The organism is Variovorax sp. Soil_C_39 (genome assembly GCF_057656815.1).
This window is the reverse complement of the sequence record NZ_JBDGJQ010000001.1, coordinates 719,322-831,258: the sequence shown is the minus strand read 5'-3', so window position 1 is coordinate 831,258 and position 111,937 is coordinate 719,322. Positions and strand designations below refer to the sequence as shown.

Sequence of the window (111,937 nt, the reverse complement as noted above, 5' to 3'; positions counted from 1 at the left end):
TGCGCGCTTTGATGGCGCGCATCGACGCCGACAAGGCGGAGGTTTGCAGCCTTGTCAAACCGCAGCTGGAGATGCTGATGGCCAAGATGGCGCAGCTGCACAAGCGCAGCGATCTTGACAAGGCCTACGGCCTGCCGCACTGATCGCCACGCCCCACCCACGACCATGAACAGGCCGGTTGGAACTCCCGATGCCGCGCACGCAACGAAGCTTGCCGCGTTGCGGCCGGACCTCGCTGCGCTGCAGGCCGAGGTCGGGACCAGCGTGCCCGCGAGTGCGGTGGCCGAAATCCAGAAGGTCAAGAACGATGTCCGGCTGCCGTCCCAGGCCATGCACGCGGCGCTGCTGGCGGCAGAAGCGCAGCCTCCCGCGCCCGCGCAGCCACCCGCGGGCGGGCCGCGCTCCATCGAGACGCAATGGTCCGTCGCGGCTCGCGCCATCGGCGCGGTGCTGGCCGACTTGCAGGCCGATCCCGAGCCGGTGCGGGGCAGTGCGCCCCTGTGGGCGTCGGCGCAGAAGGCTCCGCCCGCCCCCGTGCTGGCGGCCGCGCTGGACAAGGCACTGAGCGGCAGCGGCTTGTTCTACGAATCGCACCTGCTTGAGTTCGCGATGGGCCTGCGCAGCGTGGCGCAACTCGCCGACGAGCCGCAGATGCACCTGACGCGGCAGCAGCAGCCGGAAAGCGCCGGTGCGAAACCGCAGCCTCAAGCGCAGCAGGCGGCACAGGCACAGCTCGCTGCGGCGGTTGCGCAGGCGCCGGCGCTGCCGGGCGCTACCGCGGCGGCCGCGCCATCGGGCACTGCACCGCGCGGCGAGCTTGCGCAGGCACCTGCCCCGGCCGTGGTCGGCCCGAATCAGGCGCCCGGCACGCCGACGCACCTTGCGGCGCTGCCGGCCGGGGATGCGCCCGGGTTGCCCGGCGAGCGGGTCGCCGCCGAGGCCGGTGCGTCCTCTGCGCGTGCTGCCGCTGCAGCACCGGCGCTCGAGGTGATCCATCCGCAAACCACCGCGCTCGTGCACCAGCAGCTCGACCTGCTCGCCACGACGGTGTTCCGCTGGACCGGCCAGGCCTGGCCCGACGTGCCGATGACCTGGTCGGTAGAGCCCGAAGACGGGCCGCCCGCCGATGAAGCGGAGGCACACGGGGCCAGCGAAGCGCAGGCGCCGCGGCGCTGGGTCACCACGGTGTCGCTGGCGCTGCCGAGGCTCGGCGCGGTCGATCTGCGGCTGAGCCTCCTGGGCGAACAGGTGCAGGCGCAGCTCGCGGCCAGCGAGGCCGGAGCGCTCGCGCGGCTGCAGGGCGGCGGCGGCGAACTCGGCCCCCGCCTCGAGGCCGCGGGCCTGCGCCTGCAGGATCTGCAGATCACGGCCATGCAGGCCCGGGATGCGGCGCCTGCCGTCGGGGAGCTGCATCAATGACCACCGCAGGCCCCGAAAGCCCGCGCCAGACCGCGGTCGCGCTGTCCTATGCGGACCCTGCGAAGGCGCCCGTGGTGGTGGCCAAGGGCTACGGCCTCACCGCCGAATCGATCCTGCGGCAGGCGCGCGAGAACGGCGTGTACGTGCACGCCTCGCCCGATCTGATCCGACTGCTGATGCAGGTCGACCTCGACCGCCAGATCCCGCCGCAGCTCTACCTCGCGGTGGCCGAGGTCCTGGCCTGGATCCATGGCATCGAGCAGTCTGCAAAGGTGCCCCGATGATCAATGTATTTTCATTGAAACCTTCTGTTACTGAGAACCAGTCGCATTGCTCCGAAGGGGCGTCGTGCGTTTGCAACAAAAGATTACAGCCAGTTGTAGCCCCGTTTACAGTTTGCCTGGCTCGGGAAGTTACAAAGTTTAACTAGGTGGGAATAATTCACACCAGGACATGAACAACGGAGTGCATCTTGCAAACGGATAACGTAATGAATGCGGCGAACGGCGAGATCTCGCGCGAGATCGGTGACGTCAACCTCGCCTACATGCTGCTGGCCCAGAAGCTCGTCAAGCAGGACCGCGTGGCGGCGATGTTCCGCCTCGGCATCAGCAGTGAACTCGCGGACATGCTCGCGGGCATGTCGCTGGCCCAGATCCTGAAGCTCGCGGCGTCGAACTTCCTGCTCTGCAGCTTCCGCCTGAACGAGCACGCCTCGATGTCGGCTGTGGTCGGCGAGGGAAAGGACAGCACGCTGCAGCAGGCGCACATGTCGATCCTGATGTCGGCCCGTACGCTGCAGATGCAGAAGGAAGCGGTAGCGGCATGACGCGCAAGACCGTCCTTGGCGAAGTGCGGGAAGTCCAGCTCGCCATCGAACTGATCGGGCTCGGCGCCCGGCTGCAGTTCCTCGAGGCCGAGGTCGGCCTGAGCCGCGAACGGCTGATCCGGCTCTACAAGGAGATAAAGGGCGTTTCGCCGCCCAAGGGATTGCTGCCTTTTTCGACCGATTGGTATATGACTTGGCTGGCGAATATCCATTCGTCGATGTTCTATAACATTTACCAATTCATGAAGATTCATTCCGATGAAGAAAAGGTCTGGATCCTAATTAAAAGCTATAAATTGTATTTGCAGCAAATTGCCGCGCAAGACAGCGAGCCAATTCTGGATTTCACGCGCGCCTACACGATGGTGCGTTTTTTCGACAGCGACATGCTGCAACTGAGCACCTGCAGCCGGTGCGCGGGGCAGTTCATCGCGCATGCGCACGACCACAAGAACGGGTACGTGTGCGTGCTTTGCCGCCCGCCCTCGCGCGCAGGCAAGGCGCGCGGCGCAAAGCGCAGCGGCGACGCGGCAGTGGTGGTGCCGACACGGAGCGGGGAAGGCATGGGTTTGGGTGTGGGGCAGGCGCTCGAGGCGGGCGCGCTCCACTGACATGGACCCTGCCCGGTTTGGGCGGGGCTTTTGAATCGACGCCTCAAGGGCAGTAGGGGAAGCGTGTGCTCCTTTTGGTTGGTTATCTGGTGGTGATCGGCGCCGTGTTCGGCGGCTATGCATTGATGGGCGGGCACTTCGGCGTGCTGTTCCAGCCCGTGGAGCTGCTGATGATCGGCGGCGCCGCGCTGGGCGCCTTCATTGCCGGCAACAACGGCAAGACGATCAAGGCCACGCTGAAGGAACTGCCGCTGCTGCTGCGCTCGTCCAGGCACAACCGCCAGCTCTACCTCGACCTGCTCGCTCTGCTCTACGAGCTGCTCGCCAAGGCGCGCAAGGAAGGGATGATGAAGCTCGAGACCGACGTGGAAGACCCGTCGCAAAGCGAGATCTTCAGCCGCTATCCCAAGATCCTGGCCGATGCCGGCGTGATGGAATTCCTTTGCGATTACCTGCGCCTCGTCATCAGCGGCAATACCGATGCATTCGAGATCGAGGCGCTGATGGACCACGAGATCGAGACCATCAAGCACGAGGCCGAGATCCCGATGCACAGCCTGGCGCGCGTGAGCGACGCGCTGCCCGCGCTCGGCATCGTGGCCGCCGTGATGGGCGTGGTGCACGCGCTGGCCTCGGCCGACCTGCCGCCCTCGGAAATGGGCGCGCTGATCGCCCACGCGATGGTCGGCACCTTCCTGGGCGTGCTGCTGGCCTACGGCTTCGTCGCGCCGCTCGCGTCGCTCATCGAGCAGAAGGTGGCCGAGGGCATGAAGATGTACCAGTGCGCCAAGGTGACGCTGCTTGCGAGCCTCAACGGCTATGCACCGCAGCTCGCGGTGGAGTTCGGCCGCAAAGTGCTGTTCTCGACCGAGCGGCCCAGCTTCACCGAGCTGGACAGCCACGTGCGCGAAGTCAAGGCGCGCTGACGCGGGCGGAGCACACACAGTCATGAGCGCGGAAAAGCACAGGATCGTCGTTCGGCGGGTGGCCGGACATGGCGGCGGCCACCACGGCGGCGGCTGGAAGATCGCCTATGCCGACTTCATGACCGCCATGATGGCGTTCTTTCTCGTGATGTGGCTGCTCTCCAGTTCCTCGCCGAAACAGCGCGAGGGCATTGCCGAGCATTTCCGGATGCCGCTGATGGTGGCCTTGAGTGGTGGCGAGAAAAGCAGCACCAGCGTGAGCGTGATCCCCGGTGGCGGCATGGACCCGAGCACGCGCGCCGCGGGCGAGGTGCGCCAGGCCGATGCCGAGGAAGAAGCCGACGCGGACCGTCTCGCGAGCATGAAGGAACGGCTCGACAAGCTCATCGAGTCGAGCCCGATATTCAAGCAGTTCCGTTCGCAGATCCTGATCGACATCACGACCGAAGGGCTGCGGCTGCAGATCGTGGACAGCGAGAACCGCCCCATGTTCGACCTGGCGAGTGCGCGGCTGGTGCCGCACATGCGCGCGATCCTGCGCGAGCTCGCGCCCGCGCTCCACGAACTGCCGAACCGCATCACGCTGTCGGGCCACACCGATGCCATCGTCTACAGCAACGGCGACCGCTCGTACGGCAACTGGGAGCTGTCGGCCGACCGCGCGAACGCGTCGCGGCGCGAACTGGTCATCGGCGGCATGGAAGAAGGCAAGGTGCTGCGCGTGGTGGGCCTGGCCGACAGCATGCACATCGACCGCGCGAATCCGCGCAACCCGATCAACAGGCGCATCAGCATCATCTTGCTGAACCGCCGCACGCAGCAGCAGATCGAGCACGAGAACGGTGGTGGCGGCGCCAGCGTTGCCGCGGCGCTGCCGGCGGCCCCGCGGGCGCCGTCTTCGCCATCTTCGCCGCCGCTCTCGCCCACCGACAACGTCAAGCTGACTTCGCAAGAGTCGGCGGCGCCCAAGCACCCCTAGAAATGATGCCGGCGCACGCAGCAGCCGGTCCGGAGCAACGATGGATCTCAGTCAATTTACCCAGGCCTTTTTCGTCGAAGCCGTCGAGCTTCTGGCGCAGATGGAGCAATTGCTGCTCGAGCTCGACGCCGAGGCGCCCGACAGCGAGCAGCTCAACGCCATCTTCCGTGCCGCGCATTCGATCAAGGGTGGCGCGGCCACTTTCGGCTTCGTGGCGCTGACCGACACGACGCACCTGCTGGAGACCCTGCTCGACCGTGCGCGCCACGGCCAGCTGAACCTGAGCCGCTCGATGATCGATTCATTCCTGGAAACGAAGGACGCCTTGCAAGACCAACTGACCGCCTACCAGGCCGAGACCGAACCCGACCCCGAGCGGGTGGCCCACATCTGCGAGGTGCTGCGCCAGCTCGCGCTCGAAACCGAAGGCGGCCGCGCTGTAGCACCGGCACCGGCGCCAGCGCCCGTGGTGGCCGCCGTTGCTGCTGTTGCACCCGCTGCGGTGCTCGCGGGCGCGGGACAGGGCGCGCTGCGCATCCGTTTCTCGGGCCTGTCCGACAGCGAATGCGAGCTGCTCGCCGAAGAGCTTGCGAACCTCGGCAAGCTGCTGTCGCGCACGCGCAGCGCCGACCAGATGACCGTGGTGCTCGAAACCAGCTGCGCGCCCGACGACATCACCGCCGTGTGCTGCTTCGTGATCGACGAGTCGCAGATCGAGATCACGCGCGAAGCCGCCGTGGCTGCCGATGCGCCCGTCGCCGTGGCGCCGGCGGCCGCGCCGGCCGCAGCGTCACCGGCGCCCGCGTCGCCCAGGGCCGTGCCGGCCGCCGGCGCGCCGGCAGCGGCCGCCGCCAAGGATTCGGGCTCGATCCGCGTCGACGTGGAGAAGGTCGACCAGCTCATCAACCTCGTGGGCGAACTGGTGATCACGCAGTCGATGCTGACGCAGGCGGCCACCATGCTCGACCCGGTGGAGTGCGAGCGCTTCCTCAACGGCCTGGGCCATCTGGAGCGCAACGCGCGCGACCTGCAGGAATCGGTGATGTCGATCCGCATGATGCCGATGGACTACGTGTTCAGCCGCTTCCCGCGCGTGATCCGCGACGTGAGCGCAAAGCTCGGCAAGCAGGTTCGCCTGGACACCTTCGGCAAGGAGACCGAACTCGACAAGGGCCTCATCGAGCGCATCATCGATCCGCTCACGCACCTGGTGCGCAACAGCCTGGACCACGGCATCGAGACGCCGGACCAGCGCCTTGCCAAGGGCAAGGAGGCCGAAGGGCAACTGCTGCTGTCGGCGCAGCACCACGGCGGCAACATCGTGATCGAGGTGAGCGACGACGGCGCCGGCCTGAACCGCGGGAAGATTCTCGCCAAGGCCATGCAGCAGGGGCTCCCGGTGACCGAGACCATGCCCGACGACGAGGTGTGGCAGCTGATCTTCGCGCCGGGCTTCTCCACGGCCGAGCAGGTCACCGACATCTCGGGCCGCGGCGTGGGCATGGACGTGGTCAAGCGCAACATCCAGGAGATGGGCGGCCACGTCGAGATCAGCTCGCGCGAGGGCTGGGGCACCACCACCCGCATCGTGCTGCCGCTGACGCTAGCCATCCTCAACGGCATGTCGGTCAAGGTCGGCAGCGAGGCCTACATCCTGCCGCTGAGCTACGTGATCGAGTCGCTGCAGCCGCTCGCCGAGCACCTGCATTCGATCACCAGCGACGGCCACGTGATCAAGGTGCGCGGCGAATACCTGCCGCTGATCGAGCTGCACCGCGTGTTCGACGTGTCCGGCGCGCAGACCGACCCGACCGCCGGCATCCTGGTGATCGTGCAGGCCGACGAGTCGCGCTTCGCGCTGCTGGTGGACGAGCTGCTGGGCCAGCACCAGGTGGTGGTCAAGAACCTCGAGACCAACTACCGCAAGGTGCCGGGCATCTCGGCCGCCACCATCCTGGGCGACGGCAGCGTGGCCTTCATCGTCGACGTGGGCGCCATGCCACGCATCCAGCGCGCGCATGCGGTGCGAAGCTCGGCGCTGGCCCATGCGGCCCGGCAAGATACGGTGGCCGCTTGAACCCATCGGGAGTGACAAGCGCCATGCGTTTCGATTTTTTCCGGCGCTCCGGCGCCGAGAAGACAGTGGCGGGCGGCGCGCAGCGCCTTGCCCTCCCGCGCAGCGCCGACGGCTACGTCGCCTACACCCTGCTGCTCGACGCCCAGAAGCGCGTCGGCGGCTACAAGCTCACCTGGCGGCCGGCCGTGCCGGCCGCGCTGGCGCCCGACGCGGTCACGCAGTTCAAGTTGCTGCTGGCCTGCGTCACCGAGCACCTGGGGGAGCCGACCGCGCCCTGGAAGCTCGGCCACAGCGAACTGTTCTTCGAGGTCGATGCCCAGACGCTCGCGCTGGGTGCGCTGCAGTCGCTCGCGCCCGAGTACACGGTGTTCTGCCTCGGCCTGGCCGACCTGTCCAACGAGGAGCTCCGGCCGGTGCTGATGTTCCTGCGCGAGCAGGGCTTCAGCTTCATGCTCTGCGGCGCCGAGGCGCTGCCCGCGGACCCCGAGCTGCGCGGCCTGGTCACTCATTTCGACGTGGGCAACGGCGACCCGGCGCGGATCGCGGCCATCCGCGGCGCCGAGCAGCCGGGCCATGCGCCCATCCAGCCGATCGCCACCTGCATGGCGTCGTGGGCGGCGTTCGAGGCTTGCGCGCCCGACCGCGTCGATGTCTTCCTCGACGCGCGCTGCGGCTTTCCGCCGCCGGTGCCGCGGCGCGGCGGCCAAGGCCATGCGCTGCAGCCCGAATCGATGCTGATCGTGCGGCTGCTGCAGATGATCCAGCGCAACGAGGACCTGCGCGAGGTCGAGGCCGCGCTCAAGCGCGACGCCGCGCTGACCTACCGGCTGCTGCGCCACATGAACTCGCCCGCGGTGGGCGCCGGCGTCGAGATCCATTCGCTGCATCACGCGGTGACGATGCTCGGCTACTCGCCGCTGTTCCGCTGGCTGTCGATGCTGCTGGCCACGAGCAACGCGGCGGGCAGCCCGCCCTTCATGATGAAGAAGGCGATCCTGCGCGGGCGCTTCGTCGAACTGATGGGCGAGGTCATGCTGCCGCCCGGCGAAGCTGACAACCTGTTCGTGGTGGGCATGTTCTCGCTCATTGACCGGCTGCTGGGCGTTCCGATGCAGGAGGTGCTCTCGCAGGTGCAGCTTCCCGGCGCGGTGCAGCAGGCGATCCTGTCGCGCGAGGGCGTGTACGGCCCCTTCCTGGCACTGGCCGAGGCCTGCGAGCTGGGCACCGGCGAAGCGGCCCATCTGGCCGAAGCGCTGCTGCTCGGCGCCGATCAGGTCAACGCGGCCCATCTTCGAGCGCTGGCGTGGTCGCACGACCTGACCCTGACCGAAGCCCACTGACCGAACGAGCCCGCGCATGACATCGACCGCTTCCGAATTCGTCTTCACCGACAGCGACTTCTCCCGCATCCGCACGCTCATCCACCGCCGCGCCGGCATCGCGCTGGGCGAGCACAAGCGCCAGATGGTCTACAGCCGGCTGTCGCGCCGGCTGCGCGACCTCGGGCTGCCGGAGTTCTCGACCTACCTGGCCCAGCTCGAGGACAGCCGCGACGGCGACGAGTGGCAGCTCTTCATCAATTCGCTGACCACCAATCTCACGTCGTTCTTCCGCGAGGCGCATCACTTTCCGGTGCTCGCCGACCTGGCGCGCAAGTGCAGCCAGCCGGTCACCGTGTGGTGCGCGGCGGCCTCGACGGGCGAGGAGCCCTACTCGATCGCGATCACGCTGATGGAGGCGCTCGGCGAGCGTGCCACCACGGCGCGCATCATCGCCACCGACATCGACACTTCGGTGCTGGAGCGCGCTGCGGCCGGCGTCTTCACGATGGAGCAGGCCAGCCGCATGCCGCCCGAACGGCTGCGGCGCTTCTTCAACAAGGGCACGGGTGCCAACGCCGGCAAGGTGCGGGTGCGCCCCGAGGTCGCGGCCATGGTCAAGTTCTCGCGGCTCAACCTGCTCGATGCGTCGTGGCCCGTGAAGGAGCCGGTCGACGCGATCTTCTGCCGCAACGTGATGATCTATTTCGACAAGCCGACGCAGAAGAAGATCCTCGAGCGTTTCGCGCCGCTGCTCAAGCCGCAGGGCCTGCTGTTCGCGGGCCACTCGGAGAACGCATCGCTCGTCAACCAGGCCTTCAAGACCGTCGGGCAGACCGTCTACGCACTCGGAAAGGCGCGGGTGTGACCATGGCAGCCGTTCGGGAGAGGGCGTCGTCGGGCGCAGCCGCGGCCGTGCCAGCGTCGCTGGCCACGCATCACTACTTCGACCGCGACTTCGATTGCCAGGCGGTGAAGCTGCTGCCGGCCGAATATTTCGTGACCGATGCGGGCGTGCTGCTGACGACGGTGCTGGGCTCCTGCGTGGCGGCCTGCATCACCGACGTGGAGGCCGGCGTCGCGGGAATGAACCATTTCATGCTGCCCGACGATGCCGAGGCCGATCCGCGCAGCCAGGTCGAGTCGATGCGCTACGGCGGCTATGCGATGGAGGTGCTGGTTGCCGAGATGCTGCGCGCGGGCGCGCGGCGCGACCGGCTCAAGGCCAAGGTCTTCGGCGGTGCTGCGGTGCTGGCGAACATGACCATGCTCAACATCGGCGGGCGCAATGCCGACTTCGTGCTGCGCTACCTCGAGAAACAGCGCATCGTGGTGGCCGCGCAAGACCTGCGCGGGCTGCATGCGCGCCGCGTGTGCCTGCAGCCGGCCAGCGGCAAGGCCGTGGTGCGCAAGCTGCGCGCCAAGGACGACATTCAGGCGGTCCAGCGCGACGAGGGCGAACTCCTGCGCAGATGGTCCGCCACATACGGCAAGGGAAAGTGGATCGCATGAAGAAGATCAAGGTGGTTTGCGTCGACGACTCGGCGCTGATCCGCAGCGTGATGACCGAGATCATCAACGCCCAGAGCGACATGACGGTGGTGGGCACCGCGGCCGATCCGCTGCAGGCACGTGACCTCATCAAGGCCACGAACCCCGACGTGCTCACGCTCGACGTCGAGATGCCGCGCATGGACGGGCTCGAGTTCCTCGAGAAGCTCATGCGCCTGCGGCCCATGCCGGTGGTGATGGTGTCGTCGCTGACCGAGCGTGGCTCGGAGATCGCGCTGCGCGCGCTGGAGCTCGGCGCGATCGACTTCGTGACCAAGCCGAAGCTCGGCGTGCGCGACGGGCTGCTGAACTACACCGAGCTGATCAGCGGCAAGATCCGCACTGCGGCGGCGGCACGGCTGCTGCCCGGGCGCCACGGCGCCTCGGCCAAGACCGCGCAGGACGCGGTGCAGGAGCCGATGCTGCGCAGCCCGCTGCTGAGCACTGAGAAGCTGATCATCATCGGCGCCTCCACCGGCGGCACCGAGGCCATCCGCGAGGTGCTGCTGCCGCTGCCGCCCGACGCACCGGCGGTGCTGATCGCGCAGCACATGCCGCCGGGCTTCACGCGCTCGTTTGCGCAGCGGCTCAACGGCCTGTGCCGCATCACGGTCAAGGAAGCCGAGCACGGCGAACGCGTGCTGCCGGGCTATGCCTACATCGCGCCGGGCGGCTTCCACCTGTCGCTCGCCCGCAGCGGCGCCAACTACGTGGCCCAGCTCGACCAGTCGCCGCCCGTGAACCGCCATCGGCCCTCGATCGACGTGCTGTTCGATTCGGCGGCGCGGCATGCGGGGAAGAACGCGATCGGAATGATCCTGACCGGCATGGGCAAGGACGGCGCCGAAGGCCTGCTGCGCATGAAGCAGGCGGGGGCACACACCTTCGGGCAGGACGAGGCGAGCTGTGTCGTCTTCGGCATGCCGCGCGAGGCGATCGCGCTGGGCGCCGTGGACGAGGTGGTGTCGCTGGACGAAATGGGGCGGCGCGTGCTGGCCCACCTGCGCACCTTCGGCGAGCGCGCGAACCGGGTTTGAGTGAGAGAACAAGCAAGCGAACGATTTGATTTACTGGAGCTGAAGCATCGTGATAGACAAGAGCATCAAGATCCTGGTCGTGGACGACTTCCCGACCATGCGGCGCATCGTGCGCAACCTGCTGAAGGAACTCGAGTTCCTCAACGTCGACGAAGCCGAGGACGGCGCGGCCGGCATCGAGAAGCTTCGCGGCGGCAACTTCGGCTTCGTGGTGTCGGACTGGAACATGCCGAACATGGACGGCCTGACCATGCTGCAGACGATTCGTGCCGATCCCGAGCTCGGCAAGCTGCCGGTGCTGATGGTGACGGCCGAAGCCAAGAAGGAGAACATCATCGCGGCGGCGCAGGCCGGCGCCAACGGCTACGTGGTCAAGCCCTTCACGGCCGCCACGCTCGAGGAAAAGATCAACAAGATCTTCGAGAAGCTGCAGAAAGAGGCGGTGTGAGATGAGCCAGCATGCGCTCGAACATGTGGAGCACGCCAACACGGCCGAGGAGCTGCTCGGGCGCATCGGGCAGCTGACGCGCCAGCTGCGCGACGGCCTGCGCGAACTCGGCCTCGACAAGCAGGTCGCCAAGGCCGCGCAGGCCATCCCCGACGCGCGCGACCGCCTGGGCTACATCGCCAGCATGACCGAGCGGGCCGCGCACCGCGCGCTCAACGCCATCGACCTTGCGCAGCCGCTGCAGGAAGACCTCGCGAGCAACGCCAAGGGCCTGACCCAGCGCTGGGACGAATGGTTCGCCAACCCGGTCGAGCTCGACCAGGCGCGCCAGCTCGTGATGGACACGCGCGGCTACCTGAGCGATGTGCCGCAGAAGGCCGGCGCGATCAACGCGCAGCTGATCGAGATCCTCATGGCGCAGGATTTCCAGGACCTCACGGGCCAGGTCATCAAGAAGATGATGGAAGTGGTCAACGACGTCGAGACGCAGCTGCTGCAGGTGCTGATCGACAACTCCCCCGCCGACAAGCGCCACGAGCCCGAAAGTAACAGCCTGCAGAACGGACCGCAGATCCACGCCGACAACCCCGAGGCCGTGACGGGGCAGGCGCAGGTGGACGACCTGCTCGAGAGCCTCGGGTTCTGAGCCCGGCCGTGCTCAGACCGTGAGCACGACTTTGCCGGTGTGCGCTGCGCGCTCGAGGTACGCATGCGCCTGGGCCACGTCGGACAGCGCGAAGCTGCGGTCGATGTGCACGCCGAAGCGACCCTCCGCGAGGCCCGCGTCGATGAACTGCAGCGCGCGCCGCAGCGCTGCCTCGTCGCGCGGCAGCCCGAGGCTCGCAGAGCCGGTGAACTCGAGCACCTTGTAGACATGGAAGCGCCAGCTGCGGCGGAATTGCGCCGTCACCGGGTAGCTGAGTTCGGCGCCGCCCGACAGGCCGTAGAGCAGGTACCAGCCGCGCGGTGCCACCGCCTCGCCGAGTTGGGTGAACATTGGGCCGCCCACGCCGTCGTAGACCAGGTCCACGCCGCGGCCGCCGGTCGCGCCTAGCACGCGGCGCACCACGTCTTCCTCCTGCGTCGCCACCACCTGCGCCGCGCCGGCATCGAGCAGCGCCTGCCGCTTGGCTGCGGTGCGTGTGGTGGCGATGGCCACGAGGCCCGCGGCGCGCGCCATCTGCAGCGCGGCCAGGCCGGTGCCCGACGAGGCGCCGGTCACGAGCACGGTGTCGCCGCGGCCGAGGCGCGCGATCTCGAACAGTGCGAAGTAGCCTGTGAGGTAAGCCATGTAGGCGCTCGCGGCCTCTTCGGCCGACAGGTTCGGCGGATGGCGCACCACGTGCGTGGACGGAAAGATGATGCGCTCGCCATACGTCGGGTAGCGGCCCTGGTGCGCACCCGGCAGCAGCGCCACGCGGTCGCCGGCGACGAGGCCCTGCACGCCCGGCCCCACGGCCTCGACGATGCCCGCCGCCTCGTTGCCGAGGCCGCTCGGCAACTGCGCGTCTTCGATGTAGAGCCCGCGCCGCCACAGCACGTCGGCCCAGTTCAGGCCGACGGCATGCACCGCGATGCGGACCTCGCCGGCGCCGGGCGCCGGCACCGGCATGTCTTCGAGGGCGAGCACCCCGGGGCCGCCGAAGTCGTGGAAGCGAACCATTCTTGCCATGTCGATCTCCTTTGCGGTGAATGTAGGCATGGCGTCATCGGATGGGAAATCGACAGATCACATAATCGCCATGCGCCTTATCGATCGTGGATGTACCCCTGGTGAACCTCGCTGAACTGAACCGCATCGACCTCAACCTGCTGACCGTGCTCGCGGCGCTGATGCGCGAGCGCCATGTCAGCCGCGCGGCCGATCGGCTGCACATCGGCCAGCCCGCGGTGAGCCATGCGCTCGCCAGGCTGCGCGCGCTCACGGGCGATGCCCTGTTCGTGCGGCAGGGGCGCGAGATGGTGCCGACGCCGCGCGCCGAGGCGTTGATGCAGGGCCTCGGTCCGGCGCTCGAACAGATCGAGGCGGCGCTGCGATCCGGACCGGCATTCGACCCGGCGCTGGCACAACCGGTGTTTCGCGTCGGCCTGACCGACGACCTCCAGATCGCAGTGCTGCCGCAGCTGCTGCACCTGATGCGCGCCGAGCTGCCGCGCGCGCGGCTCGTCGCATCGACCGTGAGCCACCGCGATGCGATGCGCCAGCTGCAGGACGGGCGCGTGAGCACCGTGCTGGCCTACCTGCGCGACCTGCCGGCCGGCGCCCGCGTGCGGCGCGCCGCCACGGCGCGCTATGCGGTGCTGCGCGCCGATGCCGACCCGGCCCCGCTGACGCTCGACGCGTTCTGTGCGCGCCCGCATGCACTGGTGACCTTCGCCGAAGACCTGCGCGGCTTCGTCGACGATGCACTGGAAGCGCTCGGCCGACAGCGGCAGGTGGCGGTGTCGCTGCCGCAGTTCGGCAGCCTGCCGGCGCTGCTGGCCGGGACCGACCTGCTGGCCACGGTGCCGACCTACGTCGCCCACGCGCTGTGCGCAGCGGGCAGCCTGCGCTGCGAGCCCCTGCCGTTCGAGAGCCCGCGCTACGAGATCACGATGTGCTGGCGCGCGCCGGCGGACAAGGACCCGGCCGAAGCATGGCTGCGCGGCGCGCTGCTGCGCGCGCTCGCGGACTGAGACGCTGAGACAATGGCGGGCGCGCAAGGGGCCCCGAGGGCCCCTTTGTGCATTCCTGGATTTCAATACGGAGGAATTTTGCATGGCTGTCGAAGGAAGCGCGGGCGACCTGGTCAACGTCGTGATCTTGCTCGGCGCCGCCGTGGTGGCGGTGCCTCTGTTCAAGAAGATCGGTCTCGGGTCGGTGCTGGGTTACCTGGCAGCGGGCCTGGCCATCGGGCCCTTCGGGTTCAAGCTGTTCAACGATCCGCAGGCGATCCTGCACGTGGCCGAACTGGGCGTGGTGATGTTCCTGTTCGTGATCGGGCTGGAAATGCAGCCTTCCCACCTGTGGAGCCTGCGCAAGCAGATCTTCGGCCTGGGCAGCCTGCAGTGCCTGGTTTGCGGCTGCCTGTTGACGCTGGTGGGCATGGCATTCGGCTTTCCGCTGGCGGTGTCCTTCATCAGCGCGATGGGCTTCGTGCTCACGTCGACGGCCATCGTCATGCAGTTGCTGGGCGAGCGCGGCGACATCGCCGCGCCGCGTGGGCAGCGCATGGTGTCCATCCTGCTGTTCGAAGACCTGCTGATCGTGCCGCTGCTGGCCCTGGTGGCCTTCATTGCGCCACCGGCGCTCGATGCCGCCGCCGTTGTGCCCTCGCGCTGGGGCGTGATCGGACTGGCGCTGGGTGCGCTGGCAGCGCTGGTGGCCGCAGGCATCTGGCTGCTGAACCCGTTCTTCCGCGTCCTGGCCAACGCGAAAGCGCGCGAGGTCATGACCGCTGCCGCGCTGCTCGTGGTGCTCGGTGCGGCGCTGCTGATGCAGCTGGGGGGCCTGTCGATGGCCATGGGCGCGTTCCTGGCCGGCGTGCTGCTGTCGGAGTCGACCTTCAGGCACCAGCTGGAGGCCGACATCGAGCCCTTCCGCGGGCTGCTGCTGGGGCTCTTCTTCCTTGGCGTGGGCATGTCGCTGGACCTGGCGGTCGTGGGCCGCAACTGGCAACTGATCGTGGCCGGCGTGGTGGCGCTGATGGCGACCAAGGCCGCCTGCATCTACGTCGTGGCACGCCTTGCCAAGAGTTCGCATGCCGACGCGCTGGACCGCGCGGTGCTCATGGCGCAAGGCGGGGAATTCGCCTTCGTGCTGTTCGCGGCCGCCCTGGGTGCGCGCGTGATCGACGCCACGGTCAATGCCAACATGACGGCCATCGTCGTGCTCTCGATGGCGTTGACCCCGCTTGTCGTGCTGCTGCACCAGCGCTTCGGGCCGCGCGCCGCGGTGTCGATGGAGGGCGTGGAAGCGGTCAACGGCCAGCAGGGGAAGGTGCTGGTGATCGGCTTCGGCCGCGTCGGCCAGATCGCCAGCCAGGGCGTGCTGGCGCGCGGCGCCTCGCTCACGGTGATCGACAACGACACGCAGGTCATCCGCGACGCGCAGTCGTACCTGGGCTTCAAGGTCTACTACGGCGACGGCGGCCGGCCCGATGTGCTGCACGCCGCCGGTGCGCACACCGCCACCGCCATCCTGGTCTGCGTGAACGACAAGGCCGCGGCGACGCGCATCGCCGAGACCGTCAGGGCCCAGTGTCCGCACTCGCGCGTGCTGGTGCGGGCCTACGACCGCGAGCACGCGGTGGAGCTGGTCAAGACCGATCCGACGGCCACCGTGGTGCGTGAGACCTTCGAATCGGCGATGAAGATGAGCTACGAAGCGATGCTGGCCACGGGCGCGACGGTGGATGAAGCCACCGCGGTGATCTCGGACCTGCGCCGGCTGGATGGCGATCGCTTCGACCTCGAGGTTGCAGGCGACGCATTCGCCGGCCGTGCATTGCTGCAGGCCGGGCTGCGAAATGGCGGCAAGCGCGATGCCGGCGGCGCGGAAGCGCCTGCGGTCTGAGCGCGCCGATGCACCGCCCCTAGAGCACGTCCTTCAGGTGCGCCCGCAGCCGGCTGATGGCCTGGCTGTGCAGCTGGCACACGCGCGACTGGCTCACCTCGAGGATGGCGCCGATCTCGCGCAGGTTGAGCTCTTCCTCGTAGTAGAGGTTCAACAGCAGCTGGTCGCGTTCGGGCAATGCGGCGATCGCGTCGACGAGCTTGTGCCGGAAGCCCGAGGCCATGAGCTGCGCGAGCGGATCGTCGTTGCCGGCGCCGTCGTTGCGCGCCTGGCGGTCGAGCCAGGCGGTGTCTGACTCGCCGTCGTGCGCAAAGTCTTCCACGTAGAGCAGCTGGCAGCCCTGGATCTCCTGCAGCAGCGACTGGTACTCGTCGAGTTCCATGTCGAGCGCCTTGGCGATCTCGCCCTCGGCGGCCGGGCGCCCGAGCTGGTGCTCGAGCGCCTGGATCGCCTGCTCGACCTTGCGCGACGACTGCCGCAGGCCGCGCGAACCCCAGTCGCTGGCACGCAGTTCGTCGAGCATGGCGCCGCGGATGCGCTGGCTCGCGAAGGTCTCGAACTGCGCGCCGCGGTTGTCCTGGTAGCGGGTGGACGCATCGAGCAGGCCGATCATGCCGGCCTGGATCAGATCGTCGAGCTCCACGCTGGCGGGCAGCTTGGCCAGCATCTGGAGCGCCATGCGGCGCACCATCGGCTGGTGCTGCTTCAGCAGATGCGATTTCTCAAACGTTCCCTGTGCGGTATACACGGTCGTCCTCTTCCTCGTTGGCGGGTTCCTGCATCAGGCCGTCGGCGCGCCAGAGCGCCGTTCCGGCGTCCTGCGGCCGCACGGCCGGGCGCCACGGCCACTGCGTGACGGCGGCGGCGATGACGCGGAAATCCACGGCGGCCGGACTGGTCGGGAAAGCCTCCACGACGGTCTGTCCGAGCCGCCGGGCGGCGGGCATGTGGGGGTCGGCGCGCACCCAGCCGGCGGGCTGCATCGAGACCGCAAGGTAGCGGCTGCCGGTGTCGACCAGGTTGGCCATGCTCTGGCGTGCGGCCTCGGGCTCGGCGACCTGGTTGATCAGCAGCCGGAGCTGGCGCACGGCGTGCGCGTAGTGCAGCCGCTTGATGCCCGAATAGGTGGCGGTGATCGACGCCGGGTGCGGCTGCAGCACCACCACCAGTTCGTCGGCCATGCGCGCGAGCGGCGACAGGTTGCCGACGCTGTCGAGCGCCGCATCGACCAGGATCACGTCGCCGCGCCACAGCAGGCGCGGATCGGTGTGGTCGGGCTGCGCGCCGGGCAGCGCCGGCAGCACCCCGACGCCGCACGGCGTGCGCGCTGCGGCGCCTTCGCAGGTCAGCCGATGGGCGGCCACGTCGGCCAGCGTGCCGAGCGGGTCGACGACCCATTCGGCAGCGACCGAGTTCTCCCCGGCGCCGTGCTCGTCGAGCAGCAGAACGTCCTTGCCCATGTGGGCGAGCGCCGCACCGAGGTTCATGGCCGCGGTGGTGGTGCCTGGCCGGTGCCCCATGCTCGCCAGGGCGATGAGGCGCGCGGACGACTGCGCCAGCAGCCGTCGCAGCCCATCGGCTTGATCGAGGACCAGCTTGCTCACGTGTCCAGCGCCTCCAGCAGCAGGAACAGCTTGCTCACGCCGGCGTAGAGCACGTTGCCAGAGACCGGGCGCCCCACGCGTGCGGCGCGGCCGGTGAGCTGCACCAGCAGCGCACGCGTGCGTGCGGCCCAGTCGCCCTCGGCCTGCAGCAGGCGCCAGACGGTGGTCGTGACCTGGCCCGCGATGAGCAGGCGCTTCATCATGTGGGGGTCGCCGGCCTCGCCGAGTCCGCCGAGCGCCGAAAGGCCCTGGCGCAGCAGGCGGAAGCAGGGCTCGGCCTCGGCGGCCCAGGCCTGCCACTGCGCGAGCTGGGCGAGCGGCACCTCGGCACCGATGTTGCAGAGCGCATGGCCCTGCGCCAGCACCTTGCGGCTGCGCGCATCGATCACGCGGGTGGCGATGCAGCGCAGGCCGGGCAGGCCGCCGTCGGTGCGCAGCGTAACGTGGGCCTGCGCTTCCATCTGGAGCGCGGGCCGGCCCTTGAAGACCACAGCGCGGGCTTCGCCGTACGCGAAGTCGAGGCCGTTGAGCGTGGCGTATTCGCCGGTGCGCGGATCGGTCACCGCGGTGGAGGCGGGCACGCGCGCGAGCCACTGCTGGCGCTGGACCTGCCACTGCAGCATCAGTTCGGCCGAGGGCAGCCGCGGCAGCATGTGCACCACGGTCTTGTCGCCGAAGTCCTGCTGGCGCAGCCACTGCACCTGCCGCACGCCGGGCTTGCGCCCCGGGTCGGCGGCATGGCGGGTGGCGGCGGTGGAGAGCCACTGGTTGGGCGCTGCGAGCGGCATGCCGCTGCGGTCGGACAGCAGCAGGCTGCCCTGGCAGTGGTAGGCGTCGCTGCTCTCGTCGGACTTGAGGCCGACCTGGCCGCTGAGCGCGAGCAGATGGGTGTCGCAGCCGTTGGCGATCTCGCTCGCGGCATGCGCCATGAGGGACTGCAGCACCGCCTTGTGGCCGATGTCGTCGTCGGCGGCCTGGCGCCAGAGTGCACGCGCCTGCGCGAAGCCCAGCGGTGCGGCGCCGAGCGCCTTGGCGGCGGTCGCCACTTCCTGCGCGTCGTGCGCCATGGCGCTGATCAGCCGGCTGTAGCGCAGGCGCTGCTTTTCGGCGTCGGCCTGCGCCGACGAAGCGGCGGCGCCCGCGGCGGCGGCTGCGTCGTTCAGGTCGCCTTCGCCCGGCACGAACAGCGCGCTCGCGCTGTTGGCCTGGAAGGCGCTGTCCACGAGCTGGGCGCGGTCGGCGCGCATCAGGTTCTCGGGCACCTTCTGGCCGCACGAGACGTAGTGCACCGGCAGGCGGTGGCGGATCACGGTGTCGATCAGCGCGCCCGGATGGGTGGCCTCGTCAACCTTGGTGAAGATGCAGCCGGCGAGTTCGCTGTCGCTGCCGTGGCGGTAGGCGTGCACCACCTCGTTGAGCGTGTCGCCGTGGCTGGTGGCGTTGAGCAGCAGCAGCCGCTTTACGGGGCGGTGGCTGTTGCAGAGCATCGCGATCTGGTCCGAGACGGCGCGGTCGCGCTGGCTCATGCCGACGGTGTCGATCAGCACCATGTGCTTGTCGCGCAGGTCATGCAGCACAAGGTGCAGGTCGGCCGCGTCCTTCACCGCATAGACCGGCACATTGAGGATCTGGCCGTAGATGCGCAATTGCTCGTAGGCGCCGATCCGGTAGCTGTCGGTGGTGACCAGCGCGAGCTTGTCGGCGCCGAAGCGCATCACGCAGCGGGCCGCGAGCTTGGCGGTGGTGGTGGTCTTGCCGACGCCGGTGGGGCCCATCAGCGCATAGACGCCGCCCTGCGCGAGCAGCGCGTCCTCGTCGCCCAGCACGGGCAACGTGCGGATCAGTTCGGAGCGCACGAAGGCCATGCCCTCGGCGTGGCTCTGGCCGGTGGGCAGGTGTTCGAGCATCGCCTTCGACAGGCGCGCACTGAAGCCGGCGCCGAGCAGCGCGCGCAGCAGGCGCCCGCGCATCGGGTCGCGGCGCTGCTTCTCGCTCCAGGCCACACCGGCGAGCTGCTCCTCGATCATGCAGCGCATCGAGTGGAGTTCGCCGAGCACGCTGTCGGCCGCGATGACGGCGGGGGCCGGTGCCGGTGCCGGTGCCGCCTGGGCGGCGACGGGCGGTGGCGGGGTGAGCGCGAAGACGGGGCTGGCGGGGGCAACGGGCGCCACGGTCACGGCGGGCGCGGGTGCCGGCGAGACCGGCGCCTGCGCATGCACCGCGTCCACGTCCTGCTGCACCATGGCGACGATCTCGACGCCTTCGGCAACCACGCGATTGGTCAGCACGATGGCTTCATCGCCGAGCGCTTCGCGCGCCATGCGCAGGGCCTCCCGGCTCGTGGGCGCGACGAACTTGCGTGCGCTGGTCCGGACGTCTGTGTGCGTGTTCAAACTCTTCCTCCGATGGTGGCGGTGATCTTGATGTTTCGGGTGTCAGGAATCTCCGCATGGGAGAGAACCTTGAGCTGGCGGAAGCTGCGCCGCAGGAAGCGGGTGAGCAGCACGCGCAGCGAATGCTGGACGACGAGCACCGGCGCCAGGCCCAGCTGCTCCTGCCGCGCGATGGCGGCGCGGGTCTGCTGCATGAGGCTGTTGGCGAGGCCGGGCTCGATGCCGTTGTTGTTGGCAAGCGCCTGGTGCAGCACGCCGTCGAGCGCGCCGTCGAGGCCGATCACCTGCAGTTCCGAGTCGCCCGGGAACAGCTGCTGCACGATCGCGCGGCCGAGCGCCAGGCGCGCGATCGAGGTCAGCTCGGCGGCCTCCTTGACGCTCGGCGCATGCTCGGCCATCACGTCGAGGATGGTGCGCATGTCGCGGATCGGCACCTCTTCGTCGAGCAGGTTCTGCAGCACCTTGTGCAGCGTGCTCAGCGACATGACCTTGGGCACGAGGTCCTCGGTCAGCTTGGGCTCGGTCTTGCCGATCTGGTCGAGCAGCTGCTGTACTTCCTGGCGGCCGAGCAGCTCGGCCGCGTGCATCTGGATCAGGTGGTTCAGGTGCGTGGCCATCACCGTGCAGGCGTCGACCACCGTGTAGCCCATGACCTGCGCCTCCTGGCGCAGCGCCGCGTCGATCCACACCGCGGGCAGGTGGAAGGCCGGGTCCTGCGTCGGCGTGCCGGGCAGGGTGCCGGTCACCTGGCCGGGGTTGATTGCCATCCACTGGTTGGGGAAGGCCTCGCCGCGGCCGATCTCCACGCCCTTGAGGCTGATCACGTAGGTGTTGGGCGGGATCTCGAGGTTGTCGCGAATGTGGACCACCGGCGCGAGGAAGCCGAGCTCCTGCGCGATCTTCTTGCGGATGCTCTTGATGCGGCCCAGCAGCTCGCCGTTCTGCGTCTGGTCGACCAGCGGGATCAACCGGTAGCCCACTTCCATGCCGAGCGGGTCGACCAGCGCCACGTCGTCCCAGGTGGCCTCGGGCGATTCGGCTGCCGGCATGGCCTGCACCGCAGCCGCAGCCGCGGCCGCGGCCTTCTCGGCGGCTGCGCGCGGCGCGCGCTGCTGGACGCGCCGGCCCAGCCAGGCCAGGCCGCCCGCGATCAGCAGGAACGCGAGGTTCGGCATGCCCGGGATCAGGCCCATCAGGCCGACCAGGCCGGCCGTGAGAAAGAGCACCTGCGGGTTGGAGAACAGCTGGCCCGTGAGCTGGCCGCCGACGTCCTCGTCGGTGGTCACGCGCGAGACGATCACGCCGGCCGCGGTCGAGATCACGAGCGCCGGGATCTGCGCCACCAGGCCGTCGCCGATGGCCAGCAGCGTGTAGGTCGTGCCGGCGGTGGCGAAGTCGAGGTTGTGCTGGAACATGCCCACCACCAGGCCGCCGATGATGCTGATCACCAGGATCAGCAGGCCCGCGACCGCGTCGCCGCGCACGAACTTGCTCGCGCCGTCCATCGAGCCGTAGAAGTCGGCTTCCTGCGCCACCTCGGCGCGGCGCTTGCGAGCCACGTCCTCGCCGATCAGGCCGGCGTTGAGGTCGGCGTCGATCGCCATCTGCTTGCCGGGCATCGCGTCGAGCATGAAGCGCGCGCCGACCTCGGCGATGCGGCCCGCGCCCTTGGTGATCACCATGAAGTTGATGATCACCAGGATGATGAACACCATCACGCCGACCGCGAAGTTGCCGCCCACCAGGAAATGGCCAAAGGCCTCGATCACCTTGCCCGCTGCGTCGGGGCCGGTGTGGCCATGCATCAGCACCACGCGGGTCGAGGCCACGTTGAGCGACAGGCGCAGCAGCGTGGAGAACAGCAGCACCGCCGGAAAAGCGGCGAAGTCGAGCGCCTTCATGGTGTACATGCTCACCAGCAGCACCATCACCGACATCGCGATGTTGAAGGTGAACAGCAGGTCCAGCAGGAACGGCGGCAGCGGCAGCACCATCATGCTCATGATGAGCACGATCAGGATCGGGCCGGCAAGGCCTTTCCACTGGGCGCCTGAGAAGAGTTGCGCCGGCAGGCGCGTGAGGTTCGCCATCGCGTTCATGCAGTGTCCGGTGTGTATTCGAGCGATTTCGGAATCGGCAGGTCGGCCGGGGTGCGCGGCGCGTCGCCGCCTTCGGCCTGCCAGCGCTTGAGCTGGTAGACCCAGGCCAGCACCTCGGCCACCGCGGTGTAGAGGCCGGCGGGAATCTCGTCGCCGAGCTTGGTGTGCTTGAACAGTGCGCGCGTGAGCGGCGGCGCTTCCAGGATCGCGACCTTGTTCTCGCGCGCGATCTCGCGGATGCGCGCGGCCACGAGGTCGGAGCCCTTGGCCACCACGCGCGGCGCGCGCATGTCGTTGTCGACGTACTTCAGCGCCACCGCGAAGTGCGTCGGGTTGGTCACCACGATGTCGGCTGTGGGCACCTCGGCCATCATCCGGCGGCGCGCCATCTGCTGCTGCTGGCGGCGGATCTGCGCCTTGATGTGCGGGTCGCCTTCGCTTTCCTTGTGCTCCTTGCGCAGGTCCTCGCGCGACATGCGCAGCTTGCGGTGGTGGCTCCAGAGCTGGAACGGCACGTCGACCAGCGCCACCAGCAGCAGCGTGGCCGCGATCAGCAGGCAGTTATGCGCCACCAGGCTCATCATCTTCGGCAGCGCGGTGCGTTCCGACTGCGACATCAGCGACGAGACCTCGTCCATGTTGCCCATGATCACGAGCCAGGCCACGCCGCCGATCAGCAGCGACTTCGCCAGTGCCTTGACCAGCTCGGACAGCGACTGGAAAGAGAACATGCGCCCGATGCCCGCGATGGGGTCGAGCTTGCTGAACTTGGGTGCTGCCGCCTTGGCCGAGAGCAGCCAGCCGCCGAGCATCAGCGGGCCGGCCACCGCGGCGATCAGCATCAGGCCGAACAGCGGCGCCAGCGCGACCAGCGCCTCGACGACCATGAGCCCGGCGCGTGCAAGCATGTGGGCCGGGTCGAACGCCGTAGCGCGGTCGAAGTGCAGGCCCTGGACCAGGGCGCCTTGCATGGTGTCGCCGAGCGACCCCGAGGTCAGCCAGAGGCCGGCACCGGCGGCGCCCAGCAGCACGAAGGTGGAAAGCTCGCGCGAACGGGCAACGTTGCCTTCCTCGCGCGCCTTTTCCAGGCGCTGCGATGAGGCAGGTTCGGTTTTTTCGAGATCGCTTTCTTCAGCCATGGGTGCTCCGGGCGAGCGTCGGCGGCACGGCGCCTGCTCATGGCTGATTGTTCGTTCGGGCGCCTCCGGACAATCGGTCGATCAGCGCGGGCATTTGCCCGCTGCTCGGATGATCGGTGCGGCCTGCGCCTAGGCGGCGGGAGCTGCCGGTTCGGCCGGGGCGGCAGCCGGCGCCGGCATCGCCGCATAGGGCACCAGCGGGATCTGCGCCGCGTGCAGGCGCTCCAGGATGGTGAACAGCAGGTCGCTGCGCACGCCACCCGCCAGGCGCGGGCTGGAGACATAGGCGATGGCCTGGAACACGAGCAGGCCGCCTTCGATGCCTTCGAGCGTGAGCGAGGGCGCGGGCGTCTCCAGCACGCCTTCGTGTTCGCGGCAGGCCGTGAGGATCAGCTCGCGCACGCGCGCCGCGTCGGTGGTCAGCGGCAGCGGCAGGCGGATCAGCACCCGGCCCTCGGCATTGGCCAGCGTCATGTTGCGCACCGTCTTGGTGATGAACTCCGAGTTCGGCACGATCAGCGTCGAGCGGTCGCCGAGCTGGATCTCGGTGGCCCGCACGTTGATGCGCCGCACGTCGCCCTCGGTAGTGCCCAGCACGACCCAGTCGCCCACCTTCACCGGCTGTTCGGCGAGCAGGATCAGGCCCGAGATGAAGTTCTGCACGATCGCCTGCAGCCCGAAACCGATGCCGACCGAGAGCGCGCTCGCGACCCAGGCGATGCGTTCGATGCTGATGCCCAGCGCCGACAGCGAGAACGCGACCACGAGGATGCCGCCCACATAGCCCAGCAGCGTGGCGATCGAGCTCTGCATGCCGGGCTCGAAGCGGGTGCTCGGCAGGTAGCTCTGCGCGAGCCAGCGCTTGAAGACGCGCAGCACGACGAAGCCCAGGATCGCCACCGCGACCGCGCCCAGGATGGCGCCGGGCACGAGTTCGAACTCGCCCACCTTCACGCCCGAGCCGAACTTGCCGCTGCGCTGGAACACCTCGTCGGGGCCGGTGCCCAGCGGCGCCGCAAGCGCGATCAGCATGTAGAAGAACAGGCCGACGCGGCTCAGGCCCGACAGCACCGTGGCGGCCTGGTCCAGCGTCTGCGGTGCGAGCCCGAAGCTCTTCTGCAGCCGCTGGCCCATGGTGCTGCGTGACGACACGGTCGCCATGAACACGTCGTCGGCAAACTTGAACAGCACGTAGAAGGAGGCGGCGACGATGCCGGTCCAGGTCAGTTGCGAGGCCAGCAGGCTGGCGAGCGCCACATATCCGACGGCGAGCAGGACCCAGATCGCGACCATGACCGCGCCGATGCAGGCCACGAGCAGTCCGACCCAGATCGGCTGCTCCGGCAGGTCGGCACCTGGCGCGCGGTCGCGCAGCGTTCGCAGGCGAAGCAGCACGACGCCGACGAGCGCGGTCAGCGTCAGCGCCGTGACCACGTGGGTCGCCACCACGGCCGCGAAACTCGCGTCCACGACGGTATTGATCTCTGCGGGCGTCCATGCGACCGCGGCCACCAGCGCCACGAACCAGGGCAAAACGGCGAGGCGGCCGGCCACCGCGTCGGACATCGGCGGCAGCCGCCAGCTCGGCCGGCCGATGGCCAGCAGCGAACGTCCAAGCCCGACCACGAAGGCCATGAACACCAGCGCCTGTGCGAGCGAGTGCAGCGCCTTGCTCGCCTGCGGCGTCCAGGTCGCGTACTCCTCGAGCAGCCGCTCGACGCCGTACGCGGCCAGCGCCACGAGCAGCACGTGGCTGGCCACGATGGCGATCACCAGCAGCGAGCGCCGAAGCCGGCCCGCCGGCAGCAGCCGTGCGGCGAGCCGCGTGAGCAGGTGCTCGGCGGCCCAGGTCCCGAGCACGGCAAGCACCACGGCCAGCAGCAGCGCGCCGATCACCCCGGTGCGCGTGCCTTGCCCGGTCGCCTTCTCGAAGCCGTCGCGCAGGTCCGCGCCCAGGGCCTGCAGGCGCGCGATGTCGCCGGGCCATGCCCGCCGAAGATCACGCCAGAATTCGTCGCCCAGCGGCGAGGGGGCGCGCTCGGTGACCTGCGCCTCGAACAGCGCGCGGCGCTGGTCCACGAGTTCGGCGCCGCGCTGGCGTACGTCGATGGTCAGCAGGCGCGCCAGCCGGATGTCGGCATCGAGCGTGTTGCGCTCCTTCGTCAGGGTGGCGCGCTGGCGCGTGATGTCGGGGTCTTCGGTGGCGCCGGCCGCCGGCGGTTCGCCAAGCTCGCCGAGGCGGGCGTTGAGGTCGGCCAGCTCGGCGGTGCGGGCTGCCACGAACTTCTCGGCCTGGGCGCCGATCGCGTTGATCTGCGCCAGCTGATCGCGCAGGCTGCCATGGGCTTCGGGCGGGGCCTCGGTGATCCTCGTGAGCTGCGCGCGCATCTCGGGCACGCTCAGCTCGGGCTCGGGCGCCGCCATGGCGGCGGCGCCGCTGCCGGCAGGGTCGAGCTGCGCCAGCGCGGCGCCGCAAGACAGCAGGGCAGCCAGGCACAGCGCCAGCAGGCGGGAGGTCACGCTCATGGCCGCCATCATAGAAGGGCGGCGTGCCTGGCCGCGGCGGCGGTCAGCGGGCCGGGCTGAACAGGTCGACGCGGTCGGTGATGATCCCGTCGGTGCCCAGGTCGATGAGCCGCTGGGCGGCCCATTCGTCGTTGACGGTGTAGCTCAGCGTGCGCAGGCCGGCCGCCTGCACCCGGGCCACAGTGGCCGCGTCCCAGAGCGCATGGTTGCAGACCACCGCGGCGCAGCCGAGGCCGGTGGCGGTGTCGAACCAACCCTCTTGCAGCGTGTCGAGCAGCAGCCCGCGCGGCAGCTCGGGCGCCACGTCGCGCGCGGCGCGCAGCGATTCGGCCTGGAACGAGGTCAGGAGCGGCGCAACAGCCGCGCCCTGCCAGAGCCGTGCGGCTTCGCGCGCCACCGTTGCGCCGGTTTCCTGCTCGGTGCCCGGCGTGGGCTTGATCTCGATGTTGAGCAGGTAGCCATTGGCGAGGCAAAAGCGTGCGAGGTTCTCGAGCGTGGCGAGCGGCTCGCCCGCGAAAGCGCGCGAATGCCAGCCGCCGGCATCGAGCTGCGACAGCCCGCCCCAAGGCAGGTCGCCGCCAATGCCGTGGCCGCTGGTGGTGCGTTCGAGCGTGGCGTCGTGCATGAGGAAGGGCACGCCGTCGGCGCTGAGCTTGGCATCGCACTCGAACATGCGCCAGCCGTGCGCGGCACCGAGCCGGAAAGCGGCCAGCGTGTTCTCGGGTGCCAGCTTGCCCGCGCCGCGGTGGGCGATCCAGCGGGGATAAGGCCAGGGCGTAGCGTTCATTTTTGAGCGGGTCGTGGTGTTCATCCAGTGCACCCGTGGAACCGGCTCCGCCAGGCCACCGGGTGCGCACCCCCGTGGGGGGAGGCGCCGCAGGCGCTTCGGGGGGCGTCTTATTCAGCGCGCTTGCCGGAGCCAGCGTCGAACCAGTGCAGCTTGTCCTGCTGCGCCGCGATCCGGACCGTGTCGCCGGCCTTCGGCGGACGGTCGGCCTCGTCGGTGCGCATGATGATCTGCTCGTCGCCGATGCGGCCATACACCAGCCGCTCGGCGCCGAGCAGCTCGACCGACTCGACCTGCACGGACCAGCCGCTTTCGTCGAGCGTCAGGTGCTCGGGGCGGATGCCGAGGATCTGGCCGGGGCGCACGCCCGGCGCTTGCTTGAGCAGGTTCATCGGTGGCGAGCCGATGAAGCTCGCCACGAAGGTGGTGGCGGGCCGGTTGTAGACCTCTTCAGGCGTGGCGAACTGGTCCATCACGCCGCCGTTCATCACGATGATGCGCTGCGCGAGCGTCATGGCTTCGATCTGGTCGTGCGTGACGAACAGCGAGGTGATGCCGAGCTCGCGGTGCAGCTTCTGGATCTCGAGGCGGGTCTGCGCGCGCAGCTTGGCGTCGAGGTTCGACAGCGGCTCGTCGAACAGGAAGACCTTCGGCTCGCGCACGATCGCACGCCCCATGGCCACGCGCTGGCGCTGGCCGCCCGAAAGCTCGCGCGGCTTGCGCTCGAGCAGGTGGCCCAGCTCGAGGATCTTGGCGGCCTTGTCCACGCGCCGCTTGATCTCGTCGGTCGGCAGCCGCGCGATCTTCAGGCCGTAGGCCATGTTCTTGAACACGCTCATGTGCGGATAGAGCGCGTAGTTCTGGAACACCATGGCGATGTCGCGCTCGGAAGGTTCGAGCTGGTTCACCACGCGGTCGCCGATGGCGATGTCGCCGGCCGAGATCTCCTCGAGGCCGGCCACCATGCGCAGCAGCGTGGACTTGCCGCAACCCGAGGGCCCGACGATGACGACGAATTCGCCCTTGTTCACCTCGGCCGAGACGCCGTGGATGACCTGGTTGGCCTTGGCGCCCTTGCCGTAGCGCTTGATGACGTTGCGAAAGGAAATGGCTGACATGTTGTCTTGTTCTTGGGCTTAAGAGGTGATCTGCTTGTATGCGGTGGGCGTCGGGCGTGGGTTCACTTCTCGGTGTCCACGAGGCCCTTGACGAACCAGCGCTGCATCAGCACCACCACGAGCGCCGGAGGGATCAGCGCGAGGATTGCGGTGGCCATCACGAGGTTCCAGTCGACCGCGGCGTCGCCCGAGGCGATCATGCGTTTGATGCCGATCACCACCGGGTACATGTCTTCGCTCGTGGTGGCGAGCAGCGGCCACAGGTACTGGTTCCAGCCGTAGATGAACTGGATCACGAAGAGCGCGGCGATCGAGGTCTGCGACAGCGGCACCAGGATGTCCTTGAAGAAGCGCATCGGCCCCGCGCCGTCCATCCGCGCGGCCTCGACGAGTTCGTCGGGCACCGAAAGGAAGAACTGCCGGAACAGGAAGGTCGCGGTGGCCGAGGCGATCAGCGGAATGGTCAAACCCGCATAGGTGTTGAGCATGTTCAGGTCGGCCAGCACCTTGTAGGTGGGCAGGATGCGCACCTCCACCGGCAGCATCAGCGTGACGAAGATCATCCAGAACACGAGCTTCTTGAACGGGAACTTGAAGTACACGATGGCGAAGGCCGAAAGCAGCGAGATCGCGATCTTGCCGAAGGCGATGACCAGCGCCGTGACCAGGCTGATCCACATCATGCGGCCCACCACCACGCGCGCGCCCTGCGTCTCGGTGCCCATGAGCGCGGCGGTGTAGTTTTCGACCATGTGCGCGCCCGGCACCAGCGGCATCGGCACGCGCAGGATCTCGTCGCGCGTGTGGGTCGAGGCCACGAAGGCGAGGTAGATGGGAAAGGCCACGATGGCGATGCCGAGGATCAGCACCACGTGCGAGAGGACGGTCAGGCCGGGCCGGCGTTCAACCATGGCGGATGCTCCGGAAGAAGAAAGAAGAAGAAATGGGGAAAGGAGGATGCGCCATCAGTACTGGACCTTCTTCTCGATGTAGCGGAACTGCACCACGGTGAGTACGACCACGATCACCATCAGCACCACCGACTGCGCGGCCGAGCCGCCCAGGTCGAGCGCCCGGAAGCCGTCGTGCCAGACCTTGTAGACCAGGATCGCGGTGTCGCGGCCCGGACCGCCTTCGGTGGTGGCATGCACGATCGCGAAGGTGTCGAAGAAGGCATACACGATGTTGATCACCAGCAGGAAGAAGGTGGTCGGCGACAGCAGCGGAAACTGGATGGTGAGGAAGCGGCGAAGCGGACCGGCGCCGTCGATGGCGGCGGCCTCGATCAGGGACTTCGGAATCGATTGCAGCCCGGCCAGGAAGAACAGGAAGTTGTAGGAGATCTGCTTCCAGATCGCGGCCACCACGATCAGCGACAGCGCGTGGTTGGAATTGAGCAGGTGGTTCCATTCCATGCCCATGTGGCGCAGGCCGTAGCTCACCACGCCGATGCTCGGCGAGAACATGAACACCCACAGCACGCCCGCGATGGCCGGCGCTACCGCGTACGGGATGATCAGGAAGGTCTTGTAGAACAGCGAACCGCGCAGGATGCGGTCGGCAAAGATCGCGAGCATCAGCGACAGCGCGATGCCGATGCCGGCCACCAGCACCGAGAACAGCGCCGTGACCTTGAACGACTCGACGTACGCCGGGTCGTCGAACAGGGTCTCGAAGTTCTCCAGACCGACGAAGACGGTGGAGGTGCCGAACGCGTCCTCGGTCTGCAGCGACTGCCAGATGGCCTGGCTCGCGGGCCAGAAGAAGAACACCAGGATCACCGCCATCTGCGGCGCGATCAAAAGCCATGGCAACCATGCCGACCGGAATAGAACGCGTTTTTCCATAACCCCTCGAATCCCTCAAAAAACGAAACGCCCGCCCCACGGCTTTTGCAGTGGCGGGCGGGCGAGTCTACTTCGGCGCTGGAGCCGAACGGTGCTCAGCCTTTATTTGCCTTCTGGAAGCGCTCGAGCTGTTCGTTGCCGCGCTTCACGGCGGCGTCGAGCGCCTCCTTGGCGCTGCGCTTGCCGCTCCAGATCTGCTCGGTTTCCTCGTCGATGATGGTGCGGATCTGCACGAAGTTGCCCAAGCGCACGCCGCGCGACTTGTCGGTGGTCTTGCGGATCATCTGCGTCACCGCCACGTCGGTGCCCGGCTTTTCCTTGTAGAAGCCCGAGGCGTCGGTCAATTTGTAGGCGGCGGTGGTGATCGGCAGGTAGCCGGTGCGCTTGTGGCTTTCGGACTGCACCTTCGTGTCGGACAGGAAGGTGAAGAAGCTGGCAATGCCCTTGTAGTGGTCGGCCGGCTTGCCCGACATGACCCAGAGGCTGGCGCCGCCGATCACGGTGTTCTGCGGCGCGCCCTTCACGTCGGGATAGTAGGGCATGGTGGAGATGCCGTACTTGAACTTGGCGTCCTTGGCCACGCGTGCGTAGAGGCCTGACGAGGCGGTCATCATCGCGCACTCGCCCGAGGGGAAGGCGGCGTCGCCGGTGTTGTTGCGGCCCTTGTAGACGAAGGTGCCGTCCTTCGACATCTTGGCCAGGTTCTCGAAGTGCTTCACATGCAGTGGCGAGTTGAAGGCCAGGCGCGCCGAGGTGCCGCCGAAGCCGTTGTTCTGCGTCGCGTAGAGCGTGTTGTGCCAGGCCGAGAAGCTCTCGAGCTGCGTCCAGCTCATCCAGCTGGTGGTGAACGGGCACTTGTGGCCGCTCGCCTTGAGCTTGTCGGCCGCGGCCATCACTTCGGGCCAGGTGGTGGGGGCCTTCTCGGGGTCGAGCCCAGCCGCCTTGAAGGCGTCCTTGTTGTAATAGAAGATGGTCGTCGAGCTGTTGAGCGGGAAGCTCAGCATCTGGCCGTTCGCGGCGGTGTAGTAGCCCGACACGGCGGGCACGTAGACGCTGGGGTCGAACTTGACGCCGCCCGAACTCATCACTTCGCCCACTGGCTTGATCGCGCCCTTGGAGGCCATCATGGTGGCGGTGCCGACTTCGAACACCTGCAGGATGTCGGGCGCATTGCCGGCGCGGAACGCGGCGATCGCGGCGGTCATCGACTCGTCGTACTGGCCCTTGTAGGTCGGCACGATCTTGTAGTCCTTCTGGCTGTCGTTGTATTGCTTGGCGAGGTCGTTGACCCATTCGCCGAGCGGACCGCTCATGGAATGCCACCACTGGATCTCGGTCTGGGCATGGGCCGGGAAGGCCAGCGTGGCGGCCAGCGCCGACGTGGCGGCGAGCAATTGAAAACGCATCAAGGAAGACTCCTGTGGAATAAAAGCAAAGCGCGGATGCTAGGCGATCCGTGTGACATTCGGCACACATTGGCGCACGGACGGGCGCCATCGTCCAACCGGGAAAACCCCTTTGGCGCCAAGCGGCCCCGCGGCGCCGGCCGTCGTGCTGCGCTGCACCATGCTAGGATCGTTTTCCCCTTTTTCGGCCTAGCCTGTTGCCGTGGCCGGGGCATTCGCGAGCACGCCATGACGAGCAAGACCTCCCTCGAAAAAAGCCGGATCAAGTTCCTTTTGCTCGAAGGCATCCATCCTTCGGCCGTGGAGGTGCTGCGCGGCGCGGGCTATTCCCAGATCGAGGCGCTGCCCGGCGCGCTGCCCGACGCGGAACTCAAGGCCAAGATCGCCGACGTGCATTTCCTCGGCATCCGCTCGCGCACCCAGTTGACCGCCGAGGTCTTCGCCGCGGCACAGAAGCTGGTGGCTGTGGGCTGCTTTTGCATCGGCACCAACCAGGTCGACCTCGAAGCCGCGCGCGAGCATGGTGTGGCGGTGTTCAATGCGCCGTATTCCAACACCCGTTCGGTGGCCGAACTCGTGCTCGCCGAGGCGATCCTCCTCTTGCGCGGCGTGCCCGAGAAGAGCGCGGTGGCGCACCGCGGCGGCTGGCTCAAGTCGGCCGAGGACGCCTACGAGATCCGCGGCAAGACGCTTGGCATCGTGGGCTACGGCTCCATCGGCGCTCAGCTGTCGGTGCTGGCCGAGGGGCTGGGCATGCAGGTGGCGTTCTACGACGTGACCGCCAAGCTGCCGTTGGGCAATGCGCGCCAGGTGCGCGACCTGCACCAGCTGCTGGCCCAGAGCGACATCGTGACGCTGCACGTGCCCGAGACGCAGGCCACGCAGTGGATGATCGGCGCGGCGGAAATCGCCGCCATGAAGCCCGGCGCGATCCTGATCAACGCCTCGCGCGGCACGGTGGTCGAGATCGAGCCGCTGGCCGAGGCCCTGAAGCAGAAGAAGCTGCTGGGCGCCGCCATCGACGTGTTCCCGGTCGAGCCGCGCAGCAACAAGGACGAGTTCCAGTCGCCGCTGCGCGGGCTCGACAACGTCATCCTCACGCCGCACATCGGCGGCTCGACCATGGAGGCGCAGGCCAACATCGGCCTCGAGGTGGCGGAAAAGCTCGTGAAGTACAGCGACAACGGCACCTCGACTTCGTCCGTCAACTTTCCCGAGGTGGCGCTGCCGGCGCATGCCGGCAAGCACCGGTTGCTGCACATCCACCGCAACGTGCCGGGCGTGCTGTCGGAGATCAACAAGATCTTTTCGGACAACGGCATCAACATCTCCTCGCAGTTCCTGCAGACCAACGAGAAGATCGGCTATGTGGTCATGGACATCGACGCCACCCATTCCGACCTGGCGCTGGGCAAGCTGGCGAAGGTGCCCGGCACGATCCGCAGCCGCGTCCTGTTCTGAGCGGGGGCATGGCCCGCCGGCCGGCAGGGTGCCGGGGCCTGCCCTAAAATCCCACCCCCGGCTATATGGGCGCGCAGCGCCTGGCCGAGGTGCCACCCCCCGATGAATGCTCCGACCGCGTTGACCACGCTGTTGTCGCAGGCCGCAGAGCCTGCACGACTGCGCGAGATCCCCTACAACTACACCAGCTTCTCCGACCGGGAGATCGTGATCCGCCTCTTGGGCGAGCGCGGCTGGGAATTGCTGCAGACCCTGCGCGCCGAGCGCCGCACTGGGCGGTCGGCGCGCATGCTGTACGAAGTGCTCGGCGACATCTGGGTGGTCCAGCGCAATCCCTACCTGGTCGACGACCTGCTCGACAACCCGCGCCGGCGCGGCCAGCTGGTCGATGCGCTCAAGCACCGCCTGGGCGAAGTCCAGAAGCGCCGCACGCCCGACAGCGACATGCCGCGCGATCAGCTCGTGGGCGAACTCACCGCGCTGGTCGGCGAGGCGGTGGCCGCCTTCGACACCGCCTTCCGCGACGTGGCCGCGCTGCGCCGCAGGGCGACGCGGGTGCTGGGCCGGCTGACCGCGAAGGACAACATCAAGTTCGACGGCCTGTCGCGCGTGTCGCACGTCACCGACGCCACCGACTGGCGCGTCGAGTACCCGTTCGTGGTGCTGTGCCCCGACACCGAGGCCGAGATGGCGCTGCTGGTCAAGGGCTGCATCGAGCTCGGCCTGACCATCATCCCGCGCGGCGGCGGCACCGGCTACACCGGCGGCGCCATCCCGCTCACGTGGAAGAGCGTGGTCATCAACACCGAGAAGCTCGAGGCCATGACCGAGGTCGAGCACGTGGCGCTGCCGGGGCTCGACGCCCCCGTGCCTACCATCTGGACCGAGGCCGGCGTGGTCACGCAGCGCGTGGCCGATGCGGCCGAGCGCGCGGGCTACGTGTTCGCGGTCGATCCGACGTCGGCCGAGGCTTCGTGCGTCGGCGGCAACGTCGCCATGAACGCCGGCGGCAAGAAGGCCGTGCTCTGGGGCACCGCGCTCGACAACCTGGCCGCCTGGCGCATGGTCACGCCCGACGCCGAATGGCTCGAGGTCACGCGCATCGGCCACAACCTGGGCAAGATCCACGATGCCGAAAGCGCCGTGTTCGAGCTGCAGTACTTTGCCGCCGACGGCCGCACGCCGCTGCGCACCGAGCGCCTCGAGATCCCGGGCCGCACCTTCCGCAAGGAAGGCCTCGGCAAGGACGTGACCGACAAGTTCCTCTCGGGGCTGCCGGGCATCCAGAAGGAGGGCTGCGACGGCCTCATCACCAGCTGCCGCTGGGTGGTGCACAAGATGCCCGCGCACACGCGCACCGTGTGCCTCGAGTTCTTCGGCAATGCGAAGGACGCGGTGCCGAGCATCGTCGAGATCAAGGACTTCATGTTCGCCGAGCAAAAGCGCTCGGGCGTGCTGCTGGCGGGCCTGGAGCACCTCGACGACCGCTACCTGAAAGCCGTGGGCTACGCCACCAAGTCCAAAAAGCACGGCGGCCTCCCGAAGATGGTGCTGTTCGGCGACATCGCGGGCGACGACGCCGACGCGGTGGCGCGCGTCACCTCGGAAGTGGTGCGCATCGCCAATTCGCGCAGCGGCGAAGGCTTCGTCGCCATCAGCCCCGAGGCGCGCAAGAAGTTCTGGCTCGACCGCAAGCGCACCGCAGCCATCAGCCGCCACACCAACGCCTTCAAGATCAACGAAGACGTGGTGATCCCGCTGCCGCGCATGGCCGAGTACAGCGACGGCATCGAGCGCATCAACATCGAGCTGTCGCTGCAGAACAAGCTCGCGCTGACGGACGCGCTCGAGGCCTTCCTGCTGCGTGGCAACCTGCCGCTGGGCAAGAGCGACGACGCGCACGAGATTCCCGCCGCCGAGCTGCTCGAAGACCGCGTGGCGCAGGCCGTGACGCTGGTGCAGGAGGTGCGTACGCGCTGGGCCGGCTGGCTGCGCGAGGTGGACGTGCTCTTTCCGCAGCTGCAGGACCACAGCCTGCGCGCGAGCTGGAAGACCCAGCTGCGCCAGCCACTGCAGGAGATCTTTGCCGGCGCCGAGTTCGCGCCGATCGTGGCCGAATGCGTGGCCATCCACCAGCGCGTGCTCAAGGGCCGCGTCTGGGTAGCGCTGCACATGCATGCGGGCGACGGCAACGTGCACACCAACATTCCTGTCAACAGCGACAACTACGACATGCTGCAGACCGCGCATGCCGCGGTGGTGCGCATCATGGCGCTGGCGCGCAGCCTCGACGGCGTGATCTCGGGCGAGCACGGCATCGGCATCACCAAGCTCGAGTTCCTGAGCGACGAGGAACTCGCGCCGTTCATGGACTACAAGCGGCGCGTCGACCCCGAAGGCCGCTTCAACAAGGGCAAGCTGCTGCGCGCGCCCGCGGGGCAGCCGGCCGAAGAACTGCATGCCGACCTGACCAATGCCTACACGCCGAGCTTCGGCCTGATGGGGCACGAGTCGCTGATCATGCAGCAGAGCGACATCGGCGCGATCGCCGACAGCGTGAAGGACTGCCTGCGCTGCGGCAAGTGCAAGCCGGTGTGCGCCACACACGTGCCGCGCGCCAACCTGCTGTACAGCCCGCGCAACAAGATCCTCGCGACCTCGCTGTTGGTGGAAGCCTTCCTCTACGAGGAGCAGACGCGCCGCGGCATCAGCATCAAGCACTGGGAAGAGTTCGAGGACGTGGCCGACCACTGCACCGTGTGCCACAAGTGCCTCACGCCGTGCCCGGTGAAGATCGACTTCGGCGACGTGTCGATGAACATGCGCAACCTGCTGCGCAAGATGGGGCAGAAGAGCTTCCGTCCCGGCAATGCGGCCGCGATGTTCTTCCTTAACGCGACCAATCCGCAGACCATCAAGGCGGTGCGTGCCGGCATGGTGGGCATCGGCTTCAAGGCCCAGCGCCTGGCCAACGACCTGCTGCGCGGCCTGGCCCGCAGGCAGACCGCGGCGCCGCCGGCCACGCTCGGTCCGGCGCCGGTCAAGGAGCAGGTGATCCACTTCATCAACAAGAAGATGCCGGGCAACCTGCCCAAGCAGACGGCGCGCGCGCTGCTCGACATCGAAGATGCCGACTACGTGCCGATCATCCGCGACCCGAAGACGACCACGACGGAGACCGAGGCGGTGTTCTACTTTCCGGGTTGCGGCTCGGAGCGCCTGTTCTCGCAGGTCGGGCTCGCCACGCAGGCGATGCTCTGGCATGCGGGCGTGCAGACGGTGCTGCCGCCGGGCTACCTGTGCTGCGGCTACCCGCAGCGCGGCAGCGGGCAGTTCGACAAGGCCGAGAAGATGATCACCGACAACCGGGTGCTCTTCCACCGCGTGGCCAACACGCTCAACTACCTCGACATCAAGACGGTGGTGGTGAGCTGCGGTACCTGCTACGACCAGCTGCAGGGCTACCAGTTCGACAAGATCTTCCCGGGCTGCCGCATCATCGACATCCACGAGTACCTGCTCGAGAAGGGCATCACGCTGGCCGATGCAGGCGGCGGCGGCTACCTGTACCACGACCCGTGCCACTCGCCGATGAAGCTGCAGGACCCGATGAAGACGGTGAAGGCGCTGGTCGGCGACAACGTGCTCAAGAACGACCGCTGCTGCGGCGAGTCGGGCACGCTGGGCGTGTCGCGGCCCGACATCTCCACGCAGATCCGCTTCCGCAAGGAGGAAGAGCTCAAGAAGGGCGAGGCCGCGCTGCGCGACAGCGGCCAGGTCGGCGCCCAGGACAACGTGAAGATCCTCACCAGCTGCCCGAGTTGCCTGCAGGGCCTCTCACGCTACGGCAACGACCTGAACAACGGCCTGCTCGAGGCCGACTACATCGTGGTCGAGATGGCGAACAAGCTGCTGGGCAGCGACTGGATGCCGCAGTACGTGGCGGCTGCGAACCAGGGCGGGATCGAACGGGTGCTGGTGTGACCGCCGCAGCGGGCTGCCCGCTCTGCGACGGCCCGGGCGGCCGCATCGTGTTCGAAGGCGCCAGGCTGCGCGTCATCCATGCCGACGAGCCGGGCTTCCCGGCCTTCTACCGCGTGGTATGGCGGGCGCACGTGGCGGAGTTTTCCGACCTGTCGGCGGCCGACCGCGTGTTGTGCATGGAGGCGGTGGCGCTCGTCGAGCAGTGCCTGCGCGACCACCTGGCGCCGGCCAAGGTCAACCTGGCGGCGCTCGGCAACATGGTGGCGCACCTGCATTGGCACGTGATCGCACGCTTTGCCGACGACACGCATTTTCCAGCCCCGGTCTGGGCGCCGGCGCAGCGCGCGAGCGATCGGGCCCGCGAGGCGGACCTGGCCGCGCGCCTGGCCGCACTCGAGGCTGCGATGATGGCGCAACTGGCTACAAGGAGTTTCTGATGGCAGGTTTGCAAGCCGGCGCACCGACGCCGACATCGATCACCGTGCACGGCCAGTCGCGCGTGCTGGAGGTCGCCTTCTCCGACGGCGCGAGCTTCCGGATCCCGTTCGAGCTGATGCGCATCTATTCGCCCTCCGCCGAGGTGCAGGGCCATGGCCCGGGCGAGGAGGTCCTGCAGACCGGCAAGCGTAATGTCGAACTGGCCGACCTGAAGCCGGTGGGTAACTATGCGGTGCAGCCGGTCTTCAGCGACGGCCACGACACGGGCATCTTCTCGTGGAACCTGCTCTACGAGCTCGGTGCCAACGAGGCGCAACTCTGGGCCGAGTACGAACGCCGGCTTGCCGCAGCGGGCGTCGACCGCGATGCGCCGATGCCCGACAAGGGCGGCGGCTCCGCCTGCGCAAGCCATTGAGCGCGGCGCGTGCCGGGCGCTTCCGATGGAAGAAAAAAGCAACAAATCCCCCGGGTTCGAAGGGTCGGCGGCTTGAGGTGAGTGCTTCCGCCCTAACATCAGGCGGATGAGCACCACCCATTTCGGCTTCGAGAAGGTCGACGAAAGCGAAAAGGCGCAGCGCGTGCGCGGCGTCTTCGACTCCGTGGCGTCGCGTTACGACCTCATGAACGACCTCATGTCGGCGGGGCTGCACCGCGCATGGAAGGCCTACACCGTGATGGTGGCCAACGTCGGCGAAGGCTCGCGCGTGCTCGACATCGCGGGCGGCACCGGCGATCTCGCGCTGGCTTTCTCGAAGAAGGTGGGCGCGAGCGGGCAGGTGGTGCACACCGACATCAACGAAGCCATGCTCCGCACCGGCCGCGACCGGCTGCTCGATGCGGGCGTGGCGCTGCCCACGATGGTTTGCGACGCCGAGAAGCTGCCTTTCCCCGACGACCACTTCGACGTGGTCACCGTGGCCTTCGGCCTGCGCAACATGACGCACAAGGACGCGGCGCTCAAGGAAATGAACCGCGTGCTCAAGCCGCGCGGCAAGCTGCTGGTGCTCGAGTTCTCGAAGGTTGCCAAGCCGCTGGCCAAGGCCTACGACTGGTATTCGTTCAATGTGCTGCCGCGCCTGGGCAAGCTGGTGGCGGGCGACGACGCCAGCTACCGCTACCTGGCCGAATCGATCCGGATGCATCCGGCGCAGGAAGAGCTCAAGACCCTCATGAAAGAGGGCGGTTTTGGGCATGTGGATTATCACAACATGACGGGGGGCGTGGCCGCCCTTCATGTTGGAATCAAGTGTTGATCTGGCGAATACTTCGCTCGAAAGAGGAGACGAGATGAAAAGTTTGAGTTCTTTGTTCCTGGCTGCCGCGCTGGTTCTGGTCAGCGTGCAGGCGGATGCCGCGCGCATGGGCGGCGGCAAGTCGTTCGGGCGCCAGTCGTCCGGCGTGACGCAGCGCCAGTCCACGCCGCCGGCGGCGCCTGCGCAGCAGAACGCGAACGCCGCGACGCCCAAGCCCGCGACGCCCGCTGCGGCGGCGCCGAAGCGCCCCTGGGGCGCCATGCTCGGCGGCCTGGCCGCCGGCCTGGGCCTGGCCTGGCTCGCGAATTCGCTCGGCCTCGGCGCCGGCTTTGCCAACATCCTGCTGATCGCGCTGCTCGCGATGGCGGCGCTGTTCGTCTGGCGGATGTTCAAGGCGCGCTCGGCAGCAGCGCCCGCGTCAGGCCGCCGTGGCGGCTTCGCGTTCGAAGGTGCGGGCGGTCCCGCAAACCCGGGCGCGCCGGCACAGTACAGCCCGGCCAACGTCGGCAACGACGCCTCGGCGCGTCCCTGGGAGCGCAACACCGCTGCCTTCGACGCCTCGCCGGCCCATGGCAGCAGCCTTTCCGCGGCAGGCGCCGCAGCGGGCGGCAGCATGATCGGCTCGGCGCTCGCGGGTTCGCAGAGCTGGGGCATTCCGGCCGGCTTCGACGTCGACGGCTTCCTGGCCGCCGCCAAGCGCAACTTCGTGACGCTGCAGGACGCCTGGGACCGTGCCGACGTGACCATGCTGCGCTCGATGATGACCGACGAGATGGTCGAGGAGATCCGCACCCAGCTGGCGGACCGTGCAAGCCACACGGGCGGCGCATCGAACAAGACCGAGGTCGTGATGCTCGATGCCAAGCTGCTCGGCATCGAGGAACTGGCCGACGTCTACATGGCGAGCGTGGAGTTCTCGGGCATGATCCGCGAGGACGCCTCGGCCGGTCCGGGCCCGTTCCGCGAAGTCTGGAACATGACCAAGCCGACCAGCGGCACCGGCGGCTGGCTGGTTGCGGGCGTCCAGGCGCTGCAGTAGGCGCATTCCGGCGGTCGCGAGACCGCCTGCTGAACCGATAATGGGGACATGGCCACACCATCGTCCCCATTTTCTTTTCTCGGCGATCTCTTCAACCGCATCGGCGAGCGCCTGCAGCCGCCCGCCTGGGCGGTGCACGAGATCCAGCACCGCGCGGTGCTGTTTCTCAATCATGTGCTGCAGCAGGAGCCCGAAGCCCAGCAGCGGCTGCTGCGGCAGCAGGGGCGCGTGGTGCGCTTCCAGTGGCGCTTCGTGACCATGGAGCTGGTGGCCACGCCGGCCGGCCTGCTCGACCTCGCGCCGCCGGGCTCGGTGCCCGAGCTCACGCTCACCGTCACCGACGAATCCCCGTTCGACCTGGCCCGTGCCACGCTGCGCGGCGACAAGCCCGCGGTGCAGATCGTCGGTGACGTGCAGCTCGCGGCCGAGGTCAACTGGCTGGTCGACCACGTGCGCTGGGACGTCGAAGACGATCTCGCCCGCGTGATCGGCGATGTGCCGGCGCACACCGTGGCCGAGGGCGCACGCCGCGTCGCCGGCGCGCTGCGCCAGTTCGCCTCGGGCGCACGCCCCGGCCCGCAGGCGGGCAAGGCCGAATGAGGCGCTTCTATCGCGGTTTCGTCATCGTCTGGGTCGCGCTGCGCTACGGCCTCGACGAGCTCGTGCTCACGAGCTTCCAGAAGCCGTGGCTGCGCGTCGTGGCGCGCGTGGTCTCGATCGGCCGCAACCTCGATGCGCCGCGCGGCCAGCGGCTGCGCGAGGCGCTCGAGCGGCTGGGCCCGATCTTCGTCAAGTTCGGCCAGGTGTTGTCGACCCGCCGCGACCTGCTGCCGCCCGACATCGCCGACGAACTCGCCTTTCTCCAGGACCGGGTGCCGCCGTTCCCGTCGTCGGTGGCCATTGCCACGATCGAGCGGGCCTTCCGCCGGCCGGTGAGCGACGTGTTCGTGCAGTTCGACGAGACGCCGGTGGCGAGCGCGTCGATCGCGCAGGTGCATTTCGCCACCATCCGCACCAGCACCGGCGAGGTGCGCGAGGTGGCCGTCAAGGTGCTGCGTCCCAGCATGCAGGGGGTGATCGAGAAGGACCTCGCGCTCATGGCCATGATGGCCGGCTGGGTCGAGGGCCTGTCGGCCGACGGCAAGCGGCTGAAGCCGCGCGAGGTGGTGGCCGAGTTCGACAAGTACCTGCACGACGAGCTCGACCTGGTGCGCGAGGCGGCCAATGCCGCCCAGCTGCGGCGCAACATGGCCTCGCTCGAGCTGGTGCTGATCCCCGAGATGTTCTGGGACTTCTGCCATCCCGAGGTGATCGTGATGGAGCGCATGAACGGCGTGCCGATCGCCCAGCTCGACCGCCTGCGCGCGGCCGGCGTCGACATTCCCAAGCTCGCGCGCGACGGCGTCACCATCTTCTTCACCCAGGTGTTCCGCGACGGCTTCTTCCACGCCGACATGCACCCGGGCAACATCCAGGTGAGCCTGGCGCCCGAGACCTTCGGCCGCTACATCTCGCTCGACTTCGGGATCATCGGCACGCTGACGGAGTCGGACAAGGAATACCTCGCGCAGAACTTCGTGGCCTTCTTCCGACGCGACTACAAGCGCGTGGCCGAACTGCACCTCGAAAGCGGCTGGGTGCCCGAAGGCACGCGCATCGATGAACTCGAGGCGGCGATCCGCACCGTCTGCGAGCCGTACTTCGACCGCCCGCTGAAAGAGATATCCCTCGGCATGGTTCTGATGCGGCTGTTCCAGACTTCGCGCCGGTTCCACGTCGAGATCCAGCCGCAGCTGGTGCTGCTGCAGAAGACGCTGCTCAACATCGAGGGGCTGGGCCGCCAGCTCGACCCCGAACTCGACCTTTGGCACACCGCCAAGCCCTTTCTCGAGAAGTGGATGGTCGACCAGATCGGGCCGAAGAAGCTGTTCCAGCAGCTGCGGGCCGAGGCGCCGCGCTACGCGAAACTGCTGCCGCAGCTGCCGCGCCTGCTGCACGAGTACCTCGAGAATCGGGCGCCCGACCATCGCCGCGAGCTGCTCGAACTGCTGGCCGCGCAGAAGCGCACCAACCGGCTGCTGCAGGCCATCATCTACGGTGGCATGGGATTTGTATTGGGGTTGCTCGCCATGCAGGTGCTGGTGCGCGTGAAATTGTTCTAGAGGAGAGAGTCTCGTGCTGCTGACGCTGGTTGTCATCTATCTGCTGGTCACCATCGCCATCGGGCTCTATGCCGCAAAGCGGGTGAAGAACACCACCGACTTCGCGATCGCCGGGCGGCACCTGCCGCTGTTCATGATCGTGACGACCACGTTCGCCACCTGGTTTGGCTCGGAAACGGTGCTCGGCATTCCCGCCAAGTTCATCGAGAGCGGCCTGAACGGCGTGATCGAAGACCCCTTTGGCGCCGGCACCTGCCTGATCCTCGTGGGGCTGTTCTTCGCGGGCAAGCTCTACCGCATGACGCTGCTCACGATCAGCGACTACTACCGCGAGCGCTATGGCCGCGGCGTGGAGGTGGCGTGTTCGCTGATCATCATGCTGAGCTATCTCGGCTGGGTTTCGGCGCAGGTCACGGCGCTCGGGCTGGTTTTCAACGTGCTCTCGGGCGGCGCCATCGGCATAGCGGCCGGCATGGTGATCGGCGTGCTTTCCATCCTGGCCTACACGCTGTTCGGCGGCATGTGGTCGGTGGCCGTGACCGATTTCCTCCAAATGATCATCCTGGTCGCGGGCCTCGCGATCATCGCGGTGTTCGCCGGCCAGATGGCCGGCGGCGCCGACAAGGTGCTGGCCTTCGCCGTGAGCAAGGACCTCTTCAGGTTCTGGCCCGAGCCGAACTGGCACGACATGGTCTTCTTCTTCGCTGCCGCCATCACCATGATGCTCGGCTCCATTCCGCAGCAGGACGTGTTCCAGCGCGTGATGTCGGCCAACAGCGTCAAGGGCGCGACACGCGGTCCGGTGATCGGCGGCATCGCCTACATCTTGTTCGCGGCCGTGCCGATGTTCCTGGTGGCGAGCGCCTTGCTGATCATGCCGGAGCAGACCGCCGCTCTGCTGAAGGACGATCCGCAGAAGGTGCTGCCGACGCTGGTGCTCGAGAAGATGCCGTTCGTCATGCAGGTGCTGTTCTTCGGGGCGCTGCTGTCGGCCATCAAGTCGACCGCGTCGGCCACGCTGCTGGCGCCGAGCGTCACCTTCACCGAAAACATCTGGCGCCAGTTCCGGCCCGCGGGCACCGACCGGCAGAACCTCAGGACCATGCGTATCACGGTGCTGGTGTTCAGTGCGGCGGTGCTCGCCTATGCGATCCGCATGCAGGGCACGCCGATCTACGAACTGGTCTCGGGCGCCTACCAGGTGCCGCTGGTCGGCGCCTTCGTGCCGCTGGTGTGTGGCCTCTACTGGCGCCGCGCGACCACGCAGGGCGCGCTGGCGGCCATCGCCGCGGGCATTGGCGTGTGGCTGCTCTTCCTGTACACCCCCTGGGGCGAGGAATTCCCGGCCCAGCTGGCCGGCGTGCTCGCCTCGTTCGGCGGCATCCTCGCCGGATCGCTGCTGCCGCAGTGGGTGACCGACACCCGCACGCCGCACCGGATGCTGGTCACCGAAGCGGTCTGAGCGGGCGCTGGCAGGGGCCGGCCCTTATAATCGAGGGCTTTGCGAGCGGTTCGCGCCAGCGTTCTGGCGCCGCTTTTTCCTCACTCAATTCCATGCCCATCTACGCCTACAAGTGCAGCGCCTGCGGCTTTGCCAAGGACGCCCTGCAGAAAATGTCCGACGCGCCGCTCACGGTGTGCCCGGCGTGCGGCGCGAGCGCATTCGAGAAGCAAGTCACTGCTGCCGGCTTCCAGCTCAAGGGGTCCGGCTGGTACGTGACCGATTTCCGCGATGGCGGCGGCAAGAAGCCCGAGGCCGCCACGGCCAAGAACGGCGACGCGGCCGCCGCTGCGGGCACGGCCCCGGCGGCGGATGCTTCCTCCAGCCCTGCGCCTGCGCCTGCACCTGCGCCGGCCTCCAGCCCCGCCCCGGCGCCTGCCGCGGCCGCCAAGAGCGACTGAGACGCCACGCCCCATGCACGCCCTGCGCAAATGGCTGTTCTCCGGCCTGCTGGTGATCGTTCCGCTGTTCATCACCCTGGCGGTGTTGAAGTGGATCATCGACACGCTGGACCAGACCCTCTGGGTGCTGCCGCTCGCGTGGCAGAACTGGCTGCACGAGAACAACGTGCGCGGGCTCGGCGTGCTGCTCACGCTCGCCATCCTGCTGGTGGTCGGCGCGGTAGCGAGCAATTTCGTGGGCAAACGCCTGCTCGGATGGGGCGACGCGGTGGTGCGGCGCATCCCGGTGGTGCGCTCGATCTACTCCAGCGTCAAGCAGGTGTCGGACACGCTGTTCTCCGAGAACGGCAATGCCTTCCGCACGGCCGTGCTGGTGCAGTGGCCGCGCGAAGGCCTCTGGACCATTGCCTTCGTGACCGGCACGCCCGGCCCCGAGGTGGTCGGGCATCTCGGCGGCGGCGACTACCTGGGCGTCTACGTCCCGACCACGCCCAATCCCACGGGCGGCTATTTCGTGATGCTCAAGCGCAGCGACTGCATCGAACTCAAGATGAGCGTGGACGAAGCGCTCAAGTACATCGTCTCGATGGGCGTGGTCGTCCCCGGCGGCCCTTCTTCCATCGCGAGCAAGTAATACCAATGCGCCTTTGCGGCGCCGGAATCCAACCATGGCCATGCGTACTCACTATTGCGGTCTTGTGACCGATGCCCTGATGGGCCAAACCGTCACCCTGTGCGGCTGGGTCAACCGCCGGCGCGACCACGGCGGCGTGATCTTCATCGACGTGCGCGACCGCGAAGGCTATGTGCAGGTGGTGTGCGACCCCGACCGCGCCGCCACCTTCGCCGTGGCCGAGAATCTGCGCAACGAGTTCTGCGTGCAGATCACCGGCCTGGTGCGTGCCCGCCCCGAAGGCACCACCAACGACCAGCTCAAGAGCGGCAAGATCGAAGTGCTGTGCCATGAGCTCAAGGTGCTGAACCCGTCGGTCACGCCGCCGTTCCTGCTCGACGACGACAACCTCTCGGAAACCACGCGCCTCACGCACCGCGTGCTCGACCTGCGCCGCCCCGCGATGCAGCGCAACCTGATGCTGCGCTACAAGGTGACGATGGAGACGCGCAAGTTCCTCGACGCCAACGGCTTCATCGACATCGAGACGCCGATGCTCGGCAAGTCCACGCCCGAAGGCGCGCGCGACTATCTCGTGCCGAGCCGGGTGCACGACGGCAGCTTCTTCGCGCTGCCGCAGTCGCCGCAGCTCTTCAAGCAGTTGCTGATGGTGGCCGGCTACGACCGCTACTACCAGATCGTGAAGTGCTTCCGCGACGAGGACCTGCGCGCCGACCGCCAGCCCGAATTCACCCAGATCGACATCGAGACCTCGTTCCTCGCCGAGGAGGAGATCCGCGAAATGTTCGAAGGCATGATCCGCAACGTGTTCCGCAACGCCGCGGGCATCGACCTGCCGGTGTTCCCGACCATGAGCTATGCCGACGCGATGTTCAAGTACGGCTCCGACAAGCCCGACCTGCGCGTGAAGCTCGAGTTCACCGAACTCACCGAGACCATGATGCGCGTCGAGTTCAAGGTGTTCTCGAACGCCGCCACCATGAAGGGCGGCCGCGTGGTCGCGCTGAAGGTGCCGGGCGGCGGTGCCGAAGGTGGCCTCTCGCGCGGCGAGATCGATGCCTACCAGGAGTTCGTCAAGATCTACGGCGCCAAGGGCCTGGCCTACATCAAGGTCAACGACGCCGCCGCGGGCCGTGACGGCCTGCAGAGCCCGATCGTCAAGAACCTCGACGATGCGGCGCTGGCCGAGATCATCGCGCGCACGGGCGCGGTCAATGGCGACATCCTGTTCTTCGGCGCCGACAAGGAAAAGGTCGTCAACGACGCCATGGGCGCGCTGCGCGTGAAGATCGGTCACAGCCCCTTCGGCCGCAAGGCGGGCCTGTTCGAGGACCGCTGGGCGCCGTTGTGGGTGGTCGATTTCCCTATGTTCGAGTTCGACGAGGAAGGCCAGCGCTGGAGCGCCGTGCACCATCCGTTCACCGCACCCAAGGACGGCCACGAAGACCTCATGGACACCGCGCCCGAGAAGTGCATCGCCAAGGCCTACGACATGGTGCTCAACGGCATCGAGATGGGTGGCGGCTCGGTGCGTATCCACCGCGAGGAAGTGCAGAGCAAGGTGTTCCGCGCGCTCAAGATCAACGCCGAGGACGCGCAGGCCAAGTTCGGCTTCCTGCTCGATGCGCTGCAGTACGGCGCACCGCCGCACGGCGGCATCGCGATCGGCCTGGACCGCCTCGTCATGCTCATGACGGGCGCCGAGTCGATCCGTGACGTGATCGCCTTCCCCAAGACCCAGCGCGCGCAAGACCTGCTCACGCAGGCGCCGAGCCCGGTCGACGAGAAGCAGCTGCGCGAGCTACACATCCGGCTGCGCAACACTCAGCAGCCCGCGGCCTGACGCAGGCATGACGACGCCCGCCCGGCCCTGGAAGATTCCGGAGTCGGTGTTGGTCGTCATCCATACGCCCGCGCTCGAGGTCCTGCTGATCCGCCGCGCCGACACCCGCGATTTCTGGCAATCGGTGACCGGCAGCAAGGACGTGACCGACGAGCCGCTTGCGCTCACCGCGGCACGCGAGGTGGCCGAGGAAACCGGCATCCTGTGCGGCGAGGGCAGTCCGCTCGCTGCGCGGCTGGTCGACTGGCAGCTGCAAAACGTCTACGAGATTTATCCGGCCTGGCGCGCGCGCTACGCACCCGAGGTCACGCACAACACCGAGCACCTGTTCGGCCTGTGCGTGCCCGAGCGCCTGACGCCGGTGCTCGCGCCGCGCGAACACGACGACTGGAAGTGGCTGCCCTATCGCGAGGCCGCCGACGCCTGCTTTTCCCCATCGAACGCCGAAGCCATTCTGTTGCTGCCAGAATTTGTGCGATGAACCTGCCGGCACAGACGCTTCGCGTCGCCACCTACAACATCCACAAGGGCGTGCAGGGCATCGGTCCGGCACGGCGGCTGGAGATCCACAACCTCGGCCACGCCATCGAACAACTCGACGCCGACATCGTCTGCCTGCAGGAAGTGCGCAAGATGAACCGACAGGGCGAGGCGCGGTTCGCGCGCTGGCCCGAGCTGCCGCAGGCCGATTTCCTGGCGCCCGAGGGCTACACCGCGGTCTACGAGACCAACGCCGTCACGCGCCACGGCGAGCACGGCAACGCGCTGCTGACGCGCTGGCCCGTCATCCGCACCGGCCACCGCGACATTTCCGACCATCGCTTCGAGCAGCGCGGGCTGCTGCATGTGGTGATCGACGTCGAGGGACACCCGGTGCATGCGATCGTGGTGCACCTGGGGCTCATCAAGGGCAGCCGCGTGCGGCAGGTGGCCCGGCTGCGCGAGTTCATCGACAGCGAGGTGCCGCCCGACGAGGCGGTGGTGGTCGCGGGCGATTTCAACGACTGGGGCGCGCGCATGCGCTACGCGATGAACGCGATGGGCCTGCGCGACACCAGCGACCTGCGCGGGCCGCGCACGCTCACCTACCCGTCGCGCCTGCCGGTGGCGCAGCTCGATTTCGTCTACGGGCGGCGGCTGGAACCGGTGGCCTGCTCGGTGCCGCGCGGGCCGATCTGGGCGCGGATGTCGGACCATCTGCCGTTGGTAGCCGACTTCACGCTTCCGAATTGATAGCAGTTGTCGCAGAAGCCACGGGCGGTGCAGGGCTGAAGAGCTCAAAGCCATTCGCTGGTACGATGCCCGGATGCTGAGGAAAACCGACGTGGAACCGCGCCCTGAAGGACACAACGACGACGAGGGCACCCCCGTCTCCGTGAAGATCCGCGAACGCCTGCAGGCTGCGCGCAAGCGCTTCAATGCCAACGACAACATCGCCGAGTTCATCGAGCCGGGCGAGCTCGAGTCCTTGCTCGACGAGGTCGAGGTCAAGATGAAGGGCGTGCTCGAGAGCCTGGTGATCGATCTCGACAACGACCACAACACCGGCAACACCGCGCGCCGCGTCGCCAAGATGTACCTGAACGAAGTGTTCAGGGGCCGCTACGTGGCGCCGCCCGCGCTCACCGAGTTTCCCAATGCCGAGCACCTGAACGAACTGATGATCGTCGGCCCGATCACCGTGCGCAGCGCCTGTTCACACCACTTCTGCCCAATCATCGGCAAGCTGTGGATCGGCGTCATGCCGAACGAGCACACCAACGTCATCGGCCTGTCCAAATACGCGCGGCTCGCCGAATGGGTGATGGGCCGGCCGCAGATCCAGGAAGAAGCCGTGGTGCAGCTGGCCGACCTGATCCAGGAGAAGACGCAGCCCGACGGGCTGGCGCTCGTCATGGAGGCCGAGCACTTCTGCATGGCCTGGCGCGGCGTGAAGGAAATGGACAGCAAGATGATCAATTCCGTCATGCGCGGCGTGTTCCTCAAGGACCCGAGCCTGCGTCGCGAATTCTTGTCCCTGCTGCCAAGGAAAAACTGACCATGCTGGTTCGACTTCTCTACGCCAGCCGCGCCGTCGACACGAGCCCCGAGGCGATCGACGCCATCCTCGCGCAGTCGCGCTCCCACAACCCGGCCTCGGGCATCACCGGCATCCTCTGCTACGGCGGCGGCACCTTCCTGCAGGCGATCGAGGGCGGGCGCGAAGCGATCAGCGAGCTCTACGGCCACATCCAGCGCGATGCGCGCCACAAGGACGTGGTGCTGCTGCACTACGAAGAGATCTCCGAGCGGCGCTTCGGCGGCTGGACCATGGGGCAGGTCAACCTGTCGAAGCTCAACGCCTCGACGCTGCTCAAGTATTCGGAAAAGCCCGAACTCAATCCGTATGCCGTTTCCGGGAAAGTGTCGCTGGCGCTGCTCGAAGAGCTGATGGCCACCGCGGCCATCGTCGGGCGCCACTGATCCTGTCCCTCGGGCGAGGGGCAGGCCGACGATGCTGCTTTTCGGATGCGACTTCTCCTGCGCGCCCACGGCGCGCAAGCCGATCGTGGTCGCGACCGGCGAGGCGAGCGGCACGGGCGCCCTGGCGCTGACCCGCCTGCTGCGCTTCAGCACGCTCGAGGGCTGGGCCGAATGGCTTGGCACCGAGCCGGCATGGATCGGCGGCTTCGATTTTCCGTTCGGTCTGCCGCGCGAGCTGGTGCAGCACCTGCGGTGGCCACTCGAGTGGGAGGCGCTCATGCGCCACTACGCGGGCCTGAGCCGCGCCGAGATCCGCAAAACCTTCGCGGCCTTTTGCGCGACCCGCCCCGTGGGCGGCAAGTTCGCGCACCGGGCGACCGACGCGCCGGCCGGGTCGAGCACCTCTATGAAGTGGGTCAATCCGCCGGTGGCGTTCATGCTCCACGCCGGCGTGTCGCCGCTGCTGGCCGCCGGGGCCAGCCTGCCGGGGCTGCACGTCGGCAACCACGCCGACCGCATCGCGCTCGAAGCCTATCCGGGCCTGCTCGCGCGCGAGCTGATCGGCCGGCGCAGCTACAAGAACGACGACCGCGCGAAGCAGACGCCCGAGCGGCTTGCGGCGCGCACCGATTTGGTCGCCGCGCTCGAGGCAGGCACCTCGCGCCTGGGCTTGCGGCTGGGGCTCGACGCCGCGCACCGCGCCGACCTGCTCGGGGATGCTCAGGGCGATCATCTCGACGCCGTGCTGTGCTTCGTCCAGGCGGCCTGGGGCGCGGAACGCACGTCCATGCCGGGGCCGGGCTACGGGCTACCCGAAGCAATCGATCCGCTCGAGGGCTGGATCGTCACGGCATGAGCCTTGTTGTCCTACAAGGTTTTGCGGGGTCGGCCAGCACGACGGGCGTGCGCGAAAAGCTAGATTGAAGTGCGGCCCACTTCGGGCCGCACTTTTTGCGCTTTCCCTGCTCCCTGCGAGCCAACGGAGGATTTCCAATGAACACAACACATCGTTCCATCACTGCCGTGCTACTGGCCGGCGCGGCTCTAGCCCTGGCGGCCTGCGACAACGCCGACAACAAAACCGCCGGGCAGCAACTCGACAGCGCGATTGCCAAGACCGAGCAGGCCGCCGAGACCGCGGCCGCCAAGACCGCGGAAGCGCTGAAGGACGCCAAGGACAAGATCGATGCCTCGGGCACCACCGCAGAGGTGAAGGATGCAGCCAAGGACGCCGGCACTGCCATGAGCGCCACCGTGGACGACGCCGCGATCACGGCCTCGGTGTCCGCCGGGCTTGCCAAGGACCCGGACCTGAGCGCGATCAAGATCGACGTCGACACGAAATCCGGCGTGGTGAGTCTGAAGGGCCCGGCGCCCACCGCGGCTGCCAAGGCCCGCGCCGAAGAAATCGCCAAGAGCGTGCAGGGCGTGAGCTCGGTGAATAACCTGCTCGAGGTCCGCAACTGAGGCAGCTTGGACGCACTGCATGAAAAAGCTCGGCAGATCCGGGCTTTTTCATGGGCGGCCGCTAAGTCAGTGGCCGAGCCAGTCGCTGAGCTCGTCGGCGTGCTCTTCCTCGTCCGACAGGATGTCCTCGAGCATGCGCCGCGTGGTCGGGTCCTTGTCGCCGATCAGGTGGATCATCTGGCGGTAGGTCTCGACCGCGATGCGCTCGGCGATGAGGTTGGCGCGCACCATGGCCTGAAGGTCGGTCGATTCGTCGTAACTCGCATGGCTGCGGTCGAGCAGGTGGTTCGGGGCGAAATCGGGTTCGCCGCCGAGCTGCACGATGCGCTCGGCAATGCGGTCGGCATGGGCCGACTCCTCGTTCGCATGCACGAGGAACTCGTCGGCGATCGCGGGCGAGGAAACGCCGCTGGCCGTGAAATAGTGCCGCTTGTAGCGCAACACGCACACCAGTTCGGTCGCCAAGGCATCGTTCAGGAGCTTGACGACGTCGTCGCGCCACGGGCCATAGCTCGGTGTGACCGCGCCTTCGTCGAGGCTCCTGGCGGCGGCGCCGATCGCCGCTTCGTCGAGCACCAGGCGCTGGTGTTCGGCGGGACGGTCGTCGGCTTGGGAAACGGGGGCATTCATCGGGGGTCCTTTCGTGGGCTTGTGTTTTTCTGCTGCATCAGCGTGTTGACGACGTCAGCCACATCGGATGTCTTGAGCACTGCCGCCAGCACCGCCGTGAAAGAAAGCAGCCGCCACGGCTTGACGAGCACCAGGACGGCGCCCGTGGCCGCGGCCACGGCCATGAGCTTGGCCGGTTCCTTGCGCGCGTAGCGCTCGAGCACCGGGCGTGCCAGCTGGCCCATCGCATGGGCGGGGTGGCGGCGCCACCAGCGCTCGGTCATGCTTCGCGCCATCGAGAACCAGGGCAGCGAGGCGCCTGCAGCGCGCTCGTCGTCGGGCGACTGTGCAGCACCTCGCATGGCGGCCGCCTGCGTGTGCGGTTCGCCGTGCCAGCGGTCGTCGGTTTGATCGTATCCGGCCTCGTCGTATCGGGGCTCGTCGCGGCCGCCGTTCAGTTGCCGCACCAGCGCGCGGCGCGACAGTGCCAGCCGCTCCTGCGGCGTGAGGAGGCTGCGTTCAACGTCGTCCATCGCGGGCTCCTGCTTCGTGCAATGCCCGCAGGTCGGCATCGACCTGGGCTCGAAGATCGTCGAATCCGTGGCCCGGGAAGGGCCGAGTCGCAATCCAGGTGCACAGGCCGGCCACGGCCAGCGCCACCCCGGGGACCGCGACCAGCACCCAGTGGAAGCTCCCGTGCAGCACGCCGAGCAGCACCGCGACGCCGATCAGACCCAGCGCCAGCATCGCGCTGGCCGCCGCGAAGATGCCAGCGAGCATGCGGGCCAGCAGGCTGCGACCTGCTTCCGAGGCCTCCTGCCGTACCAGTGCCGCATAGTTCGCCGCATGTTCGGCGATGAGTTCCGGATGCCCGAGCACCGTGGAAAAGATCGGATGGAGCATGGTGCGCGGGATCCGAGCGTCAACCTGTGGTCAGAGGGATCAGTAGTCGTCGCTGCGGCCGCGGCTGGCCAGCACGATGAGTGCGGTGATGGCGGCGCCGGCTGCGGCGGCAATCAGCACCGAGCGCACGGGCTGGTCGGAGATGTAGCGCCCGGTCACGTCGGCTGCCTGCTCCAGGCGGCGCTGCGCGCGTGCGCTGGTGGTCGACGCCGCATCGAGGCCGCGCTGCACCGCTTGCTGAACGCGCGCTGCGAGTTGCTCGACCCCGGGTTCCACGTCGCGACGCAGTTCGCGGACCTTTTCGCCGGCTGCGTTCACCGCGTTCTGCGCATAGGCGCGCGTGCTTTCGACCGCTTCATTGGCGGTCTGGCGTGCGTCATCGGCGAGTTGCGAAGGGGTCTTTGTCGTGTTCATGGGGGAGTTTCCTTTCCGGGGAGATGAAATGCGGGAGCCTGAGGATCGTACCTACGCTACTTGCGTCGTAGCAAGCCGGCCAGGAAGCTGGCAATGGCGAGCACCACGAAGATCACGAACAGGATCTTGGCGATGCCTGCCGCGCTGGCTGCGATGCCGCCGAAACCGAGCACGGCGGCGATCAGCGCGATGACCAGAAACACCACTGCGTAATGCAACATGTGGACTCCTTCGAGACTTCGATCGTTGTTGGTAAATGCTGCCACGGCCCGCGTCATGTGACGGGTGGGAAATGGCAGCGTGGTGCAACCTTAAGTGGTGGCCCCGCAAAGGGTTGTCAGCGCCAGGGCGCGGGGAGCGTAGGAGATGGCCGAGTTCCCAGGAGGCTGTCGGGCTTGGGCATGGCCCCGCGTTGTGCGAGACAGGGCGCAGGCAAGGCGCCAAGCGCAAGCTGGACTGATGTCCAGCGAGCATTGGCAACGCCGCATGCGCCCTGTCTCGTGCAACCCTTCGGGCCGCTTGCGGCGCGGGGCCATGCCCAAGCCCGACAGCCTCCTAGATCAAGGCAGCTTGGCCACGGGCAGCATGGCGCTCAGGCGCGTGCCGCGCCCCGGCGTCGAGGTGATCGTGAGCTTGCCGCGCGCCGCCTCGACACGGTGGCGCATCCCCGCGAGCCCATGCGTCGATGGGCGCATGCGCAGCGGGTCGAAACCCTTGCCGTTGTCGGCCACTTCCACGATCACGTGGTTCTCGTAGTTCTTCAGCACGATCGTCGCTTCGGTGGCCTCGGCGTACTTGCCGATGTTGGTCAGGCTTTCCTGCACCATGCGGTAGATGGTGAGCTGGCGCGACTCGTCCATCGTCACCGGTTCGAGTGCCATCTGCACCGGAATGCCCGAGCGTTCGGCGAACTCGCGCCCGAGGATCTCGAGCGAAGCCACCAGCCCGAGGTTGGACAGCGACGAAGGGCGCAGGTCCTCGATGATGCGACGCTTGAGCGCGATGCCGCTGTTGAGGAGCTCGGTCAGGTGCTGCAGCCGCTGGCTGGCGTCAGGGGTGTCGAGCAACCTCGACTTGAGCCGCGCCACATCGAGCTTGGCCGCGGTCAGCAGCGAGCCGAGCTCGTCGTGCAGCTCGCGTGCGAGGTAGCCGCGCTCGGTCTCGCGCACGTCCTGCAGGTGGGTGGCCAACTCGGCCAGCGAGGCGGTGCGCTCGCGCACCTCGTCCTCGAGCGCGTTGCGCTCGCGCTGCAGCGCCTCTTGCTGGCGCTCGCCGACCGAGCGCAGCGCATGCGACTGCCGCAGGTACAGGAAGAAGGCCAGCAGGGCGGCGAGCGCCACGATGGCGGTACCGATGCGAGCGAGCCGCAGCGACTTCATCACCTGGACCTGGGCGTCGTGCAGGGTCCGGTTGCTGGCCTCGATCAGCTCGCTCGCGGTCTTGCGGATGGCGTCCATCTCCTCGCGGCCGACGTCGGTCGTGATGACGAACTTCCATGCGTCTTCCTGGCCATCCTTGCGTAGCCGCACGCTCATGTCCATTTCGGCAATCTTGCGCAGCACGTGCTTCGACAATTCGGTCAGGCGGGCGCGTTCGGCCGGCTGGTCGGCGTAGAGTTGGCGCAGCGCGGCGAGATGCCCGTCGACCTGCTTCACCGCCGAGTCGTAGGGTTGTCGGTAGCTCGCTTCGCCGGTGAGCAGGTACCCTCGCTGTCCGGTCTCGGCGTCGAGCATGTTCTGCAGCAGCTGGTTGAGCGTGCTGCGTACCTTTTGCGCCTCGCCGATGTTGGCGAGGGCCTGGCTCGACTGGCGGTAGCCCGCCTCGTTGATGCCGACGAGGGCCAGCGCAGCCAGCGCCGCGAGCAGCAGGCTTACGGCCATTTTTGGGGGGGCTAACCAGTGCATGAAACTTTAGCGGGTACGTTCAACACAAGTTCGTGAATAATTGACAACAAGCAGGGACCGGCATGTTGCGGCTTCCGCGCTCGCGACACAACGACGAAAGTAACAGATGATCAAAATTGGAATTGTGGATGACCACGCTATCGTGAGGTCCGGCCTCCGGCAGTTCTTCTCCGAGCATGTCGACCTTCGCGTCGCCGGCGAAGCCGCCAGCGGACGCGAGGCCATCGAGCTGGTGCGCACCACCGAGCTCGACGTGCTGGTGATGGACCTCTCCATGCCGGGGCAGAGCGGCATCGACGCGCTGGCGATGATCCGCGCCAAGGCGCCGGACGTGGGCATCCTCATCCTCAGCGGGTACCCCGAAGAGCACTACGCGATGAACCTCATCCGCCAGGGGGCGAGCGGCTACCTCAACAAGGAATGCGACCCGATGGAGATCGTCAATGCGATCCGCACCATCTCGCTCGGCCGCCGCTACATCACGCCGGCCGTGGCCGAACTGCTCGCACGCCAGCTCGACCGCAAGGACGACGCGGCGCCCCACGAGCAACTGTCGGAGCGCGAGTTCCAGGTTTTCCTGAAGCTCGCCAAGGGCGAAACCGCAGGCGACATCGCCAAGACGCTGTCGCTGTCGGTCAAAACCGTGAGCACCTACCGCACGCGCCTGATGGAAAAGATGAACCTGTCGTCCAACAGCGACCTCACCTATTACGCTCTGAAGAACAAGCTGATCGATTGAGCAGCCCCCGACCTGGAGTACGAGGCCGCCCGGTGCGGCCTTTTCTTCGTCTTGTCCTCCGTCAGTCGGTGGTGCCGCTCGCGGGGCGGTGCGCCACCGCCTCGAGGATGCAGAAGTCGACCAGGGCATCGATCTCGTTCGACTTGTCGAACACGGCGTCGACGCCGAATTCCGCGCAGCGCCGCCGGATGTCGGGCGTCGCATAGTTGCTGAGCACCACCACCTTCTGGTGGGCCTTGCGCGCGGCGCAGGCCTGGAGCACGCCCAGCCCGCTGCCCTGCTTGAGGAAGAGGTCGACCACGGCAAGGTCCCACTCGTCGCCGTGCGACTGCAGCCACTGTCTTGCGTGGACTTCGGTTTCTGCGAAGCCGACCACCGTCGTGCAGGTGAGCTCTTCCAGGGTGCCAATGAGGTTTTCACGGATCGTGAGGTTGTCTTCGACGATGTAGGTCTGCAATCTGGTGTCCATGCCGAACCGCGCTTCCTCTCACGTTGGCAGGCGTCGCCGCGCAACGCCTGCTGGCGACTGCCTGGGCAACGAAGGGTGGGGCTCCGCCGACGAGCATCATGCAGGGTTCGGAGGAAGCGTGTTGTAGGCGGGTTCCGACGACCGCCTTTGTGCTGCCCTCTGCCGTAGGCATTGGCTCACGATGCATGCGGTCGACTGCCGACCCAAAACACCGCAACGAAGGTATATCCAGGACACCATGGCAATGAACGTCTTTCGCACCCGGCCACTGTGGCTCAAGCTGCTGGCCGGTTTCGTGCTGTTTCTCGCGGCACTCATGCTCCTGCTGGCGTTCTTTCCGTGGGACACCCTGCGTGAACCCGTGAACCGCTACGTCAGCGAGAAGACCGGCCGCAAGTTCGAGATCACGCGCCGGCTCGACGTAGGCATCGGGCTGCGCGGCGCGACCGTGAAGGCCGACGGGATCGAGTTCGCCAATCCGCCCTGGGCGCGCGATCCGTACCTGCTGAAGGCCGAGCACGCCGAGTTCGACATCCGGCTCTGGCCGCTGGTGCTGCGGCAGCAGGTCGTGATCCCGCGCCTTGCACTGGCCTCGCCCACGGTCGGGCTGCAGATGGAGGCCGACGGGCGCCGCACCTGGGCGTTCGGCAAGGACACCTCCGACGCGGGTACGGTGCCGGTCATCGGGTCGGTGCAGGTCGACGGCGGCGCCATCGATTTCCTGGCCAAGCACCTGGGTGTGGACGTGCATGCGGACGTGAGCTACGACACCAGCCGCGGCGACCTGCCGCTGGCCTACAAGATCAAGGGGCGCTACAAGGGCCAGCCGCTGACCGCCGACGGCCGCACCGGCAACGTGCTGCAGCTCAACGCCGCCGGGCAGCCGCCGTTTCCGCTCGAGATCGACGCGAAGGCCGGACAGACGCGGCTCAAGGCCGCTGGCACCGTGGGCCAGTTTGCCGACCTGGACGGCATCGAGGCCAAATTCGATCTCAAGGGCCAGACGCTCGGTGCGCTGTTCCCGCTGCTGGGCATTGCGCTGCCCGAGACCTCGCCCTATGCGCTGAGCGGCGATCTGCGCAAGCGCGGCACGCTGTGGGAAGTGGCCGGGCTCAAGGGCCGGCTCGGCCTGTCGGACATCGGCGGCGACATGCGCTTCGACCAGGGCGCTGCCGTGCCGCAACTCTCGGGCGAGCTGCGCTCGAAGGTGATGGACATGGACGACCTGGGGCCGCTGATCGGCCTGCGGCCCACCGAGCGCTCGGCCAAGGCCGTGGAGGGCGTGGCGCCGCCGCCGACGATCCAGGACCGGCGCGCCTCGGGCGCCAAGGTGCTGCCCACGGCCCCGCTCGACTTCGAACGCCTGCGCGCGATGAACGCCGACGTCAAGTACACGGCCGACCGCATCCGCAACGTGCGCGACGTTCCGCTCGACCGCGGCAGCGTGCAGGTCAAGCTCAAGGACGGCGTGCTGGCGCTCGAACCGCTCGACCTGGGCATTGGCGGCGGCAAGCTGGCGGGCGCGATCCGCATCGACGCGACCCAGAATCCCGCGGACATCCGCGCCTCGCTCGACCTGCGCAACGTGCAGCTCAACCGGCTGATCCCCAAGGTCGAGACCATGCGCAGCAGCTTCAGCAGGCTCGATGGCCGGGTCAACCTGTCGGGTCGCGGCAACTCGGTGGCCGGCTGGCTCGGTGCCGCCTCGGGCGATGTGGCGGCACTGACCGGACGCGGGCGCTTCAGCAACCTGCTGCTCGAGTTCATGGGGCTCGATGGCGGCGAGATCATCAAGTTTCTGCTGGGCGGCGACCGCAACGTCGAACTGCGCTGCGCGGCGGTGGCCTTCGACGTCGACAAGGGCGTCATGCGCAGCCGCAGCATGGTGCTCGACACCGAAGACACCGTTTTCTACGTCACCGGCGAGGCCAACCTCGCGACCGAGAAGCTCGACTTCGTGGTGCGGCCGCAGCCCAAGGACGCGAGCATCCTCTCGCTGCGCACGCCGCTGGTCATCGGCGGCACCTTTGGCTCGCCCTCGGGTGGCGTCCAGGCGATGCCACTGGCGGAACGCGGCCTGGTCGCGCTGGCACTCGGGGCGATCAACCCGCTGCTGGCGCTGGCGGCGACCATCGAGACCGGCCCCGGCGAGGATGCCGATTGCAAGAGCGTGCTGTCGGACGCCAACAAGCCCTCGGCGGGCCCTGCAGCGGCCGGCGCCGCGAAGGCGAAGGGCGCAAAGACGAACGGCGCAAAGACGAACGGTGCGCCGGCGACGCAGCGTTGAGCGTCAGTGCCCCGGGCGCGTGGCGCACACGCTGCAGTGGGGGTCGCGCGCGACCTGCAGCGTGTCGAAGGCGCTGCGGCGTCCGTCGAACATCAGGAGCCTGCCGGCGAGCGACGGTCCGATGCCCGCGAGCAGCTTGAGCGCTTCGCTGGCCTGCAGCGTGCCGATGGTTCCGACCACTGGCCCGAAGACCCCGAGCACCGCGCAGAGCGTCTCCTCGAAGGCTGCATCGGGCGGAAAGAGGCAGGCGTAGCAGGGCGAGGCGTCGTCGCGGGTGTCGTAGACGCTCAGCTGGCCGTCGAAGCGGATCGCCGCGCCCGCGACCAGCGGCTTGCCATGCGCCACGCAGGCGCGGTTCACCGCATGGCGGGTCGCGAAGTTGTCGCAGCAGTCGACCACCACGTCCGCCGCCGCAACGAGCCGTGCGAGCAGCGCCTCGTCGGCGCGCACCGCATGCGTCTCGATGGCGATGCCGGGATTGATGTCGCGCATGGCCTCGGCGGCCGATTCGACCTTGGGCCGGCCGACACGGGCGTTCGTGTGGGCGACCTGGCGCTGGAGGTTGGTGAGGTCGACCTCGTCGTCGTCGACCAGCACGACGTGGCCGACGCCCGCGGCAGCGAGGTACAGCGCCACGGGCGAGCCGAGGCCGCCCGCGCCGATGACCAACACCCGGCCGGCGCTGACCCGCGCCTGCCCGTCGATGCCGAATTCCTCGAGAAGGATGTGGCGCGAATAGCGCAGGAGTTCGCTGTCTTCCATGCGCGCGTACTCACCGAGCCGGCGGTCGGCCTCAGTTTTCCTTCTTCTCTTCCTTGTTGTCGACGATGACCTGGGTCTTGCTGACCAGCACCGGCTGGCCCTTCAGGCGATTGAGCGCCTGCACCAGCGGGAAGTCCTTGTCGCTGCCGAATTCGGGCACCTTGCGGTCCTGCGGCGGCTTCTTGGCTTCTTCCTCGAGGCGCTTGCGGGCCTCGTCGCGGGCTTTCTCGCGCTCGGGGTCCTTGACCTCAGGGCCCTGGCCGCTTGCCAGGTGCTTTTCGAGGTCGGCTTCGCGCATCCGCAGCGCGGCGAACGGGCTGCCCTCGGCGCTTTCATCGACCAGCACGTTGGGCACGATGCCCTTGGCCTGGATCGACGTGCCGCTCGGCGTGTAGTAACGCGCGGTGGTGATCTTCAGGCCGGTGTCGGGGCCGAGCGGGCGCACCGTCTGCACCGAGCCCTTGCCGAAGGTCTGGCTGCCCATGATGGTGGCGCGCTTGTGGTCCTGCAGCGCGCCGGCCACGATCTCGCTCGCCGAGGCCGAGCCTTCATTGACCAGCACCACGAGCGGCACGGTCTTCAGGGCCGCCGGCAGGTTGCGCAGCGGGTCGCTGCCCGAACGGCGCTGGTAGAACTCGGGCGCCGCCTTGTAGACCGACTTGCTCTCGGCGAGCTGGCCGTCGGTCGTGACCACCGTGACGTTCTCGGGCAGGAAGGCCGCCGAAATGGCCACCGCCGCATCGAGCAGGCCGCCGGGATCGTTGCGCAGGTCGAGCACGAGGCCCTTGAGGTTGGGTTGCTCGCGGTAGATCTCGTCGACCTTCTTCACGAAGTCGTCGACCGTGCGCTCCTGGAACTGCGACACGCGGATCCAGCCATAGCCCGGCTCGATGACCTTGCCGCGCACCGACTGGGTGCGGATTTCCTCGCGCGTGATCGTGACCGGGAAGGTGCGGCTCTCGTCCTTGCGGAAGATCGTCAGCAGCACCTTGGTGTTGGCCTCGCCGCGCATGCGCTTGACGGCCTCATTGAGCGACAGGCCGCGCACGGCCGTGTCGTCGATCTTGGTGATCAGGTCGTTGGGCTTCAGGCCCGCGCGGAAAGCGGGCGAGCCCTCGATCGGCGACACCACCTTGATCAGGCCGTCTTCCTGCGAGATCTCGATGCCGACGCCGACGAAGCGGCCCGTCGTGCCCTCGCGGAATTCCTTGAAGGACTTCTTGTCGAAGTACTGCGAATGCGGATCGAGCCCCGCGACCATGCCCGAGATCGCATCGGAGATGAGCTTTTTCTCGTCGACCGGCTCGACATAGTCGCTCTTGACCATGCCGAACACTGCGGCGAGCTGCTGCAGTTCTTCGAGCGGGAGCGGCGCGAGCGAGCCGCGTGCGACCGTCTGCAGCGAGACGGTGGTCAGGACGCCGGCCACGGCGCCAGCGGCGACCCAGCCGGTAATCTTCAATTTCTGGCCCATCATGAGTGATTGTCCTTGTCGGCTGTCGAACCAATATACACAGCTTGGAAGCAAATTGCCTGCCGGGGTTCCACGGGGGACCGCCGCCCGGGGCCTTTCTTTTTCAGCCCTTGCCCTGGGAGGCCACCGCTGCCGCTGCCTTTTCGGCCGCGGCAGCGTCGCCGAGGTAGTAGTGGCGCAGCGGCTTGAGGTCGTCGTCGAGTTCGTAGACCAGCGGGATGCCGTTCGGGATGTTCAGGCCGACGATGGCGTCGTCCGAGATGCCGTCGAGGTACTTCACGAGCGCCCGGATCGAATTGCCATGCGCCGCCACCACCAGCCGGCGGCCGGTGCGGATCGCGGGGGCCATCGATTCGTTCCAGAACGGCAGCACGCGGGCCACCGTGTCCTTCAGGCATTCGGTCAGCGGGATCTGCTCGGGCGAGAGCTTCGCGTAGCGCACGTCGCCGCGCTCGCTGCGCGGGTCGTCGGCGTCGAGCGGCGGCGGCGGCGTGCTGTAGCTGCGGCGCCAGATCAGCACCTGCTCGTCACCGTACTTCTTGGCGGTCTCGGCCTTGTTCAGGCCTTGCAGGCCGCCGTAGTGGCGCTCGTTGAGGCGCCACGAATGCACCACCGGCAGCCAGGTGCGGTCGAGTTCGTCGAGGGTGTGCCAGAGCGTGCGCGTGGCACGCTTGAGCACGCTGGTGTAGGCCACGTCGAAGTCGTAGCCCTCGGCCTTGAGCAGCCGTCCGGCCTGCTTGGCCTGTTCGATGCCGGTCTCGGTGAGGTCGACGTCGGTCCATCCGGTGAAGCGATTTTCGAGATTCCAGGTCGATTCGCCGTGGCGGATCAGTACCAGTTTGTGCATGTGGGAGGCCTTTGGCAGCGCTTTGGAAAACCAGCATTCTAAAATCTCGGGTTTGCCATCCAAGGAACCCCCGTGAAATTGATCGAATTCGTCACCGCGAACTGGATGCTGGTGCTGCTCGCACTCAGCGCGGGTGGCATGCTCGCCTGGCCGAAGCTTCGCGGGGCCGGCGGTGGCACCCTCACGGCCCAGGGGGCGGTGCAGCTCATCAACCGCGAGCGCGCGGTGCTGGTCGATGTGCGGGAGCCCGAGGAGTTCGCCGCCGGCCACATGATCGGCGCCAAGAACGTGCCTTTGAACCAGATCGAGGAAAAGCTGACCGGCGCGGTCAAGAACAAGAACGTGCCGCTGCTGCTGGTCTGCGCCACCGGTGCCCGCGCCCAGCGCGCCGTGGCCACGGCCAAGAAACTCGGCTACGAGCAGGCCCAAGCCGTCTCGGGCGGACTCAAGGCGTGGAAAGAGGCTAATCTGCCGGTCGAGAAGGCCTGATCGGCGGGCGGGGGTTTCCCCCTGGCGCCGGCCGGGTTGAAAAACTGAAAGATCTCCCGAGGTACAGACCATGCAAGCAGTCAAGATGTACACCACCGCCTTCTGCCCGTACTGCGTGCGGGCGAAGCAGATCCTCAAATCCAAGGGCGTCGACGAGATCGAGGAGATTCGCATCGACAGCGATCCGCAGGCCCGCGACACCATGATGGAGATCACCCAGCGGCGTACCGTGCCGCAGATCTTCATCGGCGACACCCACGTGGGCGGTTGCGACGACCTGATGGCGCTCGACAGCCGCGGCGGGCTGGTGCCGCTGCTGCAAGGCAGCTGATCGAGCTTCCCCCGGGGAAGCGTGCATTTCGCCCGCCGTCCCAAACCTGCCTTTGGCGTGTTTCACGAACCGGCCTTTGTGCCGGGCCATAATCTTCCGTTCTCGCATCTGCAGCCCGCTGCGGGTTACCGCCCCAGCGGGCATTGTTTTGATTCTCGAAAGTCCAGCCATGGCCGACCAGCAAGCCCAAGATCCCGTGTTCCAGATCCAGCGCGTCTACCTCAAGGATCTGTCGCTCGAACAACCCAATTCCCCCGGCATCCTGCTCGAGCAGGAGCAGCCCACGGTCGACATCCAGCTCGGCGTGGACGCCCAGCCCGTCGCCGACGGCATCTTTGAAGTCTCGGTCTCCGCTACCGTGCAGACCAAGATCGGCGACAAGACCGTGTTCCTGGTCGAAGCCAAGCAGGCCGGCATCTTCGAGATCCGCAACCTGCCCGAAGACCAGATGGGCCCGATCCTCGGCATCGCCTGCCCGCAGATCGTCTATCCGTACTTGCGCGGCAACGTGGCCGACGTGATCCAGCGCGGCGGCTTCCCGCCCGTGCACCTGGCCGAGATCAACTTCCAGGCCATGTACGAGCAGCAGCAGGCGCAGGCCGCCGGCCAGCCCTCGCCGATCGTCACGCAGTAAGCGCTGCACAGCGCCGCGACGCCGATGAAGATCTGCGTTCATGGCGCCGGAGCCTGGGGCACGGCGCTCGCTGTCAATGCGGCTGGCCGCCATGAGGTCACGCTCTGGGCGCGCGATGCGGCCCAGGCCGACGCGATCTCGAAGTCGCGTGAAAACCGCCGCTACCTGCCGGGCCTGGCGCTGCCGCCGGGGCTCGCCGTGCGCGCCGGTGACCTGCGCGAGGCGCAGGCCGGCGCCGAACTCGTCATCGTCGCCACCCCCATGGCCGCACTGCGCCAGCAGCTCATCGCCTTGCGCGGTACGCGCGCGCCGGTGGCCTGGCTCTGCAAGGGCGTGGAGCCGGCGCTCGGCGGCGACGCCGCCTCATTCGGCCTGCTGGCCCACGAGATCTGGGCCCAGGTCGCGCCCGCGCTGAAGGCCGGCGTGCTCAGCGGGCCGAGCTTTGCCCAGGAAGTCGCCGAGGGCCGTCCCACCGCACTGGTGGCGGCGAGCCCGCACGCCGAGGTGCGCGACGCGCTCGTCGATGCCTTCCACGGTCCCGCGCTGCGCGTCTATGCGAACGACGACATCGTCGGGGTCGAGGTCGGCGGCGCCGTCAAGAACGTGCTGGCCATCGCCACGGGCCTGTGCGACGGTCTCGCGCTGGGCCTCAACGCGCGCGCCGCGCTCATCACACGCGGCCTGGCCGAAATGACGCGCTTCGGGCTCGCGCTCGGTGCACGTGCCGAGACCTTCATGGGGCTTTCAGGGCTCGGCGACCTGGTGCTCACGGCCACCGGCGACCTCTCACGCAACCGCAAGGTGGGCCTGCTGCTCGCGCAGGGTCAGACCCTGGCCCAGGCGGTGGCATCGCTGGGCCATGTGGCCGAAGGCGTCTATTGCGCCCGCACCGTGGTGCAGCGCGCGCGCAGCCTGGGCATCGAGATGCCGATCGCCGAAAGCGTGGTCGCGCTGCTCGACGGCCGGCTCGGCCCGAAGGAGGCCGTCGCCTCGCTGACCGGCCGCGATCCGGTGCCCGAATCGGTTCGACCCGATTCCTGACGAACGGCTTCTTCTTCGACGGCGCGTCAGGCAAAAAGACAAAAAGAGAACGAGACAACAAGACAATGACTGCCAAGAGCCCTCGCTTTGATTTTTCGGCGCCCGAAGTGCGCGCACTGGCCGAGGCCGACGCGGCACGCGCCCTGCAGGAGGACGTGGCCGACGGCGACCTGACCGCCTCGCTGGTCGACCCGGCCCGCCGCGCCCGCGCCCGCGTGCTGGCGCGCGAGTCGGCCGTCGTTTGCGGCGCGCCGTGGGTCGAAGCCACGCTGCGGCAGCTCGATCCCGAAGCCCGCATCCAGTGGCATTGCGGCGAGGGCGAGCGCTGTGCGGCCGACCAGGTCGTGCTCGAGGTCGAAGGCGCCGCGCGCGCGCTGCTGACCGCGGAGCGCACCGCGCTCAACTTCCTGCAGCTGCTGAGTGCCGTGGCCACCAAGACGGCGCAATACGCCGACGCGGTCCGCGGCACGCGCGCGCGCATCGTCGACACGCGCAAGACCCTGCCGGGCCTGCGCCTGGCCCAGAAGTACGCCGTGCGCACGGGCGGCGGCCTGAACCACCGCATCGGCCTCTACGACGCGGTGCTCATCAAGGAAAACCACATTGCCGCGGCCGGCGGCGTGGCCGCAGCGCTGCGGGCGGTGGCGCCTGTCGCGGCGCGCGCCGCCTTCGTCGAGGTCGAGGTCGAGACGCTGGCCCAGCTGCGCGAGGCGCTCGACGCCGGCGCGCGCATGGTGCTGCTCGACAACATGGACCTGCCCACGCTGCGCGAGGCCGTGCGCATCAACGAGGCGGCCGGCGAAGCGCGCAAGGCCGTGCTCGAGATCTCGGGCGGCGTGACGCTCGACGGCCTGCGCGCACTGGCCGAGACCGGCGTCGACCGGATCTCCATCGGCGCCCTGACGAAGGACGTGAAGGCCGTCGACTACTCCATGCGCTTCGAGGAAAGCTGAGCCGCCCATGCCGTCCCCGCTCATCGACGTCGACTACGAAGAGCCCGCGCGCGCGGGCACGGCCGTGTGCGACACGCGCCACGCCTGGGCGCGCGTGCCGCCCGAGCCGTCGGCCAGCGAGCGCACGGCGCTCAAGGCGCGCATTCGCCGCCTGTTGCACGAGCGCAATGCGGTCATGGTGTCGCACTTCTACGTGCATCCCGACCTGCAGGACCTGGCCGAGGAGACCGGCGGCATCGTGAGCGATTCGCTCGAGATGGCGCGCTTCGGCCGCGACCATGCAGCGACCACGCTCGTGGTCTCGGGCGTGCGCTTCATGGGCGAGACCTCGAAGATCCTCTCACCCGAGAAGCGCGTGCTGATGCCCGACCTCGACGCGAACTGCTCGCTCGATCTCGGCTGCCCGGTCGAGGCGTTCAGCGCCTTCTGCGACCAGCATCCGGACCGCACCGTCGTGGTCTACGCCAACACCAGCGCGGCGGTGAAGGCGCGTGCCGACTGGCTCGTCACCTCGAGCTGCGCACTCGACGTGGTCGGCGCGCTGCATGCCGCCGGGCAGAAGATCCTCTGGGGCCCAGATCGCCACCTGGGGGACTACATCCAGCGCCAGACCGGCGCCGACATGGTGAGCTGGAATGGCGCCTGCATCGTGCACGACGAGTTCAAGGCGCTCGAGCTCGAACTGCTCAAGAAAGAACACCCGAAAGCCAAGGTGCTGGTGCACCCCGAATCGCCGGCCGACGTGATCGCGCTGGCCGATGCGGTGGGCTCGACCTCTGCCATCCTGAATGCGGCGCAGCGCATGGACGCGGCCGAATTCATCGTGGCGACCGACATCGGCATGCTGCACAAGCTGCGCACGCTGAACCCCGGCAAGACCTTCATCGAAGCCCCCACCGCCGGCAACGGCGGCACCTGCAAGAGCTGCGCGCATTGCCCGTGGATGGCGATGAACGGGCTGGCCGAACTTGCAAACGCGCTCGAGACCGGCGCGGGCGAGGTCCATGTCGACCCGGCGCTCGGCCGGCGCGCGCGGATGCCGATCGACCGCATGCTGGCGTTCACGGCGGGGCTCAAGGATGGGCAGGCGGCGGGCAGCCTGGTCGCCGGCATCGGCGCGGCTTGAATGGCTTCTCCCCCGGAAGGGGAGGGAGCAAAACCTAGAAGTCCACGGTGCAGGAGTCGCCGAGCGCCTCGCGCCACACGCGAACGCGCGCGAGCGAGGGCCGCGGTTCGGGCACCGCGTGTTCGCCGCCTGGTCGGGTCCGTCCATCGGCTGCAGGAAGCGGTGCGTGAACTCGCCCGCGTGTGCCATCGCGCCGCTCATGCCTTGGCGGGTGCGTCGATCTCGACGTTGTCGATCAGCCGCGTGGCGCCCAGGTGCGCCGCGGCCAGCGCGACGAGCGGCTCGCCCGCGGCGGCGGGTGCCTGCAGGTCGGAACGGCGCCGCAGCGCCATGTAGTCGGGCTGCCAGCCGCGCGCCGCGAGCGTCTGCATTGCGCGCGCCTCGATGGCGGCGAGGTCGCGCTCGCCCGCGCGCACGGCGCCCGCCATGGCTTGGAGCGCCTTCGACAGCTGCACCGCTTCAGCGCGCTCGGTTTCGCTCAGGTAGCCGTTGCGCGACGACAGCGCCAGGCCATCGGCCGCGCGGAAGGTCTCGCTGCCGACGATCTCGATCGGCATCGCGAACTGCCGCACCATGTGGCGGATCATCATGAGCTGCTGGTAGTCCTTCTTGCCGAACACCGCCATGCGGGGCTGCACGCACTGGAACAGCTTCATCACGACCGTGCACACGCCCACGAAGAAGCCGGGGCGGAAATGGCCTTCGAGGATGTCGGCGAGCGCCGGGTCCGGATGCACCTTGCAGGTCTGGGGCTCGGGGTAGAGCGCGCGTTCGTCGGGTGCGAACAGCACGTTGCAGCCGGCCGTGCGCAGCTTCTCGCAGTCGCTCTCCCAAGTGCGCGGGTAGGTGTCGAAATCCTCGTGCGGCAAAAACTGCAGGCGGTTGACGAAGATGCTCGCCACCGTCACGTCGCCGAGGGGGATCGCCTGCTTCACGAGCGCCAGGTGGCCGTCGTGCAGGTTGCCCATGGTGGGAACGAAGGCGGGTCGCTCGAAGGCGGCCAGGTGCTCGCGAAGTTCGGAGAGGGTGCGTGCGATCTTCATCGGAAAAGTCCTTTCTTGCTTACCAGGCGTGGCGCTGGTCGTCGGGGAAGCTGCCGTCCTTCACGGCGCGCACATAGGCCGCGAGCGCATCGGCGATGCCCGGCGCGTCGGCCATGAAGTTGCGCACGAACTTCGGCATCTTCCCGAGGTTCATGCCCAGCATGTCGTGCAGCACCAGAACCTGTCCGGCGGTGGCCTTGCCGGCACCGATGCCGATGGTGGCGCAGTGCGTCAGTTCGGCCGTGAGTTCGGCCGAGAGCGCGGCCGGCACCATCTCGAGCACCAGCATGGCCGCGCCTGCATCCTGCAGCGCATGCGCCTGCTGCTTCAGCAGCGTCGCGGCCGCGTCGCCCTTGCCCTGCACGCGGTAGCCGCCCAGCGCATGCACGGTCTGCGGCGTGAGCCCGAGGTGCGCGCACACCGGAATGCCGCGTTCGACGAGGAAGCGCACGGTCTCGGTGGTCCATCCGCCGCCTTCGAGCTTGACCATGTGCGCGCCGGCCTGCATCAGCACCGTCGCGCTCGCGAGCGCCTGCTCGCGCGACTGCTGATAGCTGCCGAAGGGCAGGTCGGCGATCAGCCAGGCCGTGCCCTGCACGCGGCGCAGGCCGCGCGCGACGCTGTCGGTGTGATAGCGCATCGCCTCCAGGCTCACGCCCACCGTGCTCGCGAGGCCCTGGCACACCATGCCGAGCGAGTCGCCGACCAGCAGGCAGTCCACGCCTGCCCGGTCGGCCATGGCGGCGAAGGTGGCGTCGTAGGCCGTCAGCATTGCGATCTTCTCGCCGCGCGCATGCATGTCGGCGAGGCGCGGCAGGCTCACGGGCTTGCGGGAGGCGGGTGGCGAGGCAGGCGGCAGCGAGCCGTAGGGCGAGGCGGGCGAGGTGTCTGCGGGCATGGTGAGGTTCGACATGGTTGGGTTTCTCCCTGCGGGCGTCGGTGGCCGGGCATCCTTGGATGAAGAAAACAAAAAAAACGGTGGGTCGATCAGTCGGCCGGGGGCACCAGCACCGTGGGCGCGGCGTGCTCGGCCAGCGATGGATGGTCGCGGCTGAAATGCAGACCGCGGCTCTCGTGCCGGGCCTGCGCGGAGCGCACGATCAGCTCGGCCACCTGCACCAGGTTGCGCAGTTCGAGCAGGTCGCGCGTGACGTGGAAGTTCGCGTAGAACTCCTGGATCTCGGACTGCAGCAGCGCGATGCGGTGGCTCGCGCGCTCCAGGCGCTTGTCGGTGCGCACGATGCCCACGTAGTCCCACATGAAGCGGCGCAGCTCGTCCCAGTTGTGCGAAATGACGACCGCCTCGTCGGCATCGGTCACGCGGCTGGCGTCCCAGGCGGGCAGTTCGACGCGTGGGCTGTTGGACGGTGCGCGCGCGATGGCGTCGGCCGCGGCGCGGGCGAACACCATGCACTCGACGAGCGAATTGCTCGCCAGCCGGTTCGCGCCGTGCAGCCCGGTGCAGGCGGTCTCGCCGATCGCGTAGAGGCCGGCGACGTCGGTGCGCCCTGCAAGATCGGTCTGCACGCCGCCGCAGGTGTAGTGCGCCGCCGGCACCACGGGAATCGGGTCGCGCGTGATGTCGATGCCGAGCGCTGCGCAGCGCGCGAGGATGTTGGGAAAGTGCGCCTCGAGAAAGGCGGCGGGCTGGTGCGAGATGTCGAGGTGCACGCAGTCGAGACCGTGCTTCTTCATCTCGAAGTCGATGGCGCGCGCCACCACGTCGCGCGGCGCGAGTTCGGCGCGCTCGTCGTGGCGGGGCATGAAGCGCGCACCGCCGGCCGATGCGGGCAGCTTCAGCAGGCCGCCTTCGCCGCGCACGGCCTCGCTGATGAGGAACGACTTGGCGTGCGGATGGTAGAGGCAGGTTGGGTGGAACTGGATGAATTCCATGTTCGACACCCGGCAGCCCGCGCGCCACGCCGCGGCGATGCCGTCGCCCGTGGCCGTGTCGGGATTGGTGGTGTAGAGGTACACCTTGCCCGCGCCGCCCGTCGCAAGGAGGGTGTGGGGCGCAGCGAAGGCCTGCACCTCGCCGGTGGCGTCGTCGAGCGCATAGAGGCCCCGGCAGACCGGCCGGCCGCGCCCGGGCGCCGGTTGCGTGATCAGGTCGACCAGCATGTGGTGCTCGAACAGCGTGATGTTCGCCGTGCGGCGCACCCGCTCGATCAGCGTCTGCTGCACGGCCGCGCCGGTGGCGTCGGTCGCGTGCACGATGCGGCGCTGGCTGTGGCCGCCCTCGCGCGTCAGGTGCAGGGCGCCGTCTTCCTCGGAGAACGGCACGCCGAGCGCGCGCAGCCAGCCGATGGCCTCGGGCGCATGCTCGACCACGAAGCGGGTGGCCGCGGGGTCGCACAGGCCCGCGCCGGCGACGAGCGTGTCTTCCACATGGGCGTCGAAGCTGTCGCCCTCGGCCTGCACGGCCGCGATGCCGCCCTGCGCCCAGGCACTGGCGCCGTCGCGGAGCGCCCGCTTGGTCAGCACCGCCACGCGGTGCGTGGGCGCCAGGTGCAGCGCGGCCGACAGGCCGGCCAGGCCGCTGCCCACGATGAGAACGTCGAAGTCGCGCATGGCTGGGCCGGTCCGAGAGCGGCGACCGGCTTTTCAGGCCGGCGAATACGCCAGGCGCACGTAGATCGGAGCGAAGGCCTCGGCCTGCGTGATGTCGATCAGCGTCTCTTTGGCGAGCTCGAGCATCGCGATGAAGGTGACGATCAGCACCGGCGTGCCGCGGGTCACGTCGAACAGCTTCTCGAACTCGACGAAGCGCTGCCCCTGCAGGTGGCGCAGCACGATGCTCATGTGCTCGCGCACGCTGAGCTCCTCGCGCGAGATCTTGTGGTGCTGAACGAGCTTGGCGCGCTTCATGATGTCGGCCCACGCGTCGCGCAGCTCGACCACGTTCACATCGGGAAAGCGGGGTTTGAGCGACTGCTCGATGTAGACCTGTCCCTTCCAGAAATCGCGGCCGTACGTCGGCAGCGCATTGATGGCGGCGGCCTGGAGCTTGGTCTGCTCGTACTCGAGCAGGCGGCGCACGAGTTCGGCGCGCGGGTCTTCGGCCTCTTCGCCGTCGGCCACCTTCTTGGGCGGCAGCAGCATGCGCGACTTGATCTCGATCAGCATCGCCGCCATCAGCAGGTACTCGGCCGCGAGTTCGAGGTTGGTCTGGCGGATCTCGTCGACGTAGCTCAGGTACTGCCGCGTGAGCCCCGCCATCGGGATGTCGAGGATGTTGAAGTTCTGCTTGCGGATGAGGTAGAGCAGCAGGTCCAGCGGGCCTTCGAAGGCCTCGAGGAAGACCTGCAGCGCCTCGGGCGGGATGTACAGGTCCTTCGGCATCGCGAACAACGGCTCGCCGTAGAGCCGTGCGAGCGCCACCTGGTCGACCACCTCGGGCATGCCGGCCAGGGGCTTGTCGTTGTCCTCGTTGTCCTTCATGCGGGCGCGCGCTATCAAATTAATAGCGTCGGGCGCTGCGCAACGGACCGCGGATACCGCAAGGCGCCATCACTTGCCGCTCGTCTGGTAGACGTAGGGCTGCTGCGGCACGTTGGCTTCTTTGTATTCCTCGAGCAGGCTGCGGTCGAGGTGCTTGTCCCAGAGCAGGGCGCGGCCGGCGCGCTGTTCGGCCTCCAGCGTCGGCTTCTTGGCTTTCATCTCCTCGATGAAGCTGGTGATCTCGGAGGTGTAGTGGGGGCGGCGGAAGATGGACATAGACTGGACCTTTGTAGCGGCGAATTTTACCGGGGATGGCATGAAGCAAGGACACGGGCGCCGGATCGGCGCGGCAATGGCACTGGCGGCGGCTGCGTTGGTCGGGCTTTCCGGCTGCGATCCGCAGCGCATCAGCGAACTCGAGGAAGGCGTTTCCACCGAGGCCGACGTGCGCGCCCGGTTCGGCGAGCCAGAGAACGTCTGGGACGCGCCCGGCGGCCGGGTGCTCGAATTCAACCGCCAGCCGCAAGGCCAGAAGAACTACATGATCACCATCGGCGCCGACGGCAAGATGAGCGCGCTGCGCCAGGTGCTCACGCCCGAGAACTTTGCCAGGGTGCAGCCCGGCATGGCGATGGAAGACCTGCGCAAGCTGCTCGGCAAGCCCGCCAAGGTGACGCCGTACGCGCTGCGGCGCGAATACGAATGGGAATGGCGCTGGGTGCAGCCGCCCAATTCGCCGTTGGTCTTCACCGCGGTGCTCAACGACGACCAGCGCGTGGTGCGCAGCGGCTCCTCGCCGGACCGGAGCACCGAGGCGAACTAGCTTCGGCCGCCCTAGGACCGGTGCAGCGATCCGGGGCCTTCGGCCTCCGGCTCGCGCGGCTGACCAGTCAACAGCTCTTCGGAAAATCCCGAGCGCACGATCACCTCAAGCGGCTGCGGCTGCAGCGACTCGAGCCGCAGCAGCCCGCCGCGCGCCAGCACCGCCCGGTGCAGCTGGCGCAGCGCATCGACACCCGAGGCGTCCAGGTAGATCAGGTAGGTGGCGTCGATCACCACCGTCATGCCGCGCGGCGCGCTCTCGGCCGCATTGACCGCCTCGTCGAGCTTGGCTGCCGCGCCGAAGAACAGCGCGCCGTAGAGCCGGTAGGTCAGCACCGGCGGCTGCAGCGTGACGAGTTCAACGTTGAACAGCCCACTCATGCGCCGGATGAACAGCGCGCAGGCCAGCACGATGCCCACCTGCACCGCCACCGTGAGGTCGAACACCACGGTGAGAAAGAAGGTGCCGAGCATCAGCAGCCGGTAGTGGCGGCTGAAGTGCCGCAACTGCCCGGGCGTGAACTCGCGCCATTCGCCCATGTTGAGGCCCACGAACACCAGGATGCCCGCGAGCACTGCCAGCGGCACATGGCGCGCGAGCGGCGCGGCCAGCAGCACGACCACCATCAGCGTGAGCGCATGCACCATGCCCGCGACCGGCGAAGTGCCGCCCGAGCGGATGTTGGTCACGGTGCGTGCGATGGTGCCGGTGGCCGGCATGCCGCCGAAGAAGGGCGCGACCACGTTGGCGATGCCCTGCGCCATCAGTTCCTGGTTCGGATCGTGGCGCGGCTGGTCGCCGAGTTGGTCGGCCACGCGCGCGCACAGCAGCGACTCGATGGCGCCGAGCAGCGCGATGGTGAGCGTCGGCGTGACCAATTGCTTGACGGTTTCCCACGAAAAATCGGGCAGCGCGAACGCCGGCAGGCCCTCGGGAATGCCGCCGAAGCGGCTGCCGATGGTTTCCACCGGCAGGCCGAAACCCCATGCCACCAGCGTCAGGGTGACCAGCGCGACGATCGGGCCGGGCAGTCGTGCGCCGGCCTGGACCAGGCGCGTGCGCGCCACGCGCCCGCCGATGCGGAGCACCGATTGGCCGAGCTTCGAGTCCTCACGCAGCAGCAGCGGCCAGACCAGCAAGCCGATCACGCAAGCCAGACCGAGCGCGAAGGCATAGGGGTTGAAGGTGCCGATCTGCAGCGCCATCGCATGCAGCTGCGAGAACACGTCGGCCGGCATCTTTTCGACCGAGAGCCCGAGCAGGTCCTTGAGCTGCGACAGCAGGATCAGCACCGCGATGCCGTTGGTGAAGCCGACCACGATCGACAGCGGCACGAAGCGCACGAGCCGCCCCAGCCCGAACAGGCCGGCGGCGAACAGCAGCACGCCGGCGCAGGCGGTCGATATCAGCAGGTTCGCCACGCCATAGCGTTCGACGATGCCGTAGACGATCACGATGAAGGCGCCGGCCGGCCCGCCGATCTGCACCGCCGAGCCGCCCAGGAGCGAGATCAGGAAGCCCGCGATGATCGCGGTCCAGATGCCGGCCTCTGGCGGCAGCCCGGAGGCGATGGCGAAGGCCATGGCCAGCGGCAGCGCCGCGATGCCCACGGTGGCCCCGGCGCCGAGGTCTTTGAAGAAGCGCGTGCGGTTGTAGTCCGCCAGGGCGTCGAGCAGGCGCGGGCGAAAGCGGGTGAGGGTCAGCGGTGACTGCATGTGGCGCCCATTGTGACCCGCCGCCCGTGCCGCGAAGACGGCACGCCGGCCGGGCGCAGCACCGGTCAGTCGCTGTCGGGAATCACCGCGTCGGCGGCTGCGCCCACCGCCTTGCCCGTGATGCGCGCGGTGCCGATGGCCGCATCGGCCGCAAGGCCCACCGCACCCGCGCCCACGCTCACCGCGGTGCCGGCCACGGCGACCACCGCGCAACCGCCCAGCAGCAGGGCGCTTGCGAGGCCGAGCGCCGCGAGAACGAAAAGTCGGAAGCGGGGGCGATGGCTTTGCATCGGCGGATTTTGCACCGCCGGCCCGCTGTGGCGCCAGCCGGGCGAGGAAAGGCCGCTCAGCGCCCCTTGAAGACCGGTGGGCGCTTCTCGCGCCAGGCGCGGCCGCCCTCGACCAGGTCTTCGGAGGCGACGGTGCGCTGCACCTCGCGCTGGATCGAGGCGGCATCGGCCGTGCCGCGCGCGATCCGGTTCAGGTGCTTCTTCATGCCCAGCAGCGCCAGCGGCGCCATGCCGGCCAGCGTGGTGCGAAGCTGCTGCACCTGCACGTCGAGTGCCGCGGCGTCGTCGGCCAGGTGCGTGAAAAATCCGCAGTCACGCATCGCGCTGCCGTCGAGCTTCTCGGCGGTCAGGAAGAGCCGCTTGGCCATGTCCAGCCCGAGCCGCGAGACATAGCGCTCCATGCCGCTCTGATAGTAGTGCAGGCCGAGCCGCGCGGCCGGCATGAACATCTCGGCGCTGCGCACGCCCACGCGGAAGTCGCAGGCCAGCACCAGGTCGGTGGCGCCGCCATAGACGCCGCCATGCACCGCCGCGATAGTGACGGCGCGGCAGTTCTCCAGCGCATCGACCATCTCTCCGAAGCTGCGGCCTTCGGTCTGGCTGCTGGCGGCCACCTCCGAGATGTCGTAGCCGCTGCAGAAGTGCTTGCCTTCGGAGCGGACGACCAGCACCAGCACCTCGGGTGAGCCGTTCACCGTCTCCACATGGCGAACGAGTTCGGGCAGGTCTTCGGGCGTCAGCTTGTTGGCGGCCTGCGGACGGCGCAGCGCGAGGGTGGCGACGTGGCCGTCGATCTCGAGGGTGGGCAGCATGGGCGCAGCGTGCTTCAGCGCACCCGCATGCCGGGCGTCGCGCCGGGCCAGGGTTCGAGCACGTGGATGCCGGGCTGGGCTTTCTCGTCGGCGTGGCTCGCGGCCAGCACCATGCCCTCGCTGACGCCGAACTTCATCTTGCGTGGCGCGAGGTTGGCGACCAGCACCGTGAGCTTGCCCACGAGCTGCTCGGGCTGGTAGGCAGAGGCGATGCCGCTGAACACGTTGCGCAGCACTGGACTCCCCTGCGGGTCGGTTCCTTCGCCCGCGTCGAGCGTCAGCCGCAGCAGCTTGGTCGAGCCCTCGACCTTCTCGCAGGCCACGATCTTGGCGATGCGCAGGTCGATCTTCGCGAAGTCGTCGATCGTGATGGTCGGCGCCAGCGCTTCGCCGCCCGGCAGCGCCTGGGCATCGGCGGCGGTGGCCGGCTCTGCTGCTGCCGGCTCGGGCGCGTCGAACAGCTTGTCGACCATCTTGGCGTCGGCGCGCTGCATCAGGTGCTTGTATTCGCCGATGGCATGGCCCACGGGCAGCGCCTGGGCGGCGTCCGCCCAAGTCAACGGGGCAATCCCGAGGAAGGCCTCGACCTTCGTCGCGAGCGCAGGCAGTACCGGCTTCAGATACAGCGTGAGCATGCGGAAGGCCTCGATGCAGACGGTGCACACGTCGTGCAGCCGCCCCTCCTGGCCTTCCTTCTTGGCGAGTTCCCAGGGCTTGTTCTGGTCGACGTACTCGTTCACTTTGTCGGCGAGCGCCATCGTCTCGCGCAGCGCGCGGGCGTAGTCGCGCCCGTCGTAGAGCGAATGCAGCTGCGGTGCCGCGTCGCGCAGCGCGAACAGCAGCGCATCGCCGTCGGCCGACACCTCGCCGAGCTTGCCGCCGAAGCGCTTGCCGATGAAGCCGGCCGCACGGCTCGCGATGTTGATGTACTTGCCCACGAGGTCGCTGTTGACGCGCGCGACGAAGTCCTCGGGATTGAAGTCGATGTCCTCGTTGCGCCCATTGAGCTTGGCCGCGATGTAGTAGCGCAGCCACTCGGGGTCGAGGCCGATCGACAGGTAGCGCAGCGGGTCGATGCCGGTGCCGCGGCTCTTGCTCATCTTCTCGCCGCTCACCGTGAGGTGGCCGTGCACGTACACCGCGTCGGGCGCCTTGCGGCCGCTGAAATGCAGCATCGCGGGCCAGAAGAGCGTGTGGAAGGTGATGATGTCCTTGCCGATGAAGTGCACCTGCTCAAGGTCGGGGTCGGCCATGTACTCGGTGTAGGAGATGCCGTCGCCGCCCAGTTCGATGCAGCGCTTGTCGAGCAGGTTCTTGAGCGAGGCCAGGTAGCCCACGGGCGCGTCGAGCCACACGTAGAAGTACTTGCCCGGCGCGTCGGGGATCTCGATGCCGAAGTAGGGCGCGTCGCGGCTGATGTCCCAGTCGCCCAGGCCGCCCTTGCCCTCGTCGTCCTTGTAGAGCCACTCGCGAATCTTGTTCTGCACCTCGGATTGCACGTGGCCGGGCGCGGCGGTCCAGTCCTTCAGGAAGGCCTCGCAGCGTGGGTCCGACAGCTTGAAGAAGAAGTGTTCCGAGCTGCGCAGCTCGGGCTTGACGCCCGAGAGCGCCGAATACGGCTCGATCAACTCGGTCGGTGCGTAGACCGCACCGCAGACCTCGCAGTTGTCGCCGTACTGGTCCTTCGCGTGGCAGTTCGGGCATTCGCCCTTGATGAAGCGGTCGGCCAGGAACATGCCCTTGGCCGGATCGTAGAACTGCTCGACGCTCTTGGTGGCGATGAGCCCGTTCTTGCGCAGGTCCCGGTAGATGTCCTGCGCGAGCTGGTGGTTCTCGGGCGCGTCGGTCGAGTGCCAGTTGTCGAACGAGATGTAGTAGCCGTCGAGGTAGGGCTTGCGGCCCGCCGCGATCTCGGCCACGAAGGCCTGCGGCGTCACGCCGGCCTTGTCGGCAGCGATGGTGATGGCCGCGCCGTGCGCGTCGTCGGCGCAGACGAAATTGACCTCGGCGCCGTTCATCCGCTGGTTCCGCACCCAGATGTCGGCCTGGATGTATTCCATCATGTGGCCGATATGGAACTTGCCGTTGGCATAGGGCAGGGCGGTGGTGACGAAGAGCTTGCGCGGGGCGGACATCGGAGGGCGCTTTCGGGAGTGGCTGGCGGGAGGAACCCGTCATTTTAGGTGCCGCCGCCGGGCACGCGCCGCCGGAGCGGGCCGACGCTGCGCGTGGCGTGGGGTCACCCGGGCCTGTCCCGCACGCGACGTATGCTTGGGGGTTCGATACACACAGCGAGACCGCGCCGATGACTTCCACCCCCATTCCCGCAACCCTGATCCCCGGCGATGGCATCGGCCCCGAAATCGTCGATGCCACGCTCGCCGCACTCGACGCGCTGAAGGCGCCTTTCACCTGGGACACCCAGATCGCAGGCCTCGGCGGCGTCCAGGCCGCGGGCGATCCGCTGCCCCAGGCCACGCTCGACAGCATCCGCCGCACCCGCCTCGCCCTGAAGGGCCCGCTCGAGACGCCGTCGGGCGGCGGCTACCGCTCGTCGAACGTGCGGCTGCGCGAGGAATTCCAGCTCTATGCCAACCTGCGCCCCGCGCGCACCATCATTCCGGGCGGGCGCTTCGACAAGGTCGACCTGATGGTCGTGCGCGAGAACCTCGAGGGCCTCTACATCGGCCACGAGCACTATGTGCGCATCGACGGCGATCCGCATGCCGTGGGCATGGCCACCGGCATCAACACGCGCCAGGGCTGCCTGCGCCTGCTCGAATACGCGTTCGAGACCGCCATCACCACCGGCCGCAAGAAGGTCACGCTGGTGCACAAGGCCAACATCATGAAGGTGCTGACCGGCCTGTTCCTGGAGACCGGGCTCGATCTCTACGAGCGCAAGTACAAGGGCCGCTTCGAGCTCGACACCATCATCGTCGACGCCTGCGCGATGAAGCTGGTGCTGAACCCGTGGCAGTTCGACATGCTGGTGACCACCAACCTGTTCGGCGACATCCTGTCGGACCTGGTGGCGGGGCTGGTCGGCGGTTTGGGCATGGCGCCCGGCGCGAACATCGGCGCCGATGCGGCGATCTTCGAGGCCGTGCACGGCTCGGCGCCCGACATCGCGGGCAAGGGCATCGCCAACCCCACCGCGCTGCTGCTGGCCGCCGCGCTGATGCTCGATCACGTCAAGCGCACCGATCTCGCCACGCGCCTGCGCCAGGCGATCGACGACACGCTCAACATCGACAAGGTACGCACCGGCGACCTGGGCGGCAGCGCGAACACCGAGGCTTTCACGAAGGCGCTGGTGGCGCGCATCCACGGCGGCTGACGCGAAGAACGAAGGAAACCTCCCGCCATGTCCTCGTCGCCACCCGTGCCGCTTCTGTCGCTGCTCGAAACCCGCGTGCTCGGCGTGCTGGCCGAGAAGCAGCGCACGGTGCCCGACAGCTATCCGCTGACGCTCAATTCGCTGATCTCCGGCTGCAACCAGAAGACCAGCCGCAACCCTGTGCTCGAGCTGAGCGAACCACAGGTGCAAGCCGCGCTCGACAGCCTCAAGGGCTACAGCCTGGTGGCGGAAACCAGCGGCGGGCGCAGTTTCCGCTACGAGCACAACATCGACCGCGTGCTGCGCATTCCCTCGCAGTCGGTGGCCCTGCTGACCGTGCTGATGCTGCGCGGACCGCAGACTGCCGGCGAACTGCGCATCGCCTGCGACCGCATGCACAACTTCGCCGACATCTCCTCGGTCGAGGGCTTCCTCGAAGAGATGGCCGAACGCCCGGCCGGGGCGCTCGTGGTCAAGCTGGCGCGCCTGCCCGGCGCGCGCGAAAGCCGCTGGGCGCACCTGCTGAGCGGTGCGCCTGCCGAGGAGGCCGCGGGGCCGGCCGATGCGCCGCGCGCCGCGCACGACGATCCGCTCGGGGAAATGGCTGCGCTCAAGGCCAATGTGGCTCGGCTCGGAGGCGAGGTGGCTTCGCTCAAGACGCTGCTCGCGCGCGTGTGTTCGGAGCTCGGGATTTCAGAGGCGGGGTGAAGCGGCGGCATCGGCGCCAGCCGCGTTGTCCCCAGCGGGGCCAAGGCGAACGGGGCCGGCCCATACGCTCCCGGAGCAAGCCACTAGACTACCCGCCATTCAGGAGTTAGATCAATGGCTATCACCCAAGAGGCGCTGATGGGCGCCCTGCAGAGCGCTCAGGACCCGAACACCGGCAAGGCCTTCACGGCAACCCGGTCGCTCAAGAACGTTCAGATTTCCGAGGGGGACGTGTCCTTCGACCTCGAGCTCGGCTATCCGGCCAAGAGCCAGCACGCGGCAATGCGCAAGGCGCTGGTGGCCGCCGCCAAGGCGCTGCCCGGCGTGGAGAACGTGTCGGTCAACATCGTCACCAAGGTCATCAGCCATGCGGTGCAGCGCGGCGTGCAGCTGATGCCCAACGTCAAGAACATCATCGCGGTGGCCTCGGGCAAGGGCGGCGTGGGCAAGAGCACCACGGCGGCCAACCTGGCGCTCGCGCTGGCGTCCGAAGGGGCCTCGGTCGGGCTGCTCGACGCCGACATCTACGGCCCGAGCCAGCCGATGATGCTGGGCATCGAAGGCCGCCCCGAGAGCGAGGACGGCAAGACCATGGAGCCGCTCGAGAACCACGGCGTGCAGGTGATGTCGATCGGCTTCCTGGTCGACCAGGACGAGGCCATGATCTGGCGCGGTCCGATGGCCACCCAGGCGCTGGAGCAGCTGTTGCGCCAGACCAACTGGAAGGACCTGGACTACCTGATCGTCGACATGCCACCCGGCACCGGCGACATCCAGCTGACGCTGTCGCAGCGCGTGCCGATGACCGGCGCGGTGATCGTCACCACGCCGCAGGACATCGCGCTGCTCGACGCGAAGAAGGGCATCAAGATGTTCGAGAAGGTCGGCGTGCCGATCCTGGGCATCGTGGAGAACATGGCGGTGCACATCTGCTCGAACTGCGGCCACGTCGAGCACATCTTCGGTTCCGAAGGCGGCAAGAAGATGGCCGAGCAGTACCAGATGGAATACCTGGGCGCGCTGCCGCTCGACATCCAGATCCGGCTGCAGGCCGACAGCGGCAAGCCGACCGTGGTGGCCGATCCCGACGGCGAAGTGGCCGGCATCTACAAGGCCGTGGCGCGCCGCGTTGCCGTGGGCATCGCAGAGAAGGCGAAGGATTTCTCGGCCAAGTTCCCGACCATCACGGTCAGCAAGAACACCTGACCGGCGGCGCGGCGTGAACCTCCTCGCGTCCATGCGCTACCTGGTCGCGCTCAGCGAGCACAAGCATTTCGGGCGCGCGGCGCAGGCCTGCCACATCACGCAGCCGGCGCTGTCGAACGCGCTGCGCTCGCTGGAGGCCGAGTTCGGCGTGGTCATCGTCAAGCGGGCGCGCGTGTACGTGGGCCTCACGCACGAAGGCGAACGCGTGCTGGCCACCGCCCAGCGCATGCTGCGCGACAACGAGGTGCTGCAGCAGGAACTGCGCAGCGAGGAAGGCCACCCGCGCGGAAAGCTGCGCATGGCCGCGGTGCCTACGGCCATTCCGATGCTGTCGCGCTTCGCCGCCATGCTGCAGGAGCTGCACTCCGGCATCGTGCCCGCGGTGCTGTCGATGAGTTCGCAAGACCTCGAGACGGGGCTCGAAAGCCTGACCATCGACCTCGCGCTCGGCTACATCGAGCGTATGCACCTGCCCGGCATCAAGCTCACGGCCTGGCCGCAGAGCGTCGAGCACTATTACCTGCTGCGGCGTGCGGCGCGTCCGTCCAAGGACCAGCTGCGCATCGGCCAGCCGGTGTCCTGGGCCGAGGCCGGCCAGCTGCCGCTGTGCCTGCTCACGCCCGACATGCACAACCGCTCGATCATCGACCAGGCGCTGCGCGAGGCCGGCGTCGCGCTGGCGCCCGCGATCGAGACCAACTCGGTACTTACCCTTGCCCTGGCGGTGCTCGCGGGCTCGGTCAGCAGCGTGCTGCCAGGTTCGATGGTGGCGGCGGTGCGCAGCTACCGCGAGCTCGAGGCGCTGCCGCTCGTGGCGCCCGAGGTCAAGACGCCGCTGGGTTTCATGACCCAGACGGGCGTGCGGCCCTCGCGGGCGCTCGACGCCGCGCTGGTGTTCCTGCAGACGCCGGCCTGGCGCGAGCAGGTGCGGCTGCACAGCGGCGCGCTCGGCGAATAGCGCCTTCGCCGGCGCCCAAGGGCGGCGCCGGCCATCCATAGCCATTTAGTTATTGAATCGATCGATGTTCCGATCGAATTTGACGCGCCCGGGAGCGGCCCACACACTCGGCCGACCCCTGTGAAAGCGATTGCCGAAGGGGGCTAGCCAGAGACATCGAAGCAAAGCGAAAAAAAGGCCCAGGCAGTGAACAACCACCCAGCCCCGTCCCGCGAGACAACAGCGACCCCCCGCAGCACGCACACGATCGTGCCGCTCGCCACGCCCGACGAGATGCGCGAGCGCATCCGCCGCAAGAGCAAGCTCAAGGGCCGCCAGCCCGAGGAGGCCGCGCTCGTCGAGGTACGCGCACTGATCGGCGCGCGCCCGCCCGAGGGGCACCGGCGCGACCTGCTCATCGAGCACCTGCACAAGCTCAACGACGCGTTCCGCTGTCTGCACGACCGCCACCTGGTGGCGCTGGCGCGCGAGATGAACGTTCCGATGGCCGAGGTCTACGAGGTCGCGACCTTCTACCACCACTTCGAAGTGGTGCGCGGCGACGAGGCCGCGCCCGGCCTCACGGTGCGCGTGTGCGATGGCCTGGCCTGCGAACTGGCCGGCGCGAAGGACCTGCTCGCGCGGCTGCCCGCGCTGCTCGGCGCCGTCGATGGCGAAGAAGTCCGCGTGATCGCGGCGCCCTGCGTCGGGCGCTGCGAGCAGGCGCCGGTGGCCGTGGTCGACCAGCAGGCGGTGCCGCTGGCCACCGAGGCGCGGGTGCTGCAGGCGCTGAAGTCCGGCCCCGGCGAGCAGGCCGTGGTGGCCTACTTCGACGCCGCGCAGTTCGCCGAGAAGAGCATTTCGCCGCTGCCCGGCGCCATCGAGCGCATGCCGGCCTTCACCGACTACGCGACCTACCGCGCGAACGGAGGCTATGCGCTGGCTGCCGCGCTGGTCAACGGCGAGCAGGACGCCGAGGCGGTGCTCAAGGCGATGGAAGACTCGGGCCTGCGCGGTCTCGGCGGCGCGGGCTTTCCGGCCGGGCGCAAGTGGCGCATCGTGCGCGACCAGCCGGCGCCGCGGGTCATGGCGGTCAACATCGACGAGGGCGAGCCCGGCACCTTCAAGGACCGCACCTACCTCGAACGCGATCCGCATCGCTTTCTCGAAGGCCTGCTGGTGGCGGCGCAGATCGTCGGCATCGAGCAGTGCTACATCTACCTGCGCGACGAATACCACGACTGCCGCGCGCTGCTGCAGGCCGAATTGGCCCGGCTCCAGGCCGACCCGCCGTGCGCGCTGCCGCGCATCGAACTGCGCCGCGGCGCGGGTGCCTACATCTGCGGCGAAGAGTCGGCCATGATCGAGAGCATCGAAGGCAAGCGCGGCGAACCGCGCATGCGCCCGCCCTACATCGCGCAGGTCGGTCTGTTCGGCCGGCCGACGCTCGAGCACAACTTCGAGACCCTCTACTGGGTGCGTGACATCGTGCAGAAGGGCGCGGACTGGTTCAGCGGCTTCGGCCGCCATGGCCGCAAGGGCCTGCGCAGCTTCAGCGTCAGCGGGCGCGTGAAGCACCCGGGCGTCAAGCTCGCGCCCGCGGGCATCACGGTGCAGGAACTCATCGACGAGTACTGCGGCGGCATGCTCGACGGCCACACGCTCTATGCCTACCTGCCGGGCGGCGCCTCGGGCGGCATCCTGCCGGCGCGCATGAACGACATTCCGCTCGACTTCGACACGCTGCAGCCGCACGGCTGCTTCATCGGGTCGGCCGCGGTGATGGTGCTGAGCCAGCACGACCGCGCGCGCGACGCCGCACTTAACGTGATGCGCTTCTTCGAGCATGAGAGCTGCGGCCAGTGCACGCCGTGCCGTGTCGGCACCGCCAAGGCGGCCGCGCTGATGGAGGCGCCGGTGTGGGACAGCGCCACGCTCGAGGACCTCGCCCAGGTCATGGGCGATGCGTCCATCTGCGGCCTCGGCCAGGCCGCCCCCAACCCCATCCGTTGCATTCAACAGTACTTTCCGGAGGAGGTGGCATGAACGCCCCGTCGAAGCTCGCGGAGCTGATGCCGCAAACCATCGAATTCACGCTCGACGGCAAGGCCATCCAGGCCTTCGATGGCGAGACCATCTACAAGGCGGCCGAGCGCCATGGCGTGGAGATTCCGCACCTTTGCTACAAGGACGGCTACCGCGCCGACGGCAACTGCCGCGCCTGCGTGGTCGAGATCAAGGGCGAGCGCGTGCTCGCGCCCAGCTGCTGCCGCAACGTGACGGCCGGCATGGAAGTGCAGGCCACCAGCGAACGCGCACTCAAGAGCCAGAAGATGGTGGTCGAGATGCTGCTGTCCGACATGCCCGACCAGGGCTACAAGTGGATCGGCGACGACGCCACGCGCCAGCACGGCGAGCTCAGCGAATGGGCGGGCAGGCTCGACATCGCGGTGCGGCCCGAGCTCAAGGCGCTGCGCCGCGAGCAGCCGAAGACCGACATCTCGCACCCCGCGATGGCGGTCAACCTCGATGCCTGCATCCAGTGCAACCGCTGCGTGCGCGCATGCCGCGAGGAGCAGGTCAACGACGTCATCGGCTACGCGATGCGCGGCGCCGACAGCAAGATCGTCTTCGACCTCGACGACCCGATGGGCGACAGCACCTGCGTGGCCTGCGGCGAGTGCGTGCAGGCCTGCCCCACCGGCGCGCTGATGCCCAAGAGCCACATCGGCTCGCAGCAGGTCGATCGCAAGGTCGATTCGGTGTGCCCGTTCTGCGGCGTGGGCTGCCTGGTCACCTACAACGTCAAGGACGAAAAGATCGTCAGCGTCGACGGCCGCGACGGCCCGGCCAACCACAACCGCCTTTGCGTGAAGGGCCGCTTCGGTTTCGACTACGCCCACCATCCGCAGCGCCTGACCAAGCCGCTGATCCGCAAGCCCGGCATGCCGAAGGACTTCGGCGACGCGCCGCGGCCCGGCGACTGGAGCGAGTACTTCCGCGAAGCCACCTGGGAAGAGGCGCTGGCCTTCACCACGGGCAGCCTTTCGGGCCTGCGCGACACCTACGGGCCCAAGTCGCTCGCGGGCTTCGGCTCGGCCAAGGGCAGCAACGAGGAGGCCTACCTGTTCCAGAAGCTGGTACGCACCGGCTTCGGCAGCAACAACATCGACCACTGCACCCGGCTGTGCCACGCCTCCAGCGTGGCCGCGCTGCTCGAAGGCGTGGGTTCGGGCGCGGTGAGCAATCAGGTCAACGACGTGGAGCATGCCGAGTTGATCTTCGTGATCGGCTCCAACCCTACGGCCAACCATCCCGTGGCTGCCACCTGGATGAAGAACGCGGCCCAGCGCGGCGCGAAGATCGTGCTGGCCGACCCGCGCCGCACCGACATCAGCCGCCATGCCTGGCGCACGCTGCAGTTCAAGGCCGACACCGACGTGGCCATGCTCAACGCGCTGATCCATGCGGTGATCGACGAGGGGCTGGTCGACGAAGCCTTCGTGCGCATGCGCGCCAGCAACTACGAGGCGCTGCGCGAGAACGTCAAGGGCTACAGCCCCGAGGCGATGGCGCCGATCTGCGGCGTGCCGGCCGAGACGCTGCGCGAGGTTGCGCGCGCCTTTGCCACCGCCAAGGGCGCGATGATCCTCTGGGGCATGGGCGTGAGCCAGCACGTGCACGGCACCGACAACGCGCGCTGCCTGATCGCGCTGGCCACGGTGACCGGGCAGATCGGCAAGCCCGGTTCGGGTCTGCATCCGCTGCGCGGCCAGAACAACGTGCAGGGCGCGAGCGACGCGGGCCTCATCCCGATGATGTTCCCGAACTACCAGCGCGTGGACAACCCCGCGGTGCATGCGTGGTTCGAGAACTTCTGGGGCATGCCGCTCGACGCGACGCCGGGCTACACCGTGGTCGAGATCATGCACAAGGCGCTCGCGCCCGACACCGATCCGCACAAGGTGCGCGGCATGTACATCATGGGCGAGAACCCGGCCATGAGCGACCCCGACCTGAACCATGCGCGGCATGCGCTGGCCAGCATGGAGCACCTCGTGGTGCAGGACATCTTCATGACCGAGACCGCGTGGCTCGCCGACGTGGTGCTGCCCGCGAGCGCCTGGCCCGAGAAGACCGGCACGGTGAGCAACACCGACCGCATGGTGCAGCTCGGCAAGCGCGCGCTCAACCCGCCGGGCGATGCGCGCGGCGACCTCTGGATCATCCAGCAGATCGCCAAGGGCATGGGCCTGCAGTGGAACTACGAGGGCGAGGAAGCCGGCGTGGCCGCGGTGTACGAGGAGATGCGCCAGGCCATGCATGCGGTGATCAGCGGCATCAGCTGGGAGCGGCTGCAGCGCGATTCGAGCGTGACCTACCCCTGCTTGAGCGAGGAAGACCCGGGCCAGCCGACCGTGTTCATCGACGACTTCCCGACCGCCGACGGCCGCGTGAAGCTGGTGCCCGCCGATATCATTCCGGCCGACGAGCGGCCCGATGCCGAGTATCCGTTCGTGCTCATCACGGGCCGCCAGCTCGAGCACTGGCACACCGGCAGCATGACGCGGCGCGCCAGCGTGCTCGACGCGCTCGAGCCGATGGCCACCGCCTCGATGAACCAGGGCGATCTGCAGGCACTCGGCCTCGAGGCCGGCGACGTGATCACCGTGCAGTCGCGCCGCGGCGAGGTGGCGATTCACGTGCGGCGCGACGACGGCACGCCGACCGGCGCGGTCTTCGTTCCGTTCGCCTACTACGAGGCGGCGGCCAACCTCATGACCAATGCCGCGCTCGATCCGCTCGGCAAGATCCCGGAGTTCAAGTACTGCGCGGTGCGGGTCACGCGCGGCGGCCAGCCGATGGCGGCGGCCGGCTACGGCTCCGGCGCCGTGGCCGCGACGGTCGACTGATCGCCGCCGCACGGGCGGCGAGGGAGGGGCGGGCGCATGGTTTAACCTCTGCGCCCGTCTTTCCTTTTGCACCGTTCATCTCATCGGCATGACCCCCACCCGCGTCCAGTTCCGCCTGCGCATCTACCGGGACGACAGCATCGCCATCGGCCCCGGCAAGATCGCCGTGCTGGAGGCAGTGGCAGAAACCGGCTCCATCTCTGCCGCGGCGCGCCAGCTCGGCATGTCGTACCGGCGTGCCTGGCTGCTGATCGACGAGATGAACAAGGCGCTGGCCTCGCCGGCCGTGAACACAGCGGCCGGCGGCTCGCGCGGCGGCGGCACGGCGCTCACGCCGGTCGGCGAAGAGATCGTCAAGCACTACCGCGCCATCGAGAGCGCGGCCCGCCTTGCCACGGCGGCCGACGTGCGCGCGCTGACGCGGCTTCTGGCGCCCTGACCCCGTACGCCTCCTGAGCCTGCCCGCGCTGTATTCCGCGGGATATCGGCGTTGCCGAGCTCTACCGCACTTTTCCCGCTGTGGGGGCCAGCAGGCGGCTGTGCAACAATTGCGCTGTATCGCCATGAATACGACGACATCCCTCATCGCCTCGACCGACTGGTTCCCGCTGGTGTTGTCGCTCAAGGTGGCTGCGGCCGCGACCCTGCTCGCGCTCGTGGCTGGCGTGGCGCTGGGCTGGGTGTTCGCGCGCAAGCGCTTTCCGGGGCGCACGGTGCTGGAGGCGGTGTGCATGCTGCCGCTGGTGCTGCCGCCCACCGTCATCGGCTACGCGATCCTGGTCGCCGCGGGGCGCCGCAGCCCACTCGGCGAGTGGCTGCGCACGCACTTCGACTACACGATCATCTTCAGCTGGCACGGCGCCGTGGTGGCGTCGGCCGTCGTGGCGCTGCCACTGGTGCTCAAGTCGGCCAGCGCCGCCTTCGCGGGCGTGGACCGCTCGCTCGAGGATGCCGCGAGCACGCTGCGCCAGTCGAGGTTCTCGGTGTTTCTGCGCATCACGCTGCCGCTGGCCTGGCCCGGCATCCTGGCCGGCACGTTGCTGGCTTTCGCACGGGCCATGGGCGAGTTCGGCGCATCGTTGATGGTGGCCGGCTCCATTCCCGGCCAGACCCAGACGCTCTCGATGGCGATCTACGACGCCGCGCAGGCCGGCCATGACGACCTGGCGTTGCTGCTCGTGGTGGTGACCTCGCTGCTGTCGATCACGGTGCTGGTGCTGTCGAACCGCTTCTTCTCATTGCGCTGAACCCCGAGGCATCTTTCCATGCGACCCTGGCGTTTCCTGTCGATCCTTCTCGCGGTGGCGCTGATGCCCGGGCTGGCTGCGGCGCAGCAGCTCACCGTCTCGGCGGCCGCGAGCCTGACCGATGCGTTCAAGGAACTCGGGCCGACGTTCGAGGCCGCGAAGCCCGGCGCCACGGTGCGCTTCAATTTCGCGGCCTCGGGCGTGCTGCTGCAGCAGATCGCGCAGGGCGCACCGGTCGATGTGTTCGCGAGCGCCGACCAGGAGACGATGGACCGCGGCGCCGCGCAGAAGCGCATCGAAGTTGCCACACGCCGCGACTTCGCGCGCAATGCGCTGGTGCTGGTCGAGCCGCTGCAGGGCGGCGCCGGCCTGCGCACGCTGGCCGACCTGGCGGGCCCCGGCGTCCACCGCATCGCGGTCGGCAAGACTGCCACCGTGCCGGTCGGCCGCTACACGCGGCAGGTGCTCGAGGCGGCGGGGCTCTGGGCCGTGCTCGAGCCGAAGTTCGTGCAGGCGGACAGCGTGCGCCAGGTGCTCGACTATGTGGCGCGCGGCGAGGTCGAGGCGGGCTTCGTCTACCGCACCGACGCCGCCGCGCAGGCCGCGAAGCTCCGCGTGGTGCTCGCGCCCGGCGGCGGTGCGCCGGTGCGCTACCCGGTGGCGGTGGTGGCCGACAGCCGGCAGAAAGCGCTCGCGGGCGACTTCGTCGCCTTTCTTTCGAGCGACGCGGCGCGCGAGGTGCTCGCACGCCACGGCTTCGGCGCGCCATGATCGACGTCGACCTCCAACTCGCGGTGACCGACGGTGCGCGGCGCTTCGAACTCGCGGCGCGCTTCGCGACCGACGTGCCTTTTGCCGCGCTCTACGGCCCGTCGGGCGCGGGCAAGACGCTCACGCTGCAGGCGATCGCCGGGCTGCAGCGTCCGTCGGCGGGCCATGTGCGGATCGGCGGGCGCACGCTCTACGACGCGGCACGCGGCATCGACCTGCCGGCACCGGCGCGGCGCATCGGCTACCTGTTCCAGCACTACGCGCTGTTTCCGCACCTGTCGGTGCGCGAGAACGTGGCGTTCGGGCTCACCGCCTGGCACCGGCGCCGGATGCCGCCGCGCGATGCCGAGCGCGTGCAGGCGCTGCTCGAAGGCTTCGGCCTCACGGCCCTGGCCGACAGCCGCCCGGGCAAGCTCTCGGGCGGCCAGCAGCAGCGCGTGGCCCTGGCGCGCGCGCTCGCCTGCGAGCCGCAACTGCTGTTGCTCGACGAACCCTTCGCCGCGCTCAACCCGATGCTGCGGCACGAACTGCGCACCGAACTGGCCCAGGTCCGGCGCCAGTGGGGCATTCCGGTGCTGATGATCACGCACGACATCGACGACGTGCTCGCGCTGGCCGACACGGCCTTCGTCTACCACCAGGGGCAGGTGGTGCGCGAGATCGACCTGCACGACGGCCAGAGCCGAGACATCGCGCTGCGCGAAGCCGGCCGCATGCCCGACGCCGAGGCCACCCCGCTGCAGCGCCGGCTGCGCGACATGCTGATGGCGGCACCTGCCGCGCCCGCCGGCCGCCTCTGATGACCCTCGGCCCGAAGCCGGATTGCGGCGGCGCTACGATGGCCGCATGAATCCTTCCATCGATGTGGCCGTCGTGATGCGCCGCGAGCGCGTCAACAGCCGCTGGCAATCCTGGCGCTGGATTCTCGAGAGCGTCGGTCCCGACCAGCCCGGCGCGGGCACCGAGCCCCGCCTGCTCGACGCCACCGAGGACGTGCAGCGCTGGCTGCACCCTGGTTTGCAGACCGCGCTGTTCCGCGATGAAGCCGAGGGCTACCACCTCAATGCCACCACGCCCGCGCCCTGCTGGTTCGTGCTGTGGCGCATGGAAGAGGCGCCCACCGTGGTCGACGAGCCGATCGCCCGGCCCGTGGTGGTGAGCCTGAGCTACAACGAGGCCGGCCGCTGGCTCGACGCGCAGGAAACCGTCGAGCAGGTGCCCGCACCCGAGGAAGTTGTCGAGTGGATGCGCGGTTTCGTGCAGGCGCACTACGCGATGGAACCCAAGCGACGCAAGCGCCCCGAGAGCTTCCGGCCGCTGGTCGACCGCTTCGGCAATGCGGCGAGCGTCACAACCGAGAAGAAGCGCGGACGGGGGGCAGGCGATGTCTGAGAATTTCCTCGGCCGCTGGTCGCGGCGCAAGCAGGAGGCGCGCGAAGAGCCGCCGCCGCCGTCGCACGTCGACGAACCCGAGATGGCGGCCATCCCGGTGCCGGAGGCCGAGGTGCCGATGCCGGCCGCTCCGGTGCCCGCGCATGCAGCCGCCGAGGCGCCCGCCGAGCCGCCGCAGCCCACGCTCGAGGACGCCCAGGCGCTCACGTCCGAATCCGACTTCCGCCCCTTCGTGGCCAGGAACGTGGCGCCCGAGGTCAAGAACACGGCCTTCCGCAAGCTCTTTGCCGATCCGCAGTTCAATGTGATGGACCGCATGGACGTCTACATCGACGACTATTCCCAGTCGACGCCGATCCCCCACAGCGTGCTGCGCCAGATGGCCAGCGCCAAGTTCCTCAACCTCTTCGAGCGGGAGGAAAAGGAAGAAGCCGAGGCCGAAGAAGCCCTGAAAAACGGCACTGCGACGCCGGACGTGGCACAGTCCGAACCTCCGGGAGATCCCTCCAGCCAGCCGGTTGCCGATGCGCAGCCGGCAAGCCAGACAACCGATGACCACCACGCTGATCTGCGACTGCAACCAGACGATGCCGCTCGAGCCGAAGACGCTCGGGGCGGCGCTGGCTGAGACGCTGCCCCTGCATTCCGCCCTGTGCCGCCGCGAGGCGCCCGCTTTCCAGCGCGCCATTCGTTCGGGCGACGACGTCGTCGTGGCCTGCACCCAGGAGCGGCGGCTTTTTTCCGAACTGGCTGCGCAGACCGAAGGCGCCACCTCCCCGATCCGCTTCGTCAACATCCGTGAGACCGGCGGCTGGAGCCGCGACGCGAAGAACGCGAGTCCCAAGATCGCCGCGCTGCTGGCGCTGGCCCGCCTGCCCGAACCCGATCCGGTGTCGACAGTGAGCTATGCGAGCCAGGGCCGCCTGCTGATCGTCGGTCCGCTCGACCAGGCCGAGAAGGCTGCGGCGCTCGTGGCCGACAGCCTGCAGGTCTCCATCTTCTCGACCGGCCCGGGCGTTGCCGGCGGTGCACAGGAGCGCCGCTGGCCCGTGATGGCCGGGCGCCTCGAGGCGCTCCAGGGCTGGCTCGGCGCGTTCTCGCTGCGCTGGACGCGCGACAACCCGATCGACCTCGACCTTTGCACGCGCTGCAACGCCTGCGTCGCTGCCTGCCCCGAGCAGGCGATCGGGCTCGACTACCAGGTCGACCTCGCGAAATGCGGCACGCACCGCGACTGCGAGGCGGCCTGCACCGTGGCCGGCGCGATCCGCTTCGACCGCGCACCCGAAGCACTCGATGCCGAGTTCGACCTTGTGCTCGACCTCGGCGCAAAGGCGCTGATCGACTGGCATGCGCCGCCGCAGGGCTACTTCCATCTGGCGGGCGGGCTCGCGCACGCCGAAGGCCTGGCCACGCTGCTGCGCCTGCGCGAACTCGTGGGCGAGTTCGAGAAGCCCAAGTTCTTCGACTACAAGCAGAAGCTCTGCGCCCACAGCCGCAACGAAGTGGTCGGCTGCAATGCCTGCGTCGAGGTCTGCTCGGCGCACGCGATCTCGAGCGACAAGGCGCGCCAGCGCATCGTCGTCAATCCCCAGCTCTGCGTCGGCTGCGGCGCCTGCACCACGGTGTGCCCCACGGGCGCCTTGGGCTACACCTACCCGCGCACCACCGACCAGGGCCGCAAGCTCCGCACGCTGCTGGCCGCCTATGCCGCGGCGGGTGGCCGCGATGCCGCAGTGCTGCTCCATGGCGAGGAGGGCGGCCAGACGCTGGTCGAACAACTCGGCCGCGCGGCCCAGCTCGGGCGCGGCCGTGCGGGCGGGCCTGCCGGCGTGCCGGCGCATGTGCTGCCGGTGGCGCTGCGGCATGCCGCCAGCACCGGCATCGACCTCTGGCTCGCGGCCATCGCCTTCGGCGCCGCCCAGGTGGCGGTGCTGGCCACCGGCGAGGAAGCGCCGGCATACATCGCGGCGCTGAGGCAGCAGATGGCCGTGGCGCAGGCGCTCGTCACCGGGCTCGGTTACACCGGCACTCATTTCCACCTGATCGAGGCCGCCGAGCCGGCCGCCCTCGATGCGGCGCTCGCGGGCCTGCGCGCGACGCGCCAGCGGGTGCCCGCGACCGCCGCGCGCTTTGCCGCCGGGGCCGAGAAGCGCGGCACGCTCGAGATGACGCTCGACCACCTGATGGCGCAGGCACCGGCGCTGGCCGTGTCCTCGGCCACCGAGCCGCTCGCGATCCCGCTGCCCGCCGGCGCACCATTCGGCGCGGTCGCCGTCGACAAGAACAGCTGCACGCTGTGCCTGGCCTGCGTGAGCGCCTGCCCCGCCAGCGCGCTGCAGGACAACCAGAACGCGCCGCAGCTGCGCTTCATCGAGAAGAACTGCGTGCAATGCGGTCTCTGCGAAACCACCTGCCCCGAGAATGCGATCACGCTCGTGCCGCGACTCCTGACCGCACCCGAACGCAAGCAGCCGGTGGTGCTCAACGAAGCCAAGCCTTGGGCCTGCATCCGCTGCAGCAAGCCGTTCGGCACCCACAAGGCCATCGAGTCGATGCTCGGCAAGCTCGCGGGCCATGCGATGTTCCAGGGCGAGGCGCTCGAGCGGCTCAAGATGTGCAGCGACTGCCGGGTGATCGACCTGTACAGCGCGCAGAACGAAATGAAGATCACGCAGCTATGAGCGATTCCCCCTTCGCGACCTCCGCCCTCGACGAGGAGATCGCGCGCGCCGAGGTCTACGGCCTTCTCTCGCGCCTCTGGTATTGCGCGCCCGATGCCGAGCTGCTCGCCGCCTTCGACGTGGCGCCCACCGAGGCGCCCGCGGCCGGTGCCTTCCTCGAGGAGCCCTGGCGCCAGCTGGTCGGCGCGGCACGCGCCACCGACCCCGCCGCCGCGCATGCCGAATACGACGCGCTCTTCGGCGGCATGGGCAAGCCGGAGGTGTATCTGTTCGGTTCGCACTACCTGAGCGGTTTTCTCAACGACAAGCCGCTCGCGCACCTGCGCACCGACCTCGCCCGGCTGGGACTGACCCGGGACGTGGCCGTGTCTGAAAGCGAGGATCACGCGGCCTGCCTGTTCGAGGTCATGCGCTACCTGATCGCGGGCGACGACGCGGCGGTGGCCAACCTGGCGCAGCAGCAAACCTTCTTCGCGACCCACCTGCAGCCGTGGCTGCCCGCCATGTGCGATGCGGTCGCGCAGCACCCCAAGGCACGCTTCTATGCGTCGCTCGCGGGTTTCACGCGGGCCTTTGCCGAGGTCGAGGTCCAGGGCTTCGACATGCTCGGGTAAGGATGAGTCGTCTGGTCGGGATAAGGGTCTCGACTAGTATCCGTATGTATGTAAATCGGTTCATATCTGGTTTGCCCCCAAGCCACTCCTGGAGATCACATGCAGGACAGCCAATCGGTCGGTAACAAGCCGGCCTCGCGTCGAGGTTTCTTTCTAGGTGCCGCCAGTGCGGGCGCCGCGGTTGCAGCGGTTTCCGTGCTGCCCAAGGTCACGCCGGCCCCCGCGGCCCTCGAGGCCGCCACCCCGGTGCTGAAGCCCGCGCCTGAAAACGGCGGCGGCTATTCGCTCAGCGAACACGTCAAGCACTACTACAGGACCGCTTCGGCCTGAAGCGGATACCCACGATGCTGCTGACCAAGAAAACGAACGCTGCGCATTCCGTGCGGCAAGGCGAACGCGGGTCTTCCGCTTTCATCCACAGCCTCCAGCGCGGCCTGTCGGGCGCGCTGCCGACCATGGACCGGCGTGCGTTCCTGCGGCGCTCGGGCCTCGGTGTTGGCGTCGGGCTGGCCGCGGGCCAGCTCACGCTGATGCGCAAGGCCGAGGCGGCTGGCGAGGCGCGGCCCACGGCCATCGGCGCCGGCAAGGTCGAGATCAAGCGCACCGTGTGCTCGCACTGCTCGGTCGGCTGCGCCTCCGACGCGGTGGTCGAGAACGGCGTCTGGGTGCGCCAGGAGCCGGTGTTCGACTCGCCGCTCAACCTCGGCGCACACTGCGCCAAGGGCGCGGCCCTGCGCGAGCATGGCCACGGCGAGTACCGGCTGCGCTACCCGATGAAGCTGGTCAACGGCAAGTACGAGCGCATCAGCTGGGACACCGCGCTCGACGAGATCACCGCGCGGCTGAAGGACCTTCGCCAGGCGAGCGGGCCCGACTCGGTCTACTGGATCGGCTCGTCCAAGCACAGTAACGAACAGGCGTACCTGATGCGCAAGTTCGTGAGCTTCTGGGGCAGCAACAACTGCGACCACCAGGCGCGCATCTGCCACTCGACCACCGTGGCCGGCGTCGCGAACACATGGGGCTACGGCGCCATGACCAATTCGTACAACGACATGCGCAACGCCAAGGTCGCGCTGTACATCGGCTCGAACGCGGCCGAGGCGCACCCGGTCAGCATGCTGCACATGCTCCATGCCAAGGAGCATGGCTGCAAGATGATCGTGGTCGACCCGCGCTTCACGCGCACGGCGGCCAAGGCCGACGAGTACGTGCGCATCCGCTCGGGCTCGGACATTCCGTTCCTGTTCGGCCTGCTGCACCACATCTTCAAGAACGGCTGGGAAGACAAGCGCTACATCAACGACCGCGTGTTCGGCATGGACAAGGTGCGCGAGGACGTGCTCGCCAAATGGACGCCCGACAAGGTCGAGGAGGCCTGTGGCGTCCCCGAGGCGCAGGTGCTCAAGGTCGCGACCTGGCTCAACGAGAACCGCCCCGGCACCATCGTCTGGTGCATGGGCCAGACGCAGCACACGATCGGCAACGCCATGGTGCGTGCCTCGTGCATCCTGCAGCTCGCGCTCGGCAACGTCGGCAAGTCGGGTGGCGGCACCAACATCTTCCGCGGCCATGACAACGTGCAGGGCGCCACCGACGTGGGCCCGAACCCCGATTCGCTGCCCGGCTACTACGGCATCGTCGAAGGATCGTGGAAGCATTTCGCCACCGCTTGGGGCGTCGACTTCGAGTGGATCAAGAGCCGCTTCTCGTCGCCCGCGATGATGAGCAAGCCCGGCATCACGGTGTCGCGCTGGATCGACGGTGTGCTCGAGAAGAACGAGCTCATCGACCAGGACTCGAACCTGCGCGGCGTGTTCTATTGGGGCCACGCCCCCAATTCGCAGACCCGCGGCCTCGAGATGAAGCGCGCGATGGACAAGCTCGACCTGCTCGTGGTGGTCGACCCGTACCCTTCAGCGACGGCCGCCATGGCGGCCATGCCCGGCCGGCCCGAAGACCAGAATCCGAATCGCGCCGTCTACCTGCTGCCCGCTTGCACCCAGTTCGAGACCAGCGGCTCCGTCACCGCCTCGAACCGCTCGCTGCAGTGGCGCGAAAAGGTCATCGAGCCGCTGTGGGAAAGCCGCAGCGACCACATGATCATGCAGCAGTTCGCCGACCGCCTGGGCTTCGGCAAGGAGCTCAGCAAGAACTACAAGATGCAGAAGGTCAAGGGCATGGACGAGCCCATTCCCGACGACATCCTGCGCGAGATCAACAAGTGCGTGTGGACCATCGGCTACACGGGCCAGAGCCCGGAGCGGCTGCAGGCCCACATGCGCAACATGGGCGCCTTCGACGTGCGCACGCTCAAGGCCAAGGGCGGCGTGAAGGACAAGGTCAACGGCTACGACCTCACGGGCGACTACTTCGGCCTGCCGTGGCCCTGCTTCGGCACACCCGAGCTCAAGCACCCGGGCTCGGCCAACCTGTACGACACCTCGAAGCACGTGATGGACGGCGGCGGCAATTTCCGCGCGAACTTCGGCGTGGAGCGCGACGGACAGAACCTGCTGGCCGAGGACGGCTCGCACTCGCTCGGCGCCGACATCACCACCGGTTACCCCGAGCTCGACCATGTGCTGCTCAAGAAGCTCGGCTGGTGGGACGAACTCTCCGAGCCCGAGAAGCAGAAGGCCGAGGGCAAGAACTGGAAGACCGACAACTCCGGCGGCATGATCCGCGTGTTCATGAAGAACCACGGCTGCCATCCCTTCGGCAACGCCAAGGCGCGGGCGGTGGTCTGGAACTTCCCCGACGCGATCCCGCAGCACCGAGAGCCGCTCTACGGCACGCGGCCCGACCTGATGGCCAAGTACCCGACGCACGACGACAAGATGGCGTTCTGGCGTCTGCCTACGCTCTACAAGACCGTGCAGCAGAAGAACATCGCCGACAAGGTGGCCGAGAAGTTCCCGTACATCATGACCTCGGGTCGCCTGGTCGAGTACGAGGGCGGCGGCGAGGAAACGCGCTCGAACCCCTGGCTGGCCGAACTGCAGCAGGAGATGTTCATCGAGATCAATCCGAAGGTCGCGGCCGAGAAGGGCATCCGCAACGGCGAGCGCGCCTGGGTGCACACGCCCACGGGCGCCAAGCTCAACGTGCAGGCGCTCGTGACCGAGCGCGTCGGGCCCGACACCGTGTTCATGCCGTTCCACTTCTCGGGACACTGGCAGGGCGCCGACATGATTGCCTACTACCCGACGGGCGCCGCCCCGGTGGTGCGCGGCGAGGCGATCAACACCGCCACGACCTACGGTTACGACAGCGTGACCATGATGCAAGAGACGAAGACCACGATCTGCAACGTGGAAAAGGCATAAGGAAGCACCATGGCACGAATGAAATTTGTCTGCGACGCCGAGCGTTGCATCGAATGCAACGGCTGCGTCACGGCCTGCAAGAACGAGAACGAGGTGCCCTGGGGCGTGAACCGCCGCCGCGTGGTCACGCTCAACGACGGCGTCCCGGGCGAGAAGTCGATCTCGGTCGCCTGCATGCATTGCTCCGACGCACCCTGCATGGCGGTGTGCCCGGTGCAGTGTTTCTATCGCACCGACGAAGGCGTGGTGCTGCACGACAAGGACGTGTGCATCGGCTGCGGCTACTGCTCGTACGCCTGCCCCTTCGGTGCGCCGCAGTTCCCGTCGCAGGGCACCTTCGGCGTGCGCGGCAAGATGGACAAGTGCACCTTCTGCGCTGGCGGTCCCGAAGCCAACGGCTCCGAGGCCGAATTCGAGAAGTACGGCCGCAACCGGCTTGCCGAAGGCAAGCTTCCGGCCTGCGCCGAGATGTGCTCGACCAAGGCGCTCTTGGCCGGTGATGGCGACGTGGTGGCCGACATCTTCCGCACCCGCGTGGTTCAGCGCGGCAAGGGTGCCGAGGTCTGGGGCTGGGGCACCGCCTACGGCTCGCAGCAGGCCGGCACGCCGCCCGCCAACGGAGGCCAGAAATGAAGCAGCAGGGCCTTGCGTTCGCTGCGGCCGTGGCACTGGCCGCGGGGTTCCTGGCAGGCTGCGGCGAAAAGCCGCAGACCAATGCGCAGGGCGTGAAGCACGATGCCGTGCCCTGGAGCGGCACCGGCACGCAGGAGAACACCGGCACGGTGTTCACCGCGCCGGACTGGAAGGTGGGCGACAAGACCGCCTGGCAGCAGCAGCTCAAGACCCGCACGCAAAACGGGCAGAACGAATACAACAAAGAAAACTGATCGGAGAGCCCATGAAGCAAGCGCTGACCGCTCTCGTTCTTTTCGCCGCGCTGGGTTCGGCCTTCGCGCAGGCCCAGCCGCCGGCGGCCCCGGGCACCACTTCCGCACCGGCCGCGCCGGGCGCAGGCGGCATCCGCAGCCAGAACATCTTCGAGGTCAAGCCCGAAGCGAGCGCCGATCCCAACTACGCGAACCAGACCAATGGCGAGCGCATGAAGGTGCAGCCCGGCAACAACGCGCCGATGTGGCGCCAGGTCGGGCAGGGCGTGACGGGCTACAGCAGCCTGCCGGCGAGCCAGGCGCCCGAGGCCGGTAACCTGATCCAGCCGCAGGTGCAGTACCCGGGCTCGCGCCTCACCACCGCCGGCGAGGCCTGGCGGCAGGTGCGCAACGACTGGATCATTCCTTACGGCGCGGCGCTGCTGTTCGTGACGCTGCTGGCGCTGGCGATCTATTACTTCACCAAGGGGCCGATCCGCCTGCACGGCAAGGAAACCGGCCGCCGCATCGAGCGCTTCACGCCGTTCGAGCGGGCCACGCACTGGTCGAACGCAACCGCCTTCGTGATCCTCGCGCTCTCGGGCATCGTGATGGCCTTCGGCCAGTTCTTCCTGATGCCGTGGATGGGCAGCACGCTCTTCGGATGGATCGCCTATGCGCTCAAGAACGTGCACAACTTCGTCGGGCCGCTGTTCGTGGTCACCACGCTGTTCATGGTCGTCACCTTCATCCGCGACAACCTGCCGCGCGCGGTCGATTGGAAGTGGCTGAAAAGTGCCGGCGGCCTGTTCGGCGGCAAGGAAGCGCCGTCGCACCGCTTCAACGCCGGCGAGAAGCTCGTGTTCTGGGGCGGCGTGCTGTTCCTCGGCCTGTTCATCATCGGTTCGGGGCTGTTCCTCGACAAGCTGTTGCCGGGCTTCGTCTATACGCGCGGCCAGATGCAGGTGGCGCACATGGTCCATGGCGTCGCGACGATGCTGATGATGGCCGTGATCATGGGCCACATCTACATCGGCACACTCGGCATGAAGGGCGCCTACAAGGCCATGCGCACCGGCTATGTCGACGAGACCTGGGCCAAGGAGCACCACGAACTCTGGTACGACGACGTGGCGGCGGGCAAAATCCCGAGGCAGCGTTCGCAGCCCTCCGGCACGGTCGCCACCACAGCCCCAGTCCGGGCGCCGCAGCCCGCCGAAGGAAGGCCCTCATGAAGAAGAAGCAGTTCTCGCCCTTGAATCTTTGCGTGCTGGCGCTTGCGCTCGCCGCGCCGCTGGCCTGGGCCAAGCTGCCTGCGCCGCCGGACACGCCCGAAGCCAAGGCCAAGGCAGCCGAAGCCGCCGCCAAGACCGCCTGGAGCGCCAAGGTCGATTCCTACAAGCTCTGCCTCGCCCAGGACCGCGTCGCGGCCGCGTACCGCGCGAGTGCTGCCGCGGCTGGCAAGACCGTGCCCGCGGCGCCCGCCGCGCTGCCGACCTGCGCCGATCCCGGTCCGTTTGCGTACGCGCCTCCCGCCGAAGCCAAGCCGCTTGAAGCTTCGGGCGCGCATTCGCCAGCCGACACGGCTGCCGCGCCGCCCAGCACCGTGCAGCCGGCCGCGGTCACCAATCCCACGACGAAGGCGCAGTGAGCGCAGCGGCTTCGCCGGTGCCCCCGCTGCCGCGTCTCACCCAGGCCCGCGCCGCGCTGACGCGCGAGGTCGAGGTCGTCGATGAGCATGGCGCGCACGGCACGGTGTCCATCCCCGCCGAGCGCGACCTCACGGTCTACGTCGACCGGCGCGAACTCGTCACGCTCATGACGCTCGGCGCCCAGCCCGAGCTGCTCGTGCTGGGTTACCTGCTGAACCAGCGCCTCATTGAATCGGCCGGCGACGTGGAGTCGGTCACGGTCGATTGGGAGGTCGGCGCGGCCGCCGTCCGCACGCATGCCGGCATCGACCGCATCGAGGAGCGCACCGCGAAGAAGGTGGTGACCACCGGCTGCGGCCAGGGCAGCGTGTTCGGCGACCTGATGGCCGACATCGACAAGCTCCAGCTGCCGCCCACGCGCATGACGCAGGCGCAGCTCTATGCGCTGGTCAATGCGATCCGGCTCCAGGAGAGCACCTACAAGTCGGCGGGCTCCGTGCATGGCTGCGCGCTCTTCACGCTCGACGCCGACGCGGCCGGGGCCACGATGCACTGCTTCGTGGAAGACGTGGGCCGCCACAACGCGATCGACACCATCGCGGGCTGGTGCGCCATGCAGCCGCCGGGGGCGCTCGCGGGCGACCGCGTGTTCTACACCACCGGCCGGCTCACGAGCGAGATGGTCATCAAGTCGGCGCAAATGGGCGTGCCGATCGTGGTCTCGCGCAGCGGCATCACGCAGATGGGCCACGAGGTGGCCACGCGCGTTGGCCTGTGCGCAATCGGCCGCGCGACCAACCGGCACTTCGTGTGCTACGCCGGCGTGGAGCGGCTGGTGCTGCAGCCGGAACTCGCGCGGCGCACCCCGGTCTGAGCAGCGTCCGCCGCCGGCGGTAAATCCTTGAAAGCCGCCGGCGCCCCCGCGTCGGCTATCGTCTCGCCCATGACTGCCTCCCTCCGCCTTGGCTGGCGCACCCTCCGGCGCGATCTGCGCGCCGGCGAACTGCGCCTCTTGATCGTTGCCGTGCTGCTGGCCGTGGCCGCACTCACGGCGGTCGGCTTCTTTGCCGACCGGCTGCAGGGCGGCCTGCAGCGTGATGCGCGGCAACTGCTCGGCGGCGATGCGGTGGTGGTGAGCGACAACCCCACGCCCGAGAACTTCATCGCCCAGGCCCGCGCCTTCGGCCTCGAAGGCACGGGAACCTACGGCTTCCCGACGATGGCGCGGGCCGGCGAGGCGCAGGGCGGCGCGAGCAAGCTGGTGGCGCTGAAGGCCGTGGCACCGGGCTATCCGCTGCGCGGCAACCTGCAGACCGCGAACGCTGTCGATGGGGCCGGCGCCGTCACGCGCGACATCCCCCCGCCGGGCGAAGCCTGGGTCGATGCCTCGCTGCTCGATTCGCTCGGGCTCGCGATGGGCGACACGCTGCTGCTCGGCGATGCGGGGCTTCGCATCGGCCGCGTGATCACGCTCGAGCCCGACCGGGGCGCGGGCTTCATGAGCTTTTCGCCGCGCGTGATGCTCAACCAGGCCGACGTGCCGCGTACCGGCCTCGTGCAGCCCGCGAGCCGCGTGAGCTATCGCTATGCGGTGGCGGGCGAGGACGCCGCCGTGAAACGCTTTTCCGATTGGGCCGAGGCGCTCATCAAGCAGGGCGAGCTGCGCGGCGTGCGGCTCGATTCCTTCGAGGGCGGACGCCCCGAAATGCGCCAGACACTCGACCGCGCCGAGAAATTCCTGAGCCTGGTCGCGCTGCTCGCGGCGCTGCTCTCGGCCGTGGCGGTGGCGCTGGCGGCACGCGGCTTCGCGGCCAACCACCTCGACGACTGCGCGATGCTGCGCGTGCTGGGCCAGAGCCAGCGCACCATCGCGCTGGCCTATGCCTTCGAGTTCGCGATCGTCGGCATCGTGGCCAGCGGCCTCGGCGTGGCGATCGGCTTCGGCGTGCACTACGTCTTCGTGGTGCTGCTCTCCGGTCTGGTCGAGACCACACTGCCGGCCGCCACGTTGTGGCCGGCAGTGTTCGGCCTCGGCATGGGCCTGACGCTGCTGTTCGCCTTCGGCCTGCCGCCGGTGCTGCAGCTCGCCAAGGTGCCGCCGCTGCGCGTGATCCGGCGCGACGTGGGCGGCTTGAAGCCGGCGTCGCTCGCAGTGCTCGGCGTCGGCGTGGCCGGCTTCGCGGCGCTGCTGGTCGCGGCCAGCAGCGACCTGAAGCTGGGCCTGATCGCGGTGGGCGGCTTCGCGGGCGCGGTGGGGCTGTTCGCGCTCCTGAGCTGGCTCGCGGTGAAGATCCTCCGCCGCAGCGTCAACGAAAGCACCGCGCCGCGCTGGCTGGTGCTGGCCACGCGCCAGATCTCGGCGCGGCCGGCCTATGCGGTGGTGCAGGTCAGCGCGCTCGCGGTGGGCCTGCTCGCGCTGGTGCTGCTGGTGTTGCTGCGCACCGACCTCGTCGCGAGCTGGCGCCAGGCCACGCCGGCCGATGCGCCGAACCGTTTCGTGATCAACGTGATGCCCGACCAGAGCGACGCATTCCAGAAGACCCTGCGCGACGCCGGCGTTGGCAAGTTCGACTGGTATCCGATGATCCGCGGCCGGCTCCTGGCCGTGAACGACAAGCCGGTCTCGCCCGATGACTACACCGAGGACCGTGCCAAGCGCCTCGTCGACCGCGAATTCAACCTGAGTAACAGCGCCGAAGCGCCGCCGCACAACAGCATCGTCGCTGGCGCATGGACGCCCGGGGCGGCGGGCGAGGTGAGCGTGGAAGAGGGCCTGGCCGAGACGCTGGGCCTGCGGCTCGGCGACACGATGCGCTTCGACATCGGCGGCATGCAGAACGATGCGCGCATCACCTCGCTGCGCAAGGTCGACTGGGGCTCGCTGCATGCCAACTTCTTCGTGATGTACACGGTGAATGTCTTGCCCGACGTGCCCGTGACCTACATGGGCGCCTTCCGCGCACCCGAGACCCGGGGTTTCGACAACGCGCTGGTGCGCAGCTTTCCCAACGTGACCAACGTCGACATGAGCGCCACCATCAACCAGGTGCAGCGCGTGCTCGACCAGGTGATCCGCGCGGTGGAATTCCTGTTCGGCTTCACGCTCGCCGCGGGGCTCGTGGTGCTGTTCGCCGCGGTCACGGCCACGCGCGAGGAGCGCGCGCGCGAATTCGCGGTGATGCGTGCAGTGGGCGCGCGCGCCAGCTTGCTGCGCCAGGTGCAGCGTGCAGAACTCGCCGGCGTGGGCCTGCTCGCAGGCTTTCTTGCGAGCATGGTGGCTTCTGTCATCGGCTGGGGCCTGGCGCGCTATGTGTTCGACTTCACCTGGACCGCGTCGCCGCTTGTGCCGCTCGGCGGCGCCGCCGCCGGTGCGGTGCTGGCGCTGGCCGCGGGCTGGTGGGGGCTGCGCGACGTGCTGCGCCGGCCCGTGGTCGACACGCTGCGCCGCGCGGCGGAATGATCCAGGTCGACGACCTGCAGCTTGCCGCCACGCTGCTGCGCGAGCCCTCGCTGAGCGCCGCAGCGCGCGCCGCCTGAGCCTCACGCCGGAGGGCGAGCGCTTCGGCCGCGAGGCGGTGGCGCTGCTGGCGCAGATCGAGGGCTTGCGCGAATCTGCATCCGCGAGAACGACGAGGACACCACGCTCTGGCAGGGACGCGGCCGACGCGGTCGCGTGCGGCGCCGGTCAGCCCGTAACCCGCGCGGTGGCGGGGCCGTCATGAAAGCGCGGCGGTCTTCCTGTCCAATAGCGGCATGGACAACAACGCACCCAGGGAACTCGTCGAACGCCTGACCGAGCTCGAGATCAAGGCCGCCTACGCCGACGACCTGCTCGATCAGCTCAACATGACGATCTATCGCCAGCAGCAGCAGATCGACCGGCTGGTCGAGCAAGTCGTGCAGCTGCGCGAGCAAAGCCGCAACGCGGCGCAGGACGGCGCGGCGCGAAGCCCGGCCGACGAGCTGCCGCCGCACTACTGAGCGCGTCGCGCAGCCGCGGTGCCGCTCAGCGCCGAGACGACACCACGATCCCGCCCACGATCAGCAGGAACGCCACCCCGTGGTACCAGTGCGGCGGCTCGCGCAGGAAGGCCGCCGAAAGCATGGCCGCGAACAGCGGCGTGAGGTTCATGAAGATGCTCGCCGCCTGCGGCCCCGCGCGCTGCACGCCCGTGCCCCAGCAGCGGTAGGCCATCACGGCGGGCCCGATGCCGATGAAAAGCATGGCCGCGACGAGCGGCCAGCCGAGCTCGACATGCGCCGCGGCCGCGGCCCATTCGCCCGCGGCCAGCGCGCCCGACCATCCGAGGCCGAACACCAGCTGCGCCATCAGGAACGCGGCCCAGTCCCGCCGCACGCCCTCCGGTTCCTGCGTGCGCACCAGGAACCAGCTGTAGAACGCCCAGGCGATGGTGCCCAGGATCATGTAGAGGTCGCCCGCCACCAGCCGCAGCGCGAGCAGCTGCCCCCATTCGCCGCGGCTCAGCACCAGCAGCACGCCGAGCATCGAGAGCAGCGCGCCGGCGATCTCGCGCCCGCTCACGCGCGCGCCGAAGAACATCGCGCCTGTCGCCAGCATCCACAGCGGCAGGCTCGAACCCACGAGCGTGACGTTGATCGGCGACGAAGTCTGCAGCGCCAGGTACTGGAACGCGTTGTAGCAGCCGATGCCGAGCAGCCCCAGCACCGCGTAGCGCTTCCAGTGCGCCCACAATAGGCTGCTGCGGCGCAGGACCGGCCAGGCGAGTGGCAGCAGCAGCACGAAGGCGATGATCCAGCGCACGAAGTTCAGCGTGAGCGGCGACACCAGGTCGCGCACCAGCCGCCCGACCACGGCATTGCCGGCCCACAGCAGGGGCGGCACGGTCAGTAGAAGAATGGTCGAGGGCGAAAGGCGCGGCGTCTGCATGGCCGCCGACTCTACCGGGCAAAACCGGGGGCCGCCGCGCTGGGGGCAAACGTGGCACGATGCGCGCTTCCGACTTTTTACCGTGTTGCCTGGAGACTGGAGAGATGATGAGCAAAGCCGTCCGTATCGACCGCCATGGCGGGCCCGAGGAACTGAAAATCGTCGACGTCGAGGTCGGCGAGCCCGGCCCCGGCGAGATCCGCATACGCCACAAGGCCGTGGGCCTGAACTTCATCGACACCTACCAGCGCAGCGGGCTCTATCCGTTCCAGATGCCGCTGCAGCTGGGCATGGAGGCCGCGGGTATCGTCGAAGCCGTGGGCGAGGGCGTGTCGCACCTGAAAGCCGGCGACCGCGCCGCCTATGCGAGCCAGCCGCCCGGTGCCTACTGCGAGCTGCGCGTCATGCCGGCCAAGTGCGTCTGCAAGCTGCCCGACGACATCTCCTTCGAGACCGGCGCAGCCATGATGCTCAAGGGCCTCACGGCGCAGTACCTGCTCAAGAAGACGCTGCCTGCCGAAGGTCTGCAGCCCGGCGACTTCATCGTCTTCCATGCGGCCGCCGGCGGCGTCGGGCTGATCGCCTGCCAGTGGGCCAAGGCGCTCGGCCTGCAGCTGATCGGCACGGCCGGCAGCGACGCCAAGTGCCAGCTCGCGCTTTCGCACGGCGCGGCGCATGCCATCAACTACAGCACCGAGAACTTCACGGCACGGGTGAAGGAGATCACCGGCGGCAAGGGCGTGAAGGTGGTGTACGACTCGGTCGGCAAGGACACCTGGGAAGGCTCGATCGACTGCCTGCGGCCCTTCGGCCTGCTCGCAGTGTTCGGCAACGGCTCGGGCCCGGTGCCGCCGATCGGCTTCGGCACGCTGGCGTCGAAGGGCTCGCTCTATGTGACGCGGCCGACGCTCTTCACGCACATCGCCACGCGCGAGGGCACCCAGGCCATGGCCGACGACCTGTTCGCCATCGTGCAAAGCGGCGCGGTGAAGATCCCGATCGACCAGCGCTACGCCCTGGCCGACGTGCAGCAGGCGCACCGCGACCTCGAGGCACGCAAGACCACCGGGTGCACGGTCCTGACGCTCTGAGCCCTGGCCGCGCAGGCGGTGTCCTACTTGCGGCGGGGCGCCATGCCTTCGTTTTCGGCGCGACGCATTTTGTAGCCTGGGTGAAACTCAGCAAGACATGCCCCGTGCCATGGACACCGTCAGAACCTTCATCGTCGAGGACAACGCCGTCATCCGCGAAAACCTCGTCGGCACGCTGCGCGAAGTGGCCCGTGTCGATCCCGTCGGCGAGACCGCCTCGCAGCGCGATGGCATGCGCTGGCTCACCGCCAATCCCTCGCAATGGGATCTGGCCATCGTCGACCTGTTCCTGAAGGACGGCACCGGCTTCAGCGTACTCGAAGCCTGCCGCAACCGCGCACCGGCGCAGAAGATGGTGGTGCTCAGCAACCACCTCACGCCCGAGATGCGGCGCAAGTGTGCCCAGCTCGGCGCCGACGCCGCCTTCGACAAGGCGACCGAAGTCGACGACCTGATCGACTTCTGCCTGCGCCGCCGACAGGCGCTGTTCCACTCCGTCACCTCCGCGGCAACGCACTGACTTCGGAGGGCGTCTAAACCTGCTTCAAGCGGCTCGGTGCAAGCGCGCCAGCCGACTCGAGGATCGGATATGCAATCGAGCAGATGTGCGAGTTGATGCGCTTCAGGTCGCTGATGAGGTCGATGTGCAGCGAGCTCGTTTCCATGCTCAACGTGGTGCGGTCGGAGAGCCGGTCGAGGTGGGTCGACGCGTAGGCCCGCTCGAGGTCGCGGAACCGGGCCTTCTCTTCAAGCAGCTTCTGCGCATCGCGCACATTGCCGTTGAGGAACACGCTCATGCTGAGCCGCAGGTTCGCAATGAGCCGGCCGTGCAGTTCGACGATCTCCGCCATGCCGGCTTCGGAAAAGTTGCGCTGCGGCTTGATCTTCTTGTCCTCGATGTCGATGATCACACGCTCGACGATGTCGCCGATCTGCTCCATGTTGATGGTGAAGCTGATGATGTCGGTCCAGCGCCGGCTTTCCTCTTCGCCCAGCGCCTCGCGCGAGATGCGCGTCATGTAGTACTTGATGGCCGAATACAGCTCGTCCACCGTGTCGTCGAGCTGCCGCAGCTCCTGCGCAAGGCGCAGGTCGTTGTTGCGGATCACGTCGAGCATGCCGATGAGCATGGTCTCCACCACGTCGGCCTGGTGCAGTGCCTCGCGCGCGGCATTCGAGATGGCGAGCGAGGGCGTCGACAGCGCCGAGGGGTCGAGGTGGTGCGGCCGCATCGAAGCCGTCGACGGCGTCGGCACCGGCAGCATTCGCGTGACCAGCTTGGCGACCCATTGCGTGAGGCCGATGAACCCGACGCTGATCACCACGTTGAAGGCGAGATGGAACAGCACCACGCCGTGGGTGGGGTTCGGTATCTGCGGCTGCACGTAGCGCAGCCACAGGCCGACGAACGGCGCGACCACCGCCACGCCGAGCACCTTGAAGAGCAGGTTGCCGACCGTGACCTGCCGCACCGGCATCGCCGACTTCGCCGTGGTCAGCACGGCCAGCAGGCCGCTGCCGAGGTTGGCGCCGAGCACCAGCCCGAGTGCGACGTCGAGCGGCACCACGTTGGAGCTCGCCATGGCCGCCACCAGCAGCACCACGGCAAGGCTCGAATACGCCACGATCGCGAGCGCGGCGCCAATGGTGATCTCGAGCAGCACGTCGCTCGTGAGCGAAGCCAGCAGCACGCGCACGGCCGGCGCGGAGAAGAGCGGTTCGGTCGCCGCCACCACGAGCTGCAGCGCGAGCAGCATCAGCCCGAGCCCGATGAGCACCCGGCCCACCCGCCCCGCCACCGTGGCAGAGCGCGAAATGAACAGCACCACGCCCACGAAGATGAACATCGGCGAGAGCCACGACAGGTCGGCCGAGAACAGCACCGAGATCAGCGCGGTGCCGATGTCGGCCCCGCGCATCACCGCGAGCGCGGCGGGCAGCGTGATCAGGCCCTGCCCGACGAAGGACGAGGTCATGAGCGACGTGGCGGTGCTCGACTGCACCAGCGCCGTGACGCCGATGCCCGACAACGCAGCCGTGAAGCGGTTGCGCATGCTCTGGACCAGGATCTTGCGCAGGTTGGCGCCGAACACGCGCAGCACCCCCGTGCGCACGAGGTGCGTGCCCCACACCAGCAGTGCGACTGCGGCAAGCAAGTCCAGAAGATGCTTCATGGGTTGTGGTTCTATCCTTTTCGTTCTTTTTCGTTTTCGGCTCCATTGTCCACAGGAACGGCCTCAATCGATCAGGGCGCCGTTCTCGTGGAATGGAAAAGGCCCTTCGAAGCTGCCCGATGCGGCCAGGTGGGTCACCAGCCGCTGTTCACCGGCCGACCAGGCGTGCACGCGGAACCCGGGCGGCTCCAGCGTCCATGCCGAGGCCCCATCGGGCGAAAGGTCGAGGCAGACCTGGTGCGCGGGCGCCGGCGAGGTCGAGGCGATGGTGCCGCCGAAGCGCACGTCGATCGCGCGGTGCAAGTGGCCGCAGATCAGGCGCTCGACGTTGGAATGGCGCGCGACCAGCGCCTCGAGCGCTTCGGCGCCCTCGCGCAGGCCGATCTCGTCCATGTGGCCGATCAGCGTACGGAACGGGGGATGGTGCAGCGCGATCACCACGGGCTCGCCGCGGCGGTCGTCGAGTGCCGCCTCGAGCCAGGCAAGCCGCTCGCGGCAGAGCGCGCCATGGCTGGCGCCGGGCACGCAGGTGTCGAGCGTGAGCAGGTGCAGCGGCCCCACGCGCACCGCGTACTGGACGAAGCCGCCCGATCCCACGCCCTGCGCCATGTAGGCGTGGCCCGGGAAGCTGCGGCGCAGCTGGTCGCGGTCGTCGTGGTTGCCGGGCATCAGGTAGACCGGCATGTCGAGCGGTGCCAGCAGGCGCGCCAGATGCGCGTACTCGGCCGCGCGGCCGAAGTCGCTGAGGTCGCCCGTGATCACCACCGCGTCGGGCCGCTGCGGCAGCCGCAGCACCGAGGCGACGGCGCGCTGCAGGTACGGCGCGGTGTCGATGCGGCCATAGGCCAGGCGGCCGGGCTCGCGGATGTGCAGGTCCGTGAGCTGGACCAGGAAGGTGGTGTCGGGGAGGTTGTCGGTCGTGGTCGTCATGCGCTGCTTTCCTGCGACGGCATCAGGCGGTCGGGCGAAATACGAAGGCCGACCCGGTCGCCGGGTCCGAAGGGCGCGTCGCGGCCCAGGTCGGCGACGAGCAGGGGCTGGTCTTCCGTCTGCAATTGCAGCTGCACGCGGTCGCCGAGAAAGGTGCGGCGCTCGACCGTGGCGCTGCCCCAGCCGGGCTGCGGTGCGCTCACTTCGATGTCTTCGGGTCGCACCAGGAGCATGGCATGGCCGCGCAGGGCGCTCGGGCAGGGCAGGGTGCATGCGCCGAGTCGGACAACGCCCTGCGCCATCGCATCGGCCGCGCGCTCGAGCCGGTTGACCCGGCCCAGGAACTCCGCCACGAACGGATGGGCCGGCGCGCGGTAGAGGTCTTCGCCGCGGCCGATCTGCACGATGCGCCCTGCGCTCATCACCGCGAGCCGGTCGGCAATGGCCATCGCCTCCTGCTGGTCGTGCGTGACGTGCACGGCCGTGATGTGCAGCCTCCGCAGCAACTCGGCCAGCTCGTCGCGCAGCGACTCCTTGAGCTTGGCGTCGAGCGCGGCCAGCGGTTCGTCGAGCAGCAGCACGCGCGGGCGCACCGCCACGGCGCGCGCGAGCGCCACGCGCTGCCGCTGTCCGCCAGAGAGCTCGGCCGGGCGCTTGTTCTCGAGCCCGCCGAGCCGCGTCAGGTCGATCAGTTCGCCGACCGCGCGCTTCTCTTCTTCGGCCGACACGCCGCGGATGCGCAGCCCGTAGCCGATGTTGGCCGCCACCGTCATCTGCGGGAACAGGGCGTAGCTCTGGAACACCATGCCCACGCCGCGCTGCTCCACCGGCCGGTGCGTCACGTCCTGGTCGCCGAACACGATGCGGCTGCCCTCGTCGGGCGACTCCAGCCCCGCGATCAGCCGCAGCAGAGTGGTCTTGCCGCAGCCCGACGGACCGAGCAGCGCAAGCACCTCGCCGGCCTCCACATGCAGGTCGGTGGGCAGCAGGCCGCGCGTGCCGTCGGCGTAGGTCTTGGCGCAGCGCGCGACGTCGATGGGGATGCGTTCAAGTTCCATGGCGTTTCTGAATCAGGTTGGCAAGGTACTGCAGGCCCCACAGCACCGGGAGGATCACGGCGAAGAAGATCAGCGTGTAGGCCGATCCGATCTCGATGCGCATGGAGGCATAGCTGTCGGCCAGGCCCACCGGCAGCGTGCGCGTGAGCGGCGTGTGCAGCATCCAGGTGAGGTTGAACTCGCCCACCGAGAGCGTGAACACCATCAGGCTGCCCGCCACGATGGCAGGAAAAACGGCCGGCACCAGGATGCCCATGAAGCGCTGCCAGAAGCTGGCGCCGAGCGTGCGCGCGGCCTCTTCGAGCGCGAGCAGGTCGTTGCGCTGGAAGGCCGAGCTCACGGTGCGCACCATGAACGGCAGCGTGAACACGATGTGGCCCACGAGGATGAAGGCGAAGCTCTGGCGAAATGCCGTGAGCTGTCCGTAGGCGAGGATCAGCGCGAGCGCGGTCGCCAGCCCGGGCACCGCCACCGGCAGCGTCAGCAGTTCCTCGAAGATGCCGGCAGCGCGCGAGCGGCTGCGCGCCAACGCATACGCGCAGGGCACTCCGAGCAGCACGGTGCCGACGACGCAGGCGGTGGCCAGCGCGAGCGACCAGCCGACGGTGCCGCCGTAGTTCTCCCACACCTCGCCGAGCCAGCGCAGCGTGAGCCCGCTCTTCAGTCCGACGCTGTAGTTGTTGACCAGGCCCGCCATCACCGACAGCAGCATCGGCGCGATCATGAAAATGCTGGTCAGCACGGTGATGGTCAGCAGGAACGGGGCCTTCGATCCGGAGTTCTTTCGCATGGCGTCTTTCTTCCTGCTTTCAGCGCGCGACCGGGTTGGCCCCGAAGCGCCGCGCGACGAACAGCACCAGCCATGTCACGATGCCGAGCGCGATCGACAGCGAGGCGGCGAGCGCGAAGTTGGCATAGTTGGTGAACTCGTTGTAGATGGTGATGGGTATCACCTCGAACTTGCTCGCGAGCGTGAAGGCGGTGCCGAACGCGCCCATCGAGGTCGCGAACAGGATCGCGCCGCAGGCCAGCGTGGTCGGGGCGAGTTCGGGCAGCCACACGTCGCGTGCTACGCGCAGGCGCGATGCGCCGAGCGAGCGCGCGGCTTCCTCCAGCTGCACGTTCATCGCCTCGGCCGCGGCCGCATAGGTGGCAATGGCGCGCGGCAGCGAGAAGTACAGGTAGGCGAGGAACAACCCGACCAGGCCGTAGGCGAAGGTGATGCGCTGGCCGAACAGGCTGTCGCCGATGTCGGCCACCACACCCTGCCGCCCGCCCAGCAGGATCACGAAGAAGCCGATGATCACGCCCGGAAACGAGAGCGGCAGCGTCAGCAGCGACAGCAGCATGCGCCGGCCGATGAAGGCATGGCGCGCCAGGTAGATGCCCACGGCCGCGCCGAGCACCAGTGTGACGAGCGTCACCGTGATCGACAGCGCCACGGTGTTGACCATGCTTTCCAGGTAGCGCGAATCGGTCAGCACCGCGAAGTAGGTGCGCCAGCCCTTGTCGGCCGGCAGCGCGAGCAGCCGCACCACCGGCAGCAACCAGAAGGCCGCAAAGAATGCGGCCGCCGGCGCTGCGCAGGCGAGCAGCCGCCAGCGCGGGGTCCAGGCGTTGGCCTTGGAGCTCATCGCCGCCGCGCGTTCAGCGCACTTCCTTCAGGTAGCGATCGGAGAATGCACGCTGGCCTTCGGCCATGCGGGCGTAGTCGACGCTCTTGGCACGCGCGTATTCGCTCGCCGGCAGGAACTGCGCCTCGATGTCCTTGGGCATTGCCTTGGCGCGCACCGGCCGCAGGTAGGCCTTGGCCCAGATCGCCTGGCCTTCGTCGGACAGCACGAAGTCGAGCACCTTCTTGCCCTCGGCGGCATGCGGTGCCTTGGCGACCAGGCTCATCACGTAGGGCACGGCGAGCGTGCCTTCGCTCGGGATCACGAAGGCGACGTTGGCCTTGTCCTTGTACTTGGCGCGGTAGGCGTTGAAGTCGTAGTCGAGCAGGATCGCGATCTCGCCCGACAGCACGCGTGCGTACGAGGTCTGCTTGGGCACGATCGGCTCGTTCTTCTGCAGCGCCTTGAAGTAGTCGATGGCCGGTCCGAAGTTGTCGAGCGTGCCGCCGCGCGCCTCGTTCACCGCCACCGCGCCGACGTAGCCGACGAAGGCCGATGCGGGATCGAGATAGCCGATGAGGCCCTTGTATTCAGGCTTGAGCAGATCGGCCCACGACTTCGGGATCGGCTTGCCCTTGAGGGCGTCGACGTTGACCATGAAGCCGAGCGTGCCCGAATGGATGGTGAACCAGTTGCCGGCCGGGTCCTTGAGGCCGTCGGGAATGTCGTTCCAGGCGGCCGGCTTGTAGGGCTGGACCACGCCTTCCTTCTGCGCCTGCACGGCGAAGGTCACGCCGAGGTAGGTGACGTCGGCGACGGGGCTGCCCTTTTCGGCGACGAGCTGCGCGAGCGACTGGCCCGAGTTCTTGTTGTCGGCCGGCACCGTGATGCCGGTCTTGGCCTTGATGGCCTTGAGCTGGGTGCCCCAGTCGGCCCATTCGGTGGGGCAGTTGTAGCAGATGGCGTTCTGGGCCATGGCGCTGCCGCCGGCCAGTGCGGCGGCGAGCAGGCCCAGGCGCGCGAGGCGCGAGAAGCGGAAGGTCTGGAAGGACAACATGCAGGAACTCCTTGTGGGATGGGTCGGGAACGAATGGATCAGGAAACCGCCGCGGCGGCGCACGATTCGCCGTCGCGAAAGACGTGGGGCAGCAGCAGGCTTGCATCGGGCCCGAGCGGCGCCCCGCCGGCGATGGCCTGGATCAGCAGCTCGACGCTGTGGCGGCCGATGTCGCTGTTGGGCTGCTCGATGGTGCTCAGGGCCGGCGTGAGGTCTTCGCCGAGCGCAATGCCGTCGAAGCCGACCACGCTGAGCGCCTCGGGCACGCGAAGGCCGCTGAGGTGCGCGGCGCGGATGCTGCGGATCGCGAGCAGGTCGTTCGAGCAGACCAGTGCGGAGGGCCTGTCGCCCGCCTGCAGCACGCGCGCGAGCGCATCCACCGCGCTTTCGACGAAGGGCACCTCGATCAGCGGCAGCGCCTTGAGGCCGGCATCGCGCATGCCCTGGCGATAGCCGCGAAAGCGCTGCTGTGCCCGGTCGGAGGCGGCCAGCGTGCCGCTCACCATGGCGATGCGGCGATGGCCGAGCAGCACGAGCCGCGCCACCGCGTCGGCCACGGCCGCCTCGCCATCGACCGTCACGCAGGGATGGTCGGCGTGGCGGTTGTAGGCGAGCACATAGGGCGTGCCGACGCCGCGCAGCCGCGCGAGCGCGGCCGACGTCGACGGATTGGAGACCACCAGGATCAGCCCGTCGACGTTGCCCGCGAGCAGCAACTGCACCGCACGCTCTTCTTCCTCGAACCGGTAGCCGGTGGTGATGGGAACGATGGCGTAGCCGCCCGCGATTGACGCGCGCGCGATGCCCTGAAGGCATTCGGCGAAGGTGGGGTTCAGCAGCGTGGGAAGCACCACGCCGAGGGCGCGGCTGCGCTGCGTGCGCAGGGTGCGTGCGCTGGCATTCGGCAGGTAGTCGAGTTCGTGCGCCACGCGCTCCACCAGCGCCCGCGTGGCCGGCGTGACCTTGTCGGGAAAGTTGAAGACGCGCGAGACGGTGGCGACGGAGACCCCGGCTTTGGCGGCGACGGCTTGGATGCTCATGGGTGGCGGCTGATGCGATGTAATCGATTACATTTCACCGCGCCAGTATGACCCCGCCGTGACAGCGCGCGAAGAGGGGAGTAACCCTCTCCTTTTCGTTGACTATTGAATTGCTTTGCGGAGCCTCAGGCCGCGCGCGCAGGGCGGGCGGCCTGGACCGGGGGCGCGGCTATCTGGCGCGCCGGACCCGCCGGATCTCGTCGAGGATCAGGCAGATCGCACCGAGCGTGATCGCGCTGTCGGCCACGTTGAAGGCCGGAAAATACCAGTTGTTCATGTGGAAGCTCAGGAAGTCCACCACGTAGCCGTGCATCAGCCGGTCGATCACGTTGCCGACCGCACCGCCGAGGATGCAGGCCATGGCGAACGAGAAGAGCTTCTGCCCCGCGTGCGACCTCAGCATCCACACGATGAACACCGCGGCGGCAATGCCGATCGCCGTGAAGAACCAGCGCTGCCAGCCGGAGTGGTCGGCCAGGAACGAGAACGCGGCGCCCGTGTTGTGGGCCCGCACCACGTTGAAGAAGCTCGTCACGTAGGTTGCGTCGCCGAGCTTGTAGGCGCCCAGGATCAGCGTCTTGGTGATCTGGTCGATGGCCAGGATGGCGGCCGCGAGCGCGAGCCACGGCCAGATGCTGCCGCTGCGCGAGGGCGATGCGGTCATGGAGCGTGCGGCCGCCATCTCAGGCAAAGCTCCGCGGCTCGCCGGCGCCGAACAGGTTGCTCGTGCAACGCCCGCAGATGGTCGGATGCGCGGCATCGTGGCCGACATCGTCGCGGTAGTGCCAGCAGCGTTCGCATTTGGGCGCGCTGCTCGGTGCGACCTGCGTGGAGAGCGCATCGCTCGCAGCGAGCTCGATCGCCGAGGCGATGAAGACGAACTTCAGGTCGTCGCCGAGCGACGCCAGCAGCGCATGGTCGTCGGACGGTGCGCTGAGCTTCAGGTTCGCCTGCAGCGACGAGCCGACCTTGCCTTCGGCACGCACGGCCTCGATGTCCTTGTTCACCCCGTCGCGGATCTCGCGGATGCGGCCCCACTTGGCGAGCAGGGCCTCGTCGGGTGCATCGAAGCGGCTGTAGGTCTGCGCAAAGATCGACTCGCCCGGCTGGCCGGTGCTCACGAACTTCCAGGCTTCCTCGGCCGTGAAGCTCAGGAACGGCGCCATCCAGCGCAGCATCGCCTGCGAGATGTGCCACAGCGCGGTCTGCGCGCTGCGGCGCGCGCGAGAACCGGGCGCGGTGGTGTAGAGACGGTCCTTCAGGATGTCGAGGTAGAAGCCGCCGAGGTCTTCCGAGCAGTAGATCTGCAGCTTGGCCACCACCGGATGGAACTCGTACACCTTGTAGTGCGCGAGGATCTCGGCCTGGAACTGCGCCGCGCGCGAGAGCGCGTAGCGGTCAATCTCGAGCAGCTCGCCGAGCGGCACCGCGTCCTTCGCGATGTCGAAGTCGCTGGTGTTCGCAAGCAGGAAGCGCAGCGTATTGCGGATGCGGCGGTACGAATCGACGACGCGCGCGAGGATCTTGTCGTCGCCCGCGATGTCGCCCGAGTAGTCGCTCGCGGCCACCCACAGCCGGATGATCTCGGAGCCAAGCTTGCTGCTGATCTCTTGCGGGTCGATGCCGTTCTTGAGCGACTTGCTCATCTTGATGCCCTTGGCATCGACCGTGAAGCCGTGCGTGAGCAGGCCCTTGTACGGCGCCCGGTCTTCGAGCATGCAGGCGATCAGCAGCGACGAGTGGAACCACCCGCGGTGCTGGTCGTGGCCCTCGAGGTACAGGTCGGCCTCGGGCCCGGTCTCGTGGTGCACGTTGGGGTGCGTGCCGCGCAGCACGTGCGAGAAGGTCGAGCCCGAGTCGAACCACACCTCGAGGATGTCGGTGCTCTTGGTGTAGTGCGGCGCGTCCTCGGCGCCCAGGATCTCTTCGACGGTGACGCGGCTCCAGGCCTCGATGCCGCCTTTCTCGACGATGTCGGCGGCCT

109 protein-coding genes and 1 pseudogene (2 of these 110 only partly in view) are annotated in these 111,937 nt (G+C 68.3%); 69 read left to right on the top strand and 41 right to left on the bottom strand.

The window, feature by feature from the left end; all coding sequences use genetic code 11:
• From AC3A6J_RS03965 to cheZ, 14 genes are all read left to right on the top strand, one after another.
• Positions 1-143 carry the 3' end of a flagellar protein FliT gene (locus AC3A6J_RS03965; RefSeq protein ID WP_487858592.1) on the top strand. The gene continues 223 nt to the left of window position 1, outside the view, so the window shows 143 of its 366 coding nt (coding positions 224-366); its start codon lies beyond the left edge, outside the window; the stop codon is at positions 141-143.
• 22 nt (positions 144-165) lie between these two features.
• On the top strand, positions 166-1,419 hold the full coding sequence (gene fliK / locus AC3A6J_RS03960; RefSeq protein ID WP_487858591.1) for a flagellar hook-length control protein FliK: 1,254 nt from the start codon (positions 166-168) through the stop codon (positions 1,417-1,419).
• Positions 1,416-1,703, top strand: coding sequence for an EscU/YscU/HrcU family type III secretion system export apparatus switch protein (locus AC3A6J_RS03955; protein WP_487858590.1), 288 nt, complete (start codon positions 1,416-1,418; stop codon positions 1,701-1,703). The genes fliK and AC3A6J_RS03955 overlap by 4 nt, the downstream gene beginning before the upstream one ends.
• Before the next feature lie 206 nt (positions 1,704-1,909).
• The gene (gene flhD / locus AC3A6J_RS03950; RefSeq protein WP_487858589.1) at positions 1,910-2,248 is read left to right on the top strand and encodes a flagellar transcriptional regulator FlhD; all 339 of its coding nucleotides are present in this window, start codon (positions 1,910-1,912) and stop codon (positions 2,246-2,248) included.
• Positions 2,245-2,859, top strand: coding sequence for a flagellar transcriptional regulator FlhC (gene flhC / locus AC3A6J_RS03945; protein ID WP_487858588.1), 615 nt, complete (start codon positions 2,245-2,247; stop codon positions 2,857-2,859). The genes flhD and flhC overlap by 4 nt, the downstream gene beginning before the upstream one ends.
• Positions 2,860-2,924: 65 nt before the next feature.
• Positions 2,925-3,785 carry a flagellar motor stator protein MotA gene (gene motA, locus AC3A6J_RS03940; RefSeq protein WP_487858587.1) on the top strand — a complete coding sequence of 287 codons (861 nt, stop codon included), beginning with the start codon at positions 2,925-2,927 and terminating at the stop codon, positions 3,783-3,785.
• Between the two features lie 22 nt (positions 3,786-3,807).
• On the top strand, positions 3,808-4,764 hold the full coding sequence (gene motB, locus AC3A6J_RS03935) for a flagellar motor protein MotB (protein WP_487858586.1): 957 nt from the start codon (positions 3,808-3,810) through the stop codon (positions 4,762-4,764).
• A gap of 40 nt (positions 4,765-4,804) precedes the next feature.
• Positions 4,805-6,841, top strand: a complete 2,037-nt coding sequence (gene cheA / locus AC3A6J_RS03930) for a chemotaxis protein CheA (RefSeq protein WP_487858585.1) — start codon at positions 4,805-4,807, stop codon at positions 6,839-6,841.
• A gap of 23 nt (positions 6,842-6,864) precedes the next feature.
• Positions 6,865-8,181 (top strand): EAL and HDOD domain-containing protein, encoded by a 1,317-nt coding sequence (locus AC3A6J_RS03925; RefSeq protein ID WP_487858584.1) that lies wholly within the window; start codon positions 6,865-6,867, stop codon positions 8,179-8,181.
• A 16-nt stretch (positions 8,182-8,197) separates the two neighbouring features.
• Complete coding sequence (locus AC3A6J_RS03920; protein WP_487858583.1) at positions 8,198-9,028, top strand: CheR family methyltransferase; 831 nt, start codon at positions 8,198-8,200, stop codon at positions 9,026-9,028.
• Positions 9,029-9,030: 2 nt separating this feature from the next.
• Positions 9,031-9,672 carry a chemoreceptor glutamine deamidase CheD gene (cheD, locus tag AC3A6J_RS03915; protein WP_487858582.1) on the top strand — a complete coding sequence of 214 codons (642 nt, stop codon included), beginning with the start codon at positions 9,031-9,033 and terminating at the stop codon, positions 9,670-9,672.
• Positions 9,669-10,748 (top strand): protein-glutamate methylesterase/protein-glutamine glutaminase, encoded by a 1,080-nt coding sequence (locus tag AC3A6J_RS03910; protein ID WP_487858581.1) that lies wholly within the window; start codon positions 9,669-9,671, stop codon positions 10,746-10,748. The genes cheD and AC3A6J_RS03910 overlap by 4 nt, the downstream gene beginning before the upstream one ends.
• Before the next feature lie 52 nt (positions 10,749-10,800).
• A complete protein-coding gene (gene cheY / locus AC3A6J_RS03905) occupies positions 10,801-11,196 on the top strand; it encodes a chemotaxis response regulator CheY (protein ID WP_487858635.1) in 396 nt (131 codons plus the stop codon).
• A gap of 1 nt (position 11,197) precedes the next feature.
• Positions 11,198-11,842: a protein phosphatase CheZ gene (gene cheZ, locus AC3A6J_RS03900; RefSeq protein ID WP_487858580.1), complete on the top strand. Its 645-nt coding sequence runs from the start codon at positions 11,198-11,200 to the stop codon at positions 11,840-11,842.
• A 12-nt stretch (positions 11,843-11,854) separates the two neighbouring features.
• Here cheZ and AC3A6J_RS03895 read toward each other — a convergent pair whose 3' ends face one another.
• Complete coding sequence (locus AC3A6J_RS03895) at positions 11,855-12,868, bottom strand: zinc-dependent alcohol dehydrogenase family protein (protein WP_487858579.1); 1,014 nt, start codon at positions 12,866-12,868, stop codon at positions 11,855-11,857.
• A gap of 101 nt (positions 12,869-12,969) precedes the next feature.
• On the opposite strand from AC3A6J_RS03895, the gene AC3A6J_RS03890 reads away from it, so the two are divergent.
• A complete protein-coding gene (locus AC3A6J_RS03890) occupies positions 12,970-13,872 on the top strand; it encodes a LysR family transcriptional regulator (protein WP_487858578.1) in 903 nt (300 codons plus the stop codon).
• A gap of 82 nt (positions 13,873-13,954) precedes the next feature.
• A complete protein-coding gene (locus AC3A6J_RS03885) occupies positions 13,955-15,751 on the top strand; it encodes a monovalent cation:proton antiporter-2 (CPA2) family protein (RefSeq protein ID WP_487858577.1) in 1,797 nt (598 codons plus the stop codon).
• Positions 15,752-15,770: 19 nt separating this feature from the next.
• Here AC3A6J_RS03885 and AC3A6J_RS03880 read toward each other — a convergent pair whose 3' ends face one another.
• The 11 genes from AC3A6J_RS03880 to ugpB all read right to left on the bottom strand — a co-directional run bounded on the left by AC3A6J_RS03880 (position 15,771) and on the right by ugpB (position 30,670).
• Positions 15,771-16,499 (bottom strand): RNA polymerase sigma factor FliA, encoded by a 729-nt coding sequence (locus AC3A6J_RS03880; protein WP_487858576.1) that lies wholly within the window; start codon positions 16,497-16,499, stop codon positions 15,771-15,773.
• A complete protein-coding gene (locus AC3A6J_RS03875) occupies positions 16,474-17,355 on the bottom strand; it encodes a MinD/ParA family ATP-binding protein (protein WP_487858575.1) in 882 nt (293 codons plus the stop codon). Before AC3A6J_RS03875 ends, AC3A6J_RS03880 begins: the two co-directional genes overlap by 26 nt.
• On the bottom strand, positions 17,352-19,748 hold the full coding sequence (gene flhF, locus AC3A6J_RS03870) for a flagellar biosynthesis GTPase FlhF (RefSeq protein WP_487858574.1): 2,397 nt from the start codon (positions 19,746-19,748) through the stop codon (positions 17,352-17,354). The genes AC3A6J_RS03875 and flhF overlap by 4 nt, the downstream gene beginning before the upstream one ends.
• On the bottom strand, positions 19,745-21,847 hold the full coding sequence (gene flhA, locus AC3A6J_RS03865; RefSeq protein ID WP_487858573.1) for a flagellar biosynthesis protein FlhA: 2,103 nt from the start codon (positions 21,845-21,847) through the stop codon (positions 19,745-19,747). The genes flhF and flhA overlap by 4 nt, the downstream gene beginning before the upstream one ends.
• Positions 21,844-22,986, bottom strand: coding sequence for a flagellar biosynthesis protein FlhB (flhB, locus tag AC3A6J_RS03860; RefSeq protein WP_487858572.1), 1,143 nt, complete (start codon positions 22,984-22,986; stop codon positions 21,844-21,846). Before flhB ends, flhA begins: the two co-directional genes overlap by 4 nt.
• Before the next feature lie 129 nt (positions 22,987-23,115).
• Complete coding sequence (locus AC3A6J_RS03855; protein ID WP_487858571.1) at positions 23,116-25,512, bottom strand: DUF3772 domain-containing protein; 2,397 nt, start codon at positions 25,510-25,512, stop codon at positions 23,116-23,118.
• 43 nt (positions 25,513-25,555) lie between these two features.
• Positions 25,556-26,299 (bottom strand): glycerophosphodiester phosphodiesterase, encoded by a 744-nt coding sequence (gene ugpQ / locus AC3A6J_RS03850; RefSeq protein WP_487858570.1) that lies wholly within the window; start codon positions 26,297-26,299, stop codon positions 25,556-25,558.
• Between the two features lie 110 nt (positions 26,300-26,409).
• Complete coding sequence (gene ugpC, locus AC3A6J_RS03845) at positions 26,410-27,417, bottom strand: sn-glycerol-3-phosphate ABC transporter ATP-binding protein UgpC (RefSeq protein WP_487858569.1); 1,008 nt, start codon at positions 27,415-27,417, stop codon at positions 26,410-26,412.
• 62 nt (positions 27,418-27,479) lie between these two features.
• Positions 27,480-28,328: a sn-glycerol-3-phosphate ABC transporter permease UgpE gene (gene ugpE, locus AC3A6J_RS03840; protein ID WP_487858568.1), complete on the bottom strand. Its 849-nt coding sequence runs from the start codon at positions 28,326-28,328 to the stop codon at positions 27,480-27,482.
• Positions 28,329-28,382: 54 nt separating this feature from the next.
• Positions 28,383-29,264 carry a sn-glycerol-3-phosphate ABC transporter permease UgpA gene (ugpA, locus tag AC3A6J_RS03835; RefSeq protein ID WP_487858567.1) on the bottom strand — a complete coding sequence of 294 codons (882 nt, stop codon included), beginning with the start codon at positions 29,262-29,264 and terminating at the stop codon, positions 28,383-28,385.
• Between the two features lie 95 nt (positions 29,265-29,359).
• Positions 29,360-30,670 (bottom strand): sn-glycerol-3-phosphate ABC transporter substrate-binding protein UgpB, encoded by a 1,311-nt coding sequence (gene ugpB / locus AC3A6J_RS03830; protein ID WP_487858566.1) that lies wholly within the window; start codon positions 30,668-30,670, stop codon positions 29,360-29,362.
• Positions 30,671-30,898: 228 nt separating this feature from the next.
• Here ugpB and serA point away from each other — a divergent pair, with 228 nt between their 5' ends.
• The 18 genes from serA (at position 30,899) to AC3A6J_RS03740 (ending at position 49,316) form a co-directional block, all read left to right on the top strand.
• A complete protein-coding gene (gene serA, locus AC3A6J_RS03825; RefSeq protein WP_487858565.1) occupies positions 30,899-32,131 on the top strand; it encodes a phosphoglycerate dehydrogenase in 1,233 nt (410 codons plus the stop codon).
• A 102-nt stretch (positions 32,132-32,233) separates the two neighbouring features.
• Positions 32,234-36,115 (top strand): DUF3683 domain-containing protein, encoded by a 3,882-nt coding sequence (locus AC3A6J_RS03820; RefSeq protein WP_487858564.1) that lies wholly within the window; start codon positions 32,234-32,236, stop codon positions 36,113-36,115.
• Complete coding sequence (locus tag AC3A6J_RS03815; protein WP_487858563.1) at positions 36,112-36,552, top strand: HIT family protein; 441 nt, start codon at positions 36,112-36,114, stop codon at positions 36,550-36,552. Before AC3A6J_RS03820 ends, AC3A6J_RS03815 begins: the two co-directional genes overlap by 4 nt.
• Positions 36,552-36,968, top strand: a complete 417-nt coding sequence (locus AC3A6J_RS03810) for a gamma-butyrobetaine hydroxylase family protein (protein WP_487858562.1) — start codon at positions 36,552-36,554, stop codon at positions 36,966-36,968. Before AC3A6J_RS03815 ends, AC3A6J_RS03810 begins: the two co-directional genes overlap by 1 nt.
• 106 nt (positions 36,969-37,074) lie before the next feature.
• Complete coding sequence (gene ubiE, locus AC3A6J_RS03805) at positions 37,075-37,806, top strand: bifunctional demethylmenaquinone methyltransferase/2-methoxy-6-polyprenyl-1,4-benzoquinol methylase UbiE (RefSeq protein ID WP_487858561.1); 732 nt, start codon at positions 37,075-37,077, stop codon at positions 37,804-37,806.
• A gap of 34 nt (positions 37,807-37,840) precedes the next feature.
• The gene (locus tag AC3A6J_RS03800) at positions 37,841-38,845 is read left to right on the top strand and encodes a Tim44 domain-containing protein (protein WP_487858560.1); all 1,005 of its coding nucleotides are present in this window, start codon (positions 37,841-37,843) and stop codon (positions 38,843-38,845) included.
• Positions 38,846-38,893: 48 nt separating this feature from the next.
• On the top strand, positions 38,894-39,445 hold the full coding sequence (locus AC3A6J_RS03795) for a ubiquinone biosynthesis accessory factor UbiJ (RefSeq protein WP_487858559.1): 552 nt from the start codon (positions 38,894-38,896) through the stop codon (positions 39,443-39,445).
• The gene (ubiB, locus tag AC3A6J_RS03790) at positions 39,442-41,007 is read left to right on the top strand and encodes a ubiquinone biosynthesis regulatory protein kinase UbiB (protein WP_487858558.1); all 1,566 of its coding nucleotides are present in this window, start codon (positions 39,442-39,444) and stop codon (positions 41,005-41,007) included. Before AC3A6J_RS03795 ends, ubiB begins: the two co-directional genes overlap by 4 nt.
• A 13-nt stretch (positions 41,008-41,020) precedes the next feature.
• Positions 41,021-42,469 carry a high affinity choline transporter 1 gene (locus AC3A6J_RS03785; protein WP_487858557.1) on the top strand — a complete coding sequence of 483 codons (1,449 nt, stop codon included), beginning with the start codon at positions 41,021-41,023 and terminating at the stop codon, positions 42,467-42,469.
• Between the two features lie 92 nt (positions 42,470-42,561).
• On the top strand, positions 42,562-42,909 hold the full coding sequence (locus tag AC3A6J_RS03780) for an FmdB family zinc ribbon protein (RefSeq protein ID WP_487858556.1): 348 nt from the start codon (positions 42,562-42,564) through the stop codon (positions 42,907-42,909).
• 13 nt (positions 42,910-42,922) lie between these two features.
• Entirely contained in the window at positions 42,923-43,543 is a 621-nt protein-coding gene (locus tag AC3A6J_RS03775; RefSeq protein WP_487858555.1) for a DUF502 domain-containing protein, read from the top strand.
• Between the two features lie 34 nt (positions 43,544-43,577).
• A complete protein-coding gene (gene aspS, locus AC3A6J_RS03770; protein WP_487858554.1) occupies positions 43,578-45,386 on the top strand; it encodes an aspartate--tRNA ligase in 1,809 nt (602 codons plus the stop codon).
• Between the two features lie 7 nt (positions 45,387-45,393).
• Positions 45,394-45,867, top strand: a complete 474-nt coding sequence (gene nudB, locus AC3A6J_RS03765) for a dihydroneopterin triphosphate diphosphatase (RefSeq protein WP_487858553.1) — start codon at positions 45,394-45,396, stop codon at positions 45,865-45,867.
• Positions 45,864-46,619, top strand: a complete 756-nt coding sequence (locus tag AC3A6J_RS03760) for an endonuclease/exonuclease/phosphatase family protein (protein WP_487858552.1) — start codon at positions 45,864-45,866, stop codon at positions 46,617-46,619. The genes nudB and AC3A6J_RS03760 overlap by 4 nt, the downstream gene beginning before the upstream one ends.
• 73 nt (positions 46,620-46,692) lie before the next feature.
• The gene (gene folE, locus AC3A6J_RS03755; protein ID WP_487858551.1) at positions 46,693-47,424 is read left to right on the top strand and encodes a GTP cyclohydrolase I; all 732 of its coding nucleotides are present in this window, start codon (positions 46,693-46,695) and stop codon (positions 47,422-47,424) included.
• A gap of 2 nt (positions 47,425-47,426) precedes the next feature.
• Positions 47,427-47,849 (top strand): BLUF domain-containing protein, encoded by a 423-nt coding sequence (locus AC3A6J_RS03750; RefSeq protein ID WP_487858550.1) that lies wholly within the window; start codon positions 47,427-47,429, stop codon positions 47,847-47,849.
• A 31-nt stretch (positions 47,850-47,880) separates the two neighbouring features.
• Positions 47,881-48,705, top strand: a complete 825-nt coding sequence (locus AC3A6J_RS03745; RefSeq protein ID WP_487858549.1) for a DUF429 domain-containing protein — start codon at positions 47,881-47,883, stop codon at positions 48,703-48,705.
• A gap of 137 nt (positions 48,706-48,842) precedes the next feature.
• On the top strand, positions 48,843-49,316 hold the full coding sequence (locus AC3A6J_RS03740) for a BON domain-containing protein (RefSeq protein ID WP_487858548.1): 474 nt from the start codon (positions 48,843-48,845) through the stop codon (positions 49,314-49,316).
• Between the two features lie 66 nt (positions 49,317-49,382).
• Here the strand turns inward: AC3A6J_RS03740 and AC3A6J_RS03735 are convergent, their stop codons facing one another.
• From AC3A6J_RS03735 to AC3A6J_RS03710, 6 genes are all read right to left on the bottom strand, one after another.
• Positions 49,383-49,946, bottom strand: coding sequence for a ferritin-like domain-containing protein (locus tag AC3A6J_RS03735; RefSeq protein WP_487858547.1), 564 nt, complete (start codon positions 49,944-49,946; stop codon positions 49,383-49,385).
• Positions 49,943-50,458 carry a hypothetical protein gene (locus AC3A6J_RS03730; RefSeq protein WP_487858546.1) on the bottom strand — a complete coding sequence of 172 codons (516 nt, stop codon included), beginning with the start codon at positions 50,456-50,458 and terminating at the stop codon, positions 49,943-49,945. Before AC3A6J_RS03730 ends, AC3A6J_RS03735 begins: the two co-directional genes overlap by 4 nt.
• The gene (locus AC3A6J_RS03725) at positions 50,445-50,828 is read right to left on the bottom strand and encodes a hypothetical protein (RefSeq protein ID WP_487858545.1); all 384 of its coding nucleotides are present in this window, start codon (positions 50,826-50,828) and stop codon (positions 50,445-50,447) included. The genes AC3A6J_RS03730 and AC3A6J_RS03725 overlap by 14 nt, the downstream gene beginning before the upstream one ends.
• A 39-nt stretch (positions 50,829-50,867) precedes the next feature.
• The gene (locus AC3A6J_RS03720) at positions 50,868-51,242 is read right to left on the bottom strand and encodes a hypothetical protein (protein ID WP_487858544.1); all 375 of its coding nucleotides are present in this window, start codon (positions 51,240-51,242) and stop codon (positions 50,868-50,870) included.
• 56 nt (positions 51,243-51,298) lie between these two features.
• Positions 51,299-51,463: a DUF1328 domain-containing protein gene (locus tag AC3A6J_RS03715; protein WP_487858543.1), complete on the bottom strand. Its 165-nt coding sequence runs from the start codon at positions 51,461-51,463 to the stop codon at positions 51,299-51,301.
• A gap of 339 nt (positions 51,464-51,802) precedes the next feature.
• Positions 51,803-53,122: a CHASE3 domain-containing protein gene (locus AC3A6J_RS03710; RefSeq protein ID WP_487858542.1), complete on the bottom strand. Its 1,320-nt coding sequence runs from the start codon at positions 53,120-53,122 to the stop codon at positions 51,803-51,805.
• Between the two features lie 130 nt (positions 53,123-53,252).
• Here AC3A6J_RS03710 and AC3A6J_RS03705 point away from each other — a divergent pair, with 130 nt between their 5' ends.
• Entirely contained in the window at positions 53,253-53,885 is a 633-nt protein-coding gene (locus AC3A6J_RS03705; protein WP_015866882.1) for a response regulator, read from the top strand.
• Between the two features lie 61 nt (positions 53,886-53,946).
• Here AC3A6J_RS03705 and AC3A6J_RS03700 read toward each other — a convergent pair whose 3' ends face one another.
• Positions 53,947-54,354, bottom strand: coding sequence for a response regulator (locus AC3A6J_RS03700; RefSeq protein WP_487858541.1), 408 nt, complete (start codon positions 54,352-54,354; stop codon positions 53,947-53,949).
• A gap of 238 nt (positions 54,355-54,592) precedes the next feature.
• On the opposite strand from AC3A6J_RS03700, the gene AC3A6J_RS03695 reads away from it, so the two are divergent.
• Positions 54,593-56,641, top strand: coding sequence for an AsmA family protein (locus AC3A6J_RS03695; RefSeq protein ID WP_487858540.1), 2,049 nt, complete (start codon positions 54,593-54,595; stop codon positions 56,639-56,641).
• A 3-nt stretch (positions 56,642-56,644) separates the two neighbouring features.
• Here AC3A6J_RS03695 and AC3A6J_RS03690 read toward each other — a convergent pair whose 3' ends face one another.
• From AC3A6J_RS03690 to gpmA, 3 genes are all read right to left on the bottom strand, one after another.
• Complete coding sequence (locus AC3A6J_RS03690; protein WP_487858539.1) at positions 56,645-57,403, bottom strand: HesA/MoeB/ThiF family protein; 759 nt, start codon at positions 57,401-57,403, stop codon at positions 56,645-56,647.
• Between the two features lie 31 nt (positions 57,404-57,434).
• Complete coding sequence (locus AC3A6J_RS03685) at positions 57,435-58,877, bottom strand: S41 family peptidase (RefSeq protein WP_487858634.1); 1,443 nt, start codon at positions 58,875-58,877, stop codon at positions 57,435-57,437.
• 103 nt (positions 58,878-58,980) lie between these two features.
• On the bottom strand, positions 58,981-59,724 hold the full coding sequence (gene gpmA / locus AC3A6J_RS03680; RefSeq protein ID WP_487858538.1) for a 2,3-diphosphoglycerate-dependent phosphoglycerate mutase: 744 nt from the start codon (positions 59,722-59,724) through the stop codon (positions 58,981-58,983).
• Positions 59,725-59,829: 105 nt separating this feature from the next.
• Here gpmA and AC3A6J_RS03675 point away from each other — a divergent pair, with 105 nt between their 5' ends.
• The 6 genes from AC3A6J_RS03675 (at position 59,830) to nadA (ending at position 64,298) form a co-directional block, all read left to right on the top strand.
• Entirely contained in the window at positions 59,830-60,213 is a 384-nt protein-coding gene (locus tag AC3A6J_RS03675; RefSeq protein ID WP_487858633.1) for a rhodanese-like domain-containing protein, read from the top strand.
• Positions 60,214-60,283: 70 nt separating this feature from the next.
• The gene (gene grxC, locus AC3A6J_RS03670; RefSeq protein ID WP_487858537.1) at positions 60,284-60,544 is read left to right on the top strand and encodes a glutaredoxin 3; all 261 of its coding nucleotides are present in this window, start codon (positions 60,284-60,286) and stop codon (positions 60,542-60,544) included.
• A gap of 169 nt (positions 60,545-60,713) precedes the next feature.
• Entirely contained in the window at positions 60,714-61,178 is a 465-nt protein-coding gene (secB, locus tag AC3A6J_RS03665) for a protein-export chaperone SecB (protein WP_487858536.1), read from the top strand.
• 24 nt (positions 61,179-61,202) lie between these two features.
• Positions 61,203-62,219 carry an NAD(P)H-dependent glycerol-3-phosphate dehydrogenase gene (locus AC3A6J_RS03660; RefSeq protein WP_487858535.1) on the top strand — a complete coding sequence of 339 codons (1,017 nt, stop codon included), beginning with the start codon at positions 61,203-61,205 and terminating at the stop codon, positions 62,217-62,219.
• Between the two features lie 65 nt (positions 62,220-62,284).
• Positions 62,285-63,172, top strand: coding sequence for a carboxylating nicotinate-nucleotide diphosphorylase (nadC, locus tag AC3A6J_RS03655; protein WP_487858534.1), 888 nt, complete (start codon positions 62,285-62,287; stop codon positions 63,170-63,172).
• A gap of 7 nt (positions 63,173-63,179) precedes the next feature.
• On the top strand, positions 63,180-64,298 hold the full coding sequence (gene nadA / locus AC3A6J_RS03650; RefSeq protein ID WP_487858533.1) for a quinolinate synthase NadA: 1,119 nt from the start codon (positions 63,180-63,182) through the stop codon (positions 64,296-64,298).
• 197 nt (positions 64,299-64,495) lie between these two features.
• On the opposite strand, the gene panC is transcribed toward nadA, so the two are convergent.
• The 5 genes from panC to AC3A6J_RS03625 all read right to left on the bottom strand — a co-directional run bounded on the left by panC (position 64,496) and on the right by AC3A6J_RS03625 (position 69,058).
• Positions 64,496-65,341 (bottom strand): pantoate--beta-alanine ligase, encoded by an 846-nt coding sequence (panC, locus tag AC3A6J_RS03645; protein ID WP_487858532.1) that lies wholly within the window; start codon positions 65,339-65,341, stop codon positions 64,496-64,498.
• Positions 65,342-65,360: 19 nt separating this feature from the next.
• Positions 65,361-66,254: a 3-methyl-2-oxobutanoate hydroxymethyltransferase gene (panB, locus tag AC3A6J_RS03640; RefSeq protein WP_487858531.1), complete on the bottom strand. Its 894-nt coding sequence runs from the start codon at positions 66,252-66,254 to the stop codon at positions 65,361-65,363.
• 74 nt (positions 66,255-66,328) lie between these two features.
• On the bottom strand, positions 66,329-67,912 hold the full coding sequence (gene nadB / locus AC3A6J_RS03635; protein WP_487858530.1) for an L-aspartate oxidase: 1,584 nt from the start codon (positions 67,910-67,912) through the stop codon (positions 66,329-66,331).
• Between the two features lie 33 nt (positions 67,913-67,945).
• A complete protein-coding gene (locus AC3A6J_RS03630) occupies positions 67,946-68,782 on the bottom strand; it encodes a segregation and condensation protein A (RefSeq protein ID WP_487858529.1) in 837 nt (278 codons plus the stop codon).
• Positions 68,783-68,851: 69 nt separating this feature from the next.
• Entirely contained in the window at positions 68,852-69,058 is a 207-nt protein-coding gene (locus tag AC3A6J_RS03625; protein WP_487858528.1) for a DUF3460 family protein, read from the bottom strand.
• Between the two features lie 40 nt (positions 69,059-69,098).
• Here AC3A6J_RS03625 and AC3A6J_RS03620 point away from each other — a divergent pair, with 40 nt between their 5' ends.
• Positions 69,099-69,605 (top strand): outer membrane protein assembly factor BamE, encoded by a 507-nt coding sequence (locus AC3A6J_RS03620; RefSeq protein WP_487858527.1) that lies wholly within the window; start codon positions 69,099-69,101, stop codon positions 69,603-69,605.
• A gap of 11 nt (positions 69,606-69,616) precedes the next feature.
• On the opposite strand, the gene AC3A6J_RS03615 is transcribed toward AC3A6J_RS03620, so the two are convergent.
• From AC3A6J_RS03615 to metG, 4 genes are all read right to left on the bottom strand, one after another.
• Positions 69,617-71,320 (bottom strand): SulP family inorganic anion transporter, encoded by a 1,704-nt coding sequence (locus tag AC3A6J_RS03615; protein ID WP_487858526.1) that lies wholly within the window; start codon positions 71,318-71,320, stop codon positions 69,617-69,619.
• Between the two features lie 65 nt (positions 71,321-71,385).
• Positions 71,386-71,610, bottom strand: a complete 225-nt coding sequence (locus AC3A6J_RS03610; protein WP_487858525.1) for a hypothetical protein — start codon at positions 71,608-71,610, stop codon at positions 71,386-71,388.
• Positions 71,611-71,666: 56 nt separating this feature from the next.
• Positions 71,667-72,422: an enoyl-CoA hydratase/isomerase family protein gene (locus tag AC3A6J_RS03605; protein ID WP_487858524.1), complete on the bottom strand. Its 756-nt coding sequence runs from the start codon at positions 72,420-72,422 to the stop codon at positions 71,667-71,669.
• A 14-nt stretch (positions 72,423-72,436) separates the two neighbouring features.
• Positions 72,437-74,557: a methionine--tRNA ligase gene (gene metG / locus AC3A6J_RS03600; protein WP_487858523.1), complete on the bottom strand. Its 2,121-nt coding sequence runs from the start codon at positions 74,555-74,557 to the stop codon at positions 72,437-72,439.
• 170 nt (positions 74,558-74,727) lie between these two features.
• On the opposite strand from metG, the gene AC3A6J_RS03595 reads away from it, so the two are divergent.
• From AC3A6J_RS03595 to AC3A6J_RS03480, 24 genes and pseudogenes are all read left to right on the top strand, one after another.
• A complete protein-coding gene (locus AC3A6J_RS03595; RefSeq protein ID WP_487858522.1) occupies positions 74,728-75,762 on the top strand; it encodes an isocitrate/isopropylmalate dehydrogenase family protein in 1,035 nt (344 codons plus the stop codon).
• Between the two features lie 27 nt (positions 75,763-75,789).
• The gene (locus AC3A6J_RS03590; RefSeq protein ID WP_487858521.1) at positions 75,790-76,470 is read left to right on the top strand and encodes a YceH family protein; all 681 of its coding nucleotides are present in this window, start codon (positions 75,790-75,792) and stop codon (positions 76,468-76,470) included.
• 114 nt (positions 76,471-76,584) lie between these two features.
• Positions 76,585-77,676, top strand: coding sequence for an iron-sulfur cluster carrier protein ApbC (gene apbC, locus AC3A6J_RS03585; protein ID WP_487858520.1), 1,092 nt, complete (start codon positions 76,585-76,587; stop codon positions 77,674-77,676).
• A 13-nt stretch (positions 77,677-77,689) separates the two neighbouring features.
• Complete coding sequence (locus AC3A6J_RS03580; RefSeq protein WP_487858519.1) at positions 77,690-78,634, top strand: LysR substrate-binding domain-containing protein; 945 nt, start codon at positions 77,690-77,692, stop codon at positions 78,632-78,634.
• Positions 78,635-78,820: 186 nt separating this feature from the next.
• Entirely contained in the window at positions 78,821-80,659 is a 1,839-nt protein-coding gene (locus AC3A6J_RS03575; protein ID WP_487858518.1) for an NAD(P)H-dependent oxidoreductase subunit E, read from the top strand.
• The gene (gene fdhF, locus AC3A6J_RS03570; RefSeq protein ID WP_487858517.1) at positions 80,656-83,526 is read left to right on the top strand and encodes a formate dehydrogenase subunit alpha; all 2,871 of its coding nucleotides are present in this window, start codon (positions 80,656-80,658) and stop codon (positions 83,524-83,526) included. The genes AC3A6J_RS03575 and fdhF overlap by 4 nt, the downstream gene beginning before the upstream one ends.
• 88 nt (positions 83,527-83,614) lie before the next feature.
• Entirely contained in the window at positions 83,615-83,965 is a 351-nt protein-coding gene (locus AC3A6J_RS03565) for a winged helix-turn-helix domain-containing protein (RefSeq protein ID WP_487858516.1), read from the top strand.
• Positions 83,966-84,089: 124 nt separating this feature from the next.
• Complete coding sequence (modB, locus tag AC3A6J_RS03560) at positions 84,090-84,773, top strand: molybdate ABC transporter permease subunit (protein WP_487858515.1); 684 nt, start codon at positions 84,090-84,092, stop codon at positions 84,771-84,773.
• Positions 84,774-84,791: 18 nt separating this feature from the next.
• A complete protein-coding gene (modA, locus tag AC3A6J_RS03555; protein WP_487858514.1) occupies positions 84,792-85,544 on the top strand; it encodes a molybdate ABC transporter substrate-binding protein in 753 nt (250 codons plus the stop codon).
• On the top strand, positions 85,541-86,344 hold the full coding sequence (locus tag AC3A6J_RS03550; protein ID WP_487858513.1) for an ABC transporter ATP-binding protein: 804 nt from the start codon (positions 85,541-85,543) through the stop codon (positions 86,342-86,344). Before modA ends, AC3A6J_RS03550 begins: the two co-directional genes overlap by 4 nt.
• 46 nt (positions 86,345-86,390) lie before the next feature.
• On the top strand, positions 86,391-86,936 hold the full coding sequence (locus tag AC3A6J_RS03545; protein ID WP_487858512.1) for a DUF3305 domain-containing protein: 546 nt from the start codon (positions 86,391-86,393) through the stop codon (positions 86,934-86,936).
• Positions 86,929-87,564 (top strand): DUF3306 domain-containing protein, encoded by a 636-nt coding sequence (locus AC3A6J_RS03540; protein ID WP_487858511.1) that lies wholly within the window; start codon positions 86,929-86,931, stop codon positions 87,562-87,564. The genes AC3A6J_RS03545 and AC3A6J_RS03540 overlap by 8 nt, the downstream gene beginning before the upstream one ends.
• Positions 87,488-89,620: a 4Fe-4S binding protein gene (locus AC3A6J_RS03535; protein ID WP_487858510.1), complete on the top strand. Its 2,133-nt coding sequence runs from the start codon at positions 87,488-87,490 to the stop codon at positions 89,618-89,620. Before AC3A6J_RS03540 ends, AC3A6J_RS03535 begins: the two co-directional genes overlap by 77 nt.
• Positions 89,617-90,234: a TorD/DmsD family molecular chaperone gene (locus AC3A6J_RS03530; protein ID WP_487858509.1), complete on the top strand. Its 618-nt coding sequence runs from the start codon at positions 89,617-89,619 to the stop codon at positions 90,232-90,234. Before AC3A6J_RS03535 ends, AC3A6J_RS03530 begins: the two co-directional genes overlap by 4 nt.
• A gap of 99 nt (positions 90,235-90,333) precedes the next feature.
• A complete protein-coding gene (locus tag AC3A6J_RS03525; RefSeq protein ID WP_487858508.1) occupies positions 90,334-90,564 on the top strand; it encodes a formate dehydrogenase in 231 nt (76 codons plus the stop codon).
• 14 nt (positions 90,565-90,578) lie between these two features.
• Positions 90,579-93,563 (top strand): formate dehydrogenase subunit alpha, encoded by a 2,985-nt coding sequence (locus tag AC3A6J_RS03520; RefSeq protein WP_487858507.1) that lies wholly within the window; start codon positions 90,579-90,581, stop codon positions 93,561-93,563.
• Between the two features lie 9 nt (positions 93,564-93,572).
• The gene (fdh3B, locus tag AC3A6J_RS03515; protein WP_487858506.1) at positions 93,573-94,196 is read left to right on the top strand and encodes a formate dehydrogenase FDH3 subunit beta; all 624 of its coding nucleotides are present in this window, start codon (positions 93,573-93,575) and stop codon (positions 94,194-94,196) included.
• Positions 94,193-94,450 (top strand): hypothetical protein, encoded by a 258-nt coding sequence (locus tag AC3A6J_RS03510; RefSeq protein WP_487858505.1) that lies wholly within the window; start codon positions 94,193-94,195, stop codon positions 94,448-94,450. Before fdh3B ends, AC3A6J_RS03510 begins: the two co-directional genes overlap by 4 nt.
• Positions 94,451-94,461: 11 nt before the next feature.
• Complete coding sequence (locus tag AC3A6J_RS03505) at positions 94,462-95,664, top strand: formate dehydrogenase subunit gamma (RefSeq protein ID WP_487858504.1); 1,203 nt, start codon at positions 94,462-94,464, stop codon at positions 95,662-95,664.
• The gene (locus AC3A6J_RS03500; protein ID WP_487858503.1) at positions 95,661-96,080 is read left to right on the top strand and encodes a hypothetical protein; all 420 of its coding nucleotides are present in this window, start codon (positions 95,661-95,663) and stop codon (positions 96,078-96,080) included. The genes AC3A6J_RS03505 and AC3A6J_RS03500 overlap by 4 nt, the downstream gene beginning before the upstream one ends.
• Positions 96,077-96,955 carry a formate dehydrogenase accessory sulfurtransferase FdhD gene (locus AC3A6J_RS03495; RefSeq protein WP_487858502.1) on the top strand — a complete coding sequence of 293 codons (879 nt, stop codon included), beginning with the start codon at positions 96,077-96,079 and terminating at the stop codon, positions 96,953-96,955. Before AC3A6J_RS03500 ends, AC3A6J_RS03495 begins: the two co-directional genes overlap by 4 nt.
• Positions 96,956-97,024: 69 nt before the next feature.
• The gene (locus tag AC3A6J_RS03490) at positions 97,025-99,541 is read left to right on the top strand and encodes an ABC transporter permease (RefSeq protein WP_487858501.1); all 2,517 of its coding nucleotides are present in this window, start codon (positions 97,025-97,027) and stop codon (positions 99,539-99,541) included.
• Positions 99,538-99,695: pseudogene (locus tag AC3A6J_RS03485) on the top strand (LysR family transcriptional regulator); the annotation flags it as partial. The gene AC3A6J_RS03490 and the pseudogene AC3A6J_RS03485, both read left to right, overlap by 4 nt.
• A gap of 139 nt (positions 99,696-99,834) precedes the next feature.
• Positions 99,835-100,062, top strand: a complete 228-nt coding sequence (locus AC3A6J_RS03480; protein WP_487858500.1) for a SlyX family protein — start codon at positions 99,835-99,837, stop codon at positions 100,060-100,062.
• 25 nt (positions 100,063-100,087) lie between these two features.
• Here the strand turns inward: AC3A6J_RS03480 and AC3A6J_RS03475 are convergent, their stop codons facing one another.
• The gene (locus AC3A6J_RS03475) at positions 100,088-100,990 is read right to left on the bottom strand and encodes a DMT family transporter (protein WP_487858499.1); all 903 of its coding nucleotides are present in this window, start codon (positions 100,988-100,990) and stop codon (positions 100,088-100,090) included.
• Between the two features lie 107 nt (positions 100,991-101,097).
• Between AC3A6J_RS03475 and AC3A6J_RS03470 the strand changes: the two genes are divergently transcribed.
• Both AC3A6J_RS03470 and AC3A6J_RS03465 read left to right on the top strand, forming a co-directional pair.
• Positions 101,098-102,081 carry a quinone oxidoreductase family protein gene (locus AC3A6J_RS03470; protein ID WP_487858498.1) on the top strand — a complete coding sequence of 328 codons (984 nt, stop codon included), beginning with the start codon at positions 101,098-101,100 and terminating at the stop codon, positions 102,079-102,081.
• Positions 102,082-102,190: 109 nt separating this feature from the next.
• On the top strand, positions 102,191-102,601 hold the full coding sequence (locus AC3A6J_RS03465) for a response regulator (protein WP_487858497.1): 411 nt from the start codon (positions 102,191-102,193) through the stop codon (positions 102,599-102,601).
• A 13-nt stretch (positions 102,602-102,614) separates the two neighbouring features.
• Here AC3A6J_RS03465 and AC3A6J_RS03460 read toward each other — a convergent pair whose 3' ends face one another.
• The 9 genes from AC3A6J_RS03460 to ileS all read right to left on the bottom strand — a co-directional run.
• On the bottom strand, positions 102,615-104,255 hold the full coding sequence (locus AC3A6J_RS03460; protein ID WP_487858496.1) for a Na/Pi cotransporter family protein: 1,641 nt from the start codon (positions 104,253-104,255) through the stop codon (positions 102,615-102,617).
• 63 nt (positions 104,256-104,318) lie between these two features.
• On the bottom strand, positions 104,319-105,185 hold the full coding sequence (locus tag AC3A6J_RS03455) for a phosphodiesterase (protein WP_487858495.1): 867 nt from the start codon (positions 105,183-105,185) through the stop codon (positions 104,319-104,321).
• Complete coding sequence (locus AC3A6J_RS03450; protein WP_487858494.1) at positions 105,182-106,243, bottom strand: ABC transporter ATP-binding protein; 1,062 nt, start codon at positions 106,241-106,243, stop codon at positions 105,182-105,184. The genes AC3A6J_RS03455 and AC3A6J_RS03450 overlap by 4 nt, the downstream gene beginning before the upstream one ends.
• On the bottom strand, positions 106,233-107,033 hold the full coding sequence (locus AC3A6J_RS03445; RefSeq protein ID WP_487858493.1) for an ABC transporter permease: 801 nt from the start codon (positions 107,031-107,033) through the stop codon (positions 106,233-106,235). The genes AC3A6J_RS03450 and AC3A6J_RS03445 overlap by 11 nt, the downstream gene beginning before the upstream one ends.
• A gap of 19 nt (positions 107,034-107,052) precedes the next feature.
• Positions 107,053-107,877 carry an ABC transporter permease gene (locus AC3A6J_RS03440; protein WP_487858492.1) on the bottom strand — a complete coding sequence of 275 codons (825 nt, stop codon included), beginning with the start codon at positions 107,875-107,877 and terminating at the stop codon, positions 107,053-107,055.
• Positions 107,878-107,890: 13 nt separating this feature from the next.
• On the bottom strand, positions 107,891-108,913 hold the full coding sequence (locus AC3A6J_RS03435) for an ABC transporter substrate-binding protein (protein WP_487858491.1): 1,023 nt from the start codon (positions 108,911-108,913) through the stop codon (positions 107,891-107,893).
• Positions 108,914-108,951: 38 nt separating this feature from the next.
• A complete protein-coding gene (locus tag AC3A6J_RS03430; RefSeq protein ID WP_487858490.1) occupies positions 108,952-109,953 on the bottom strand; it encodes a LacI family DNA-binding transcriptional regulator in 1,002 nt (333 codons plus the stop codon).
• Positions 109,954-110,122: 169 nt separating this feature from the next.
• Positions 110,123-110,635: a signal peptidase II gene (gene lspA, locus AC3A6J_RS03425; RefSeq protein ID WP_487858489.1), complete on the bottom strand. Its 513-nt coding sequence runs from the start codon at positions 110,633-110,635 to the stop codon at positions 110,123-110,125.
• A gap of 1 nt (position 110,636) precedes the next feature.
• On the bottom strand, positions 110,637-111,937 hold the end of the coding sequence (gene ileS / locus AC3A6J_RS03420) for an isoleucine--tRNA ligase (RefSeq protein ID WP_487858488.1). Its footprint extends 1,555 nt past the window's final position; the window shows 1,301 of its 2,856 coding nt (coding positions 1,556-2,856); the start codon falls outside the window, past its right edge — the gene reads right to left on this strand; the stop codon is at positions 110,637-110,639.

Coding starts and splice junctions, on each gene's coding strand:
- motB (WP_487858586.1), top strand. CDS start 3,808: ATGAGCGCGGAAAAGCACAGGATCGTCGTTCGGCGGGTGGCCGGACAT.
- AC3A6J_RS03810 (WP_487858562.1), top strand. CDS start 36,552: ATGGCAGGTTTGCAAGCCGGCGCACCGACGCCGACATCGATCACCGTG.
- AC3A6J_RS03550 (WP_487858513.1), top strand. CDS start 85,541: ATGATCGACGTCGACCTCCAACTCGCGGTGACCGACGGTGCGCGGCGC.
- ugpC (WP_487858569.1), bottom strand. CDS start 27,417: ATGTCAGCCATTTCCTTTCGCAACGTCATCAAGCGCTACGGCAAGGGC.
- nadC (WP_487858534.1), top strand. CDS start 62,285: ATGACTGCCAAGAGCCCTCGCTTTGATTTTTCGGCGCCCGAAGTGCGC.
- AC3A6J_RS03505 (WP_487858504.1), top strand. CDS start 94,462: ATGAAGCAAGCGCTGACCGCTCTCGTTCTTTTCGCCGCGCTGGGTTCG.
- AC3A6J_RS03735 (WP_487858547.1), bottom strand. CDS start 49,946: ATGAATGCCCCCGTTTCCCAAGCCGACGACCGTCCCGCCGAACACCAG.
- cheZ (WP_487858580.1), top strand. CDS start 11,198: ATGAGCCAGCATGCGCTCGAACATGTGGAGCACGCCAACACGGCCGAG.
- AC3A6J_RS03520 (WP_487858507.1), top strand. CDS start 90,579: ATGCTGCTGACCAAGAAAACGAACGCTGCGCATTCCGTGCGGCAAGGC.
- AC3A6J_RS03690 (WP_487858539.1), bottom strand. CDS start 57,403: ATGGAAGACAGCGAACTCCTGCGCTATTCGCGCCACATCCTTCTCGAG.
- nadA (WP_487858533.1), top strand. CDS start 63,180: ATGCCGTCCCCGCTCATCGACGTCGACTACGAAGAGCCCGCGCGCGCG.
- AC3A6J_RS03530 (WP_487858509.1), top strand. CDS start 89,617: ATGAGCGATTCCCCCTTCGCGACCTCCGCCCTCGACGAGGAGATCGCG.
- ugpA (WP_487858567.1), bottom strand. CDS start 29,264: ATGGAAAAACGCGTTCTATTCCGGTCGGCATGGTTGCCATGGCTTTTG.
- AC3A6J_RS03925 (WP_487858584.1), top strand. CDS start 6,865: ATGCGTTTCGATTTTTTCCGGCGCTCCGGCGCCGAGAAGACAGTGGCG.
- AC3A6J_RS03625 (WP_487858528.1), bottom strand. CDS start 69,058: ATGTCCATCTTCCGCCGCCCCCACTACACCTCCGAGATCACCAGCTTC.
- grxC (WP_487858537.1), top strand. CDS start 60,284: ATGCAAGCAGTCAAGATGTACACCACCGCCTTCTGCCCGTACTGCGTG.
- AC3A6J_RS03500 (WP_487858503.1), top strand. CDS start 95,661: ATGAAGAAGAAGCAGTTCTCGCCCTTGAATCTTTGCGTGCTGGCGCTT.
- folE (WP_487858551.1), top strand. CDS start 46,693: ATGCTGAGGAAAACCGACGTGGAACCGCGCCCTGAAGGACACAACGAC.
- AC3A6J_RS03685 (WP_487858634.1), bottom strand. CDS start 58,877: ATGGGCCAGAAATTGAAGATTACCGGCTGGGTCGCCGCTGGCGCCGTG.
- AC3A6J_RS03700 (WP_487858541.1), bottom strand. CDS start 54,354: ATGGACACCAGATTGCAGACCTACATCGTCGAAGACAACCTCACGATC.
- AC3A6J_RS03465 (WP_487858497.1), top strand. CDS start 102,191: ATGGACACCGTCAGAACCTTCATCGTCGAGGACAACGCCGTCATCCGC.
- ugpQ (WP_487858570.1), bottom strand. CDS start 26,299: ATGAACGCTACGCCCTGGCCTTATCCCCGCTGGATCGCCCACCGCGGC.
- nadB (WP_487858530.1), bottom strand. CDS start 67,912: ATGCGCGACTTCGACGTTCTCATCGTGGGCAGCGGCCTGGCCGGCCTG.
- ubiE (WP_487858561.1), top strand. CDS start 37,075: ATGAGCACCACCCATTTCGGCTTCGAGAAGGTCGACGAAAGCGAAAAG.
- AC3A6J_RS03565 (WP_487858516.1), top strand. CDS start 83,615: ATGACCCCCACCCGCGTCCAGTTCCGCCTGCGCATCTACCGGGACGAC.
- AC3A6J_RS03435 (WP_487858491.1), bottom strand. CDS start 108,913: ATGTTGTCCTTCCAGACCTTCCGCTTCTCGCGCCTCGCGCGCCTGGGC.
- flhA (WP_487858573.1), bottom strand. CDS start 21,847: ATGAACGCGATGGCGAACCTCACGCGCCTGCCGGCGCAACTCTTCTCA.
- flhC (WP_487858588.1), top strand. CDS start 2,245: ATGACGCGCAAGACCGTCCTTGGCGAAGTGCGGGAAGTCCAGCTCGCC.
- AC3A6J_RS03470 (WP_487858498.1), top strand. CDS start 101,098: ATGAGCAAAGCCGTCCGTATCGACCGCCATGGCGGGCCCGAGGAACTG.
- serA (WP_487858565.1), top strand. CDS start 30,899: ATGACGAGCAAGACCTCCCTCGAAAAAAGCCGGATCAAGTTCCTTTTG.
- flhD (WP_487858589.1), top strand. CDS start 1,910: ATGAATGCGGCGAACGGCGAGATCTCGCGCGAGATCGGTGACGTCAAC.
- AC3A6J_RS03540 (WP_487858511.1), top strand. CDS start 86,929: ATGTCTGAGAATTTCCTCGGCCGCTGGTCGCGGCGCAAGCAGGAGGCG.
- AC3A6J_RS03445 (WP_487858493.1), bottom strand. CDS start 107,033: ATGCGAAAGAACTCCGGATCGAAGGCCCCGTTCCTGCTGACCATCACC.
- AC3A6J_RS03675 (WP_487858633.1), top strand. CDS start 59,830: ATGCTGGTGCTGCTCGCACTCAGCGCGGGTGGCATGCTCGCCTGGCCG.
- AC3A6J_RS03730 (WP_487858546.1), bottom strand. CDS start 50,458: ATGGACGACGTTGAACGCAGCCTCCTCACGCCGCAGGAGCGGCTGGCA.
- AC3A6J_RS03795 (WP_487858559.1), top strand. CDS start 38,894: ATGGCCACACCATCGTCCCCATTTTCTTTTCTCGGCGATCTCTTCAAC.
- flhB (WP_487858572.1), bottom strand. CDS start 22,986: ATGGCTGAAGAAAGCGATCTCGAAAAAACCGAACCTGCCTCATCGCAG.
- cheD (WP_487858582.1), top strand. CDS start 9,031: ATGGCAGCCGTTCGGGAGAGGGCGTCGTCGGGCGCAGCCGCGGCCGTG.
- AC3A6J_RS03710 (WP_487858542.1), bottom strand. CDS start 53,122: ATGGCCGTAAGCCTGCTGCTCGCGGCGCTGGCTGCGCTGGCCCTCGTC.
- secB (WP_487858536.1), top strand. CDS start 60,714: ATGGCCGACCAGCAAGCCCAAGATCCCGTGTTCCAGATCCAGCGCGTC.
- AC3A6J_RS03430 (WP_487858490.1), bottom strand. CDS start 109,953: ATGAGCATCCAAGCCGTCGCCGCCAAAGCCGGGGTCTCCGTCGCCACC.
- panC (WP_487858532.1), bottom strand. CDS start 65,341: ATGAAGATCGCACGCACCCTCTCCGAACTTCGCGAGCACCTGGCCGCC.
- ugpB (WP_487858566.1), bottom strand. CDS start 30,670: ATGCGTTTTCAATTGCTCGCCGCCACGTCGGCGCTGGCCGCCACGCTG.
- AC3A6J_RS03660 (WP_487858535.1), top strand. CDS start 61,203: ATGAAGATCTGCGTTCATGGCGCCGGAGCCTGGGGCACGGCGCTCGCT.
- AC3A6J_RS03705 (WP_015866882.1), top strand. CDS start 53,253: ATGATCAAAATTGGAATTGTGGATGACCACGCTATCGTGAGGTCCGGC.
- AC3A6J_RS03605 (WP_487858524.1), bottom strand. CDS start 72,422: ATGCTGCCCACCCTCGAGATCGACGGCCACGTCGCCACCCTCGCGCTG.
- AC3A6J_RS03885 (WP_487858577.1), top strand. CDS start 13,955: ATGGCTGTCGAAGGAAGCGCGGGCGACCTGGTCAACGTCGTGATCTTG.
- AC3A6J_RS03620 (WP_487858527.1), top strand. CDS start 69,099: ATGAAGCAAGGACACGGGCGCCGGATCGGCGCGGCAATGGCACTGGCG.
- AC3A6J_RS03460 (WP_487858496.1), bottom strand. CDS start 104,255: ATGAAGCATCTTCTGGACTTGCTTGCCGCAGTCGCACTGCTGGTGTGG.
- AC3A6J_RS03610 (WP_487858525.1), bottom strand. CDS start 71,610: ATGCAAAGCCATCGCCCCCGCTTCCGACTTTTCGTTCTCGCGGCGCTC.
- aspS (WP_487858554.1), top strand. CDS start 43,578: ATGGCCATGCGTACTCACTATTGCGGTCTTGTGACCGATGCCCTGATG.
- AC3A6J_RS03615 (WP_487858526.1), bottom strand. CDS start 71,320: ATGCAGTCACCGCTGACCCTCACCCGCTTTCGCCCGCGCCTGCTCGAC.
- AC3A6J_RS03715 (WP_487858543.1), bottom strand. CDS start 51,463: ATGTTGCATTACGCAGTGGTGTTTCTGGTCATCGCGCTGATCGCCGCC.
- cheA (WP_487858585.1), top strand. CDS start 4,805: ATGGATCTCAGTCAATTTACCCAGGCCTTTTTCGTCGAAGCCGTCGAG.
- ugpE (WP_487858568.1), bottom strand. CDS start 28,328: ATGGTTGAACGCCGGCCCGGCCTGACCGTCCTCTCGCACGTGGTGCTG.
- AC3A6J_RS03895 (WP_487858579.1), bottom strand. CDS start 12,868: ATGGCAAGAATGGTTCGCTTCCACGACTTCGGCGGCCCCGGGGTGCTC.
- AC3A6J_RS03490 (WP_487858501.1), top strand. CDS start 97,025: ATGACTGCCTCCCTCCGCCTTGGCTGGCGCACCCTCCGGCGCGATCTG.
- AC3A6J_RS03780 (WP_487858556.1), top strand. CDS start 42,562: ATGCCCATCTACGCCTACAAGTGCAGCGCCTGCGGCTTTGCCAAGGAC.
- AC3A6J_RS03750 (WP_487858550.1), top strand. CDS start 47,427: ATGCTGGTTCGACTTCTCTACGCCAGCCGCGCCGTCGACACGAGCCCC.
- AC3A6J_RS03920 (WP_487858583.1), top strand. CDS start 8,198: ATGACATCGACCGCTTCCGAATTCGTCTTCACCGACAGCGACTTCTCC.
- AC3A6J_RS03590 (WP_487858521.1), top strand. CDS start 75,790: ATGTCCTCGTCGCCACCCGTGCCGCTTCTGTCGCTGCTCGAAACCCGC.
- AC3A6J_RS03480 (WP_487858500.1), top strand. CDS start 99,835: ATGGACAACAACGCACCCAGGGAACTCGTCGAACGCCTGACCGAGCTC.
- gpmA (WP_487858538.1), bottom strand. CDS start 59,724: ATGCACAAACTGGTACTGATCCGCCACGGCGAATCGACCTGGAATCTC.
- panB (WP_487858531.1), bottom strand. CDS start 66,254: ATGTCGAACCTCACCATGCCCGCAGACACCTCGCCCGCCTCGCCCTAC.
- apbC (WP_487858520.1), top strand. CDS start 76,585: ATGGCTATCACCCAAGAGGCGCTGATGGGCGCCCTGCAGAGCGCTCAG.
- AC3A6J_RS03535 (WP_487858510.1), top strand. CDS start 87,488: ATGACCACCACGCTGATCTGCGACTGCAACCAGACGATGCCGCTCGAG.
- fdh3B (WP_487858506.1), top strand. CDS start 93,573: ATGGCACGAATGAAATTTGTCTGCGACGCCGAGCGTTGCATCGAATGC.
- AC3A6J_RS03910 (WP_487858581.1), top strand. CDS start 9,669: ATGAAGAAGATCAAGGTGGTTTGCGTCGACGACTCGGCGCTGATCCGC.
- AC3A6J_RS03630 (WP_487858529.1), bottom strand. CDS start 68,782: ATGAAGGACAACGAGGACAACGACAAGCCCCTGGCCGGCATGCCCGAG.
- AC3A6J_RS03720 (WP_487858544.1), bottom strand. CDS start 51,242: ATGAACACGACAAAGACCCCTTCGCAACTCGCCGATGACGCACGCCAG.
- AC3A6J_RS03510 (WP_487858505.1), top strand. CDS start 94,193: ATGAAGCAGCAGGGCCTTGCGTTCGCTGCGGCCGTGGCACTGGCCGCG.
- fdhF (WP_487858517.1), top strand. CDS start 80,656: ATGAACGCCCCGTCGAAGCTCGCGGAGCTGATGCCGCAAACCATCGAA.
- AC3A6J_RS03820 (WP_487858564.1), top strand. CDS start 32,234: ATGAATGCTCCGACCGCGTTGACCACGCTGTTGTCGCAGGCCGCAGAG.
- AC3A6J_RS03800 (WP_487858560.1), top strand. CDS start 37,841: ATGAAAAGTTTGAGTTCTTTGTTCCTGGCTGCCGCGCTGGTTCTGGTC.
- AC3A6J_RS03525 (WP_487858508.1), top strand. CDS start 90,334: ATGCAGGACAGCCAATCGGTCGGTAACAAGCCGGCCTCGCGTCGAGGT.
- lspA (WP_487858489.1), bottom strand. CDS start 110,635: ATGGCGGCCGCACGCTCCATGACCGCATCGCCCTCGCGCAGCGGCAGC.
- metG (WP_487858523.1), bottom strand. CDS start 74,557: ATGTCCGCCCCGCGCAAGCTCTTCGTCACCACCGCCCTGCCCTATGCC.
- AC3A6J_RS03725 (WP_487858545.1), bottom strand. CDS start 50,828: ATGCTCCATCCGATCTTTTCCACGGTGCTCGGGCATCCGGAACTCATC.
- AC3A6J_RS03760 (WP_487858552.1), top strand. CDS start 45,864: ATGAACCTGCCGGCACAGACGCTTCGCGTCGCCACCTACAACATCCAC.
- AC3A6J_RS03545 (WP_487858512.1), top strand. CDS start 86,391: ATGAATCCTTCCATCGATGTGGCCGTCGTGATGCGCCGCGAGCGCGTC.
- AC3A6J_RS03955 (WP_487858590.1), top strand. CDS start 1,416: ATGACCACCGCAGGCCCCGAAAGCCCGCGCCAGACCGCGGTCGCGCTG.
- ubiB (WP_487858558.1), top strand. CDS start 39,442: ATGAGGCGCTTCTATCGCGGTTTCGTCATCGTCTGGGTCGCGCTGCGC.
- AC3A6J_RS03440 (WP_487858492.1), bottom strand. CDS start 107,877: ATGAGCTCCAAGGCCAACGCCTGGACCCCGCGCTGGCGGCTGCTCGCC.
- AC3A6J_RS03475 (WP_487858499.1), bottom strand. CDS start 100,990: ATGCAGACGCCGCGCCTTTCGCCCTCGACCATTCTTCTACTGACCGTG.
- AC3A6J_RS03855 (WP_487858571.1), bottom strand. CDS start 25,512: ATGAGCGTGACCTCCCGCCTGCTGGCGCTGTGCCTGGCTGCCCTGCTG.
- AC3A6J_RS03695 (WP_487858540.1), top strand. CDS start 54,593: ATGGCAATGAACGTCTTTCGCACCCGGCCACTGTGGCTCAAGCTGCTG.
- AC3A6J_RS03455 (WP_487858495.1), bottom strand. CDS start 105,185: ATGACGACCACGACCGACAACCTCCCCGACACCACCTTCCTGGTCCAG.
- AC3A6J_RS03595 (WP_487858522.1), top strand. CDS start 74,728: ATGACTTCCACCCCCATTCCCGCAACCCTGATCCCCGGCGATGGCATC.
- AC3A6J_RS03745 (WP_487858549.1), top strand. CDS start 47,881: ATGCTGCTTTTCGGATGCGACTTCTCCTGCGCGCCCACGGCGCGCAAG.
- fliK (WP_487858591.1), top strand. CDS start 166: ATGAACAGGCCGGTTGGAACTCCCGATGCCGCGCACGCAACGAAGCTT.
- nudB (WP_487858553.1), top strand. CDS start 45,394: ATGACGACGCCCGCCCGGCCCTGGAAGATTCCGGAGTCGGTGTTGGTC.
- modA (WP_487858514.1), top strand. CDS start 84,792: ATGCGACCCTGGCGTTTCCTGTCGATCCTTCTCGCGGTGGCGCTGATG.
- AC3A6J_RS03450 (WP_487858494.1), bottom strand. CDS start 106,243: ATGGAACTTGAACGCATCCCCATCGACGTCGCGCGCTGCGCCAAGACC.
- AC3A6J_RS03775 (WP_487858555.1), top strand. CDS start 42,923: ATGCACGCCCTGCGCAAATGGCTGTTCTCCGGCCTGCTGGTGATCGTT.
- AC3A6J_RS03740 (WP_487858548.1), top strand. CDS start 48,843: ATGAACACAACACATCGTTCCATCACTGCCGTGCTACTGGCCGGCGCG.
- modB (WP_487858515.1), top strand. CDS start 84,090: ATGAATACGACGACATCCCTCATCGCCTCGACCGACTGGTTCCCGCTG.